This is a genomic window from Armatimonadota bacterium (assembly GCA_031459765.1).
In the GTDB taxonomy this organism is placed as follows: domain Bacteria; phylum Sysuimicrobiota; class Sysuimicrobiia; order Sysuimicrobiales; family Kaftiobacteriaceae; genus Kaftiobacterium; species Kaftiobacterium secundum.
The window spans coordinates 343,477-436,049 of sequence record JAVKHY010000001.1 but is presented as its reverse complement, the minus strand read 5'-3'; the positions used below and the strand labels follow the sequence as shown (position 1 = coordinate 436,049).

Genomic DNA, 92,573 nt, shown 5'->3' with positions numbered 1-92,573 from the left:
CAGCGGCGTACTCACCGGCGGCTTCTCCATGTGCACGGGGCCGACGACCTTGAAGTCGAGGCCGCGCGCCGCGGCGTTGAACAGGGCGGCGCCCAGCCCTCCGACGACAACTTCCGCCCGGCCGCTGGCCAGCACCACGAAAGAGGAGACGCCGCCGGGGGTGCTCACCAGTTCGACCTCCAGCCCCTGCTGCGCGAAGTAGCCGCGTTCGATGGCCACGTACAGCGGGGCGAAGATGAGCACCGGCACGTGGACGACTCTGAGTTTTGTCGGCGGCGGGTTCTGGCCCAGCGCCGCTCCCGGCGTGGCCAGGGCCGCGACGAGGATCCCCGCCGCCGCCATCAGGATGATGCGCGGTCTTTGACTTCCGGAAGCTCCGTTCATGCGAACCTCCATCCCCCCGGCCCCAGAATCAGATGCTGCCGCGGGACGATCCCCGCGGCCCGATCGATGAATGTGAACTCGCCGACGAGCACCGCCAGCACCGGGTAGTCGGGGTTGGAGAAGTGTGCCGTGAACTCGGGGGCGGCGCGCCGCAGCGCCTCCCGGGCCCAGGCCTCTTCCTCCGTCGTCGCCGGGCGGGCCGTGCCCAGGGCCTGCAGCCAGGCCCCCGTCGTGCGATCGTCCACGGCGAAGCCGACCCGCGGATTGGCCAGCATCTGGGCCAGGGTGCGGGCGTCCTTCCGCTGGCAGGTGAAGATGTCCAGCTCCCGCGCCACGTAGAATCCCGAGGCCGCCCAGGGCACGTCGTCCTGGCTGGTGGCAAAGGTGCAGACGTGTCGCCGCGCGAGGTATCCCCGCGCCGCAGCCAGGATCGTCTGCACGTCGAGCCGCGCCTCGGCCATGACCCTAGGGTCCTCCGCCTGTCCTGGCCCCGATGCTCCTCAACAGAAGAGCGCGCAGCTCGGGCAACCGGACAGGGAGCTGCTGACGCCCAGAAACAAGCCACTGGGAGATCAGCTCGTTCAGCGCGCCGATCCAGGCCTGGGAGACAAGGGCGGTGTCCTGGGCCGGAATGGAGCCTTCCTGGACCGCGCGGTCGAGGTGCCGCTGGATGAGGCGGGCGAACCGGCGGTGGATCTCCAGGCGTTTTTCTTCGAGCTCCGGCCCCAACCCCACGGCCTCGACCAGCAGGATCCTGGCCAGGTCGCGCTGCCGTGCGGCGGTCTCCACGACCACGCGCAGGGCCGCCTCCACCTTCGCCATCGCTCCGCGTTCGGAGGAAATCGCCGCCTCCACGCTCTGCTCCACCAGGGCGGCCAGGTCGTCCATGAGGGTGAGGAAGATTGCCTGCTTGCTGGGGAAGTAGTGGTAAAAGGCCCCCTTGGAGGTCCTGGAAGCCTGGACGATGTCCTCGACACCGGCTCCGTGGTAGCCCTTGCGGGCGAAGACCTCCACGGCGGCCGTCAGGATGCGGTCCCTGGTCGCGGCTTCCGCTGTGGATCGGGCCATGGCGGGGTTAGACCGACGCGTCGGTCTATACCTGCCATCCTACGGACAGGCCGGCGGACTGTCAACCGTGACCACCCATCAACCGATGAAGCCTCCGCCACTGACCCGTACAGGGCAGAGCCTCAAACCCCGGCGAGTGATATCATCAACGGAGATGGCGGCAGAACACATCGAGGTCCGCATGGCCCGGCTGGAGGGCGCCTACGAGGAGATCAGCCGCCGTCTCGGGTCAATCGATCAGCACTTTGGGTCGATCGACCAGCGGTTTGGCTCCCTCGAGCAGCGCCTCGCCTCCCTCGAGCAGCGCCTCAGCGCCGAGATTGCCGGCCTCCGGTCGGAGCTCCTGGACCACCGCCGCCAGACCAGCGCGCAGTTCCACTGGTTGCTCACCTTCATCCTGGGCTCCATCCTCATCCCGGTGCTCAGGGATGTCATCCGCTAGCGACAAGACCGTTCCAGCCTGATCGCCGCGGCCAGCCCCAGCAGGCGGGCCGCCGCGGAAACGTCCATTTGCCCTGACCGAAAGGACCAGGCGGTCGGCACCTCGCGGGAGACTGGCCGGCTAGTCCTTGCTCGACCGGCCACCCAGCAACTTCACCATCTCGTCGTGCACGGAGCCGTTTGAGGCGAGCACGTCGCGACAATCCACGTCGAAGGGCGTACCGCTCATGTGCGTGACGCGTCCGCCGGCTTCTTCGACCAGCAGCGCTCCGGCGGCGATATCCCAGGGATTGAGGGCGGGTTCCCAGAAGGCGTCGAGCCGGCCGGCGGCGACGTAGGCCAGGTGCAGCGCCGCGGCGCCCAGGATGCGCACCTCGATCGCCGTCCGGCACAACCTCCCGATGTGGTCGATGTTGTTGCCGGTGTCCCGGATATCGTAGGGCAACCCGGTGGCCACGACGGCCTGGGCGACCCGGTCGATCCGTGAGACGCGGAGCCGCTGCGCCGTGCCGGCGCGGCGGAGGAAGGCGCCTTTTCCGCGGTCGGCATAGAACAGCTCGCCCGACGGCGGGTGGAAGACAACGCCGGCGATCACGCGGCCCCGGTGTTCCAGCCCGATGGACACGCAGAACAGCGGCAGGCCGTGGGCGAAGTTCGTCGTGCCGTCCAGAGGGTCGATGATCCAGCGGTACTCCGCGCCAGGGTGGAAGGACCCCTCCTCGGCGAGGATGCCGTGATCGGGGAAGCGCGCGCGCAGGACCCCCACGATGAGGTCTTCCGACATCCGGTCGGCCCGCGTGACCAGGTCGGCGGGAGTGCGTTTGGTGCGGATCTCCTTGCTGGCGCGGGCCTCGGGGAGCATCGTCAGAAGCAGCTCCCCCGCCTGCTGTGCGGCCCCGACCGCCGTCTCCACAAACTTCGATGCCATCGTCTGCCTCGCTGTTCCCCCTAGGCTCTTCTGCCCGCCAATTTACACGGCCTGCCCCCCAGGGCACCGGTCGGATTGAAGGATCGGCGCGGTCCACAGCATAGTGTACAGACGACCCAGGGCTCGGTTGCGGAGGAGTCTGCCTATGCCGTCGTCAACCTATCCGCCGATCTTCGACGGGCACAACGACACCGTCTTGAGCCTGGCGCAGACCGGGCGGTCGTTCTTCGAGCGAAGCGCCGTCGGACACATCGATCTGCCGCGGGCTCGGGAGGGAGGCCTGGGGGGCGGCTTCTTTGCCGTCTACATCCGCGATCCCGGCCTCCCGGAGACCGCCGTGACCGATCCCGCCCAGGCCGAGGTGGTCCTCCGCACCTATGGCGACGAGAAGAGCTGGCCCGAACCCATGGCGCTAGAATACGCGCAGTCGGCCGCCCTGGGCTACCTGGGACGCCTGCTGGCGCTGGAACAGGCGTCGGAGGGCCAGGTCCGCATCGTCCGGACTGCGGCGGAACTGCAGCACTGCCTTGAAGCCGGCATCTTCGCCATGGTCCTGCACTTCGAGGGCGCCGAACCTCTGGACGCCGAGGGCCACGCCCTCGAGGTATTCTATGCCGCCGGCCTGCGCTCGGTGGGTCTCACCCACGCCCGCCGCAACCGCTTCGCCCAGGGCGTGCCGTTCAAGTTCCCCCACCCGCCGGATACCGGGCCGGGACTGACCGACCTGGGCAGGCGGCTCATCCGACAGCTCAACCGGCGGCGGGTCATGATCGACCTCTCCCACATCACCGAGCGGGGGTTCTGGGACGTGGCCGCGATCAGCGACGCCCCGCTGGTGGCCACGCACTCCAACGCCTACGCCCTGACCCCGTCGCCGCGGAATCTCACCGACCGGCAGCTGGACGCCATCCGCGACAGCGGCGGGGTGGTCGGCGTGAACTTCCATGTGGGGTTTCTGCGCGCCGACGGCGGACGCGACCGCAACACGCCCATCCTGCGCCTGGTGGAGCACATCGATTACCTGGTGCAGCGCATGGGCATCGACGGCGTGGCCTTCGGGTCGGACTTCGACGGGGCCATCATCCCCGCCGAGATCGGCGATGCGACCGGCCTGCCCCGGCTCATGGGGGCACTCGCCGCCCGCGGGTACACCGGAGAAGACCTGCGCAAACTGGCCCACGCCAACTGGGTCCGGGTGCTCCGCATGACCTGGGGCGCCTGAGCCTAGAGGAACCCGACCCGCTCGAAGTTGTGGCCGAGAATCTTCTGCGGGTCGGCGCCCAGCCAGCGGTCCAGCACGGTGGCGTACACCGAGCGGAAGTCGATGGCGTGCTTGAGATCGCCGTCCGCGAGGTCGGTCAGGCTGGGCTGCCGACCGTAGAGGCCGCCTTTGAGTCCTTTCCCGAAGAGGAACATCGGCGCCGCGGTGCCGTGGTCCGTACCGCGGCTGCCGTTCTCGGCGACGCGCCGACCGAACTCGGAAAAGGCGAGCACCAGCACCCGCTCGGCGTTCCCCTGCGCCTCCAGATCCCGGTAGAACGCGGCCACCCCTCCCGCCAGCTGTTCCAGCAGGTTCTCATGGACCCCGCGTTGGGCGCTGTGGGTGTCGAACCCCGTCAGGTGCGCGTAGTACACCTTGGTGGCGAGGCGGCCCGCGATCATCTGCGCGATGAGGCGGAGGCTGGCCGCAAACGGCGTGTTTGGATACTCAATGCCGCCTTTGTAAGCGCCGACCGCGCCACGGACCTGCTCGCTCGACAGGTAGGCGTTCATCGCCGTGTGGCGCAGAAAGTCGATTGTCCCGGGTTCGTTGGGCGCCGGGGCGTTGAGCAGGCGGAAGAGCTCCAGCTCTTCCTTCGCGCCGATTCCGTCGAAGCCGGCCACCCATTGGAAGGCTTCGGGGTTCTCCAGGCTGACGCCCACACCGCTTTCCGCCTGCAACGCCAGCGGCATGGCCGGACCGATGTTCACCCCGACTGTGGGGCGCTCACACACCGGACAGTTGCTGTCGAAGTACCGGCCGATCCAGCCATAGCGGACGATGCGCCCCTCCGGATCGGCGGTGTGCCAGATCTCCATCGACCTGAAGTGGGAGCGGCTGGGGTTGGGATACCCGACGCCCTGCACGATGGCCATGGCGCCGCGGTCGTAGAGCTCCTTGAGCGGAGCGAGCCCCGGGTGCAGGCCGAGGTCGTCGGTGATCCGCAGCACGTCCTTCTGCGGCACGGCCAGGGTGGGACGGGCGCGGTAGTAGGCGTCGTCGCCAAAAGGCACCACGGTGTTCAGGCCGTCGTTGCCGCCGCCCATCTGCACCACGACGAGGATGCGGTCGTCGGGAACGCCCGGCCGGCTGACGACCTGCGCCAGGTCCCAGGGGTTGTTCACGGCCAGGGCGGTGCGGGTGAGAAAGGAGGGCGCCGTCCAACCCACGGCGACCAGCGTCATCCCCTTCTTGATGAACTCCCGACGGGTCATCCCCCGGATCATCGCCTTCCTCCCGTCAGTGCAGCTGGAACTCGGGCATGCTCATGATCAGGTGCGCGGCGCTGCGCAGTTGCGCCCGGGACGCCACCCCGTCCGGCCGCCACGGGGTGTCCTCGCGGTTTGTCCCGAAGGCGCGCAGCAGTGCCCAGCGCCGTCGGCCGTCCAGCGGACTCTGGAGGAAGCGGGCCACGAGTTGATCGACGACGTCCCCGGCGGTCCTTATCCGGTCGGCGTCGAGGAGATGATCCACCGGCCCCGGGGCCGCGCGCCGGCGGGGCATCCCGGGCATCGTTCCGTACAGCAGCAGCCCGCCGAGATTGTAGCGGACGAGCACCGTGGCCGTATTGATCCACCTTCGCCCCTGCGGCCAGCCTCCGACGTTGGGCGGGTACAGCAGCCGCTGACCCATGAGGTCCATCGCCCGCACCAGCGCCTCGTCGGGGACCGTCGCGCCGGTCAGGCGGACGGCGCCGACGACCAGCTCGGCCGGGCTCTTGATCCGGCTGCGGATGGCCTGCGGCGAGAAGAACGCCTCGGAGAGGAAGATCATCCGCAGCACCGGCTTGATCTCCCAGCGCTGGCGGCGGAACTCCGCCGCCAGCGCCTCCACCACGCTCTCCTCCGGCGAGGGATAGGCAAAGAACGCCCACAGCTTCCGGGGCAGGAAGCGGGCCGTGGCCGGGTGCTCGAAGATGATGTCGATGATGTCGGTCCCGTCCCAATTCCCCGTGCGCCCCAGGAAGGTCTTGACCCCGTCGTCGTGCTGGTCGCGCCGGAAGACGAACTCGTTGCCGACGAAGGTCCATCCCGTGAAGGCGCGGGCCGCTTCCCTCACGTCCTGCTCGGTGTAGTGGCCGACGCCCATGGTGAACAGCTCGAGCAGCTCCCGGGCGTAGTTCTCGTTGGGCTTCCCTTTGCGGTTGGTGTTGTTGTCCAGGTAGCTCAGCATCGCCGGATCGCGGGAAACGGCGAGGATGAGCTCCTTGAAGTTGCCCGCCGCCATGCGGCGGAACAGTTCCAGCTGCATCGCCATGTGCTCGGCGACGCGCGTCTCGGGCAGCCCGGAGACCAGGTGCCCGTGCCAGAAGAGGACGAGCTTCTCCTGCAGCGGCCGGCGGGTCTCGATCATGCGGCGCACCCAGGACCTCCGCAGCTCCTGGAACTTGACGATGTTGGCCCGGTTGATCCGCTGGACCATGGAGCGCAGCGCGGCCTCCGGTGCCCGGTCCCGCCGCAACCGCCGCAGCTCGTCCTCCATCCCATGCAGTTCGGTGAAGTCGGGGGCGGGGAACGATTCCGGCACGCTTTCGAAGTTCAGGAGTTCCTCGACGGCGGCCTCCACCGGCAGGGCCGCCAGACGCGCCACCTCCTCCGGCGTGCCGCCGAAACCGGCGCGGTTCAACAGATGCGCCGCCTTGACCTGATCCCACGGGTCGGAGGCGGTCGGTCGAAATCTGCGCAGTGTGACGCCCATCCCCGGACCTCTGTCCGGCCCGCCCCTCAGGCCGCCGACGTCGGGCGCTTCTGTCCCCTTTGGACGGCGGGGCCGGCGGGGAGGTTTAGCCGGTTACTCCCACCTGAACCGCCAGGCCGCCACGAGGAAGGAGGCCAGGCCCCAGGCGGCGATGTAGAGCAGACCGGGCAGGTAGGCCGCCGCCGGCTCGCCGCGGGCGGCCACGCCGCGCATGGCCTCCACCAGCGGCGTGAGCGGCAGGGCGGAGATGACCGGCTGCAGGAACGCCGGCATGAACTCCCGCGGCCAGAAGGTCCCGGCCAGGAACATCATCGGGAAGCTGAGCACGCTGCCCAGGAGGCTGGCCGACTCCGGCGTCTTCGAGACCGCGGAGATGGCGAAGCCCATGCCGACGAAGGCGAGCGTGCCCAGGACGGCGAGCGCGGCGATCGTCCACAGGCTGCCCACAACGGTCGCATGGAAGGCCAGGATGGCGACGGCCATGATCACCGCGAGCTGGAACAGGTTGGTCACCGCCCAGCGGGCGACGAGCCCGCCAATGAAGGCGAAGGGATGCACCGGGGTGGTGAGGACGCGCTTGAGGATGAGCTCCTTGCGGTACGCCGTCATCACCCAGGTCACGCCGTTGAGACCGGTGTTCATCACGGTCATGGCCAGAATACCGGGGAGCAGGAAGTCGAAGAAGCGCAGCCGCGGCGAGGCGGCCGTCGGGAGGGCCTCGATGCGGACCAGCGGCGGCACGCCGGCGAGCCTCAGGTTTGCCTCGGCCACGAAGCGTTCGAGGATGACCAGGGCGGTCTGAGACTCCTGCACCCGCGCCCGATCGAAGTAGACGCGCAGCGGACCGGGAGAGCCCGGGGGCGGCACGACGACGACCAGCGTGCGCCGGCCCCGGCGCAGCTCCTCCAGCGCGGCGGCCTCGTCCCGCTCGTCGGTGACCCGGAAGACGACCACCCCGCCCAACCCCTGACGGAGCCCTTCGGCCACCGGTCCGCCGGACCCGACGAACCCGACGCGGAACGACAGCTCCCCTCCGCGACCGAAGGCCAGTCCGATCAGACCCATCAACAGCAGCGGGAAGACCATCCCCCAGAAGACGCTGCTGCGGTCGCGGATGTAGTGCTTGAACCCGAAATACACCGTCATCAGGAAGGCGTTCATTCCCGCAGCCTCCGGCCGGTGAGGTGCAGGAAGACATCCTCGAGCGTCGCCTCGTCTATCCGCAGCTGGTGGAAGCGCAGTGTCCCGGTGCGCTCGAGATCCATCAGGGCCTGCACGGTCTTCATCGGATCCGACGAGGCCAGCGCTACTTCCCCGTTCTCCTGCTCCACGTGCCGGACACCGGGCAGCGCCTCAAAATCTGCCCGTCCGTCGATGAGCGTGACGCGGATCGTCGGCGCCGGGGCGTGGGCCCGGATCAGCGCCTGCGGAGTGTCCAGAGCCACGATGCGCCCGTGGTCCATGATCGCCACCCGGTCGCAGAGCCGCTCCGCCTCCTCCATGTAATGGGTGGTGAGGACGACGGTGCGGCCCTCGCGGCGAAATCCGGCGATGACGTCCCAGAGGTTGCGCCGGGCCTGGGGATCCAGCCCCGTGGTCGGCTCGTCCAGGAACAGGAGGCCCGGGTTGTTGACCAGGGCGACGGCGATGGACAGCCTCTGCCGCTGCCCGCCGGAGAGCGTCCCGGCCCAGGCCCTCCGCTTCTCCGTGAGTTGCAGACGGTCGATCAAGGCGTCGATCGAGGTCCGGCGGCGGTGAAAAGCCGCGAACAGGCGCAGCGTCTCCTCCACCGTCAGGCGTTCGAGGAACCCCGCCTCCTGGAGCTGGACGCCGATGCGCTCGCGGACGCCGCGCGGATCGCGCCCCACCTCGACCCCGTCCACCAGGGCCGTGCCGGCGTCGGGGCGCCGCAGCCCTTCGATCATCTCGAGGGTGGTGGTCTTTCCGGCGCCGTTGGGGCCCAGGATGCCGAAGATCTCGCCCCGGAAGACGTCGAAGCTCACGCCGGCCACGGCGGTCAGCGGGCCGTAGCGCTTGGCCAGGCCGCGGACCTGGACGATGGCCTCACCCATGGCGGCCTATTCCGCCGGAGGATTGGCTTCCGCCGGGAAGGAATTCCACCCGATGCCGAACTCCCGTGCGCCGATGACCGTCCAGATCCAGCGGGCGACGGCCCGCGACGTACGAGCAATCCTGCCGGTGTGGGGCGAACTGGCCGGGTTTCACGCCCACCTTGATTCCGCCTTCACCCCCTCGCCGCAGTGGCCTCACGAGTACGGCGCCTACCTGCGCACGCTGATCGGGCGGGACGACGCCCTGGCCGTGATCGCCCGCGACGGCGACCAGATCATCGGCTACGCCATCGGCCGGATCACCATGCTGCCGTCCTTCTTCGCCCACCGCCGGCGGGGGTACATTCACGACGTCTACGTCCGCAGCGCCTACCGCCGCCGGGGTGTAGGCCGGCGCCTGGTGGAGGAGATCCTGACCTGGCTGCGCCACAAGGGCGTGACCCTCGTGGAGCTGACTGTGGCCTCCAACAACGACGCCGTGCGCTTCTGGGAACGCCTGGGCTTCTCCACGTACATGTTCCAGATGAAACGCGAGCTGGGAGAGTAGGAGGAAGAGGCGATGCGCAGCGGGCAGGTCCTGCGGGCGGCGCGGGAGGCCGGGGTCGAGGCGCTGATCGTCCTGACCCCCGCCAACACCTACTACGTGTCGGGATTCCGGGCCATCACCTACTCCCGGCCGGTGCTGGCGGTGGTCTGGGAGCACAGTGTCCTGATCGTCCCCGAACTGGAAGCCTCCCACGCCCGCCAGCGCTCCCGGTTCACCGAGATCCGCACCTACTCCGACACGGCACTGGGCGGCCTCAGCGGCAAGTCCACCTTCCAACTGGCCATCGATCGGACCGTGCAGGCGATGGAGGAGCTGGGCCTGCAGGGCCGCGCCGTCGGCTTCGAGGCCACCGCCTTCACGGTGGACGGTCACGCCTACCTGCGCGAGGCCTGGGCGGGGCCGCTGGTACCGGTCAGGGGGATCGTGGAGAAGCTCCGCCTGGTGAAGGACGAGGACGAACTCCGCCTCATCCGGATCGGCTGCGAGCTGGCCGAGCACGGCATGGGCGTGGAGGTGGAAGCCAGCGTCCCGGGCGCCACCGAGATCGAGATCATGGCCCGCGGCAACGCCGCGATGCTGGAGATGGCCGCCCGGCGCTACCCGGAGCTGCACATCGCTGCCGGCTCGCGGCCGGTCTCCGGCGAGAAGTCGGTGCTCCCCCACTCCATCCCCTCCGGCCGGCGGCTGGCCCCCGGCGATGTGGTCATCCACGGGACGGGCTGCGTGGTCGAAGGATACTCCTCCGAAGATGAACGCACCATCTTCGTCGGGTCGCCCACCAGGGAACAGCGCCGCCTCTTCGAGGTCATGGTGCGCGCCCAGCAGGCCGCCATCGACGCCATCCGTCCCGGCGTCCGGTGCCGGGAGGTGGACCGGGCCGCGCGGCAGGTGATCGAAGAAGCGGGCTACGGGCCGCAGTTCACGCACCGCACGGGCCACGGCATCGGCATCGAGATTCACGAGGCGCCCTACTTCTCCGCCAGCGACGACACGGTCCTGCAGCCCGGGATGGTGATGTCGGTGGAGCCCGGCATCTACGTCGAGGGGGTGGGCGGCTTTCGCCACTCCGACACCGTCGTCGTCACCGCGGAGGGCTGCGAGGTCCTGACGAAGTTCCCCAAGACCCTGACCGACCTGGTGGTCTCATGACGCCGGCCGCCGCCCCCCTCATCGCCACCTTCTCCATCGTCGCCCTCGATCCGGCCACCTGCGAACTGGGCGTGGGCGTGGCCAGCAAGTTCCTGGCCGTGGGTGCCGCGGTCCCCTGGGCCCGGTCCGGCGCCGGGGCCGTTGCCACGCAGGCCTGGGCCAACCTGAGTTACGGCCCGGAGGGCCTGGCGCTGCTGGAGCAGGGCCTCGGCGCCGAAGAGGTGGTGCGCCGTCTCACGGAGGCGGACCAGGACCGCGAACACCGCCAGGTGGGTGTCGTGGACCGCACCGGGGGCGCCGCGGCCTGGACGGGCAGGGAGTGCTTCCGCTGGGCGGGCCACCGCACGGGGCGGGGGTACACCTGCCAGGGGAACATCCTGACGGGGGAAGCGGTGGTGACGGCCATGGCCGCCACCTTCGAGCACTCCTCCGGTCCGCTGCCCGAGCGGCTGGTCACGGCGCTGGAAGCCGGGCAGGCCGAGGGCGGCGACAGCCGCGGCCAGCAGTCCGCCGCGCTCTATGTGGTGAAGGAGAAGGGCGGCTACGGCGGGTGGCTCGACCGCTACATCGACCTGCGCGTGGACGACCACCCGACGCCGATCGCCGAACTGCGGAAGCTTCTCGAGCTGCACCGGCTCTACTTCGGCGCCACCGTACCGCAGAACCTGACGCGGCTGGCGGGCAACGTGGCCGGGGAGGTGCAGGAGATCCTGCGCCGCCTGGGCTTCTACGACGGGGAGATCACCGGCGTCTACGACCTGAGGACGAAGGAGGCGTTCCGCCGCTTCTGCGCCGTGGAGAACTTCGAGGAGCGCTGGCGGGATGACGACTTCGCGGACCGCGAGATCCTGACCTTCATGCGGAAGCGCTACGGCGCCCCCGCCGACGGCCGATGAGCGGACGCGAGCGCGTCCTGGCCGCGATCCGGGGCGACCCCGTCGACCGGGTGCCCATCGCTCTGTGGCGGCACTTCCCCCAGCAGGACCAGAAAGCGGAGACGCTGGCCCGGGCCCACATCGACTTCCAGAAAAAATGGGGCTGGGATTTCCTCAAGGTGACGCCGGCCTCGGGCTACTACGGCGACGACTGGGGGCTGCGCGCCGGCTACCGGCCCAACCCGGAGGGGGTACGGCACATCACCGACCGGCCGATCAAAGGGCCCGCCGACTGGGGACGGTTGAAATTCCTGGATGTCAGCGGAGGCGTCTACGGGCGCGAGCTGCACGCCCTGCGCCTGATTCGCGAGGCGCTGCCTCAGGAGCTGATCCTCTCCACGGTGTTCAGTCCGTTGACCATCGCCCGCGCGCTGGCCGGCGACCAGGCCCTCGTCCGCTACCTGCGGGAGAACGCCGACGACCTGCACCGGGGACTGGAGGTCATCACCGACGTCACGGCGCGCTTCACCGCGGAGACCCTGGCCGCCGGCGCCGACGGTGTCTTCTTCGCCACGCAGTGCGCAACGACACCGTATCTGACCGTTGAGGAGTACGAGGAGTTCGGCCGGCCCTACGACCTGCGCGTACTGGAGGCGGCGGCGGAGGCGGAGGTGCGCGTGCTGCACATCCACGGTACGGACATCATGTTCGACATCCTGACCGATTATCCGGTGGACGTGATCAACTGGCACGACCGCCGGACGCCGCCCTCGCTGGCGGAGGCCCGGGATCGCTTCTCGGGGTGTCTGGCCGGGGGCCTCCACGAGTGGGAAACCCTGCTCAAGGGATCTCCTGACGACATCGTCGCAGAGATCCGGAACGCCGTGGCCCAGACGGGAGGCCGACGCCACATCGTCGCCGCCGGCTGCGTCATCCCCGTGGACACCAGCGAAGACCGCCTGCGCGCCGCGCGCCAGGCCGTGGAACCGGTCCAGGGCGGTCCATTTTCTTGACATTTTTCCCTTTACGTAATACCTTGCGAGTATGAAGAGTAAGATCTCCAGCAAAGGGCAGGTCACCGTTCCAGCGGAGATCCGCAGCAAGCTGGGGTTGCGTCCGGGGACGGTCGTGCAATTCGAGATCCACGGCAGCGCCGCCCTGATGCGGAAAGGAAGTCCCGGCGGACATCCCGTCGACCGTGTGTTCGGCACGCTCCGGTTGGGCAGGCCGACGGACGCTCTTTTGGACGAGATGCGTGGACGACGGCCGCGACGCCCGTGAAGACCGCGCTCGATTCGTCTGTGCTCCTCGACGTCCTGGGAGCCGATCCCCATTTCGGAGAGCGGTCCCGTGAGGCGCTTCGGAGGGCCTACGACTCAGGAGCGCTCGTGGCCTGCGAGGTGGTGTGGGCGGAGGTCCGTGCCCACTACCCTACCGGAGAAGCGTTCGCCGCAGCGCTCGACCTCCTGGGAGTTCAGTTCGACGCGATCTCGAGCCAGGCCGCCGAGCTGGCCGGAAGCCTCTGGCGGCAGAGCCGGCAAGGAGCGCGGGCCGCGCGCGGGCGTGTGATCGCGGACTTCCTGATCGGGGCTCACGCCCTGGTCCAGGCGGATGCACTCTTGAGTCGGGACCGGGGATTCTACAGACGGTATTTCAAGTCGCTGCGGTTGATGGACCCCACGCGGTAACCCCACCTGAACCCCTCGCGGTCCTGTCACCGGTAGCCTGCCCATCCCTCCCGGGTCATAATGGAAGGCAGCGGAGGAGTCGAGATGGACGAGAACCTGACCGGAAAGATCCTTCGGGCCCACCTGGTGGAAGGGCGGATGGTCCCCGGCGAGGAGATCGGCATCCGGATCGACCAGGTCCTGGCCCAGGACCTCACCGCCACCCAGGCCTTCCTGCACTTCGAGGCGATGGGCATCACGCGGGTGCGCTGCCGCCTCGCCGCCTGCTACGCCGACCACAACGTCCTGCACATCAGGCCCGAGAACATGGAAGACCACCTCTATCTGCAGACCGCGGCCCGCAAGTACGGCGTGTGGTTCGCCAAACCGGCCAGCGGCATCGGCCACCAGATTCACCTGGAACACTTCGCCGTGCCCGGCGAGACGGTGCTGGGCGCGGACAGCCACACCCCGCACTGCGGGGGCGTGGGAATGATCGCCATCGGTGCGGGCGGCATGGACGTGGCCATCGCCATGGGCGGCGGCCCCTACCATCTGGACATGCCCCACGTCGTGCGCGTGCACCTGACCGGGCAGCTGCGGCCCTGGTCCACGGCCAAGGATGTCGTCCTGGAGCTGCTGCGCCGGCTCACCGTGCGCGGCGGCAGGGGAAAGATCTTCGAGTTCACGGGGCCCGGGGTTCGAACGTTGAACGCGCAGCAGCGCGTCACGATTACGAACATGAGCTACGAACTCGGCGCCACGACCTCGATCTTCCCCTCGGATGACCTGACCCGCGACTACTTTCGCCGCCTGGGCCGGGAGCGGGACTGGCGGGAGCTGGAACCCGACCCCGACGCCGACTACGACGACGACCTGGAGGTGGACCTCTCGACGATCGAACCCCTGGTGGCCCGACCGAGCCTGCCCGACAACGTGGTCCCTGTGCGGGAGGTCGCCGGGACGAAGGTCCAGCAGGTCATGGTCGGCTCGTGCACCAACGGCTCGTACACCGACCTGCGGGCGGTCGCCCACATCATGAGGGGCCGCCGCGTCCACCCCGAGGTCTACTTCTTCATCCATCCCAGCAGCCGGGCCGACCTGGAGCGCCTCGCCGAGGAGGGCGGGGTGGCGGATCTGCTCGCCGCCGGCGTGAACGTGGCGGAGCCGACCTGCGGGGCGTGCATCGGCTTCGGACACGTCCCCGCGCCCGGCACGAAGAGCCTGCGGGCCATCAACCGCAACTTCAAGGGCCGCAGCGGCCTGCCCGACGACGAGGTGTACCTGGCCAGCTCGGAGACCGCCGCGGCCACGGCGATAATGGGGGCGATTACCGACCCACGGGACCTGGCGCGGGAACTCGGGATCAGTCCTCCGCTGGCCGAGCTGCCTGCGCAGATCAGGCAGGACGACCCAAATCTCATTCCCCCGGCCGACGAGGCCGAGGCGGCCGAGATCGAGATCCATCGGGGGGAGAGCATCCGTCCGGCCCCGGTCAAACCGCTGCTGGAAGCGGCGGTGAGCGGACCGGTGTTGATAAAGGTGGGCGACGACATCAGCACCGACCACATCATGCCGGCCGGCGCGGAGATCGTGGCCCACCGCTCCAACGTGCCGAAGCTGGCGGAATACGTCTTCCACCGGATGGATCCCACCTTTGCCGCCCGGGCCCGGGCCGCCAGCGGCGGATTCATCGTGGGCGGGGAGAACTATGGCCAGGGATCCTCCCGCGAACACGCCGCGCTGGCCCCGATGTTCCTGGGGATCAAAGGCGTCATCGCCAAATCGTTCTCGCGCATCCACCGCGCCAACCTGATCAACTGGGGCCTCCTCCCCATGGCCTTCGCCGACCCGCGAGCGTATGACGACGTCGAACAGGGCGACGAGTTGGAGATCTCGGAGGTCCGCGCCCACCTGGAAGGCGCCGCAACGCGCTTAACCGTGCGCAACACAAGCCGGGGGACGAGCTTCGAGGTCGCCGTGGACCTGAATCCGCGGGAGCGGGCGTACATCCTGGCCGGCGGGAGGCTCGCCTACGTCAAGGCGCACCCGCTGCGCTGAAGGTCTCCCCGGACGTCGTTACAATGTTCGTCTTTGGGCCGCGCCGTGGGGCAGGAACGGCCCGTTGCGGAGCCAATTAAACCCCACTTACTCAGCGATTGCGGCACCGGCCACAGGGTCGGCGCCAAATATCGAAGGTCTCCCCGTGGGAGGGTGATGCCTGATGAAGCGACTGCTCGCCCTCGTCGTGATCGCCGTCCTGGCCTTTACGGCGATCTCCACCGCCGCGCCGCGGCGCGGCGGCACCCTGCGCGTCGGGCTCAACGCCGACCCGCCGAACATGGACCCCCACCAGTCCACCGCCGCGGTAGACCGCCAGGTCTTCCAGAACCTGTACGACAAGCTGGTGGACATCAACGAGAACCTGGAGATCGTCCCGATGCTGGCCACCTCCTGGACGATCACCGAGGGCGGCCGCGTCTACACCTTCAAACTGCGGCCGAACGTGGTCTTCCACGACGGCACGCCCTTCAACGCCGAGGCGGTGAAGGCCAACTTCGACCGCATGCTGGACCGTAGCTTCGGCTCGCCGCGCTTCAGCGAGGTGAACCTGGTGACGAAGGTCGAGGTCGTGGATCCCCTCACGGTGCGGATCACGCTGGAGAAGCCCTACAGCCCGTTCCTGGCCGTGCTCTCCGACCGAGCCGGGATGATGGTCTCCCCGGCCGCGGCGCAGCGCCTGGGCAAGGGATTGGCGCGGGAGCCGGTCGGAACCGGGCCGTATCGGTTCGTGGAGAAGCGGCCGCAGGAGCGTATCGTCCTGGAGCGGTTCGACCGGCACTGGGACCGCGGCGCCGGCAACGTGCAGCAGATCGTCTACCGGCCCTTCACCGATGAGAACGCGCGGCTGGCCAACCTGCGGGCGGGGGAACTGGACATCATCGACCAGGTGGCGCCCGCGGAGATCCCCAAACTGAAGACCGACCCGGTCCTGCGCCTGTTTGCGCGCAGCGGGCTGGGCTGGCAGGGAATGTGGATCCAGGTGCAGTCGGGCATCTTCTCCAACAAAGCCCTGCGCCAGGCCCTCAACGCCGCCATCGACCGCCGCACCCTGGTCCAGGTCGTCTTCGGCGAGACCGCCGATCCGGCGAACGGCCCGTTCCCGCCGGGAATGTTCACCTACAGCATCCCTGCCAATTCGCGCATCCCGGAGCGCAACCTGGACCTGGCCCGCCAGAAGCTGCGCGAGGGCGGCCAGCCCAACGGCTTCGCCTTCACCCTGAAGGTCACGCCGGGCCGGGTCCCGCAGCAGGTGGCGCAGGTCATCCAGTCCATGGCCGGGGAGGTCGGGATCAGGGTTAACATCGAGATCGTGGAGTTCGGGGCGCTGCTGAGCCAGCTGGACGCCCACCGCTTTGAGGCCTCGCTGCTCGGCTGGAGCGGCCGGCCGGATCCGGACGGGAACATCTACGGCTTCTTCGTCACCGGCGGCGGGTTGAACAACAGCGCCTACTCGAACCCGCGGGTGGACGCGCTGCTGGACGCGGCGCGCATCCTGACCACGCCGGACCAGCGGCGCCGGGCCTACACCGAGGTGATGAACGTCCTGAACGACGATCTGCCCTACCTGTTCCTGTGGTGGCCGAAGGAGTACAAGGTGCTCGGCCCCAAGCTGCAGGGCTTCGTGCACATCTCGGACGGGATGATGAGGTTCAGGAATGTGTGGTTGAATCCATGAGGTAACGGCGCCGAGACGGGAGGGGAGCGCCCGCGCCTCCCCTCCCGTGTCCCACCCCTCCGCGACATGACCCGGTACTTCTTCCGCCGGCTGCTCCTGACGATCCCGGTTCTGTTCTTTGTCAGCCTGATCGTCTTCTCGTTGATCGCCCTGATCCCCGGCGATCCGGCGCGGATCATGCTGGGAGAGGAAGCCAGCCCGGAGGCCCTGGCCGTGCTGCGGAAGCAGATGGGGCTGGACCGGCCGCTGATCGTGCGCTACGCGATCTGGATGGGGCATGTGCTGCGGGGCGACCTGGGCCGCTCCGTGCGGGACGGACGTCCGGTGCTGGACACGCTCCTGCTGAAGATCCCGGTGACCGCCGAACTGGCGGTGACCTCCCTGCTGGTGGCCTGGGTGATCGCTATCCCCGCCGGGGTACTCGCGGCCTGGAAGCGGCGGACCGTGATCGACTACGGGGCGACGACGGTGGCGCTGGCCGGCATCTCCATCCCCAACTTCTGGCTGGGGATCATGCTCATCTACCTGCTGGCGGTCAACGCGCGGCTTCTGCCCCCGTCGGGATACGTTGAGCCCTGGGTGGATCTGGGGCGCAACCTGAAGCTCATGGTCATGCCCTCCATCGTGCTGGGCACCGGGCTGGCCGCCCTGGTGATGCGGCTGCTGCGCAGCAGCATGATCGAGGTCCTGAGCAGCGACTACATCCGCACGGCCCGGGCCAAGGGGCTGGCCGATCAGGTCCTCCTGGTGCGCCACGCCATGAAGAACGCCATGATCCCCGTGGCCACGATCATGGGGCTGCAGCTGGGCGGACTGCTCGGCGGCGCGGTCATCACCGAGTCCATCTTCGCCGTCCCGGGGGTGGGCCGGCTGGCGATCGAGTCGATCCTCACGCGCGACTACCCGATGGTGCAGGGCGTGGTGCTGTTCGCCGCGCTGGCCGTGGTCCTGGCAAACCTGCTCGTGGACGTGACCTACGCCTTCCTCGACCCGCGCATCCGCCTGGAGGAACCGACGGGATGATGCGCGCCCCCCGCGCGGCGGAGGCGGTCCTGCCCGCGGAGGCGTTGGCGGCGGCCTGGGCGCCCGCCGCCCGCGGCCTCCGCTATCTGCTCCGGCGGTTCGCGCGCAACCGGATGGCGCTGGCCGGGTCGTGGGTCGTCCTGCTCATCGTCTTCCTGGCGGTCTTTGCCGCCTGGATCGCGCCCTACAACCCGATCCGGCCGGACTTCTTCAACACCCTCAAGCCCCCGAGTCGGCAGCACCTGATGGGCACCGACGACCTCGGCCGCGACGTGCTGAGCCGCGTCATCTTCGGCACGCGCACCTCGCTGCTGGCCGGCGTGATCTCGGTGGGGATCGCCGTCCTGGCCGGCCTGCCCCTGGGGCTGATCTCGGGATACTATCGGGGCCGGCTGGACGACGTGTTGATGCGGATCACCGACGCCATGCTCTCCTTCCCCTTCCTGGTGCTGGCCCTGGCCCTGGCCGCGGTCCTGGGCGCGGGACTGGACAAGGCGATGATCGCCATCGGCATCGTCTTCATGCCGGGCTTCATCCGCCTCTCCCGCGGTCAGGTCCTCAGCGAGCGGGAGCAGAACTACGTGGAGGCGGCGCGGGCCCTGGGGGCGGGGGACGGGCGCATCATCCGCAAGCACCTCCTCCCCAACATCATCTCGCCGGTGCTGGTGCAGGCCTCGCTGTCCACGGCCGCGGCCATCACCGCGGAGGCGGCCCTATCGTTTCTGGGTCTGGGCACGCAGCCCCCCACGCCGTCCTGGGGCTCCATGCTGAACTTCGCCCAGCCCTACCTGGGCACGGCGCCCTGGATGGCCCTGTACCCCGGGCTGGCCATCTTCATCACCGTCCTGGCCCTCAATCTCCTGGGAGACGGCCTGCGCGAGGCCCTGGATCCGCGGGTCCGCTGACCGCAGGGCGGGGAAACGCTCCCGCCGAAAGCATCGGGTGCGAATCCGTCAAAACCGGAGGTCGAGAGTCATGAATCGCGCACGCTGGCAGGGCGTGCTGACCGTAGCCGTCATAGCGGTCGTCACTGTCTCGTTGTGGGTCCCCTCCGCGCTCTCCGCGCCGAGCGTCCGCCTGTCCATCGTCACGGGTGGCACCGGCGGCGTCTACTTCCCCCTGGGCGGCGGACTGGCCCAGTTGATCTCCAGGTACATCCCCAACGTCCAGGCCACCGCCGAAGTGACCTCGGCGTCGGTGGACAACATGCGCCTGATCGGGGCCAAGCGGGCGGACATCGCCTTCACCCTGGCCGACACCGCTTTCGACGCCTACAAGGGCGAGGCCGCGTTCCGCGGGAACCCGATCCCGATCCGGACCCTGACCCCCATCTACAACAACTTCAACCATCTGGTGACCCTCGACGGCACCGGCATCACCACCATCGCCGACGTGCGCGGCAAGCGCGTCTCCGTGGGCTCTCCGGGGTCGGGGACCGAGGTCACCGCCCTGCGGATTCTGGAAGCGGCGGGAATCAACCCCGACCGCGACATCCGCAAGGAGCGGCTGGGCGTGGCCGAATCGGCGGACGCGCTGAAGGACCGCAAGATTGACGCCTTCTTCTGGAGCGGCGGGCTGCCCACGGCCGCCGTGCTGGACCTGGCCACCACGCCGGGCATCCGGATCCGGCTGGTCCCCCTGGACACTACGCTCCCCGAACTCCAGAAGAAGTACGGCAACCTCTACTTCCGCTCGGTCATCCTGAAGGAGATCTACCCCGGCTCCCCGGCCAATGCGCCGACGGTGGGCGTGGCCAACCTCCTGGTCGTGCACCAGGACTTCTCCGCCGACCTCGCCTATCAGATCACCAAGCTGATCTACGAGCGGCGGGCGGAACTGGCCGCGGTGCACAAGGAAGCGGCCAACATCACGATCACCGGCGTGGCGGGACGCTCCCCGGTGCCCTTCCACCCGGGGGCGATCCGCTACTTCCGAGAACGTGGGGTCCAGGGATTCTAGCGTGCGGGTGGCGGCCGTCCTCCTGGTACTCCTCGCCGGGCTCACCGTCCCGGCGGCAGGATCCGGCTGGGTGTTGACGGTCAGGGACGCGGACGGGCGGCGGCTGTGGTCGTTGCCCGTCCGCCTCGGCGACGAGGTCGTCCTGGCCTACACCAACTCCATCTATCTGGCTCCTACGGAAGAACGCCTCGTCGTCACCGCCCGGGGCTTCGCGCTCGTCGCGGTCCGCAGCACCAGCGAGGCCGTGTTGGACTACAACGGGCTGCGGGCTCCCTACGCAAGGGAAGGAGCCTACTACGCGGCGCAAGCTTCCGCCCGGCTGCCCGAACTCATCCTGCGCGTCGGCGCCACCGGCCGGCAGCGTCTCATCGTCCACGGGCGGGCCGTTCCTCTCTTCCAGGCCGGCGCGGGAACGCAGCTCCGGGTCACCGTCGCGCGCCGCTGACCATGGCCGGCCCTGCCGAGGCCCCCCTGCCCGCCTCTCAGACCGAAGTCGAGGAACTCGTCGAGCAGTACGAAGGGAAGACGCGCCATCCGGGCGGGCTGGCCGGCCGCCTGATCACCGCGGCGCTCGTCGTCATGTCGCTCTACCACCTCTGGGCGACGACGGCGAACATCATCACCCAAATCCATCGGACGATCCACCTCCTCTTCGTGCTGACCCTGGCCTTCCTGCTCTATCCGGGGTGGCGCGGCGCCTACCGGCGCATCCAGGTCCTCGACCTCCTCCTGGCGGCGGCCGCCGTCGTCTCGCTGGGCTACGTGTTCGTCGATTTCGACGCCTTCGTCTATCGTTCTGTGGTGCCCAACCGCTGGGACCTGATCTTCGGCGTAACCACGATCCTGCTCATCCTGGAGGCGACGCGCCGCACGGTGGGCAAGGCGTTGCTCGTCGTCGTCGTCGCCTTCCTTGTCTACGCCTTCGCCGGGCCGTTCCTGCCGGCGCCCTGGACGCACCGCGGCTACGACCTCTCCCGCCTGGTCGGGCAGCTGTACATGACCCTGGAGGGGATCTTCGGCATCCCGCTGGCGGTGAGCTCGACCTTCATCATCCTCTTTACCATCTACGGGTCGTTCCTGGACCAGTCGGGAGCCGGCAAGTTCTTCGTCGACCTGGCCTTCGCCCTCACCGGACGGCGCCGCACAGGCGCGGGGCAGGCCGTCACCGTCGCCTCGTTCCTGCTGGGCGGACCGTCGGGCAGCGGGGTGGCCACCACCGTGACTGTGGGGGCCATCGCCTACCCGCTGCTGAAGAAGGCCGGCTACGACCGGGAGTCGGCCGGCGGGCTGCTCTCGGCCGGGGGGATCGGCGCGGTCATCTCGCCCCCCATCCTCGGCGCGGCGGCCTTCATCATCGCCGAAATCCTGAAGATCTCCTACCTGGACGTCCTGATCATGGCCATCATCCCCACCGCGCTGTACTACCTGGCGATCTTCCTGATGATCGAACTGGACGCGCGGCGCTTCGCCCTGCGCCACGTCGAGATCGCCACGGAAAACCCGGTGCGGCTGGCCCTGCGGTACTGGTACCTGCTCAGCTCGCTGGTCGTCATCCCCGCCTTCATGGTCTACGGCTTCACGGCGATCAAGGCCGTCTTCTGGGCGACGATCGTGGCCTGGCTGGCCAGCTACCTGCGGCGCGACACGGCGCTGGGTCCGGGCAAGCTCGTCGCGGCGCTGGCCAACGGCAGCCGGCAGGTGCTGAACATCGGCGTGACCACCGCCGCCGCAGGGATCATCGTGGGCGTGACCAACCTCACGGGGCTGGGGCTCAAGTTGTCGGATATCATCATCAGCCTGGCCGGGGGCAGCCTCATCCTCACCCTGATCTACGCCGCGCTCGCCCTGTGGGTGCTGGGCCTGGCCCTGCCCATCACCGCGACGTACATCATTGCCGCGGTGACCGTGGCGCCCGCCCTGACCAAGCTCGGCGTGCACGAACTGGCGGCGCACATGTTCATCTTCTACTACGCGGTGCTCTCGGAGGTCTCGCCGCCGGTGGGCCTGTCGCCGATGGCCGCCTCCGCGCTCACCGGCGGGAACCCCTTCAAGACCATGCTGCTGGCCTGGAAGTACACCCTGCCCGCCTTCGTCGTGCCCTTCATGTTCACGGTGCACCCCGACGGGATGGGACTGCTGCTCCGGGCCCCCGTCGCCGACGTGATCAAGGTCACCATCACCGCCTCCGCCGGGCTGGGCGCGATGGCCGCCGGCGTCAACGGCTGGCTCCTGCGCCGGGCCACCCTGCTGGAGCGCGCCGTCCTCGTCGCCGCGGGCCTCCTGCTGATCTACCCTGCGGCGACCCTCGACCTGCTGGCTTTGGCGGCGGTGGCCGGGGTGGCCGGCGTGCAGTGGTTCTCCCGGAAGCCGGCCCCCCAGTCGCCCTGAACACGGGCGGGCGATACAATAGGGTCACACGAGGTGTCCCGCGGTGAACGTACAGCTCAAGCGGTGGACGCGAGCGGAGTACGAACGGCTGGGCCGGCACGGCGTGCTGGGGGAGGATGACGGGGTCCAGCTGATCGACGGGGAGATCGTGCAGATGGGACCCCAGGGACCCGCGCATGCCGCGGCCGTGAGCCTGGTCGCCGATGCGTTGAGAGCGGTCTGCGGCTCCGGCTACCACGTGCGCGTCCAGCTGCCTCTGGCCGTTTCCGGCGAATCTGAGCCGGAACCGGACCTGGCCGTAGTCTCGGGGACGCCAAGGGACTATCGCGACGCTCAACCGACCACGGCGGTCCTGGTTGTGGAGGTGGCGGAGACCACGGCCGAGTTCGACCGGGACCGTAAAGGACCACTCTACGCGGGCGCAGGTATCCGTGACTACTGGGTCCTTGATCTGGCTGCCGCCGCGGTCGACGTATACCGCGATCCGGGCCGCGACCGGGACGGACGGCCGGGGTATCGCTCCCACATCCGCCTGGGTGGGAGTGAAGAGATCGCCCCGCTGGCGTTCCCCCAACGTCCCATCCCTGTCCGGGAGCTCCTCCCCTAGGATCGCGGTCGCATTCACTGTACGGTCACCGCTACACTGCTGCCTGGAGGGAGGGCGATGACGGAAACACCGCCCGAGCAGCGCCAGAGAGATATCCCGCGGGAAGAGGCACCCTCTTCCGAGACCGAGCGCGTCCCGCTCCGGCCCCCGGAGCTGGTGCGGTGGTGCGTCTCCCTGCTGGCCAGCAGCGCCTGGCAGGCCCTGGGGCTGGTCCCGGACCCGGCCACGCACAAGGTCGAGCGGAATCTGGAGGACGCGCGCCTGGCTATCGACGCCGCAGCCGCGCTGGTCGAGCACCTCAGGCCGCGCACCGACGACCGGGAGCGGAGGGAACTGGACAACCTCGTGGCCACCCTCCGCCTCAACTTCGTGGAGCAGGCCGCGAAGGGTCAGGGGGGCGGGGCGGGCGCCCCATGAGCCCCAACCGCCTGGCCGATGCGCGCAGCGCCTACCTGCGCGGCGCCGCCCATCAGCCGGTGGCCTGGCTGCCCTGGTCGGAGGAGGCCTTCCGGCGGGCCCGGACGGAGGACAAGCCGATCCTGCTGGACATCGGCGCGGTGTGGTGTCACTGGTGCCACGTCATCGACCAGGAGAGCTACGATGATCCCGACGTCGCCCGGATCATCAACGAGCACTTCGTCCCGATCAAGGTGGACCGCGACGAGCGGCCGGACATCGACGCCCGCTACCAGAACGCGGTGAGCGCGATCACCGGCCAGGGCGGCTGGCCGCTCACCGCCTTCCTCACGCCCGACGGCAAGGTCTTCTTCGGCGGGACCTACTTCCCGAAGGACGACGCCTACGGCCGGCCCGGGTTCAGACGCGTCCTCCTCAGCGTCGCCGCCTACTACCGCGACCGCAGGGACGAGGCGGTGGGGGCCGCGGAGCAGCTGCACCGCCAGCTGGCCGCCGTGCTGGCCGGCCCGCAGGCCGGCGGGCCCCTGGACCCCGGGCACCTGGAGACGGCGCTGGCCTCGATCCGCCGCCTCTACGATCCCGTGGAGGGGGGCTTCGGCGGCGCGCCCAAGTTCCCCCATCCTTCCACGCTGGCCTTCCTGTTGCGCGTCTCTGCCCGCACGGGGCAGAACGATTTCCTCGAGATGGCGGTGCGCACGCTGGAGAAGATGGCCCGCGGCGGTATCCACGACCAGCTCGGGGGCGGGTTCCACCGCTACGCGACCGACGCCCGCTGGATCGTCCCCCACTTCGAGAAGATGCTCCCCGACAACGCCGGACTGCTCGCGAACTACGCCCAGGCTTTCCAGGCCACCGGCCATCCGCTCTTCGCGGCCGTGGCCCGCGACACGGCGACCTTCATGGCCGCCGTGCTGGCCGATCCCCGGCAGGGGGGATTCTTCGGCAGCCAGGATGCCGACGCGGGTCCCGGCGACGACGGCGGCTACTTCACCTGGACGGAGGCGGAGGCGAAGGAGGTCCTCTCGGCGGACGAGTTCACCGTCCTGGCCGAGCACTACCACCTGCGCGGCCGGGGCGAGATGCCCGGCGACGGCCGGCACGTCCTTTTCGTCGACCGCGATACGGACGTCGTCGCCGCCCTGACCGGGCGCCCGGTGGAGGAGGTCCACACCCTCCTCGCCTCGGGCCGCCGCAAACTCGCCGAGGCCCGCAGCCGCCGCCCGGCGCCCTACGTGGACACCGCCTGCTATGCGAACTGGAACGGCCTGGCCATCTCGGCCTTCCTGACGGCCTCCGCCGCGCTGGACGAACCGGCGTACCGCGATCCGGCGCTGCGCTCGCTGGAGCGGTTCATCGCCGAGGGGTATGCGCCGGGGCGCGGGTTCGTCCACGTCCTGGGCGGGGACGGATTGCGTCTGGCCGACGATCAGGTGCAGATGGCGCAGGCCCTCCTCGACGCGTACGAGGTCACCGGCCGGACCCGCTATCTGCGCATTGCACGGGACGTCACGGACGCCGCGCTCCGTGACTTCTGGGAGGATCCGGGATTCCGCGACGCGGGGAAGAGCGACGAGGCCGGGCTGAGTACGCCCTACAGGCCGCTCCAGGATTCGCCCACGCCGTCGCCCAATGGGGTCGGCGCCCTGGTCCTGCTGCGGTTGTCCCGGCTGCTCGGGCTGGACGGCTATCGCTCGCTCGCCGCACGGCTCCTGGCGGCTTTCGTTCCGGGCCTGGCTCCGCACGCCGTGTATGCGTCCACGCTGTTCATCGCCCTCGACCACCTGCTCTACGAACCGGCGCACATCGCCATCGTCGGCGCGCCGGATGATCCGCGCACGCAGGCCCTGCACGGGGCGGCGCTGCGCGCCTGGCGGCCGGGACGCCTGATCAGCCATCATCGCGCCGACGGTGAGGAGGACGTCCCCGTACCGGAAGCCGCGCGGGCGATGCTGGGCCACGCCCGGGTCCCCACCGCCTTCGTCTGCGCCGGCGCCTTCTGTGCCCCGCCGGTCACCACCCCCCAGGCGCTCGTCGAGACGCTGGCCGCATTCCGCGGAAGCTGATGTCCTACGTCGAGCTGAAGCACCTGCTGGCCGATCTGGCGCTGGATGCGATCGGCGATCCCGCCCGGGTCTCCCGGGTGGCCGTCGCCGCCGCCTGTGCCCGGGAGGCTTCCCGTGGGTCGGACGGAAGCGCACCGGCCCTGACGCGGGGGGAGTGCCTGACCCGCGCCGCGGTCCTGGCCGCGCCGCTGGGGAGCCGCCCGGAGCCGCGGGACATCGGACACCTGGAGCGCGCCGGGCTGCTCGAAGGCGACGTCGACGTTGTCCGACTCGCCGCGCGTTTTGCGCCGTACTACGAGTACGCGGAGCGCCAGCTGAGCCGTCTCCTCGACGCCCTGGCGGCCCTGCGGCGGGAAGCCGGAAGCGGCGGCACCGAGCAGGCGGTCCGCGTCGCCGCCATCCTCTTCAATGCCGGCCTCTTCTTCGAGTGCCACGAGTGGACCGAAGCCCTCTGGAAGAAGGAGACGGGCGCTTCCCGAGAGCTCTTCCACGGTCTCGTCCAGGTGGCGGCCGCCTTCTACCACCACGAGAAGGGCAACCACCACGGCCGTCGCGCCCTGCTGGCCAGGGGACGGGGACGGCTGGCTTCTTACCCGGCCACCTACCTGGGGCTCGAGCTGGAGCGGTTCCGCAAGGAGCTGGCCGCCTGGGCGGAGCACTTCGACGGCGGGCCGCGGCCCGCCGCCTTCCCCCGGTTGACCTCCGCGCCAAACACTAAAGGGAGCTCCGCGGGGGTAACGGGTCTGCGTTGGAGGGGGTAGCGGGGGACGGAGCTCCCTTATCTGAGGGATTCCCCAAGAGCCCTGCGGCTAGACCTGGCCGGCCGGACCTGGCGGAGGGGGTGGGATTCGAACCCACGGAGCGGGTTTTGCCCGCTCAACCGCTTAGCAGGCGGCTACCTTCGGCCGACTCGGTCACCCCTCCGGACGCATCTATCCTACCACACCCGCCGTCCGGCCCTACAATCCCTGGGTGATGGCCTTCCACTGGCCGGGGACGAAGACGACGATCTGGACGACGCGGCCGCTCATCGCCCCCCGCTTGCCGATGTCGAAGGCGATCCCCTGGCCGTCGTAGACCAGGGTGGTCGAGCTCTCGTCCTCCTCGGTGGTGAACTCCCGGCCGTAGGCCGCCTCCACCGCCGCCCGCTCGCTGCCGCCGGTGATGTTCCCTTTGTCGGTCCGGTAGAGGTCGCTCAGGACGATCACGCAGAGGACGATGCGCCCCGACTCCTTCTCGGTGATGACGACGAAGGGCCGCAGCGGCCACTCGTACAGCGTGTATTTCCCGGAGCGCGAGTCGGCCTGGTTGTAGAGGCTGCCGAAGGCCGCGATGGCCTCGCTCGCCACCCCCCCGATCCGCACGCCGGCCACGTGCACTCCGGCGGAGATAGTCGTATTGGCCTGGGCGAAAGCCGGTTCCCCCAGCAGGGCCAGGACCACCAGCACGGCCCACGCAACCCCTCTCATAATCGCACCTTCTTGTCGCCTGGGATGAGATGCTACCGGGGAGAGTACCCCGGAAGCGTAACGTCTACTCTACCATATTCGCCCATACCGCGTTTCGCCGGAGCCGTGCGACTGCGGAGGGCGGATCGGACGTGTTATAATCGGCCTGCGGTTGGCTCCTTGCGTGCGCGCCCGTAGCTCAGTGGATAGAGCGTTGGCCTGCGGAGCCAAAGGCCGTGGGTTCAAGTCCCGCCGGGCGCGCCACTACCTTGCGAAGCAGACAAGATACGGCGACATCCCAAAACCAAGTACCTCCGAGCACATTCCATACGTGCCATGCTTTCGTGGCTTCATTCAGGCGGCCGCAGCCGCCAGTGCTTCTTCCAGAATCTGCAGGCCGGTCTCCAGCTCCTCGTCGCTGATGGTCAGCGGGGGCAGCAGGCGGACCACATTGTCGTAGACACCGGCCTTGAGGATGAACAGGCCGCGCTGGTGGCAGCCGCGCAGCACCGCTGTCGTCTCCTCGACCGCGGGCTCCCTGGTGCTCCGGTCCCGCACCAGCTCCAGCGCCGCCATGGCTCCCAGGCCCCGAGCCTCTCCCACCAGCGGGTAACGTTCGGCCATCTGGCGCAGGCGGGCCTGGACGGCGGCACCCACCCGGCCGGCCCGCTCCAGGAATGCGGGATCGGTCACCAGGTCGAGCACGGCCAGCGCCGCCGCACAGCTTACGGGGTTGCCGCCAAACGTCCCTCCCAGGCCTCCCACCACCGGAGCATCCATCACCTCCGCCCGTCCCACCACCGCCGCCAGAGGTAGACCGGCGGCCAGAGATTTGGAGAGGACCAGCAGATCGGGAGCCACGCCGGCGTGCTCTACGGCAAAGAGGCTTCCCGTGCGGCCGAAGCCTGTCTGGATCTCATCCGCGATGAGGAGGATCCCGTGACGGCGGCAGACCTCCGCCACGGTGGGCAGGAATCGCGGGTGCGGCACGACGAAGCCGCCCTCACCGGCCACCGGTTCCACGATGACCGCGGCCACATCCTCCGCGTCGACGTGCGTCTTCAGGAAGGCCTCCAAGGCCTGACCGGTGCAGATGGGGCAGTCACCAGGATCTCCGCCCCGCGGGCAACGGTACGGGTAGGAGTACGGCGCCCGGTAGATCTCGGGAGCGAAGGGGCCGAAGCCGAATTTGTAGGGCTTGATCTTGCTGGTCAGGCTGAGGGCCAGCAGTGTCCGCCCGTGGAAGGCATACTCGAAGCAGACCAGGGCGCGGCGCCCTGTGGCCGCGCGGGCTATCTTTACGGCGTTCTCCACCGCCTCAGCGCCGCTGTTCACCAGGAGGACCTTCTTCGCCCAGCCACCGGGCGTGATCGTGGCCAAGCGTTCTGCTAAGCGCAGATACAGTTCGTACATGGCCACGTGGGCGCAGGTGTGCAGGAAGCGGTCCGTCTGGTCGCGCACAGCCTCCACCACTGGCGCGGGGCGGTGCCCCACGTTGACCACGCTGATGCCGGCAGCGAAGTCGATGAACTCGTTACCATCCACGTCCCGCAGGCGGGCCCCCTCCGCCCAGGCGACGAATGTGGGGACTGTGGTGGCCACCCCGCGGGGGACGTATTGTTCGCGCAGGCGCAAGAGCTCCTGGGCCCGGGGCCCGGGCAGGGCAACTCTGGTGCGAGGCATGCTCTCCTCCCTTCTCCGAGGGACGGCCGCGGAGACGTCAGCGACCCAGGTAGGCGCGTCTGACGTGGGGATGGTCGAATAGCTCCGCCGCTCTTCCCTCCAGGACAACGCGTCCGGTCTCCAGAACATAGGCGCGGTCCGCGACCTCCAATGAGAGGTAGGCATTCTGCTCGACGAGGAGCACGGTGCGCTTCTGCTCGTGGAGCCTGACGATTGCGTCGAAAACCGTGTCCACCACCTTGGGGCCCAGCCCAAGGGACGGCTCGTCTAGCAACAACAGTTTGGGGTTGGCCATCAGCGCCCGACCGACGGCCAGCATCTGCTGCTCCCCGCCGGAGAGCGTCCCGCCCGCCTGGCGGCGACGCTCCGCCAGCACGGGAAAGAGGTCAAATACCTCCTCCAGGCGGGCCTGGATCTGGCTCCGATCTCTGATCTGTAGCCCGCCCATCCATAGGTTCTCCTGCACGCTGAGGTAGGGGAAGATGCGCCGTCCCTCGGGCACGTGCCCGATGCCCAGGCGGGCGATCTGGTGCGGTTCCATGCGGTCGATGCGCTTGGCCTCGAAGTGAATGCTGCCGGCCAGGGGGTGGAGCAGCCCTGAGACGGTGCGCAGCAGCGTGGTCTTCCCCGCGCCGTTGGCGCCGATGATGGAGACAATCTCCCCCGGAGAGACCAGCAACGAGGCCTCACGCAGCGCGGCCACCTGGTCGTAGGCTACGGTTATGCCCTCAACGCGGAGCATGACGCCGCTCCCCGAGGTAGGCGCGGATGACCGCCTCGTCGGTGACGATCCGCTCTGGAATGTCCTCGGCGATCTTTCGTCCCTCATCCAGCACCACGATGCGCTCGCACAGGGACAGGATGGCGTCCATCACGTGCTCCACCACCACAATGGTAATCCCACGGGCGCGAATGGCCCTAATCAGCTCCACCGCCGCCCGCACCTCTGCGGGGTTCAGCCCGGCCATAACCTCATCCAGCAGCAGCAGCTCCGGCCGTGTGGCCAGGGCGCGCGCCAGCTCCAGGCGTTTCCGGTCCTCCAGGGTCACCTGGCTGACTAGCTCCCGGGCCTTCTCCGCCAGCCCGACGAATTCCAGGATCTCCGTGGCGGCGCGCCGGGCTGCGGCCATGGTCCTCGCATGGATCAGGGCGCCCACCGCCACGTTGTCCAGGACGGTCATCTTGACAAACGGGGCGGGAATCTGGAAAGTCCGGCCGATGCCCAGGCGGGCGATGCGGTGCGGGCGGAGGCCGGTGATGACCTGACCCCGGAAGCGCACGAAGCCGCGGTCCGGCGGGTAGATCCCGGTAACCAGGTTAAAAAAGGTGGTCTTGCCGCTGCCGTTGGGGCCGATCAAGCCGATGATGGCCCCCGCGGGGACGGTGAGGGAGAGGCCGTCCAGGGCCAGGAGGCCGCCGAAGCGCTTGGTTAGATCCTCCGTCTCTAGCACCGGCGATCACCACCTCATCCGCTCCCGCCACCAGCGCCAAGCCGCGTGGGGGGCCAGCAGAGGCGTGCGCCGACCCTCCAGCAGGCCGACGATCCCCCCCGGCATGAACAGGACGACGATGCAGATGGCCGCGCCGATGATCACCAGGTAGAGGGTGCTCTCGCCCCAGACGAGCCAGAGGCTACGGCTGACCAGCTGCACCAGGAAGGCGCCCAGCAGCGGCCCCCAGAAGGTGCCCATTCCCCCCAGGAAGACCATGACCACCATCAGGTCAGTAATAATCCCGCCTAGGACGCTGTCCGGGTGGATGTAGGTCAGCCAGTAGGCGTAGATGCCTCCCAGCACCCCGGGGAAGAACGCGCTCAGGGCGAAGGCATTGATCTTCACCGCCACCGTGTTGACCCCTACCATCTCGGCGGCCTCCTCGTGCTCCCGAATGGCCAGCAGTTTGTAGCCGAAGGGCGAGCGCTCTAGAAGCAGGTAGGTGGTCACGTAGACCAGGGCGCTTGTCCCCAGGGTGACGTAGTAGAAGAACGGCAGGTTGAGCAACGCCGGCAGGCGCATGCCAAACGCTCCTCCGGTGATGTCCAGCACCGTGGCCACCTGCCGCAGCATCTCCCCGAAGGCCCAGGTGGCGATGGCGAAGTACGCTCCGCGCAGCCGCAGGGTGGGATAGCCGATGGCCGCAGCCAGGGCGGCAGCCAGCACCCCGGAGACCACCAGACCGGCGGGGAAGGACCATCCCAGGACGGTCATGCCGATCCCGGTGATGTAGGCGCCTAGGCCGAAGAAGGCGCCGTGGCCGAAGCTGAGATAGCCGGTGTAGCCGCCGATGATGTTCCAGCTCTGGGCCAGCCCCGCCCACAGCAGGACCTCGGTGGCGATACGGATCCAGAAAGAAGAGACGGCAAAGGGCAAGAGGAGCAGTGCGGTCCCCAGGAGGATTCCCAGCGTCCAGCGGGGAGCGGCGCTGCGGGCAGGTGACCGGACCTCGATGGCTGGCGTGGTCACATCACAACCCGCGGCGGAGGATGCCCCGCGGCGCAACCAGCAGGCTCAGGTACATGAGGAGGAAGAGGGCAAGGAGGGTGTAGCGGCCGCTGATGTAGACGCCCACGAAGGACTGAATCAGGCCCAGGAGGAGGCCGGCCACGATCACCCCGGGAACGTAGCCCATCCCGGCCAGCACCACCACGAAGAAGGCGAAGATAACGTACTTCGCCCCCATGGCCGCGTGGATGGAAAAAAGCGCGCCGATGAGCACCCCCGTCATCCCGGTCAATCCCGCATAGGTGCCGTAGACCAGGGCGCCGACCCGTCGCACGTCTACACCCAGGAGCGCCGCCGTCTCCCGGTCCTGGGCGGTGGCCCGGATGGAGACGCCCAGACGGGTGCCGTAGAGGAAGACCATAAATAGCACAGTGGCCAGGACGCCGAAGACGAAGCCGGCCAAGCGCAGCGCCGGGAACGTGGTCACCCCCAGGGTGACGCTCTGTCCGGAGAGCCAGGTGCTCACCGAGCGCACATGGTAGCCCCAGGCGGAGAGGGCGCCCCCCTTGATCAGGGTGGAGAGCCCAAAGGTGAAGACTAGGCCCATCAGCGCCGGGTGATGCCGTCGCCCGCTAACCGCCCGGTAGATCAACGGGTAGACCAGCCAGCCAGCGGCAAAGAACAAGGCGAAGATCAGGGGCAGGTAGACCATGGGGTCCTGCCTGAGGTAACGCACCAGCCAGTAGGCCGCATACGCGCCCAGCATGACCCACTCCCCCACGGCGAAGTCCACGATGTGCATGACACCGAAACAGAGGGAGAAGCCCACGCCGACGACGATGATCAGCCCGCCGATGAGGCCGCCGTCAATAAGGGTCTGTAGGAACAGCTCCACGGCTAGCCGGACTGCCTAACTAGGTTGTTGACATAAGACTGCCTCTTGACGCTGGTTCTGGGACGGAATGCACAGGTTCGCCCGGGGAGGCAGTCATGGCTCACCCACACAGCAAGCTCACGCCCTTTGGCCGTCTGCTGCTGGTCCAACGCATACAGCACCTGCCTTGGCCTGCGAGCCAGTCCGCTGCTTCCACCGCCATGGGTCTCGCAGTTGCGCACGCTGGACCGTCCGAAGTCCTGCACCTCGCCGTCGACAGCCAGCGCACCCTGAGAATTCGCGCCCGCGAATTTCTGGGAGCCCCGGTCGGTCTGCGCAGGAATTCCTGGACATGCTGCCGAGCGGCCGGGGACGGGGTCGCCGTCCCCGGCCTCCTGACTTAGCGCTTGTCCCAGCTGGGCGTGGGATATTTGGGGGCCTTCAGGCGCAGCTTGCCCGGGCCGACCTCCACGATCACGCCGCCCTGGTACTGCAGGGCAATGGGCTGCAGCCCCGCGTTGTCATGGTAGTAGTCCCCGGAAGTGGCGAACTTGATCGGCCCGTAGAAGGTCATCAGGTCCAGCCGCTCCAGGGCTCCGATCAGCGCGTCCTTCTGCGCCTGCGTCAGTGGCGGCGCGGCGTTAATGGCCCGCAGCGCCTCCTGGAAGGCGATGCCCGCTGCGGTAGAGGCCGCCTCGGTGTAGTCCGGATCGCTGCCGAAGCGGGCCTTGAACGCAGCGGCGTACTCCTGCGGAGTCTTGAAGAGGATCTTCGCCTGGTAGTTTAGGTTGGGGGTCCATACCGAGGTACCGAAGACGTACTCGGCGTCCTTGCCCAGCCCCTTGCGGAAGTCGGGGGTAGTCATCCCGTAGTGCTGCACGAACGCCTTGGGGTTGAACTTGAGCTCCTTGGCGGCCTTGATCATCTCAATGGCCGCCTTCTCGTGCGATCCCATCGCGAAGATGTCCGGGGTCAGCGCCTTGGCCGCGCTCACCGCCGGCGTGTAGTCGCTGCCCTCCGGCACGATGTCGAAGCGCAGCACCTTGATGCCAAACTTCTGGGCGGCGGTGCGGAACGCCTCGGCGGCGAACTTGGAGAAGGCATCGTCGATCCCCAGAATGGCAATGGTCTGCGGCTTGGGGGACACGTCTTGCGCCAGGGTCTGGATGGACGCCTGGGCGATGATGGTCACCGTGGGGATGGTCCCGAAGGTGTACTTGAACTTCCCCTTCCAGATGAGCGGGGACTCCGCCGATCCGGTGATGTGTGGAACGCGGTACTTCTCGGTGATGGGTGCCAGGGCCAGGGTTGTGCCGCTGGCGTAGGGGCCTAGGATGAAGTCCACCTTCTCCTGGGTGATCAGCCGTTCTCCGGCCACGGCGGCGGTAGCCGGCGTGCTCTGGTCATCGGCGTAGATCAGCCTGACCTTGTAGGGTTTGCCGCCGATCAGGATGCCGCCTGCCTTGTTCAGGGTTTCCGCCCAGAGGTCGTAGCCGCGCTTGGTCACGTTGCCGCCGAAGGCCAGCTCGCCGGACAGCGAGGTGACCACCCCCACCTTGTACTCGGCCGCCTGCTGCGCCGCCACCAGCCCCGCGGCGCCGACTAGATACAGGGCCAGGACGCTAGCAAACCAGCGGATCGCCCACCAGCGCAACGTCTTCATGGCTCCGCCTCCTCACCTCCGCGAGAACTCATTGCCGCCCGCCCGCAGGCGCACTCCCATCTCCCTTCCTTCTCTGTGCTGGCCCAAGGCAAGTATTCTCGACGTCCTCAATTGCTACCCCAAAGAAACCCGCTCCACCGGTGCGGGTGCTGAGCCCTCGGACCGTGCCGCCGAAACCTGCCTCCCGCCCCAACCTGATTCATTAATTTCATTATCTTATCATTTCACCTCACCGGCTCCGGCCGATGCCGCCCATCGGGCGGTGAGGGTATCGTCCCCGGCAAGTGGGCATGAGAGGCTCCGCCTGCGGGCCAGACCCAGTCAGCGGAGGCCACGCCGGCATCCGCTCGGCCTTATGCACCCTCCCCTCGTTGCTCTTCATTCTCCTCCTTCCAAGATCGGCTACAGTTAGGCTACAGCAGCGGGTCCGAGAGGAAGCCCCTGGGTGAGGGGAGCCGCGCGGAAACCCACGTCTGTAGCGTATAATCTGAAGGTGCGGGCCCGTAGCTCAGTGGATAGAGCAGGGGACTCCTAAGCCTCTGGTCGGGGGTTCGATTCCCTCCGGGCCCGCCAGACTCAGGCCTTCCGTGCCCGGCTTCGTGTTCCGTGTTGACTCATCGGGAAACCTGAGTTTCCGGGGCCCGTTGCCTCACGGACCCTCCTGAGTGAAGGCCGTGGCGCCACAGAGTCGCCAGGTGCCGCTCAAGCTCCCGGCGCACCTGGACGGGGTTGAGGGTTTGGTAGAGAGCCCGGAGGGCCTGCGTGGCGGAGGGCGAGACCTCCGGGGCCTCCAGGACGCGCTGGTAAGGGGTCCGGGCCTGATCGTAGCGCCTGATCACCTTGGCCCCCACACGCTCCTTGGCGACAAGGCGCATGGTCGGTTGGAAGAAGTTGATCCAGAGTCGCAGCACATCGTAGACGGCATTGAGCGCGGCAGCAGCCTGCTCCCCCTCGTACCGTTCGTAGCCGATGAGGCGGCGGATCACTGCCCCATTGCGTTCTTCCACGTGGGCCTGGTCGTTCTTGCAATACTCCCGGGAGCGGGTGAACGTGAGGCGCGGGGCGCGACAGTAGGCGAGGAGGTTGGTGTTGATGAAGGCGCTGTCATTGTCGGCATCGATGCCCAGGAGGGGGAAGGGGAGCCGATCGCGGATGATGGTGAGCGCCTCAAAGACCCAACGTTGGCTGCGGTTGACCACTGCGCGGGGCTCGAACCACGCGGTAGCGACGTCCACCAGCGAGAGGCTGTGGAGGTACTCGCCGTGCGTCGCCTCGCCGCAGTGGGCGACCAGGTCCAGTTCGGTGAAGCCGGGGTGGCGCTCGTCCCAGGGGGTGAAGGTGCGTACCGGGACGTGCGGCTTGAGCAGACGTCCCGGGCGGGTGGTCGTGAGGCCTCGGGGTTTGAGCTGCCGTCGATAGGGGGCGAGCTTCCGGTCGATGGTGGCGGCACTCATCCGCAGCAGCGCGGCTTCGACCGCCGGGGGGAGGTAAGTTCGCCGCACCGCCGCAGGGCCTCGAGCCAGGGCGCCAGGAACGGGCGCAAGCGCTTGCTGCACAGATAGCCGGAAGCCTCCCAGAGGCGGTGGAGGGCCTCCACGACGGGACGGTCGTACCGGACCCGTCGCCCTCGGCGTTCGCCCGGGCGGCGGGGTGGCCCGTGGCGGAGGAGGGTGATGGCGTACGTCCGATGGTAGCCGGTGGCCTTGACGAAGGCGGTCAGGATCTGGGTCTTCTCGGCTCGCCGGGCTGTGCGGTAGTGGGGGTGCAGGGCCTGGGCCAGTTGGCGCTTGGCGAGAGGGGTCATGGGGCCGGTCGGACCTCCAAAGGTGGCGAGAAGTTGCCTCAGGTTTTCTATGAGGCAACGGCCCCGGCCTCGCTCGGATTTATTCTGAGGCAATGCGGGCGCTTGACAGACCCGCCGGCGCTTGGGTACAGTGCGTGGAAAACCGGGGCAGCGTTCCGGCCCCCAGGCGGGCCGGCAGGGAAGTGCGCCTAGGGTTCCACAGCTTTCACAAGGGGCTGGTTGGGTCCAAGCGGCGCAGGCGGTCCAGGGCGGCCGCTACACCGTCAGGAGAGAAACCTGAGGGAGAGGTTCCTTGCGGAATCTGTCCCTCAGGTTTTCTTCTGAGCCGGGTGAGGCCGATGAGCAACCGTGTGACCGTCTTTGACACCACGCTCCGCGACGGCACCCAGGGCGCGGGTATCAATTTTTCCACGGACGATAAAGTGAAGATCGCCCTCCGCCTGGACGAGTTGGGTGTCGACTACGTGGAAGGCGGGTGGCCGGGCAGCAATCCCAAGGACCTCGCCTTTTTCACCCGGGCCCGCGAACTGTCGTGGCAACACTGCAAAATTACGGCCTTCGGCAGCACCCGACGCCCCAACACGCGACCCGACGACGATCCGAACCTCCAGATGTTGATCCAGTCGGGCGCGCCGGCCGTGGCCATCTTCGGCAAGAGCTGGGATCATCATGTCACCGTCGCTCTGCGCACCACGCGGGACGAGAATCTGCGCATGATCGCCGACTCGGTCGCCTATCTGAAGCGCCACGGCCGGGAGGTCGTCTACGATGCCGAGCACTTCTTCGACGGTTACCGGCACGACGCCGTCTACGCGCTAGAGACGCTGCGTGCCGCCCGGCAGGCCGGCGCGGACGTCCTGGTGCTCTGCGATACGAACGGAGGGACGTTGCCCGACGAAATTCGGCGCATCATCCGGACCGTCCTGGAGCGGGTCGGCGGGCCGGTGGGCATTCACGCCCACAACGACGGCGCGCTCGCGGTGGCCAACACCCTGACCGCGGTACAGGCCGGCGCCGAGCACGTCCAGGGCACCATTAACGGCTATGGCGAACGGTGCGGCAACGCCGACCTCTGCGCCGTCGTCGCCAACCTGCGCCTCAAACTGGGATACGAGTGTCTGCGGCCGGACGCCCTCTCGCGCCTAGTCGAGGTGTCACGCTTCGTCAGCGAGATGGCCAACCTGGCGCCTGACGACTACCAGCCCTTCGTCGGGCGCAACGCCTTTGCGCATAAGGGGGGCGTCCACGTCAGCGCGGTGATGGCGGATGCGCGGACCTACGAGCACATCGACCCGGCCAGCGTGGGCAACGAGCGTCGGGTCGTCGTCTCGGATCTCTCCGGACAGGCCAACGTGCTCTACAAGGCTGGCGAGATGGGCCTGTCGCTGGACCGCTCGCGGCCGGAAGTGAAGGAGATTCTGGCCCGCGTGAAACGCATGGAACACGAGGGCTACCAGTTCGACGGAGCCGAGGCGAGCTTCGCGCTCATCATGCGGCGGCTGCTGGGCGTGCACCGCCCCCTCTTCGACCTCTGCTGGTTCCACGTCCGCGTGGTTGGCGGCGAGGGCGGCGCGGTGCGCGCCGAGGCCACGGTCAAACTATCGGTCAACGGCGTGGAAGAGCACACCGCGGCCGAGGGCAACGGGCCGGTGCACGCGCTGGACCGCGCCCTGCGCAAGGCGCTGGAAGGGTTCTATCCCGCGCTGCGGACCATCCGGCTCACCGACTACAAGGTCCGCGTGCTCAACGCCGAGGCCGCGACCGCCGCCCGGGTGCGCGTGCTCATCGAGTCGTCCGACGGCCGGCGCAGCTGGGGCACGGTCGGCGTCTCGGAGAACGTCGTGGAAGCCAGCTGGCTGGCGCTCGTGGACAGCTTCGAGTACGGCCTGCTCCACCACGATGACGCCACGACCGCCCGGGCGGGGCCGCCGCCGGCATGATCACGGTCGAGGCAGCACCAGTAAAGTCCCGGTATAGTGGACGCTGAAGGGGTGCAACTGGCAATAGATAACGAAGGCTCCCGGTCGCACGCCCGCAATCCGGATGACCTTAGTCTGCTTGGGTTCCAGCACTTCCCTCACCCCGTAGGCGTCAACGGAGAACCCTTCCGCGATGGGGCTCTCGTTGGTCACGCGGAAGACCACGGTGTCGCCGGCATAGGCGACCGCGTCCGCCGGCAGATTGGTGACGGCCACGGTCGGGACCTCCGCCACCGTCGCCTTCCAGAATTTCATCGTCACCCGGTACTCGCGTGTCCGCGACGCGGCCGCCTGCCCGCGTGCTCCGGTCAGAGCAAAGGCCCCGGCGGCCATCAGTACGACGACCGCCGCCAAAACCACCCTCTTGCGCACAGTCCACCTCCGCGAAGAATTTAATTAGGCGTCCTAATTAAATTAGCGTCGCCGGGCCGGGCTGTCAAGAGCCGCCAGGAGGCGCCGGGGCGCGGCGACGAAAGGAACAGCGATGCGCCGGAGATCATTTGACCTAGTCTCAGGGCCGGTGGAGCGGCGGATCGCCACCGGACTGGCCAAGATCGGCCTCGCCCTGAAGATCCATGCCTGGCGGGAAGCCGGAGCCCGGGCCGTGACCCCCACGCAAGCGCAGATCCTGTCCCTGGTCGGGAATGCTCCGGAGGGGGTGACCGTGGGCGAGGTGGCCTCTCGGCTGGGGGTGACGGCACCGACGGCCAGCGACGCCGTGGAGGCGCTGGTCCGCAAGCAACTCCTCCGTAAGGGCCGGTCCCCGCGAGACGCCCGGGTGCGGTCGATCACCGTCACCCCGCAGGGTCGCCGGGTGGCGCGCCGCATAGGCGACTGGACTGATTTCCTTGTCCCCGCTGTGGAAGCGCTGGACCCTGATGAACAGGCTATCTTCCTGCGCGCCCTGGTGAGTATGATCCGTATTCTGCAGGACCGGGGCGAGATCCCGGTCTCCCGGATCTGCGTGACCTGCCGGTTCTTCCGCCCCTACGTACACAAGAACCCCGCGCGTCCGCACCACTGCGCCTTTGTCGACGCCCCCTTCGGCGACCGGTTGCTGCGGGTGGATTGCAGCGACCACCAACCGGCGGATGCGGGCACCCAGCGCCGGCGGTGGGAGCAGTTCCGGACAGGCCGGGGCGAGGCTCAGTGACATTCCATCGGAAGGAGTCCTCATTACTTTCGACGAACTGCCCGCCGAAACAGGCGGGGATGGGGGGGGGACCGCGATGCGGCGGACGAGGGCAGGGACGGCAGGGCTCGCCATTGTCGCCCTCATACTCCTGGGGGCGTCGACACCCGGTGCCGGGCAGGCGCCACCGCCGGTGAGCAATGCCGTCACGGTCGGGGAGCTGGCCCCATGGTTCACACCCCAGACCCTCCGCATCGAACCCGGGCAGGAAGTGGTGTGGTCCTTCAGCGAGGCGCACACGCTGCACACCATCACTTTTCTCACCGGCTTCGACGAACCTGCCAAGACCGTGGGCTTCGTCGGGCGCAAGGGCACCGTCCGATTCACCTTCACCAAGCCCGGGCTCTACGTCTACGTCTGCGCCATCCACCCTTACATGGACGGCCAGATCGCCGTCGGCACCGACCCCGCCCCGCAGTTCATGAAGCCCTGGCCTCCGGCCTCCCCCGGACCGCTCTCCCCCCCGCGCGTGCGCGGGCGCGGGGAGGTGTGGGTCGATACGCAGTTCCAGACACGCCCCGGCAAGATGACCGCCGGCACGATCACCGTCGTGGACGCAGCGACGATGAAGGTGAAACGGGTCATCGAAGGCGACTTCGATAACCCGCACAACCTGATGGTCTCCTGGGACGAGCGCTACGTGATCCAGACGAACTGGCACGCCAACTACATCACGGTGCTGGACGCCAGGACGGGACGGGTGGTGAAGAACCGGATTCGCGTCGGCGAGTCTCCCGCGCACACGCACACCACGCCCCAGGGCAAAGCCGTGGTGACGATCAACGCCCAGGACCGACTCGCCGTCCTGGATGTGAGCAAACTGGTCGATCCGGCGATCCCGGCGGCCCAGATCCCGATCCGATACATCGAGGTCCCCCTGGGCCCTCACGGCGGCTGGATCTCGCCGGACGGCAAGATCCTCGTCGTGGCCAACGCCCTCTCCGGCAAGATGTCCGTGGTGGACATGAACACCGAGAAGCTGCTCACGACCGTCGACCTCAGCAAGGTCACCGACACCGACGGGAAGCCCTTCGGCGCGAACCTTCCGCTGTATGCCTCCGTTTCGCGCACCGGCCGCCTGGCCGCCACCACCACCGTCCTGCTCACGGCGGACAAACTGCTGCAGGGGCGGGTGGTGTTCCTGGACCTGCGCGCTCCGGCCAGTCCCAAAGTCGTCAAGGTCGTGCGCGTCGGCGCGGTCCCGATCCAGTCACCCTTCAGTCCCGACGGCAAGTGGGTGGTCGTGGCGAACACCGGGTCGGCCACGGCGAGCATCATCGCCGTGGACCAGGCCAATCCGAGCAACATCCGCGTGGTCGCCGAGGCGAAGGCCTACAAAGGGGCCCACGGCGTGGCCTATGGATTCAAGCAGGGGGGCGGGTTCCTGGCCTACGTCACGAACAAGTACGCGCCCGTGTTGACCGTAATCGACCTGTCCCGCCCCACTCCCGGGAAAGCCGGCGACGTCTTCCTCGGTCCCGACGCCTGGGGCGGGAACGGGGTGGTGGTCATCCACCCGCGTCCGGCGCACTGAGAAGGTGCGAGGCCCCCTTGCTGTCCTGTTGAGCGCGCTCCTGCTGGAGTGGGGCGGGGGAGCAGCTCGGGCCGCGCCCCACGGAATGCTCCGCGGCCTCCCCATCCTGCCGCCTGAGCCGGTGATTGACTTCACCCTCGTCGATCAACACGGCCGGCCCTTCCGGCTGCGCGATCAGCGCGGGTCCCTGGTCGTGCTGACCTTCGGCTTCACCTCCTGCCTCGACCTGTGCCCGCTGACGCTGGGCACGCTGAAGCGCGCCTACAATGCTCTGGGCCCGGAACGCCGACGCGTCCGCGTCGCGCTCATCACCGTCGATCCGCGGCGGGACACTCCGACGCGGCTGAAGACGTATCTGGCGTCGTTCCACCCGGACTTCATCGGGCTGACCGGCCCGGAACCGGAACGCCTCCGGGTGTACAAAAGTTTTGGCGTCGTGCCGGAACGGTACATGCTCGACGCCCATCGGCTCGTCGTCAACCATCCCCCGGCCATCTACGTCATCGACCGGACGGGCTATCTGCGGGTGTCCTACAACTGGGGGGGCCCGGCGGAGGATGTCGCCCACGACATCCGGGTGTTACTCCAGGACTGATCCGAGACGAAGATGCCCGCTCACGGCGCTGCGGGCCGGGCGATCGCGTCGCGCAGCGCCACGGTTTCCGCGTCGGGCGGCGCGTCCAGTTCGTCCCGCAGGATCCGGACGCAGCGGTCGTACTGGCGCAGCGCCAGATCGCGGTGGCCCAGGCCGGCGTAGCAGCGCATCGCCCCGCGGTGGGCATCCTCCAGCGTGGCATCGCGGCTCAGCGCACGCTGATACCACTCCAGAGCCCGCTCCACCCGTCCCGCGCGTTTGTGGCTGCTGGCCACGGCCAGGCAGGCCTCGACCCAGCGGGCGCGCACCGCGTCGCGCTCCAGCGCCGCCCACCCGGCGTACGGCGCATCCTCGAGCAGCTCTCCGCTGTATCGAAGAAGGGCGCCTTCATAGCGTGACAGCGCATCCGCCGCCATCATCTCCCTCGGGCCCGGCCGGAGGGCGGCGTTGAAGGCGTCGAAGTCCACGACGGCGCCCGCCGGCAGGTCGATCCGGTAGCCTCCTCGCTCCCGCCGCAACGCGGACGCGCCGAGGCCGGAGGCCTCCAGTCCGTTTCGCAGACGCGTGAGCGTGGCGTAGAGGGTGGTGCGCTCCACCGAGGGCGCCTCGGGCCAGAAGACCTCGGCCAGCTCTTCCGCCGGCACCGGGCGGGGGCGGCGGAGCAGCAGGTACTGGAGGATGGCCAGTGCGCGCGGCCGTCCCCACGTGCCGTCGGAGACATCTTCGCCGCCCACGCGGAACCGGAACGGGCCGAGCAGGTTGATCTCCACCCGCGTATTGGAAGCAGGCGCGCCGGCGTCGGCGGCTCCGGACAGCGTCTTCGCGATGATCTCCTCGGCGGGGGTCGCGTAGCCCCGACTGTACGCGGCGGCGAACTCGGCCCCGGAGCGGATCCGTTGCAGGAGCCGGTCATACTCCTCCCGGGCCACCGGGGGCACCGGGGATTGCGCCGCGTCCCGGAGGGCGGTCGCCGCGCCCAGCAGCCAGGCCGCTCCGGCGAGATGCCCCCGCTCCACGGCGACGGCGGCCAGTCCTTCCAGGCACTCGCTGACGTAGGCGCGCTGCTGCGTCTCCTCGGAAAGGACGAGGCTGCGTCGGTAGCGCTCCTCGGCGGTGTCCAGATCGTCGGCCAGGCGCGAGGCGCGTCCGAGGTTGGCCAGCACGCCGACCACGAACGCACGGGCCCCGGCACTCTCGAAGATCTCCAGGCTCTCGCGCAAGGTCAGCTCGGCGCGTTCGACATTCGCGGCGTCCAGTTCCACCTCGCCGAGGTTGTTCAACGCCAGCGCCACGCGGGAGGGACTTCCTTCTTCCCGCTTGAGCCGCAGGCTCTCCTCGTAGAACCGCCGGGCGCTGTCCAGGTCGCCCTGCAGCCGGGCGATCGCCCCCAGATTGTTCAGCGCCTGGGCCGTCCCCCGCGGGTCCCCCATCTTTTGAAAGAGTGCCAGGCCCTCCTCATGAATCGCCCGGGCCTCATCGTAGCGGGCCTGGCGCAGCCGGGCATTTCCCAGGGCGCTCAGCGCCCGGGTCTGGCCTCGCTCATCGCCCAGGCGCCGGCAGATCTCGAGGCTGCGCACGGCCGCCTCCGCCGCCCGAGCGAATTCCCCCGTTTCCACCATGAGCGTCGCCGCGCCGCCGAGGGCTTTCGCCAGGTCCGCCTCGGAGCGTCCCTCGGATGCGGCGACGGCGGCCTCCAACCACCGGCGACCTTCGGACAGCCGGCCGCGCAGCAGCCAGTATCGGGCCAGAGATCCGGCGAGTCGCAGGAGCCGTGACGGATCCCGCCCGGCGGCCCACCGCATCGCCGCCAGAAGATTGTCCGCATCGGCGTCCAGCCGCGACAGCCACTCCGCCTGACGCGATCCGGTGAGCTCCGGTTCGGCCCGCTCCGCGAGGTCGCAGAAGAACACCGCATGGCGGCGCCGCGCATCCTCCTCCTCGCCGCTTGCCGCCAGGACCTCCGCGGCGAACGCCCGCACCGTCTCCAGGATGCGGAACCGCCCATCGGCACCGGGGTTCTGGTCGCGCGAGAGCAGGTTGTGGTTGGCCAGGGGAACCAGGGCATCGAGCGCGGCGCCGGTGAGGGCCTCGGCCGCCTCAAGCGTGAAGCCGCCGGCAAAGACGGACAGCTGACGGAAATGCCGCTGATCTCCGGGGCTGAGCAGCCGGTAGCTCCACTCCACGGCGGCGCGGAGCGTGCGATGGCGGCCGGGCACGTCCCCCGGCGCCTCGGTCAGGAGGTCGAGCACCCCGCCCAGCCGCTCCAGAATCGCCTGCGGCGAGAGGACGTTCACGCGCGCCGCCGCCAGTTCGATGGCCAGGGGGAGGCCATCGAGCTGGGCGCAGATCGCGGCCACCGCCCTCGCGTTGCGGGCATCGAGCGCAAAAGCGGGGTCCAGCGTCCGTGCCCGCTCCACGAACAGGGCCACGGCCGGATAGCTCGCCAGGTCCTGCGGGTCGTAGACGCGGCGCGGGTCCGGACAGGCGAGCGGCGCCACGGGATAGCGCTGCTCCCAGCGGACATTCAACGGGACGCGGCTGGTGACGAGCACCCTGAGTCCGGGGCAGGCGGCGAGGAGTCCGGCCACTTCCCCACGCGCGGCCAGGACGTGTTCGAAGTTGTCGAGAACCAGCAGCAGCCGCCGCTCGGCGAGATGCTCCCGAAGCGTGTCCAGGGGGGTCGAACCGGCGCCCTCGCGAAGGCGCAGCGTCTGGGCAATGGCGGACAGCACGCCCGCGGCGTCGGCGACGGGAGCAAGATCGACGAAGGCGCGTCCCTCCGCAAAGGTTCCTTCCAGCCCGTCGGATGCGGCCTGCGCCAGCCGGGTCTTCCCGACTCCCGGAGGACCGACCACGGTGACCAGACGGGTGGTGCGGCGGGTCAGCAGGTCCCGAATGCCCGCGGTTTCGGCCTCGCGGCCGATGAGCGGCAGCAGCGGCGAGCTCTCGTCCATCAGGGTCTTTGATCCGACATCATACACCTTTTCCCGCCGCGGCGCGCGGTTGGAGCCTGCCGCCGCCGTGTCGGGCCGGTCGGGAGGCTCGTCTGGTAAAGGTTTTGTGCAGAACGGTCTGGCATCCTGAGGCGGTGAGTCTGGAAGCCGTCGCCGAGGTCCTGGCCCGCGCCGTAGAGGATGCGGAGTTCCGGACCCGTCTGGTGGAGGACCCCGCCGGCGCCGTCGCCGGCTACGCCCTGTCCCCCGCCGAGATCGCCTCGTTCCGGGACGGGGAGTTGCGGCGGCTGGTCATGGAAAGGGCCCCCGGAACGGAAATGGACACGACCTGAGTCGGGAGGGTGATCGCCGTGGGGAAATCCGCCGATCTGGTTGTCCTGGCGCTGATCCTGAGCGCTCTGGCTCCGCCTCTGCCGGCCGCGGCCGGCACCAAGTACAATGCCTGCGCGAAGCTGACGGCCGGGGAAGTGGAGGCAGAAGTCCATGCGAAGGTCGACCGCACGATCGAGCAAGACGTCGTCATCAACAACGGGCCGTATACCGGCGAGACCCAGTCCAGCTGCACCTGGGTCTTTGCCGGGGGAGTGGCCAGCGTTGCCATCATCCGGGCACCCCGGACGCCCCAGGAGCGGGACTACGGTCTGGCTCAGCTGCGCGGAGCGGCCGACAGGCTGAAGCAGCAGGGCTGGACGGTCGAATCCACGCAGACCGGGGGCGCCTCCTGCACGCGCATGGTCCCGCCGGCAAGCGAAACCACCGCGCGCCCGAGCACCGGCTGCTTCATGGAGAGCAAGGGCCTGGCCTTCTCGGTGACGGTGGTGGGGCCGGCCGCTGTGACCGCCCGGCAGGTGGCCGCGCTGGCCGGCAAAGTGGCGGCGAGACTGCCGTGATCCCCTGAAGGATGATCACCCCTGCCATGACGCGAGGCGAGAGCATGAGGAAGGTGGTCCGCGCCACGGGGTTGGTGGGTGTGACCCTGCTGCTCGCTCTGGCCTGGCGGGCCGCAGTCGGAACCGCCCAGCCCGCGCGCCCGGATCCCTGCAGGTTGTTGACCGCGCAGGACGTGACCGGCGCGCTGGGAGCAGGGTACCGGAAGGCCCAGCAAGAGGTCGCCGCGCTCACCACGCAGGCCTGTGCCTACATGAAGGGACCCGAGAACTACGCCGAGGTCCTGGTGTTCGGGCCGGTGGAGGATGGAAACGCCGCCGTGCGGCAGCAGCGGGAGTTCTTCGACAAGAACCGGAAGGTCACGCCCCTGCCGTCCTTGGGCAGCAACGGGTACTACGTGATCGGCCCCGTCGGCATCGGCCCCGGCAAGAAGGAACTGATCACCGTGAAGTTCGGAAAGGGCCGCTGGTGGGTGCACCTCCGCGCCGTGACGGGAGGCAAGTCGAACATTGACGCATCGCTCAAGCTGGCTGCGATCGTCTACGCCAGGCTCCCCAACTAGCACGGCCGGCCAGATCGAGGCTACGGAGAGCGCTGATGTCAGGGGGGAAACGAAGATGCGGATTGCCGTGGCAATGGTGCTGATCGCCGCAGTGGCCCTGGTGGCGCCCGTCCCCAGCACGGCGGCGACAAAATACAAACCCTGCTCGCTGCTGACCTCGGCCGATCTCGAGGCCGCGCTCGGCGCGAAAGTGAGCCGAGGAGCGCAGGAAGGCGAGGACACGGATACTCAGGGCACGCCGCTCCAGGGCGAGGTGTTGGACCACTGCGCCTGGGTCCTGCGCGCGGGTCAGGCTGATGTGGGCGTCGTGCTGTGGGCCACCCGCGCGGCGGCCCCGCTCCCGCAGCTCGCCGCCTTCTGGTATCCGCCGAAGGAAGCGTTGGCCCGACAGGATGGCGCGGCGATCGAAACCGTCAGGCTCCCCGGGGCGGAATGCCGGCTCTTCCGAAACGGGAAGCATCCGCTGCTGGGGACCGTGCAGCAGACCTGGTGCCTCATCATCGGCAGGGGGCTTGCGCTGTCCATGGAGGTCACCATCCAGTCGAACGCGCCGGTGGCTCCTCAGCGTGTGAAGGCTCTGCTCGACCAGGCGGCGCGGCGCGCGCCGTAGACAGAGGCCCGGAGATGGAGGTCACGATCGCGGACCAGGGCATCTTTCTCCTGCCGACCCGCCTCACCCCGGAGCAGGCGCGGGAACGGGTGCTGGAGCAGAAGTTCAACGTCTTCGGCACGCTCTCCAAGTTGCTCATCCGCCCGAAGGGCGAAGAGATCCAGATCGGCCTCTCCGAGTTCCGATACCATCCGTTCTGGCACGCCGTCGGTCACAAGCGGTTTCGATTCGCGCGCCGCGCGCAGTATCGCGTGTCGATCGCCAAAGAGGTGCAGTCCGTCGAGATCGCCGGGCAGGCGTACGCGCCGTCCGGCGGAACGATTGTGCTGCCCGGGCAGGAAGACTGCCTAATCGAGGAGCGGAACGAGCTCTTCCTGGACGGGTTGAGCAGCGACGCAAAGGATCTGAGCGGTTACCTGCAGTTCGATCCGCAGGCGGTGGGAGACGGGATCGGGCACGATGTCGCCCTCGTTCCGCCGGAAGTGCGCGCCGCCGATGTGATCCGCCGCGTCCTGGGCGACGTGCTCCACCCACCGTCCGCGGACAAGGTCCTCGAGGAGACCGTCGCCGTCCCCGCCCTCAATCTCTACTACCGGCCGGTCTACGCCTTCGAGTACAGGTGGGAGAGCAAGGGCAAGCGCGCCGTGGCGGAGGTGGACGCGCTGACGGGCGAGTTCCGCGCCGCGGGCAGCCTCTTCGGCGAGAAGCTGCGGAAGGTGCTCAACCGCGACGTCCTCTTCGACATCGGCGGGGAGACGCTGAACCTGGTCGTCCCCGGGGGCGCGATTGCGCTCAAGCTGACCAAGGCGATCGCGGACCGGCGGAAGGCGGGCCCGCGGTGAGGGCCGGGCCGGTCGCGTCTCTCCTGATCGTCCTCGCGCTCATCGCGCAGGGATGCAGTCCCCAGAGCACCCCACGGCCGGCCGGTCCCGCTGCGCAGACTCCCGCGCCCGCGGGACAACCCCCGGCGCTTCCGGGGGGTCCGGCGAACCCTGTCGGCTCGCCCGGGGTTCCCGCCGCTCCTCCTGCAAACTCGACTCCGGCGGCATCCCCGGACGCGTCGCCTCAAGACCTTGGGAAAGCCAGAAAGGACTACGAGGACACGCGGGCCCGGCTGCGGGATTCGCTGGACTACTCGCGGCTGGATGTCCGCGCTGCTCAGGCGAAGATCGGCACGGACCCGGCGGTGCTGGCCGGCTTCGTGCAGGCGGAGATCCGCTATGAGCCATACGCCGGCGCGGTGCGCGGGCCGCGCGGAACCCTGCTGGCCCGCGCCGGCAACTCCCTCGATCGTGCCCTGCTGCTGGCCGCGATGCTGCGGACGGCCGGGCACAGAGTCCGCTTCGCTCAGGGAGCACTCTCGCCGGCCCAGGCGGAACAGCTCGTACGTGCCGCATTCCCGGCCCGTGAGCCGTCGTTCAAGAGCGGCTCCGGCCTGATGACCATCACGCGGCGCGCCCTGCAGCACTTCCTTCTCCTGGGGAACGCCCTGTCCCAGGCGCGGTTCGGACCACCCGAGGGTGATGCCGGCGCCTGGGCGAGGACGGTAGAGGAGGCCAGGCGGCACGTCTGGGTGCAGGTGGAGCGCGATGGCCGCTGGCTGGACCTCGACACCTCCCCTGGAGTTGCCTACGGCCACAGCCTCGTCCCGGCCGAGTTCGTGAGAGACGAGCTCGACACGGCTGTTTTCCCCGTCGTCGAGATCAGCGTGGAGGTCGAGATGCTCCAGGACGGCAGGCGAGAGGTGAGGACGGTACTTCGACACGCCGTCCGCGCCGCGGACCTGGCCGCAGTGCCCATCGGTATGTTCCACGAGCGCAAGCCCGACGCGTCGATCCCGGTGCTAATGGTTGGCGAGACGCGCCTCACCGGCGAATCTTTCCCGTCGCCCGTGTTCATCGGCGTGGGCCCGGCCCGGGCGCCCGTGCTGAATCCGTTCGGCGGAGGCGGCGATCGGCTCAACGCAGAGTGGCTCAAGTTCCGCATCATCACACCGTCGGGAGAACGGGCAGCGGCCTATACCGTGTTCGACGTCGACGGCCCGGCCGCGCGGCAGTCCGGCAACGCTCCGAAGGACCTCTCCGCCGAGGGCCTCCAAGTGATCCTCGCCTCCCTCGATGCGTTCCTGGGCATCGGCATCGCCACCGGCTCCACGCCGCCGGCTCTGCTCTCGGCGATGGCCGCCGAGGTCGGCGATCCACAGAGCGAAACCGGCGTCGTCCGTCTTCTTGCGCTGATCGCTTCAACCTACCACGCGGTCCGCGGAGCCCTCCCCTCGTCCTTCCTCACCCCGCGGCCGCTATGGTACATCGACTCGCCCTCCATCGTCGTCGCACGCGCGCAACCCCGCGCCTCTCCGGCGGCCGCCTCTCTGTCGATGGACCTGACGCTCAAGAGCTACCGCCTGCTGAGGCCTCCGGACGACTCGTTCACACGACGCGGGCCGTTCTACGACCACCTCGCCAGCGGCGTCCTGGACCACACCGCCGAGCGATGGCTCCTCGGAACGGCACAGGCCTCCGGGAGCGTCGGGGCGCTCTTCGAGACGGCCGCCATGCAGAAGGTGCCCGCGCGGCTGGTCAAGACCGCGGCAGAAATCCCGAGCGGGCTCTTCACGGACGACGGACGGCTCCGCGTGTCCGATGTACTCGGCCGGGGACAGGTGGCCGTCATCCCGGACGGCCGGCCGAAGGACTGGACGTCGTTGCTCGGCTGGTGGAGCGTCGACCAGCGGACGGGGTGGACCGAGGATGCCACCGAAGACGGCGGCCATCAGGCCGCGCCCGAGTACGGCACGTCCACCCGGTCCATCGCGGTCGTCAACGCCGAGCGGGTCAAGGAACTGGGATGTGTGGTCGCCGGCGCGGCAATCCTCGCCGCGGGGCTGTATGTGGCCAAGGTCGGGATCGATCGCGCGTTCTCGGACGGCGGAGGAGGCGGAGATCTCGAGATGGCGATGGGCGGAGCGACGGCGGCCGCGGTCGGACTGGGAATGATGACGATCGCCTGTTGGGGGTCGTCCGCGCAACCCGGAGGCGGCGCGGGCGGAGCAGGCTCTCCGCCAGGGCCCCCGGGCGGAGCACCGGCCCCAGCGCCCCCACGAGGCCCGATCTATGGACCGCCGGCCGGAGGCGGCCCTCCCCGCTTCGATCCCCGCCTCACATGGCGGGAACCGTCGCTCCCTTACGCTCCCACCCATCCTGAGCTGCCGACGCTCCCAGGATTCTCGGATACGATCCCGGAGATGCCGACGCTGCCCTGGGGGCCGTGAAATCCCCAGGAGGTCAGGGCACCGGTCTGGAAGGCTGCCTCCAAGGCTCCCCCGGAGGGGCGCCGGCATCGATCACACAGCGAGGGGGGTTCGTCCATGGAAGAGACCAAAGGCAACGAGAATCGCCTGCTGGCCGCGCTGGGGTATCCGATCTGGATCATCGCTCTCATCATCGTCGTCACCGACATGAAGAAAGATCCCTTCATGCGGCTCCACGGGTGGACCGCGCTGTTCTGGGGGATCGCCTGGTTTATCGTCTGGGTGGCGCTGCAGATCTTCGTGCGCATCCCGTTTCTGGGATGGCTCATCTTCCTGTTCACGGCGCCCATCTTCTGGCTGGCCTGGCTGATCCTGTCGATCTACTATGCGGTCCAGGCGTACAACGGCAGGACGTTCACCATCCCGTTCGTCAGCATGTACGCGAAGCGATACGCGGCGTGATCATCCGCCGCCGGGGCCCGCGGTGACCGGAAGTCAGCGGGGATCCCGCTCTAGCGCGGGCGCGCTGCGGGCCGGGCTGGTCCTGAGCCTGGCGCTGGCCATCGCCGCCGCCGGATGCCAGTCACCTGCCCGGCCTCCCTCCGGCGAGAGTCCAGCTCGCCCCGCCCCGGCCGCCGCTCCGCGGCCTCCGGATGCTCCCGGGGAACCCTCGGCCGTCGCACCCCCTCCAGCCGGTGAGGAGGCGGGAGCGCAAGGGCAGTCGCCCGCTCCGCCTGCGGCCGCCGGCGCGCAGTCATCCGCCACGCGGTCCTTGCCGTCGGCACCTGCAGCGGCTGCGCCCGCCGGCCCGGCTTCCTCCGCCGCATCCCGGGCGTGTCTCACGCCGCCGTCCGGTTCTCCGCTGGCGCAGCCCGCACCGCCCCGGGGGATGCGCATCGCACGGGCCGTCGTCGCGCTCGATGCGGCGGGAGTGCGTCCCGTCTATGCGGTGCCGGCGACGGCGCCCGCCGTCTACGCGGTGTGGAAGGTCGCAGAGGTGAGCGCCCGCAGCGAGGTGCAGGTGAAGTGGATTGCGCTAAAGGTCGAGGGGGTTGCGCCGGGGACGGTGATGTCCACCTCGTCGGCCGCTGTGGACCGGGACACCGAGGGAGCGGCGTCGCTGGTCCGCCCGGCGGGTGGGTGGAAGGCCGGGCGCTACCGTGTCGAGATCACCGCGCGCTCAGGCGCCACGCGGGGCGCCGAGTTTGTCGTCACCGCGATCGGCGCCGTCCACCCCGGCCTGGTGATTCGCCTCTTCGCCGACCACACGTACAACAGCATGAGGAAGACCGGCCTTGCCCAAACGTTCGCGCTCGAGTGGAACACGCCGCCGGTGACGCCCCTCATCGAAAACAAGTTCTGGATAGAGTGGGAGGGATTGCTGACCCCGCCCACGTCCGGCCGCTACGAGTTTCTGTTCCTGGGCGACGGCGTCTCGTTCCTGTACATCGACGGTCGGTTGATTCTGCCGCATCCCATGCAGGCGCCGGCAGACGAGAGAACTCTCACGCTCGATTCCTCCCCGCACACCATACGACTGGGCACCGTGGAGGAGGTCCCGAGGGGCAGACTCTCTCTACTGTGGAAAGGGCCCGGGGATCGTGACCACGTACCGATCGACCCGCGCTACCTCAGCCACGCCGCGGCGCAGCGCCACTGGAGGCGTACGAGCAGGCAGGCGGCGCAGGCCGGCCTGGAATGGCTGCAGTCTCAATCGGTGAGCTGGCAGCGGACGCACAAGTGTTTCGGCTGCCACGTCCAGGGGCAGGTGATCATGGGCCTCGCGGAGGCCCGGGCCAACGACTACATCATCAACGAGGACGCCTACCAGCAGCTGATCCAGCTCACACGCGAGCGCCAGAATCCCGACGGGAGCTACCACAACGACGGCCAGGTGACCGCCACGCAGTTCGCCGCCGTCGGGCTGACCGCCGTCGATCAATTCGCCAGCGTCCGCGAGGACGCCACCTTGCTCAAAGCCCTGCGCTGGCTGCTCCCACGGCAGCAGCCGGCCGGCGAGATCACGATAGACAATGTGCGGCCGCCGATCAACCAGGGGTCGATATTGACCACGGCAAACAGCGCGGCGGCATTCGCCCGCGCGGCCGCGGAGACCGGTGATCCGCAGTTCAGGCGGGCCGCCGACTGCGCGGTGGCGTGGATCGCCGACGCCGCCACCCAGACCACCCAGGACAAAGCATTCAAGATCATGGCGCTGTCCCGCCTGGGCAATCCGGAGCAGCGGCGCGCCGCCGCCGCTCTCGCGCAGGAACTGGTGACCGAGCAGGCTGCGGACGGTGGGTGGAAAGAGGCCGGCACACAGAGTGGCTCAAACGCCTTCGCCACAGGCCAGGCCCTCTGCGCGCTGCGCGATGCCGGGGGAGACATAGGGAGCCCGCCGCTCCAGAAGGCAGTACGCTTCCTGCTCGCCCACCAGAAACCGATCGGCGCCTGGCCGCGCATGAATACCGCCGGCGAATCCGACTTCGCCCACACCATGTGGGCCGCCATCTGTCTCGCCGGGGGGCCGGAGCAGATCACCGCCGCACTGACGGGGCGGATCCAGGTAACCAGTGCGCTCCGCCGCGTCGGACCGGTCCGGCGTAACCTTGAAATCGTCCTGGACGTCTCCGGTTCGATGAACGCGCGGCTGGGAACCAGCACCCGCTGGCAAACCGCGCTCACCGTCCTCAGGAGCGTCGTGGCCAGACTGCCGGACGACTTCAACGTCGGCCTGCGCGTCTACGGACACCGACTGCCCTCCACGTCCCCGCAGACCTGCCGGGACAGCGAACTCATGGTGCCCATCAGCAGGCTGGATCGGACCCGGTTCCTCTCCGCCCTGACCTCCCTCCGCCCGCGAGGAGAAACGCCGCTAGTTTACTCGGCGCTCCAGGCGGCGGCCGACCTCAGGCCGCTCGGCGGCGGATTCATTGTCCTGATCACCGACGGAGAGGAGTCCTGCCGGGGCGACCCGGCAAAGGCGGCGGCCCAGATGAAAGCCGCCGGCCTCGACGTCACCTTGAACATTGTGGGCTTCACGTTGAAAGGGCAGCAGGCCGAGCGTCAGCTCGCGACGTTCGCCGGGGCCACCGGAGGGCGCTACTACAGCGCGCCGAGCGGCGCCGCGCTGGCCCGGGCGCTGCGGCTGGCCACCACCGACCGGTTCCCGTACAAGATCTTCGACACCGCCGGACGTGTCGTGGCCCAAGGCGAGGCCGGAGACCTCGGCGACGAGCTGCCACCCGGACGCTACAAGGTCGTCGTCCAGGCGGCCGACGATACACTGACGGCGAACGTCACGGTCGTCGCCGACCAGACCGCCGTGTTCGCGATCTCCCTCCGGGGCGACCGGTTCGTCCTCATGCCGCGCTAGGTCTCCCGGGGAAGGGAACCCTGACCATTCGGAGGTGACAGGCGCTGCGCAGCCCGCAGCTGACCGACAACCCCCATCACTCCCCGCGGCGCCAGAAGCATGATCCCCACCAGCACCGCGCCCTGGATGAGCAGGCTCACTCCTCCATATCTGGCCAGAAGGAAATTCAAGAACAGGACGATGAGCGTCCCGGCCAGGGGGCCCCCCTCGGTACCCATGCCGCCGATCACGGTGCACAGGATCACGATCATCGTCCACCGCACGCCGAAGGCGCTGGTGGGCTCCACGTACCCCTGGTACACGTAGAAGATGGCGCCGGCCAGCCCGGTGATGAAGGCGGCCACGATGAAAGCGTACAGCTTCAGCTGGAAGACGGGCACCCCGGCGCTGGCCGCCGTCCTCTCGTTGTCGCGAATCGCCCAGAGACCCAATCCGAATCGCGACCTCAGGAGGCGGCGCATCAGGAAAACCGAAGCCACCCCGACGGCGAGGGCGAGCCAGTAGAGTTCCGTCATGGATACCCCGGCGATGCCCTTGATCACGTAGCCCGCGCCCCGCCCCTGGAGCTCCCCCCCCACGGGCTTCCAGAGCAAGAAAACGGTCCGCAGCGCTTCCGGGATGACCAGCGTGCCGATGGCGAAGTACATCCCCCGCAGCCGAAAGACCGGGACGGAGATCACGAGGGCGAAAAGCGCCGCGATTGCGCCCCCGCCGACGATCCCCAGAGAGAACGGCAGATTGACCCAGGTCACCACGGCGAGGGTGTACCCGGCCAGCCCGATGAAGGCCGGCTGGCAGAGTGAGACGAGACCGGAGTAGCCGGCCAGCAGGTTCCACATGTTGGCCATGGCCAGGTAGAGGGAGAAGTACACCAGGTAGAGGAGCCAGCTTCGGGGGACGCCGGCCAGGGGCAGCGCGGCCAGGGCGACCGCCCCTGCCAGGAACGCTGCCGCTTCGACCCCGCGGGGTCGGACACCAGCCTTCATCCTCACCCTAGCGACCAAAGAGTCCCTGCGGCCTCAGGGCCAGCAACACGAGCACCGTGAGGTAGACGGGCAGCATCTGCGCTGCGGCGCCGAAGAAGTGGCCCCCCAGCGACTGGGCCAGCCCCAGGATGATCCCTCCCAGGAACGTGCCTAGCATACTGCCCAGGCCGCCGATGATCACGACCCCAAAGGCGATGATCAGGTAGGCCACGCCCGACGACGGGGTGAAGGGATAGGTCAACCCGAGGAAGACACCGGCGATGGCGGCGGTGGCCGTGGCGATGGCAAAGGCCAGCGCGTGGATGGTGTCGGTGTTGATGCCCACGAGCTGCGCGGCCCTGGCATCCTGCGAGGCGGCGGTGACCGCCCTCCCCAGGTAGGTCCGGCGGAGGAATCCGTCCAGCGCGGCCATGACGATGAGCGCGGCGACGAGATCGAGCAGGTAGACCAGAGGAATGTCGGCAGACCCGAACCTGAGGCTGACCAGGATGTAGGACGTCGTCAGCCCTCTGGACAACGGGGACCAGGCGATCTGGATCGCATTCTGCAGGACGATGGAAAGGCCGAAGGCCACGATCAGCGGGGCCTCCGCCGAGATCCCGGAGGCGCGGTGCATCAGGAACCGGTACAACAAAAAACCCAACACCCCGAAGGCGGGGACGCCCACGAGGAGACTGAGGATGGGATCCAGGCCCAGGGACATCCCGGCATAGGCGGCGTAGCTGCCCAACACCACGAAGTCGCCGTGGGCCACGTTGATGAGCTTCATCACACCGAAGACCAGAGACAGGCCCAGGGCGACCAGGGCGTAGAGTCCGCCCAAAAGAGCGCCCATGATCATGGGCGCGACCAGGTCCCAGGGTACGGCTGCACTCATCGCTCAGTACCCGTTGGGGCGGTCACACACCGAAATAGGCCCGCTTGACCTCTTCCGTTTCTCGGAGGACCGCCGCCTCCCCGCTCAGGACGATGCGTCCCTTCTCCAGAATGTACGCCCGGTCGGCCTGCCCAAGACTCTGCTTCACGTTCTGTTCGACGAAGAGGATGGCCACGCCCGCGGCCCTGATCTGCTGCAGCGTCCGATACAGCTCACCGACGACGACCGGCGCGAGACCCAGGGACATCTCGTCCAGGAGCAGCAACGCCGGAGCGGACATCAAACCGCGCCCCAGCGCCAGCATCTGCTGCTCCCCTCCGCTGAGGGTCTTGGCAACCTGGTGCCTGCGCTGGGCCAGCCTGGGGAAGAGGGTGAAGACGGCGTCCAGATTGGCCGCCCTCCGCGCTCTGGCCCTGGCGCTGTAGGACCCCAGGATGAGATTGTCCAGCACGGTGAGGTCGGGAAACAGGCGCCGTCCCTCCGGGACATGGGCGATACCGAGATCGACCGTGCGCCAGGGGTCGTCCCGGGTGATGTCCCTGCCCTCGAACTCGATGCGGCCCCGGGCCGGGCGCAGAAACCCCGAGATCGCGTTCAGCAGCGTCGATTTGCCCGAGGAGTTGGCACCGACGAGGGCGACCATCTCCCCGGCCCTCACCTCCAGGGATACGCCCCACAACGCCTGGAAGGAGCCGTAGAGGACGTCGATCTCGCTGACTTTGAGCAGTGTGGTTTGAGGTTGTCCCCCGGCCATCGGGCGGCTCCCCGCTACTGTCCCAGGTAGGCTTCCATCACGCTGCGGCTGCGCATGACCTCGGCCGGCGTGCCCTCGGCGATCTTGGCGCCCTGAGCCATCACAATCACCCGGTCCACGGCGTCCGTGATCACCCTCATGACGTGCTCTACCAGCAGGATGGTCACGCCCGCATCACGCACTCGTTTGAGGATGGCCAGGAACTTTGCGATCTCCGGCTCGGTCAGACCGGCCCCCACCTCGTCCAACAGGATCAGGCTGGGCCTGGCGGCAAGACTCCTGGCCAGTTCCAATCGCCTCAACGCATCGCCCAGCAACCCTCCCGCCCGCGCCTCCTGCCAGGCCGCGAGCTCAACGAGATCGAGAACCCGCGCGGTCTCGCGCTCGGCCTCCACCGGAGCCAGACGGGCCCCGAAGGTCGCGGCGACCAAAACGTTCTGCCGAACCGTCAGGCTGGCAAAGGGCTGGGGAATCTGGTAGGTCCTGGCGATCCCCAGACGGCAGATGCGGTGGGGCGGGTACCCGGTCGTCTCCCGCCCTCGAAACCACACCCTTCCGGAGTCACACCGCTGCTCGCCGGAGATGATGTTGAGCACGGTCGTCTTGCCCGCCCCGTTGGGACCGATCAGGCCGACGACTTCGCCGGATTGCACGGTGCAGTCCAGTTCCCGGACGGCCACCAGGCCCCCGAAGCGCTTGGTGACCCGGACCAGCGAGAGCAGGGGGCGATCCACACCCACCACCCGCGACCCGAGCAGACCCCGGGGTGCCTCCGTCCTACCTGGAGGGGATGGGGAAGATTGGGGCGGCGGTGGCCTTTATGAAGTCATGCTTCGAAAAGACCACGGGCAACTCCCACACCCACGGTTTGTCCGTCTTCACCCATTGCCCGAAGACGAGGGGGCCCCGGCTGAACTGATTCTCATCGAACTTGACCCGGTGCCCGATGGTGAGCAGGTCGGTCTTGGCCAGGGCGGCGTTGACCGCCGGCCCATCCAGTACCCCGGCGCGCTCGATGGCATCGATGAGGACCTGGATGATGCGGTACCCGGGGCCGATGTTGCGGTTCAGCTGCCGGCCCGTATCCTTGGCCCACCGCTCGGCCAGGGACTGGGGGGTCGTCCCGCCGATCCCGGGAGAATTCTGGAAGGAGGGATCCCACCAGATCTCCACGCCGATGCCCAAGGGCAGATCCCCGCCCCAGGCCGAGACGTCCTCGTAGAACAGAGGGGCACGGCCGATCGAGACCATCTTCGGCTTGAACCCCAGCGCCGCGGCCTGCCTGAGGAGGGTCCCCACGAAGGGCGCAGGCGCGTTGCCCCAGAGGATCTCCGCCTGCTCATCCTTCCACCTTCGAATGATCGGGCTGAAGTCGGCGGTATCCATCGGGGTCAGGCCGAGCTTCCTCTCCGTGCCGATCACGGTGTATCCCCACTCCTGCAGCGTCTTGGAGAAGAGGGCGAACCAACCGACACCGTCCGGATCGTCGGAGGCGAAAACGGCCACCTTCTTGTTCGTCTGATTGCCGTACAGGTCGAGCATCGCCTTCCAGGTATCGACGATGGTATATCCGGGTCCGGCCCTGAAGTCTCCGGCCGGAGCCGGTGTCACGATCGCGAACAATCCGGTGGCCCAGGTATACTTCCAGCGGCCTTCGACCTCGTTGCGCATGGCCGTGGAGGGCTCGAGCGGCCCCGTGGACATGACGTAGGGGATCTCGTACCGATCGGCCACGGTGGCGACGCCGGGGTGCATCGGCGGCGGCTGGTCGCCTGCCGCCAGGAAGTGTACCTTGCTGCGGGTCACGAGATCTTCGGCCAGGGCACCGGCCTTGGCCGGGTCGCTCTCCGTGTTGACCACGATGAGCCGCATCGGGATCCGCGCCCCATACTGCTGGACCCGTACCCCGCCCTGCCGGTTCACATCGTCCACAGCGGCTCTCATCCCGAACACAAAGCCTTCGCCGAACCCAGCGTAGATACCGGTCAACGGGGCCGGGACGCCGACGAGGATCTCCGCCGGCGCCGTCGGCCGGGTCGGACGGAAGACGAGGATCAGCACGACCGCCACAACCACCACCACTACCGCCGCAATGGCGAGCGCAGGCCTCCTCATGCCTCACCTCCCTTCGAGAATGGTCCCGCCGGGGATGCGCGACCGTCCGGTGAGAAGGGGGTTGCCGTGGGAGAGTCCACGGGCAGGCCTACCAAATGCGTCCGCAGCAGCCGGGAGCCGCGCACCTTGACTCGACGCATGTAAGTGCGCTAGATTATACCATGCAACGATTGTTTCGTCCACAGAGACAGTTCTTTCCTCGACCTTGCTATGCAACTTTCTCATCGCCCGTTGCGACCTCATCCCGATTCCACAACGCTTGATATGCATGCTCTGCATTCTTCCTCCCCGCGGGAAGGCGGTATGCACAGGGAGTGGATGAGGGCAGCGTAGGGCAGGGAGAGGACTCGATTCGGCCGGCGGGCTGATGGTGAGAGATGGTGGAGGCGGCGAAGAAGCCGGAGTATGCCGTGCGCTCGCTGGCCCGTGGCCTGCGCATTCTGAGCTGCTTCACCGTCGAACAGCCTGAGTGGGGCGTCAGCGACCTGAGCAGGCGGGTGAACCTGGACAAGGCCACGGTCTTCCGACTCGTGAAGACCCTGGAGGCGGCGGGGTTCCTGGTGTCGGATCCCGGCAACGGCAGGTACCGCGTGGGTCCGGCCCTCTTGCGGATCGCCTACGTCGGGGTCCTGCAGTCGGAGCTGATGCGGATCGCCCGCCCGTTCCTGGTGCGACTGGCCGAGGAGACCGGGGAGAGCGTCGATCTTGCGGTCTGGACCAACGAAGGCGCCCTGTTTATCGACCAGGTGCGCACGTCGCGCCCCTTCAAACCCGTCTCCCGCGTGGGACGCGTCTTCGCGGACTTGAGCAACGCCCACAGCAAGGTGTTCCTGGCGTTCATGCCGGAGGACGAGCGGGCATCGATTCTGGCCAGACCACTGCTTCCCCTCACGCCGTACAGCATCACCGATGCCGAAAAGCTGGCCGAGACGATCCGTAGGGTCGCCGTTGAAGGGGTCGCCTACGACCTTCAGGAGCACACCGTCGGCGTGTGTGCCGTGGCCGCGCCAATCTGGGGCCCGCCGGGCACGGTCAGGGCGAGCCTGGCCGTGGTCGCGCCGGCGGACCGGTTTGGGCCATCGGAAGCAACAACTTTCGCCCAGGCCGTGAAGCGATGCGCCGAGGCGATCTCGCAGGAGCTGGGCTACCCCGCTACCGGCGCCTCCCCCAGCTGATCGGTCTCGTTGCCTCCGGCCATGTCGGGATACAGGAGGGACGTATGGAGAAGCTTGCACCGGCGTTCGGCGTGAGCCTGGAGGGTCCGTACTTCTCCCCCGGCCGCTGGGCCTCACCGCTCAACTACCTGCCCGATGTCCGCCGGACGATGACCCTCCCCCAACGGCTGACCATCCACGATGTCACCCTCCGCGACGGTGAACAGACCGCGCGCGTCGCCTTCACCGTAGAGGAGAAGATCCATCTGGCCCTGGAGATGGACCGCCTCGGCATCCCGTCCATCGAACCCGGCCTGCCCGCGACGGAGGAAGACCGGGAAGTCATCCGCACGCTTTCCCGGATGAAGCTGCGCACACGTGTGACGCCCCTGGTCCGCGTTCGGGAAGACGATCTGGAAGCGGCGATCGCCGCCGGGGCGCCGGCGATGGTCCTGGAGTTCGGAATCAACCCCTATCTCGTCAAGTACGCTTACAACCTGACCCCGGAGGCGCTCATCGATCGCATCGTCCAGTTCAGTCGCCGGGCAAAGGATGAGGCGGGAATGTACGTCGAGTTCATGGGATGGGACACATTCCGCATCCCGAGCCTCGACTACATCAAACGGTTCTTCGGGGAGATCATCGAGCGGGGCCGCGTCGATCGGATCACGGTCTCGGACACCTTCGGCATGGCCCATCCGCTGGCCATGCAGTTCTTCATCCGGCAGCTTCGCGCCTGGTTCCCCGAGACCCCCCTGGGCCTGCACATCCACAACGACTTCGGTCTGGCCACGGCCAGTGCGCTCACGGCGATCGCGTCCGGTGTGGACGAGGTGCACTGCTCTGTGAACGGCCTGGGCGAGCGGGCGGGCAACGTCGCCACCGAGGAGGTGGCTGTGGCGGCAGAGTACCTGCTGGGTGTCCCCACCGGGATCCGCCTGCAGGGGCTCACCCGCCTGTCGCAGATGGTCGCTGAGGTCTCCAAAGTTCGCCCGGCCACGAACAAGCCAATCGTCGGCAGTCGCCTGTTCGAGGTGGAGTCCGGGATCATCATCCACATCCTCCGGCAGTTTCAAGACACCCCGATCGGTACCCTGGGGATGATGCCGTATCCGCCCACCCTGGTCGGGCAACCCGGAGTGGAGTTTATCGCGGGCCGGGGGAGCGGACATCACTACGTCGAGATGCTGCTGGCGAAGAAGGGGCGGACGGCGACCAAGGAGCAGATCGGCGCCATCGCCGAACGCATCAAGCAGACTGCGCTGGTGTGGAAGAACGGGCTACCCCCCGAGGTTGTGGAGGGGATCGTCGCCGAGATCCTCGACGGCGGGGAATAGCCCCGTCGGGAAAGGAGGAGAGATGGCGTCTTCGACCGATGGGCTCGAGTTCTACGACCTGAGCCATCCGTGGGGGCGCGACGCCCCACTGTGGCCGTACTTCCCCGACATCAAGATCGAACGGTTCCACTACCACGCCAAGTCCGGCGTGCTCTCCCAGCAGATCACCACCTTCATGCACACGACCACCCACACCGACGCTCCCGCCCATGTCCTGGAGGGCATGCCCTTTGTCGATCAGATCCCGCTGGACCGGTTCTTCGGCACGGCCGTCGTGGTTTCAATCCCCAAGGGCCGGTGGGAAAAGATCATGCCCGAGGACCTGGAGCGCGCGCGGCCCCGGATCGAGCGGGGCGATATCGTCATCATCAACAGCGGCTGGCACCGGTACTACGGCGACAGCCGGCAGTATTTCGCCTACTCCCCCGGACTCTATCGCGAGGCGGGAGAGTGGCTGGTGGAACGGGGGGTCAAGGCGGTGGGCGTGGACCAGCAGGCGCTGGACCACCCCCTGGCCACGGCCATCGGCCCCCACGGCCCCGGAGGCCCCCTGCTGCCCGACGTCTGTGAGGAGTTTCGCCGCGAGACGGGGCGGCGCGTCGAAGAGGTTTTCCCCGAGTGGGAGCCGTGCCACCGCCTCCTCCTGAGCAACGGGATCGTGGGCTTCGAGAACGTCGGAGGGGACATCGACAAGGTGACCGGAAAGCGCGTGACGGTGGCGGCCTTCCCCTGGCGCTGGGTGGGGGGCGACGGGTGCATCGTCCGTATGGTCGCCATCCTGGACAAGACGGGCGAGTTCCGGATCGAGAGGGGCTGACGATGAAGGTCACACGACTGGAAGAAGCGGTGAAGTACAGTCCGCCCAAGCACACCGAGACGGTCCACGCCATGCACCTGCAGCACGCGCGTCTGGGCTGCGAAGCCCCCTACTGGGTGGGCCTGTCCTACTACCTCCCGGGGGCCAGGGCGGAATGGGACGCCAGCCCGCTGCACAAGATCTACGTCGCGCTGGAAGGCGAGCTGACGATCGCCTTCGAAGGGACCGAGGTGCGCCTGCGCCCGCTGGATTCCATCTGGATCGGGCCCAACGAGAAGCGCGAGGTGCGCAACGACACCAACCGGGTGGCGTCGATGCTCGTGATCATGCCTTACCCGCCCGGCTGAGAAGAGGTCGGGGCCCATGACGGCGGTTCACACCGCACGGAACCTGTTTGACATCCAGGGAAAGGTGGCGCTGGTGACGGGAGCCACCGGGTCGCTGGGTACGGCCGTGTCCAGGGGGCTGGCCGGGGTGGGGGCCAGGGTGATGCTGACCGGCCGAAACCCGGACACCCTCCGGCCGCTCGCGGAAGAGATTGTCGGGGCCGGCGGGATCGCCGACTTCTGCGCCGGACAGCCCGATCGGGTGGACGATGTGCGGCGCGTCGTGGAAGCCACCTCCGAGCGGCTGGGGGGCATCGACATCCTCGTCACCGCCCAGGGGATGAACCGCCCCAAACCCATCATCGACCAATCCGTGGAAGAGTGGGAAGCGATCGTCGATTCCCACCTGAAAGCGACCTGGCTGTTCTGCCGGGAAGTCGGCCGGGTGATGATCCATCAGGGCCGCGGAGGCGCGGTGATCCTGATCGGTTCGCAGCGCGGCGACCTGGGCATGGCCCAGTACTCCGCCTATTCGCCGGCCAAGGCGGCGGTGCACCTCCTGGCCAAGACGCTGGCCTGGGAGTGGGGGCCCTACGGCATCCGCGTCAACTGCATCGCTCCGGGCCTCTTCCGCTCATCGCTGACGGAGTGGATGTGGGGGAACGAGGAGGTGTACAAACGGCTCCTCGCCCGTATCCCCATCGGTCGGCTCGGCGAACCTACGGACATGGTCGGGGCCGTGATCTTCCTGGCCTCGCCGGCCTCTGACTTCATGACCGGGGCCGTGCTCCACGTCGACGGTGGATACACCGCCGGGTAGGGGCGCCATGGCGGGAGAGCGCGTCACCGTGGTCGGCGCGGGGTTGATGGGCCATGGCATCGCCCAGGTCTTTGCCACGGCCGGCCACGACGTCTGGCTAGTGGAGACCGACCCCGCAGCCCGGGCCTCGGCGCGGGACCGGATCCGGCAGAACCTCTTTCGGATGGCCCGCCACGCGTTGGTGGAGGACCGGCAAATAGAAGCGGTTGTGCAACGCGTCGTTCCGACCTCCGATCTGGCCAGAGCCTGCGCAGGCTGCGACGTGGTGATCGAAGCCGTACCTGAGGACCTCTCCCTCAAGCAACGCCTTTTCTCGGATCTTGGACGGTACGCTCCGCCGCGGGCCGTACTCTGCACCAACACCTCGGCCATCCGCATCGCCGAAATCGCGGCGAGTACGAAGGGTCGGGAGCGGGTCCTGGGCACCCACTTCTGGAACCCGCCCTTCCTGATCCCTCTGGTTGAGGTGGTGCGGACGGAGGAGACGGCCGAGTGGGCCGTGGAGGCCGTCTACAACCTCCTGGCCCGGGCCGGCAAGCATCCCGTGCGGGTGAGACGGGACGTCCCCGGATTTATCGGGAACCGCCTGCAGCACGCCCTCTGGCGCGAGGCCTTCGCCCTGATCGACGCCGGCGTGTGCGACGCGGCCACCGTCGATGAGGTTGTGTGCAACAGCTTCGGCCTGCGGCTTCCCGTCCTCGGACCGGTGGCGAATGCGGACCTGGTCGGCCTTGATCTCACCTTCGCCATCCACGACTATCTGCTCAAGCATCTCAACGCGGACCCCACTCCATCGACCACCCTGCGGACCCTGGTGGGGAAAGGACGTCTCGGGTTCAAGACCGGTCAGGGGTTCCTGGAGTGGTCCGAGGCGGCGATGGGCTCGATCCGGGAGCGGTTGACCGAGCACTTGATGAAAACACTAGCCGAGCGCAAACGCGCCGGTGACCGCCCCGCTTCCAGCTGACGTTCTGCCGCGCATTCGACGCCCCCCGGAGAGGGGTACGTATCCTCCCACCCACACCTTTAGGGTAGGCAAATCCGACGCGCGCCCGATGGGCAACCCCGGTTGGCGGGGATACGGTGGGTCGGGGAATCGCGGTGCCGGCTCAGATCCGGGCGCTGGTCATCGGCTTCATCGGCGGCATCTTCGGCGGGCTGGTCGGATTGGGCGGCGGCGTGGTGATGGTCCCGCTGCTCACGCTGTGGGCCGGCCTGTCGCAGCATGAAGCCCACGGCACCAGCCTGGCCGCGGTAATCGCCACGGGCATCGTCGGCGCGTGGGTGTACGCCGGCCGCGGCGCGGTAAACTGGTCCGCCGCGGCCTGGCTGGCCGCGGCCGCGGTCAGCGCGTCGTACGTCTCGGCGCGCTACGCGTCCCGGGTCCCCGGGATGCGCCTGCGGAAGTACTTCGGCGCCTTCCTGCTCGTCGTCGCCGTGCTGCTCGTCCTGAAGAACCGGCTGTTCTGGAACGGGGGGCTGAGCGGCGCGGCGCTCCCGCTGGTGCTGCTGGCCATCGGCGCCCTGGCCGGGGGCATCGCCGGGCTGCTCGGGGTCGGCGGCGGGGTCCTGATCGTTCCGCTCCTCGTGCTCGGCACCGGTCTCTCCCAGCACACCGCGCAGGGCACGTCGCTGGCCGCCCTCGTTCTGACCGGCGTGACGGGCACCTGGGTCTACGCCAGACACGGGCACCTCCGGAGGCACATCCTGGTCATGCTGCTGCCCGGCGTTATCCTGGGCTGCTGGCTGGGAGGTCACGGCGCGCTCGGCGCGTCGGGGTGGGCGCTGCGGCTGCTCTTCGCCGCCGTCCTGCTCTGGCTGGGCCTGCGCTACCTGGGGCTGGGCGCATGGCTCCGTCTCCGCGTCCGTCGGCCCGCGCTCACCTCGGGGTGATCTTCACTTCTGGCTGATGTAGTGCAGCGCCAGGACATGCCCTTCGTAGGTGATGGACACCAGCATCACGCTCGTATCCACGGTCCGGCCCGACTTCGTCCGCCAGGTCACATCCAGCGTCGTCCCCACGAAGCGCTCGACCGCGTTCCGGTAGGCCGTGACCAGCGGCCGCCGGCTCCGCTCCGCGACGAAGACCATGGGGAAGGGCTCGTCGATCGACGCCCACTCATGCGGCGAGCGGTAGCCGAGCAGGTCGGCAAACCGCTTGTTGCATGTCTTGTGCACGTCGTCGAGATAGAGGTGCATCGCCTGCTCGGAGCGCTCCTGGACGACGTCCGACCTGCGGAGTTGGGCGATAGGGCAGGACCTTCACCGCACGTTTCGAAGCAAGGATATGTCACCGGATCCCCGTCTTCCGCCGCTATCGCATAGAACTCGACTTTTCTCGTCGAGGGGAATATCCGCATGAACACTCGACAGCGCGGCGTTCCCCCGCGAGAGGCCAATCTCCCTCCGCCCGCGAAACACCGCAGCGCGATGACCGAACAGAAGACACCCCGAAACCCGCCCTGGCTGAAGCGCCTGGGCAACCGCATCCGCCGCGTCCGGCGCCTCCGCGGCCTCACGCAGACGGACCTGGCCGAACCCAACCTGACCAAGAGCTTCATCAGCCTGCTGGAATCCGGCCGCACCTATCCTTCGGTGGCCACGCTCATCAACATCGCCAACCGCCTCCAGACCTCCCTTGCGCTGCTGCTCCTGGACACGGCGGAACTGCCGCGGGAGACGACGCTCACCCTGCTCACGCTGGCCCGGACCGTGGCGGAGACCGCACCGGCCGACGCGGAACGTCTGCTCGCCGCCAGCGAGGTGCTTTCGGCCAATGCGGATGACCTGCGCGCCGATCTGATCCTGACGCGCGGCGACATCGCCCTGGCCCAGGGGAAGGCGCGGGACGCGGAGCGGCTCTTCGAGGAGGCGCTGACCTGGGCGCGCCGGCACAAGCTCCCCGCCTACGAGCCGCGGGCCCAGGCCCGCCTGGCTATGCTGGCCCTGAAGCGGGGCGACGAGACGACCGGACGCCAGACGCTGGAAGCGGCCATCGAGGCCTTCCGGACGACCCGCACGCTGCGCTCCGTTGAAGGGTGCGAAGCGATGCTGGCCTACGGGGAGTTGCTCAACTCTTCAGGCCGCACGGCCCGGGCGGTGCGCATCTTCGAGGAGGTGGCGCAGGTCGCGCGCCGTCATGACCTACCGCTCATCCTGGGCAGAGCGCTGGTCGGAGCCGCCGCCGTACGGGTGGCCACCGGGCAGATTGCTGAGGCCCGGGAGGCGCTGCAGGAGGCGCGCACCGCGCTGGAGGCCGGTGCCGAAGGAGCGGAAGGGGCACAGATCCTGCGCACCGCCGGGGTGCTGCTCTTCCGGACCGGGCTGGCCGCCGAAGCCCTCGGCCTCCTGCACCAGGCCCTTCGGCTCCAGGAGGCCTCCGGGGAGACGCGCGGCCGCGCGGCGATCCTCAACGATCTGGCCCGCGTCCTGCTCCATCAGGGAAAGGCCGCCGAGGCGCAGGCGCAGGCCAAAGCGGCGCTGGAACTGGCCGAGAGCCAGCACGACCAGGCGCAGCGGGCGGAGATCCTGGTGACTACCGCGCGCATCGCCCGCCACCAGCGCCGCTTCAAACAGGCCGCGGACCTCTTCAAAGAAGCGCTGGAGATCTTCCGCAAAGCGAAGATGACCGCCGAAGTGGGCGAGACGGCCCGCGAGCTCGGCATGCTGCTCAAAGAACGCGGCGAGCACGCCGAGGCCGCCGATTACCTCGCCATGGCCATCAGTACAGAGCGGCCCGACCGAGCCCCCCGACAGTAGATCCCTCGCCCCCGGGGGAAGATCACCGGGGCCCGGCAGGGGTTTTCGCGCCCGGGGTCCAACACCAGGGATATTCCCCCCGGGCGGGGTTTGTCCCCAGCCAGCCACAGAATCCGGCGAGGAGGCGGCAGTTGACGCTTCTGGGGCGATTCACCGTCACCAGCGCCGCGCTGGCGATCATCCTGGCCGTCGCCCTGGGAATCTTCGTCTCCGGCCAGGTCGGCCAGGCCGCGCTGAGGGAGGCGGCGGCCACGACCGTCCAGGCCGCGGACAGCCTGCTTACCCCCTATCTCGTCAAGGGGGATTTCGTCCACCCCCTGTGGCCGGCGCGCATGAACGACCTGACCGGCCTGCTGCAACCGCACCTCCTCGAGAACGGGATCCGGGAAGTGCGGCTGTGGGGTCGGGACGGCAGGATCGTCTACTCCAACAACCCCGAGCACATCGCGATGGAGACGGCGACGGCACCGCAGGTCTGGGAGGCACTCGCCGGACGACCGATTGCCGTGCTGGGCACCACCCGCCAGTTCCTGCATGTGTTTGCCCCGGTGCGCCTGGTCGGGGAGAGCGTCCCCAACGGAGTGTACGAAGTCACCTTAAGCGCCGCGCCGCTGCTGGCCCACATTCAGCAGGCCCGGGTCCGCGCCTGGGCCTACGTGCTGGGGGGCATCCTGCTCCTCTACGCTGTGCTGGTGGGACTGGTCTACCGGGCCTCCCGCACGCTGGTCGAGCAGCAGGCTTCTCTGCAGGCGGCCTTCGAGGGGACGATCCAGGCCCTGGCCGCCGCGATCGACGCCAAGGACGCGTACACGGGCGGCCACTCCGCGGAGGTGTCGCGGCACGCCGAGGCGACGGCGCGCGCGCTGCGCCTGCCGGCGGGGGACGTCGAGGCCGTGCGCATCGCCGGATACCTGCACGACCTGGGCAAAATCGGGATCCCCGATCAGATCCTGCGCAAGGCCGGACCGCTGGACCCGCTGGAACGGGAGAGAGTGAGCCATCACTCCGTGATCGGCTACCGCATCCTGCGACCGATCCCCGTCGACGATCGGATCAAGCTGGCCGTGCTGCACACCCACGAGCGGTGGGACGGCACCGGATATCCGGACGGATTGACCGGCAACCGGATTCCGATCCATGCCCGGATCCTCATGGTCGCCGACGCTTATGAGGCGATGACCTCTTCGCGGCCGTACCGGCAGGCCATTGCGCCGACGGAGGCCGTGGCCCACCTGCGACGCGAGGCGGGACGGCAGTTCGATCCCGACGTGGTGGAGGCCTTCATCCGCGCCCTGCGGATCGAGGGGCAGGCCCCCATCGTGCCCCGCGCGGCGAGCGGCCGCCTCTTCCGCCATCCCTGGCGCGTGCCGTCGAAACCCTCCTAGGGCTCGCGGTGGAAATCGTTCTGGCTTCCGCCTCGCCCCGGCGCGCTGATCTGCTGCGCCAGCTGGGCCTCCCCTTCACCGTCTTCGCCCCCGGGCAAGGACGGGACGGGGAAGATCTCGCGCCCCCCGGCCCGCAGCCGGGGGAGGATCCTGTGCGCGCGGCGGAAGCCGCGGCACGCCGGCTGGCCGAGACCAAAGCGGAGGCCGCGATGCAGGTCTATCCCGCGGCGTGCGTCATCGGGGCCGACACCATCGTCGTCGCCGAGGGGCGATTTCTGGGCAAGCCCACCGACGCCGCCGAGGCCGCCGCCATGCTCCGGCTGCTCTCCGGGCGCCCGCACCACGTGGTCACCGGGATCGCCCTCCTGCGCAAACAACCGCCGCTGCGGCTGACCGAGAGCTCCGTGACGCGGGTGTGGTTCCGACACCTGACCGACGAGGAGATCGCGCGCTACGTGGCCTCGGGCGAGCCCATGGACAAAGCCGGCGCCTACGGCATCCAGGGTCGCGCGGCCCTGTTCGTGGAGCGCATCGAAGGCGATTACTTCACGGTGGTCGGCCTGCCGCTGGCCGTGCTCGGCCGATTACTCGCCACGGCCGGCATGGTGCTGCCGTGATCGCGCCGCTCGTGGCGATCTGTTGATCGGCCTGATCGCCCAGGCCTCGCTCGCCTCGCCGGCGGCTGGGGCGCAGGAAGTGCGCGTGCCTGTGGCGGGCGCCACGCTGGCCGGGACGCTGATCCTGCCGCGCGGGGACGGCCCCTTCCCCGCGGTGGTCGTGATCTCAGGGTCCGGACCCGCCACCCGCAACGGGGGGCGGCGGTTCCCCATCTACCGGCTCATCGCCGGCCACCTCGCCGCCCGCGGCATCGCCGTCCTGCTCTACGACAAGCGGGGCGTGGGCGGATCGACGGGGACCTGGAAGCGGGAGACCTTCGCGGGGCGGGCCGAGGACGTCGCGGCGCTGATCGGGTGGCTCGGCCGGCGCGGCGAGATCGACCGCCGCCGGATCGGGCTGATCGGTCACAGCCAGGGCGGGTACGTCGTCCCGCTTGTCGCCCAACGCGCCCCGGTGGCGTCCCTCGTCATGCTGGCCGGTCCCGCGGAGTCCGTCCGCGCGCAGGCGCTCACGTACGAGGCGGTGGAGGCCTCCCGCCGCGGGGTAAGCGCGGCGGCGGTGCGCGGGCGCGTCCGCCGCCTGGACCTCATCCTCCGCGCGGCCTCCGCGCTCGGGCCGCTGTGCCGCGCCCTGGGCGCCAGCTACATCTGCTACGTTGTGGACTACGATCCCCGTCCGGCGCTGAGCACGCTGCGCGTCCCGGTGCTCGCCCTCTTCGGCGCCCTCGACACCCAGGTGCCGCCCGACCGCAACGCCGACGCCCTCCGCGCCTGGTTGCGCGATGCGGGCAACGACGACGTGACGATCGTCACCCTGCCGCGCGCCAACCACTGGTTCGCGGAAGCGCGGGAGGGCACGACGCGCGAGTTCCTCGCCGCGGGGTTCGCGCCGCGCTTCGCGCCGGGGTTCCTCGACACGCTCAGCACCTGGATCCTAGCCCGGGCCCGCCCTTAGAGTGCGCCGGCGCGCACCGTCGAGTATAATAGTCGCGGCCTGGAGGGGTGCCCCGAACTGGCCAAGGGACCGGTCTCGAAAACCGGCGGGGCGCAAGCCCCTTGTGGGTTCGAGTCCCACCCCCTCCGCCATCCCTCGCCCTGTCGGACGCAGCGATCTCCGTGAGAATACTCTTTGCGCCCGATTGTGGCACTCGCCGGGACTGCTCTATCCTAAATTCTAAACACAGCATCGTCCCACCGGCCCGCCACACCCGGAGAGACACAGCCTGCTCTGACTCCTCATCGCGATGGATACGCGTTCCGACATCGGGCGGCATACGCGTGCTCATCAGCCTTGAGCGGGAGCCGCCGGGGAGGGAGGTGATGCCGGGAGTTATCCCATCGCAGGTGACGGCCGAGGTAGCGCGATACTGACCGGAGGTGAGCAGCCATGCTGGTCATCGCCTTTGGGAAGGCCAAGGCCGGGACCGTCCAGGAACGCCTCGCCCGGCGCGCGCAGTGGCAGTACCCTCCGGGGTTGCGCGTTGTGGCCGAGTACTGGCCGCAAGGCGGGGACTACAATGTGATCGTCATCGCGGAGGCGGATAGTGCCGTTTCGTTGCTTGCCGCAACCGCGCCGTGGTCTGACCTGTACGACTTTACTATCGCTCCGGTCATCACGGCAGAAGAGGGACTGCGCGTCGCCCCGCAGTTCATGAAAGCCGCGTAGTCCACGTCCCTGAGGGTGGGGCATCGGGTGAAACGAACCCCACCCTCGCGCCCGAGTCAGCGCCGCCAGCCGGCTCGATAACCGAGCGAAGAGCTCGCGCGTTGCTGAAGCCACCAAGTGCAGCGAGCGTAGCCTCTTTCGACCGAGGTTCTGGACGAGGTCCTCGGGACAGGTCACGCCAGCAGGCAGCCGGCCGGCGGTCTCAGCCTGTGGGGGGTGAGGTCTGGACCGCCCGACCGGCTGCCTGTTCTCGCGGACGCTTCAGAGCGGGCTCAGCGCTGTCCGGCGGGAGCGGGCAGGACGTTGATCGCTCCGGTCTGGCCGCGCGCCCCATGGTCGAAGACGCCGCAGACGAAGGGAAACGTCCCGGCCTGGGAGGCGACGAACTCCAGCTCGAACTTCTGCCCCGGCTCCGCGGCGAAGAAGCGTCGCTCGTCGCCCACGCCGGTGCGAAACTGCCCGGTCGCCTTGACCTCGATCTGGGTGAAGAGGCGCGCCGCAATACTGTGATTGCGACGTTCGGGATCGTCGTTGCTCATCTGCAGGATGACGGTATCCCCCCGGTTCACCGTAATGAGGGCGGGGGTGAACTTGTAGGACGTCATGCTGATCTGGAAGACTTTGCGGGCCCCGCTCTGCGCCCGGGCCGGCGCCGTGAGCGCCGGCAGGATCAGGACCGCCGTGAGCACGAGCGGCGTCAGGACAACACGCATTCGCATCGGCACCTACCTCCTCGCCGGAGTTGACCTCTCCCCCAAGGGAATCTTTCTCACCACTAGCCTCCTTTTGTAACGTTCGCTTCACAGGACTGTTCCCACGCCCCGTCTAATCCTGCCGCACATGGACGCTTCCCCTGCCTGCCGGAACTGCGGGGCCTCCAATCCACCGGGGGCCCGCTTCTGCAGCCACTGCGGGAAGCCGCTGGCGACCCGTTGCCCCGAATGCGGCGCATCCGTGACGGAGGAGGCGCGCTTCTGCGGGAACTGCGGGATCCGCCTGCGCCGGGAGCCGCCCCGGCGCGAGGCGCCGGTCCTCACCGCCGAAACCCGCAAGGTGGTCACCGTCCTGTTCGCCGATCTGGTGGGCTCGACCGCCCTGACCGAGCGGCTGGATCCGGAAGAGGCCCGCGAGGTCGTCGGCAAGTTCTACACCGTGGTGCAGGGCGTGGTCGAAGGATGGTACGAAGGCACGGTCGCCAACTACCTGGGCGACGCCGTCCTCGCCGTCTTCGGCCTGCCCGTCGCCCACGAGGACGATCCCGAGCGCGCAGTGCGGGCCGGGCTGGCCATCCAGCAGGCGATGCCCGTGTTGAACACGCACCTCGCCGTCAGCCACGGCGTGCAGCTGGCCACCCGTGTGGGCATCGACACCGGCGAGGTCGTGGCCGAGTCGGGCTCCACCTTCCAGCGCGACTTCCTCGTCTCCGACGCCGTCACCACCGCAGCGCGACTGCAGCAGACCGCCGCCGCCGGCATGGTTATCGTCGGCGAGCACACCTATCGCCTGACGAAGGACAGCATCGAGTACCGCCCTCTCCCGCCGCTGTCCGTCAAGGGGAAAGCGACGCCGCTGGGGATCTGGGCCGCGACGGCGGCGCTGCCCGAGCGTGCGGAGGCCCGGCGGATCACGGCGCCGCTGGTCGGCCGCCACGGCGAACTGGGCATCCTGCGCAGTCTCTACCAGCGCAGCCGCGACGACGCCCGGGCTCAGCTGGTCACCGTCATCGGCGAGCCGGGCGTAGGCAAGAGCCGCCTGCTGCGCGAGTTCCTGGCCGAGGTCCGCGACCGGGAGCCGCGTCCGCTGGTGCTGCGCGGCCGCAGCGTAGCCTTCGGAGGACAGATCGGCTACCACGCACTGCTCGACATCCTGCGCTCTCAGGCGGGGCTGATGGACACCGATGCGCCGGACGTCGTGCGCGCCAAGGTCGCGTCGTGGCTGGCGGAGGTGCTGCCCGGCCGTGCCGACCTGCCGGAGGGACTCCTGCTCACCTTCGGCGGCGAGGCCGGGGGCGATCCCGAACTCGTCCGCCACCGGCTGTTCGAGGCGTGGCGGGGATTGATCACGGCTCTGGCCGCGCACCACCCGGTGATCCTGGCCCTGGAGGACGTCCACTGGGCGGACGACGCGGTCCTCGACCTCACCGCCATGCTGGCGGAGCAGGCGATGGGGATCCCCCTGTTCATCATCTGCCTGGCGCGTCCGGAGTTGCTCGAGCGCCGTCCGACCTGGGGAGGAGGACGGCGCAACGCCACAACCATCGACCTTGCGCCCCTCTCCCTGCAGGAGGCGGAGCAGCTGGTGTCCTCGCTGGCCCGAGCGGGGCTGACCGCGGAGGCGGTCCGGTCGATCGCGCAGCGCGCCGGGGGCAACGCCCTCTTCGTGGAAGAGCTGGTGCGCATGATGATGGAAGGCGGCGCGCCGGGTGCGGTGGTTCCGGAAACGGTGCAGGCGGTGCTGACGGCGCGCATCGACCGGCTGCCGCCGCTCGAGCGGCGGGTGCTCCAGGCCGCCGCGGTGGTTGGCCGCACGTTCTGGCCGTCGGCCGTGAGCGAGATCGCCGGGTTGACCGCGGAGCAGACCGTCGCCGCGATCGACTCGCTCGTGACACGGGAACTCATCGTTGCTCGACCCGTCTCCTCGATCGCCGCGGAACAGGAATACGCCTTCCGCCACATCCTGGCCCGCGACGTGGCCTACAGTCTCCTGCCGCGGGGGCAGCGCCAGCGGGCGCACGCGGCGGCGGCGCGCTGGATGGAACCCCGCCTGGGGGCGCGCCTGGAAGAGGTGGTGGAGATCCTGGCCGAGCACCTGCGCCTGGCCGGGGACGAACGCGCCGCCGACTACCTCCACCGCGCCGGTCTGAAGGCCCGCCGCCACTACGCGAACGCCGACGCGCTGCGTCTCTTCACCCAGGCCCTGGAGGCGGCCGGGCCGGGAGCCCCCGCTCTGCAGGCGGCCGTCTACCGCGATCGGGGCGATGTGTATCAGCTCATCGGCGAGTACGCCCGCGCTTTGGCCGACTTCGAGAGGGGGTTGCAGGCGGCGGGGTCGGTGGGCGATCGAACGCTGGTCGCCGTCCTCCAGAACAAGATCGGGCTGATCCATCACCGCCTGACGGACCTGGACGAGGCGGAGCGGCGGTTCCGCGAAGCCGCGGAGGTGGCCCGCGAGGCCGGGGCGCGGCTGGCCCTGGGGCAGACGCTGATTGACCTGGCCAACGTCGCCTGGGATCGCGGCCGGCTGCCGCCGGACCACCCCTCGCTGACCGAGGGACTGCAGTTGCTGCGCCAATCCGGCGATCCCGCGGCGCTGGCCCGCGGCCTCAACCTGCTGTGCATGGCGCTGGTCGGCGCGGGATTCGGCGATGAGGCCGTCGCGGCGGCCGCCGACGGGTTGTCCTCGGCCCGCGCCGCCGGGGACAAGTCCCGTCAGGCCACCTCGCTCAGTTACCTGTGCGTGATCCACGGCTTCCGGGGACAGTACCGGGCCGCGCTGGCGCACGGCTTTGAGGCTCTGGCTCTGGCGGAGGAGATCGGAGACCGTCGGCGCGCCGCGTACACGCACTTTTTCATCGGTCGCATCCAGACGGCGTTCGGCCAGTGGGTGGAGGCCGTGCGGAACCTGGAGGCAGCCCGCATCGGCATCCACGGGCTGGCCAGGATCCAGTATCCCTGGCTCTACTACTTCAGCGGCCTAGCCTACGACCAGGTCGGGGACCAGGAACAGGCCAGGGCGATGTGGCGCAACGCCGCCACATCCGAGTCGCATTCGCCGGCCTGGCGCCAGATCTCCCTGCTGGCCGCGGTCGAGCTGGCCCTGACGGAAAAGGACCGGGCCGCGCTGGCGCGCGCGCTGGACGAACTGGCCGCCCTGCCCGGCGGGGTGTTCATCCCCTCCGACGTGGAGGCGGTGCTCACCGCTGGCGAGGCCTTCCTCGACGCGGGAAGGCTGGACGACCTCCGGCGGTATGTCGAGCCGCGCCGGCCGGATCTGCTGCGTTTCGCCTCACCGCCGGCGCTGGCCTCGCTGGCCATCCTCGACGCGCGCCTCGCCGCCCGGGAGGGGAGCGCGCAGGTGCCGGCGCTGCTGGATCAGGCGCTGGCCTGGAGCCGGCAGAGCGAGGATGTGGTCCGGGAGTGGCGGGCCCTGGAAGTGCGCCGCGAGCTGCTGGACCGTCCGGAAGACCGCGACGCGCTGCGGAGTTTCATCGAGCGGATGGCGCAGACGCTGCCCGAACAGTGGCGCCCGCGCTTTCTGGCATCGCCGCGGGCGGCCCGGGCCCTGGGGTAACTGGCGGTGAGGGAGGGATTTGAACCCTCGAGAGGCTTGCGCCCCTACGGCATTTCCAGTGCCGCCAGTTCAGCCGGGCTCCTGCACCTCACCGCACGCGTCCTCATGATACCCCAGGTGCTCCCGATCGTAAACTTTCGAAGGAAGCTCCCCGCCTTCTCCCGAAGGGTTGGCCCACGATGGCGGGGGCGGAGTTAGGCGCACTGCTGAAGCGGGTCCCGCTGTTTACCGCGCTGGACGATGCCACGCTGACCGGGCTGGTCCGGCAACTGCGCCGGCGCACCTTCCGGCGGGGCACCGTGATCTTCCACAAGGATCAGGTCTCGAGGACACCACGGTCTACACCTTCAGCCGCCAGGAGTTCCTGCAGTATGCAGGGGCCACACCGCAGTTCGCCATCGCCCTGATCGCGCTGCTCAGCACCCGCCTGCGCCACGTCACCGAGTACGCGGAGAGCCTGGCCTATCTGGACGTCCACGCCCGCCTGGCCCGCATACTTCTGGAGATGGCCGACCGCTACGGGGTCGGGACGGACGGCGGGGTCGAGATCGACTTTGACCTCACCCAGACCGACCTGGCCACCATGGTGGGCGCGACCCGCGAGCGGGTGAACCGCGCGCTGGCCTCCTTCCGCTCCCAGGGGCTGCTGGAACTCCGCGGGCGGAAGATCGCTCTGCTGGACACGCCCCGTCTGCGGCAGCGGATCTCTTAGGGCTCGCGGACAGACCCCGCCATCCGGGCACCTTCACCGGGATGGAGGACCGCTGCGGCAGAGACTGCGCGCAACCACCGCAGCAGACCCGCCCAGCGGCGGGCGCGCCGGGCGGAAGTGGCCCGGCGTCGCAGGGCCTGCACCTCGGCGATCGCCAGCGCCTCCCGGTGGCGTTCCTGGACGAATCGTTCGACCGCGTAGTGGTTCTGCATTGGTCGCCCTCGCCTTGATCTATGAACACAGCCTAACCACTACAGCGGGTCGGGACGATGACCATCGTCACGGGCGGAGTGTGACGCAGATCACAGTCGGGCTGTGGGCGGCCGGCGCCGCAGGGCGGGACGCGCAATTGACGGTCCCGATGGCCGGCCGCTATGATAGGACACGCTCTATGGAAGCACCCTCGACGAGGCCCATCTGGCGCAGGGCGGCGGGCGGGTTGTGGGAGTTCGCCAAGACCCTGATCATCGCCTTCATCCTGGCGCAGCTGATCATGGTCTCCGTGGCGCAGGCCTTCCAGGTGGAGCAGTACTCCATGGAGCCCACGCTGCTCCCCCACGATCGTGTGCTGGTGGACAAATTCCTGCACCGCCTGCGGCAGCCCCGCCGCGGCGACGTGATCGTCCTGCGGTACCCCCTCAACCCCGAGCGCAACTACATCAAACGCATCGTCGCCCTTCCGGGGGATCGGCTGGAACTCAGAGAGGGCAGGCTCTTCATCAACAACATGCCGGTGGCCGAACCGTACGTGAATGGGGTGCCGCAGGGGGACTTCGGTCCCGTCACCGTCCCGGCGGATGCGGTCTTCGTCATGGGCGACAACCGCAACAACAGCGAGGACAGCCGCTCCTTCGGCGCCCTGAAGAAAGACAAGATCGTGGGCCAGGCCATCCTCATCTACTGGCCGCCGCAGCGGATCCGGCTCCTCCTCCCCCGCTAGGCGGCCCCGGCGTCCTCCGCCCGCGGGGGCGTCTGCGGGCGCGCCGGGTGTACAATGGAGACGGCCGTGCTAGGCGGGGAGCTAGCGGTTCCCTGTACCCGCAATCCGCTACAGCGGGGCTGAACTCCCGCCCGAGACGCTGCTCTGCAGGGCCGGGCCGGCGCACGCGGCGACGACGACCGGGTCCCGCGCAACGAGATCTGACCAACCCCGCCAGGTCCGGAAGGAAGCAACGGTACGTCAGGGCTCTCGTGTGCCGCGGGGAGACCTGGTCCGAGCCGGCGGCGCCGAAGCCGCCTGGAGGGCGGTCGACGACGGCGGGTGCACGGCCGAACCCGGCGCCCTCCGGCCCGGGCCGGAGGCCGTCAGCTCTTCCAGCCGGCTCAGAACTTCCAGCCGTAGAGGGTCTGCAGGATGGCCACGGCATTGTTCAGGGCGTGCACCAGCATCGCCGGCAGCAGCGAGCCGGTGCGCTCGTACAGCCAGGCGAGGATGATCCCCAGGAGGAAGACGGGCAGGAAGTGCACCACCTGGTGGTGGACGGCGGCGAAGAAGAAAGCGGAGAGGACGTTGGCCAGCGGGATTCCCCATCGGCGCAGGGCGCCGTAGACGAATCCGCGGAAGAACAGTTCCTCCCCCACCGGCACGAGCGCGCAGAGCAGGAGGAAGATCAACACGATCTGGCCCGCCGTCAGCGGTCCCTGCAGGATGCCGGTCAGCACGTCCCTGAGATGCTCCTCCTCCGCCATCGCCTCCGCCCTGGCCCGTCCGGTGAAGAAGGCGATGATGGTGATGGCCAGGTCTTCGGCGCCGGTGCTCACCGGGACGGACAGGGCGCCGGCGATCAGACCGCCGGCCACCCACAGGGGCCACCGCTGCGCCCTCAGGCCCAGCGTGGCGGCGGGCAGGCGGTAGCGGATGCGCGCCACGTAGAGGGTGAGGCCGATGAACAGGGCGTTCTGGAGGGTGGCGAAGGCCACCAGTTCCGGCAACGAGACCTCCGGCCCCACGCCCAGCGTCTGCGCCACAAGTGCCAGGGTGAGGATGAAGGCGAGACTGATCCCCGCCACCTCGGACAGACCCCACAGGCGCGGGCCGGGTTCGAAGGCGATGGCGTTGCCGCAATGGCGGCACGCGGCGCGGTGGGCCAGGGTCAGTCGCCCGCACGACGGGCAGCGCACCAGGCGGCCGGGCGGCCGGGCCGCCACGAGGTAGATGGGGAGGAAAATGGGCAGGGCCAGGAGCGTGCCCAGCCACCAGGCGATCCGCTCCCACAACGGTCCGTCGGTCCGGGACCGGTAGTCAGTGTGGACCCAGGTGGCGGCCAGGGCGGAGACGATGAGGAAGACGGCCAGCTCGGGCGAAAGGGGCACTCCCCGATGCTTCGCTGCCTCCGAACAGGCCTCCTTGCGCGCACGGCGCGCAGGCAAGGAGAGACTTTCCGCTCCGGCGAAGAGAGCACCACACCTGCGTATCCCCGGAGGCGTGCATGTCCCACCTGTCCTTTTACCGGAAGTGGCGGCCCCAGACCTTTGAGGAGGTGATCGGCCAGGAACGCGTCACGCGGACCCTGCAGAACGCCATCCGCACCGGCCGGGTCGTGCACGCCTACCTGTTCGCGGGCCACCGCGGGACGGGCAAGACCACCACGGCGCGCATCCTGGCCAAGGCGCTGAACTGCCTGCAGGGGCCTACGCCCACCCCCGACAACACCTGCCCCAACTGCCAGGCCATCGCCGGCGGGTACTCTGTGGACGTCATCGAGATCGACGCGGCCAGCAACCGCGGCATCGAGGAGATCCGCGAACTGCGGGACCGGATCCGCCTGGCCCCCACCGAAGGACGCAAGAAAGTCTACATCATCGACGAAGCGCACATGCTGACCCCGGAGGCGGCGAATGCGCTGCTCAAGACCCTGGAAGAACCCCCCGAGCACGCCGTCCTGGTCCTCGTCACCACCGAGCCGCACCGCCTCCCGGCGACCATCCTGTCCCGGTGCCAGCGCTTCGACTTCCGCCGTGTCTCTCAGAAGGAGATCATCGCCCGCCTGCGCCACATCGCCGCCACCGAGGGGTTCGCCATCGACGATCCCGCACTGGCGCTGATCGTCGCCGCGGCCGACGGGTCGGTCCGGGACGCGGAGTCGATCCTCGACCAGCTCGCCGCCTTTGCGCAAGGACCGATCACCGCCGCCGACGTGCAGGCCCTGCTCGGCCTCCTGCCCGAGGATGTCTCGCTGCGCCTGGCCGACGCCATCGTGGCCCACGACGCGCCGGCGGCGCTGGAACTGGTGGGGCAGGTCATCAACGAAGGCAAGGACGTGCGCCAGGTGCTGCGCACGCTGCTCGACCACTTCCGCGACCTGCTGGTGCTCCGGACAGGAGGCCGCGGGGAGGTCCTGGACACGACCGAAGGGCGGCTGCAGGCGCTGCAGGCGCAGGCCGGCAGGATCGACCTTCCGGAGATCCTGCGCGCGCTCAACGTGCTCTCCGCCGCCGATGCGGAAGCCCGCTGGAGCCCGCAGCCCCGGCTGGCCCTGGAGGTCGCGCTGATCCGGCTGTGCCGGCCGGAGATGGATCCGACGCTGGAGGGACTCCGCACGCGCCTCTATGCCCTGGAGGAACGGCTGGGCACGGCCCCCGGGACTCCACCGCCGGCGCGTCAGACGCCGGCTACCCCTCCCCTGCCGCTCCCGGAGCGCGAACCGGCCGCCGAGCAACCCTCCCGCGCCGCGGAGCGTCCTTCGCGCGCACCGCGCAGACCCCCCTCCGAGGGGCCGCAGAACGCCGCGACCGCTCCGCCGCCCGCGGCCGCTCCGGCCTCGGTCGGCGCCGCCGTGGCCTCGCCTCCGGGAGTCGCGCCTGAACCACCCGTTCCCGCCGTGGGGATCGAGGACGTCCGCCGGTCCTGGGCCCGCATCCTGGAGGAAGTCAAGCGCACGAAGATGTTCTGCCACGCGCTGTTGATCGAGGGCGTACCGCTGGCCGTCGAGGACGACCACCTCGTGATCGGCCTCCGCCAGGGATACAATTTCCATCGGGACAACCTGCACCGTCCGGAGAACCGTTCCGTCGTGGAAGGCGCCGTCGAGCGCGTCCTGCGTCACCACCTGCGCCTGCGCTGCACCGTCCTCGACGACGCGGCGCCCCCGGCCCCCACCGGGCCGGCGATCACGGTCCAGAGCGACCCGCTTGTGGCCAGGGCGGTGGAGTTGTTCGGGGGCCACGTCGTGGAGATCAAGGATGCGTGACCTCGGGAAGATGATGAAGCAGGTGCAGAAGCTCCAGGCCGAGATGGCCCGCGTGCAGGAGGAGATGAAAGGGGAACGCGTGGAGGCCACGGCCGGCGGCGGGGTGGTGCGCGCCGTGGCCAATCTGCACGGGGAGATCCAGGAGATCCGGATCGACCCCTCCGTCGTGGATCCTTCGGATGTGACCATGCTCCAGGACCTCATCCTCGCCGCCCTCACCGAAGTGCAGCGGGCGGCGCGCACCAGAGCGGAAGAGAAGATGCGGACCGTCACGGGCGGGCTGCCGCTGCCGCCGGGCCTGATCTAGAGGGCGGACGTCCGGTGTACGCCGAGCCGCTGGCGCGGCTGATCGAAGAGCTCAGCAAGATGCCCACGGTGGGGCCGAAGACGGCGCAACGGCTGGCCTTCTACATCCTCGGCCTGCCGGCGGAAGACGTGGCCCGACTCAGCCAGGCGATCCTCGACGCCAAGGCCCGCATCCGCCACTGCAGCATCTGCTTCCACATCACCGATGTCGATCCGTGCGCCATCTGCACCGCCCCGAACCGCAGCGCCGAGGTGATCTGCGTCGTCGAGGATCCGCGCGATGTGCTGGCCATGGAGCGCACCCGGGAATTCAAGGGACGGTACCACGTGCTGCACGGGGCGATCTCCCCCCTGGACGGCGTCGGGCCCGACGACCTGAAAATCGCCGAGTTGCTCACCCGGGTGAAAGGCGGTGAGGTCAAAGAGGTCATCGTCGCCACCAATCCCCGCGTGGAGGGCGAGGCCACGGCCATCTACCTGGCCAGGATCCTGAAGCCTCTGGGGATCAAGGTCACGCGCCTGGCCCACGGGCTGCCGGTCGGCGGCGATCTGGAGTACGCCGACGAAGTGACCCTGGCCAAGGCGCTGGAGGGCCGGAGGGAGATCTAGCCCGATTGCGGGGAGCTGCGCGCCTACCGTATACTCAATGGACGGAGATCGTCATGGACGCGCAGAGCTCGTCAACACCCGCCCGGCCGCAGCCTACAGGCGCGGCGCCGGCGGGGCGGCCCGCCAAGACGGCGCGGGGCGCCATGGAGTTTGTCAGCCCCACTTTCGGCCGACTCAGCTTCCGCCAGATGTTCGAGCACCTCGTGGGCTACATGAACGAGGAGCCCGACCAGAAATACCACCTGATCATCGGCACGGACTCCCTGCTCAGCGACCAGACCTGCTTCGTCACCGCGGTCATCATCCACCGCCTGGGCCACGGCGGGCGGTACTTCTACCGGAAGATGTACAACCGGAAGATGGACAGCCTGCGCCAGCGCATCTTCTTCGAGACCGCGCTCTCCCTGGAGACGGCCGGGCTAATCAGCGCCGAGCTCTCCCGCAACGGCCACTCCGAACTACCGGTGGAGATCCACCTCGACGTCGGCCCCAACGGCGACACCAAGCGGATCATTCGCGAGGTGGTCGGCATGGTCACCGGCTCAGGGTACCTGGCCGTGACCAAGCCCGACGCCTACGGCGCAACTAAGGTCGCAGACAAGCACTCCAAGTAGACGGCTACCTGCGTTCCGGGTCCCAGCCCCACACCGGGAGGATGTCGCTGAAGGAGCGGTCGTCGGTCAGCACCGGCACCTCGTCCGTCGCCACGGGCCGGGTATAGAAGTCGCCCAGAAAGTCGGTGCGCAGCGCCGGGGGGACTTTTTTCTCCCGGCGCAGCTGGCCCAGGGTCGCCGTCAGGTCACGCCTGCCGAGCCCCGGCCGGGCCCCGGCGAAGAGGATGATGGTGCGCACCCGATCCTCCTCGGGGTAATACTGGACCTGCACGGGAAAGAGGTACAGCCCCGTAAACTCCGCAGCGTAGGTCTTGTAGATCGCTTTGAAGAGCTTGCTGTCCGGGCCGCCCAGGAACCCGACGATGTTGGCGGCCACGATCCCGCCCGGCGTCAGCCTGGCCTTGACCTGACGGAAAAACTCCTGCGTGACGAGATGAAAGGGCACGCCCTCGGCGTGGTAGGCGTCCATGACAATCAGGTCGTACGGGGTATCCGTCCGTCGGATGTACTGGCGGCCGTCCTGAACGAAGATGCGGTGGCGCGGTCCCTCGGTGACGGCGAAGTACCGTTTCGCCACCTCGACGACGACCGGGTCCAGCTCGACGGAGTCCACCTGCACGCCCGGGAAGTCGCTGAGCAGGCGCTTGGGGACGGAGCCGGAACCGAGCCCGACCACCAGCACGCGCCTGATGTTCGGGTTGAACAGCCAGGCTAGCAGGAAGTAGTCGGGATAGACCAGCGGGCTCTCCCGCGGGTCGGTGAGGAACATGCCGCCCTGGCGGGAGCGGTCGAAGTGCAGCCAGCGGTAGCAGTTGTCCTCGGCGACACGGATGCGATGATACACGGTGTCGCGCTCGAACACCACGCGGGGCTCGCCGCACCGCGTCTGCCCGGCGGCGGGGAGGGCGGCGAGGACGAGGGCGAGCACCGTGACGGCGGCCGCGGCGCGGCGGACGCCGCGCGCGGCCAGCATCGCCATCAACGCCGAGAAGACCAGCAGGCTCCCTCCCAGCGTGTAGAGAATCGCCCGTACGCCCATCGCCGGAATGAGCACGAAGGCGGTGAGCAGCGTTCCCACGATGCTCCCGGCGGTGGAGATGGCGTACAGGACGCCGGCGGTGTTGCCCACGGTGGCCAGCGTCGTCGCGGCCAGCTTGATGGCAAAGGGCGAGGTGGCGCCCATCAGGACGCTGGGCAGGGCAAACAGGACGACGGAGGCCAGCAGCGGCGACAGGCGCGGTCCCAGATCCCAGACCGTGAAGGCCTCCAGGATGGGCCGAGCCAGCGGCGGCAACAGGAGGATCAGGACGCCGGCCGTGCCCAGCGTCAGGGCCAGGACACCGGGACGGGGCCAGCGGTCGGCGGCGACGCCGCCCAGGTAGTAGCCGACGCTGAGGGCGGCCAGGAAAATGCTGATCAGGCTGCCCCACACGTAAACCGAACTGCCGAAGTACGGCGCCAGTACGCGGCTGCCCACGATCTCCAGGGCCATCAGCACCGCGCCGGAACCGAACACCACAAAGCGCAGAGTCACGGTCGGATCTCCTCCTGCCCGTTCATGTACGGGACCAGAACCTCGGGGATGCGGACGCTGCCGTCCGGCTGCTGGTAGTTCTCCAGCACGGCGATGAGCGCCCGGCTGGTCGCCACCAGCGTCCCGTTCAGGGTGTGCACATACTCTGTGCCGCGGGCCCGCCGCACGCGGATCCCGAGCCGCCGGGCCTGAAAGTCCGTGCAGTTGCTGCAGGACTGCGTCTCCCCGAACTCGCCGCGGCCCGGCATCCACGTCTCCACGTCGTAGGTCTTCGCCGACGGGATGCTCGTGTCGCCGCCGCAGATCGCCACAACCCGGTGGTGGAGCCCCAGCCGCTGCAGGAAGCGCTCCTCCAGCGAGACGAGGTATTCGTGCTCGTCCCAGGAGCGCTCGGGCACCACGTACGAGAACATCTCCAGCTTGTCGAACTGATGCACCCGGTAGAGGCCGCGCACGTCGCGTCCGTAGCTGCCGGCTTCCCGGCGGAAATTCCAGGAGATCCCGGCGAACCGCCGGGGCAGGGTCTCCTCCTCAAGCGTCTCCCCCTGATACATGCCGGCCAGGCTCTGTTCCGAGGTCCCGATCAGCGCCAGATCCTCGCCCTCGATCCGGTAGACCTGCTGGGTATCCAGTTCCGCGCCCCCCCAGGCGCCGGTGATGATTTCGGGGCGCACCAGGAAAGGGGTGACGACCGGCGTGAACCCCTCCGCGACCAGCAGGTCCAACCCGAAGCGCATCAACGCCTGCTCCAACAGCACCCCCGCACCCTTCAGGTAGTAGAAGCGCGACCCGGCCACCTTGGCGCCGCGCTCCATATCGATGATGCCGAGGCGCGTCCCCAGATCGAGGTGGTCCAGCGGAGGGAAGGTGAACTCCGGCTTCCGTCCCCAGGTGCGCAGCGGCACGTTCTCCGAGGCATCTCTCCCCGGCGGGACGGACGGATGGGGCAGATTGGGGAAGAGCAGCAGCGTCCGGTGCAGCCGCTCTTCCAGGGTCTTCAGCTCGGGTTCCAGCGCCTTCAGACGGTCGGCCACCTCCCGCAGCTCCGCGAGGCGGCGGGCGCGTTCCTCGCCGGTCAGGCGGGGGATGGCCGCGGAGGCCTGGTTTTGCTCGGCGCGCAGCGCTTCCACCTGTCGGATCCACTCCCGCCGCCGGCGGTCGAGCTCCAGGACGCGATCGACGAGGCCCACATCGGCGTGCTTCTTGCGCAGCCCCTCGCGCACCAGTTCCGGATCGTCCCGAATCAGCTTCAGATCGAGCATGGGAGTCTCACTTCTGATTGCGCCCGCTGCCGGCGAATCTCCTTGTTCCTTCGCTCCTTCGTCCCGGCCCCTCTTCACACATCGAAGATGACCCGCGCGTACCATCCGCCGTCCCGGCCGATCTCGAGCTGATGGTAGGTGGCCGCCTTGACATCGAGTCGGAAGCGGTGCCGCCCGGGATCCACCGGCTCGCCCCGGACCTCCGCCTGAAGGCGCGTAGCTTCCAGCTCCTCGATGCGGAATTCCCGGGGGATGAAGCCGTCCCCGTTGAGCAGGATGAGCAGTTCGTTCAGCCACGCCACGAGGAGCCCCTCGCGGTCGTCGGCGGTGACGACGATCCGGCGCGACTCAACGGGGCGGACGGATTCTGGAGAGATGATGAAGGAGAGCATGCCCGCGGCGGCGTTGGCGAACACCTCGGGCAGGGTCCGTCCCCGGGCGATGATCCCCGCTTCCGAGGTGTGCTCGATGACCTCGAAGGGAGCGACGGGTTCGCGGCCGGCCTGACGGACGGCGGCCACGGCCTCGTCGGCCAGGGCCAGAATCCGCGGAGCGTACTCCGCCAGAGCCTGCCCGGCGGGAGTCAGGGCGATCCGCTTCCCCTCCTGCCGGAACAGTTCCACGCCCAGATCCCGCTCCAGGTCGGCGACCTGGATGCTGACCGAGGGCTGGGTGATCCCCAGCTCCTCGGCCGCGCGCGAGAAACTGCCCAGTCGCGCCACAGTGGCGAAGACGCGGAGCTGGTGCAACGTCATGATCGGAGCCTCCCCTGCGCGACTTCGTCGTCGGGTCTCCGCCTCCATGCTACAATCGACGGGTGACGTCGGCTCCGGAAGGGGGTGAGGGCGTGACGGCACGGGAGCGCGTCCGGCTCACCGCGCTGGTGGCCTGCGCGGGGTGAGCATCCAAACTCGGTCCTGAGGACCTGGCGCAGGTCCTGCGCCGGTTGCCGGTTCCCAGCGACCCGAACCTCCTGGTGGGGACGAGCACCGTCGACGACGCGGCAGTCTACCGCCTCGCCGACGACCTCGCCCTCGTCCAGACTGTAGACGTCTTCACGCCCGTCGTAGACGACCCGTACCACTACGGGGCGATCTCCGCGGCGAACGCGCTGTCCGACGTCTATGCCATGGGCGGCCGGCCGATCCTCGCCCTGAACATCGTCGGCTTTCCGCGCGGAAAGCTGCCGCTGGCGGTCCTGGAGGAGATCCTGCAGGGGGGCGCGGACAAGGCCCGGGAGGCGGGGGTCCTCATCGCGGGCGGCCACAGCATCGACGACCCGGAACCGAAGTACGGGCTGGCCGTCACGGGGGTGGTGCGCCCCGACCGGATCGTGCGCAACGTCGGCGCGCAACCGGGCGACCGCCTGGTCCTCACCAAGCCGCTGGGCATCGGCATCATCACCACGGGGATCAAGCAGGAGAAGACGTCACCCCAGGCGATCGACGAGGTCATCCGGGTGATGGAGACGCTCAACCGGGACGCCGCGGAGGCGATGGTCGAGGTGGGGGTGAACGCCGCCACAGACGTCACCGGATTCGGCCTGCTCGGCCACCTGTACGAGATGACGTCCGCCAGCCGCGTGCGTGCCCAACTGTCGTACACCGCCATCCCGGTCCTGGCGGAAGCCCGCACCCTCGTCCGACAGGGCGCCATCGCCGGAGGGACGGCCCGCAACTACGAATATTTGCGATCCCGCGTCGACTTCGCCGGGCTCGACGAGGGCGACCAGTTGATCCTCTGTGACGCGCAGACGTCGGGGGGGTTGCTCATGGCTGTCCCGCCGGCGCGGCTCCAGGCCCTGACCGCGGCCCTGGCCCGCCGGAACGTCCTTGCCGCGCAGATCGGGCATATTACCGGTGAAGGCGACGGCACCATCCAGGTCGCGCCGTAGATGAGACGCGCCGGAATCGTTCTCGGGACGTCGCTGCTCGCGGCCCTCGCCCTTCTGGCCCGGCCGCCACTCCTCCCGCCGGCCACCGGTGCGTCGGTCAGCCGCACCATCGACATCGGGGGGGTGCGCCGCACGTTCCTCCTGTACGTGCCGCCAGCGTTACCGGCGGGCCGCGCCGTTCCGCTGGTGTTCGTGCTGCACGGAGGCGGAGGCACCGGCAGGCGCATGGAGCGCTTCGGATTCAACGTGCTGGCCGATCGCCACGGCTTTCTCGTGGTCTATCCCGACGCCTGGGAGCGCAACTGGAACGACGGCCGGGGCGATCCCCACATCCGGGCCCAGGCCGAGGGGATCGACGACGTGGGATTCATCGCGGCGCTGATCACCCGGCTGTCCACAGAGTATCCCGTCGATCCCCGACGGGTCTTCTCCACCGGCATCTCCAACGGGGGGTTCATGTCGCAGTTGCTGGCGGCGCGCCTGTCCTCGCGCCTCGCGGCCATCGCCCCCGTGGCCGCCGGGATGGCGCCGGCGGTGGCCGCCTCGCTGCATCCGGAGCGGCCGGTCTCCGTCCTCGTCATCAACGGCACGGACGACCCGCTCGTCCCCTACGAGGGCGGCCCGGTGGCGCGCAACCGCGGTGAGACGATCTCCACGGAGGAGATCATCCGGAAGTGGGCGGCCGCAAACCGCTGCCCCGGCCCGCCCGAGGTCTCCGCCCTGCCCGAGACGGCTCCGACCGACGGGACCCGCGTGAAGAGAACGGCCTACACGGCCTGCGCGGAGCAGACCGCGGTCGTCCTGTACACCATCGAAGGCGGCGGCCACACCTGGCCCGGCGGCCCCCAGTATCTCCCTCGAGCGATCGTGGGCCGCGTGAGCAGGGAGATCAACGCCACCGAGGTGATCTGGCAGTTCTTCGCCGCACACCCCCGGCCCTGAGCCGGGCTGGCCTAAGCTGGCCGTCCCCGCCCCAGTGACCGCCGGTAGTAGAAGAGGTGCTGCTGAGCATACCCGGCGAGATCCCCGAAACGGTCCCGGGCGAACTCCCTGATCCACCGCTCACTGCGAGCGCGGCCGCCGAGATACCACTGCTCCACCGCACGTTTCACCCACACGTCCACCGGGAAGGCCTCGCCCTTGCCGTAGGCGAAAAGCAGGACGCAATCCGCCACCTTCTCCCCCACACCCGGCAGCGCCAGGAGCATCCGGCGGGCGTCGTCGTAGGGCGCGCGGCCGGGGGCGCTCAGATCGAACGTCCCCCGTGACACCAGGCGGGCCACCTCTCGGACGTACGGGGCGCGGTAACCCAGGAGGCAGGACCGAAGCTCCCCGGGCCGGGCCTCGGCCAGCGCGTCGGGGGTCGGGAACGTCACCGCCCCCTCCCGTCCCGGCTGCCCGAATCGCTCGGTGAGGCGGCGCAGGGTCAGCTCGATCTTGGGGATGTTGTTGAAGGCGGAAACGATGAAACCCACCAGACACTCCCACGGGTCCTGGCGCAGGAGGGCGATCCCGCTCGTCAGGGGAAGGAGCCGCCGCAGGACGCGATCCCGGCCCAGCCGGCTCTCGATCTCGCGGAGAGGCTGATCGACACCGAGGTAGCGGCGCAGGGCGCGACGCGCCGGGGGATCGTCCAACCCGGCCACGGCGACGGCGGAGTCGCGCTGCTGCAGCCGGATCCGGCGGCCGGCAAAGACACCCGTCGCCAGTGTTCCGTCGATGCGCCACCCGAACGCCTGACCGCAGGACAGGGTGCGGATGAGATGGTACGGCGCCGGCGCGAAGGCGACGGTCGAGCTCGTGCTGGTCAGAGCCTCATGGGATCCACGGCATCGAGGATCAGCTGCGACCATGTCTCCATCCGATCATACAGGTCCCGGAGGCGACCCGGGGCGGTGAGCCAGCCGGCCAGGGTCTCCGGTTCGCGCACCGCGATCGCCGGAGCGGCGGTGTCGACAACGTAGACCAATCCGAAGTGTACCCGCCCCACGTCGTTGGAGTCGTCGTTCAGGACGCCCGCGAACCGCGCGGCCCACGGCCCGTCGACCACCAGCTCCTCGGCCAGTTCGCGGCGCAGCCCCGCCTCCAGGACGTCCCCGGCCCCGGCGACGTCGGATCGGTTGATGTGCCCGCCGATGCCGATGCTGAACTTGCCCCGCAGGCGCGTTTCCGTGATCCTCTGCGTCCGCTGGAAGACGAAAATCTGCCCGCCGTGCCGGACGATCAGGTAGGGAATGATCTGCTTCATCGAAGGATCGTCTTCCACATCGTTCCGCCGCCGGAAGGTGGCTTCCGCACGAATGCGCGCCAGATACTCCGCCGCGTCCTGGGTGATGAACCCGTGCACCGGCTCCGGCAGCAGCACCGCGCGCGGGACGACCAGGATCTCCTCGCCGCCCCTCATCAGTCCGCCTCCTGGTTCAACCGCTCAAAGAGCGTGATCTGCTCCGGCAGGCCGATGATCGTCACCAGGTCGCCGGGACGCAGCACCACATCCGGGCCGGGGTTAATGACTTCGTCCCCGTCCGCGCGGCGGACGGTCAGGACGGTGACGCCCGTCCGCTCGCGGATCCGGGCCTGCCGCAGCGAGCGGTCCGCGCAGAACCCCGGGCCGATCCGCACCGTCGTCGCCTCCAGCAGATGATGCAGCGGCAGCTGGGGAGCGCGCCCCGCCGAGAGTTCGGCGGCGGCCCGCTGCTCGGCCATGTACTCCTTGATCTGCTCGTGGGGGATGCCCAGCTGCTCCAACCCGTGCCGGATCAGCGTCTGCGCCGCTTCGAACTCCGGCTGGATCACCTCGCTCGCGCCCGCCGCGATCAGCGCCGGGCGCTGACCCGGACGGGTGGACCGCGCCAGGATGGGCACCGTGGGGTTAAGCTGGCGCAGCCGCCGCACGGCCAGACGGGTCCGCTCAAAGTCCGGCGTGGCGACGACGGCCAGGACGGCCCGCTCGGCTCCGGCGCTGCGCAGCACCGGCTCCCCGGCCGCGTCCCCGTAGACCACGGGAATGCCACGCTGCCGGAGGGCCTCCACCACCTGGGGATTGAGGTCGATGACGGTAAAAGGAATGCGAAACGCCTCCAGCGCCTCCCCGATCGTCCCGCCGACCCGGCCGAATCCGCACACCAGCACACGTCCCGCCTCGCGCTCCGCCTCGCCAGGCGGCGGGAAGCGCGGGGTGGGCACCTCGATCCACCGATGAGCCAGGTCCGAGATGAACGAGATGACCAGGATGGAGACGAGCGACGCGGCCAGGACCGCCTGGTAGAGCCCCTGACTCAGCAGGCCGGCCGTCAGCGCCACCTGGGCCATGACGAAGGTGAACTCGCCGGTCTGCGCCAGGTGGACGCTGACCAGGGCCCCCATGTTCAGGGGCAGGCGAAACAGCCGCAGGGTGAGGAGCCGCAGGACGAACTTTCCCCCGAGGATGAGCGCCACAACCAGCACCAGAAGCCAGGGAGCGGCCAGGAGATCGCGCGGCCGGATCAGTGTCCCGACGGAGACAAAGAACAGGGCGCTGAACAGGTCACGCAGCGGCAGGACGCGCGTCAGGATCTCGTGGGTGAACTCGTCGGACTCGCTGATCACCAGCCCGGCCAGAAACGCCCCCAGAGCCAGGGAGAGACCGAGGCCGGCGGACAGCGCGGCGGTGCCGACGGCGATCGCCATGGCGACGATGATGAACAGTTCCGTGTTGCGCTGTCTGGCCACCCGCGCCAGCAGACGCGGAATCACCCGGTTGGCCAGGAACAGAAACGGGATGAGGATCGCGGCGGCGCGCGCGACGGCGAGACCCGTGGCGCCCAGGCGGCCGGTCTCGCCGCGGGCCAGGATCGGCAGCACGACGATCAGCACCACGGTGAGCAGGTCTTCCATCAGGGTCGTGCCCAGGACGACGTGGCCGTGCGGAGAGTTGACCGCTCCCCGCTCCAGCAGCAGCTTGGCCGCCACCATGCTGCTGGAGTTGGCGATGACGATCCCGACCGCCGCGGCCTGCGCCAGGGGCCAGTGCAGGGCCGCCCCCGCGGCCACGGCGAGGCCGATGGTCAGCACAGCCATCACGGGGGCGCCGAAGAGCGCCGGAGGACCGGCCCGGGTCAGTTCGCGCAGCGTCATCTCCATCCCGATCGTGAACATCAGGAGGATGACGCCGATCTGCGCGAACAGCTGAAACGTCGCGACATCCTGGACCGCCGGGCCTGGTGTAAAAGGGTTCACCAGCAGCCCGCCGATCACATAGCCTACGAAGAGCGGCTGGCGTAGCCAGGTGGCGACGGCACCGCCCAGCAGCGCGGCGACGACCACCAGGACCACGTCTTTGAAGAATACAGTCTCAATCAAGCGGGTACACGCTCCGCAGGCCAGCTCTCCGTGCCAGTTCGGCCAGCTGGAAGGATCGCCCTGTCAGGGCGGCGGTTGCGGAGCGGTCTCACCCGGGAAGGTGGGGCGATGCGCCCTGCGGCCGGTGTCGAACGATCAGTGCCCGGGAGATCTCGGCCAACGTCCCGGCAATGCCGCCGGACAGAACGAGTTTCATCCCATCTTCCACCGAAAGGTTCGTCGGCACGACCTCCGATTCGGGAACCAGCATCAGGAACCCGGTGGTCGGGTTCGGCGCGCTGATGATGAAGACACTGACCAGGGCGGTCCCATCCTCCGCGCGATCTTCGCCCGTGACGAAACCGACGGTATGCGCTCCGTGCCTCGGCCACTCCACAAGGACCACGCGCCGAAATGTGGAGCGCTGATCGCCGAGTAGGGCGTCCGAGATCTGTTTCGTGGCGCTGTACACGGGCCGGGCCAGGGGGATGCGCAGCATCAGTCGGTCCACAAGGGTTAACAGCCGTCGACCGACGACGTTACTCGCCACCGCCCCGATGAACAGGATGAGGACCAGCCCGACGACGAGCCCGAGCCCCGGGATGGTGGCCCCGATGAAGGCGCGGGCCAGGGGCTGAAGCAGGCCGTCCAGCGTGGCGAAGAGCCAGCGCAACAACAGGTAGGTCACGGCCAGCGGCATCGTCACCAGCAGGCCGGTGATCAGCATCCTGCGCAGCAGCGGCGCGGTGGGCCCCCACCCCGGTCTGACCCGCCGAAACCGGGCCAGGCCGTCGTCAATCGTCCGCATCGGTATCGCTCCTGTTCACCCCGGGACTGCGCAGGGTACCCGTCCGGAGATCGTAGCGTCCCCGCAGCTCATCGACGATCGTCCCTTCCCACTGCCGCACACCGACCAGGTAGGCCGCCCGCGCAATCATGTGAGCGGCCACGGGCGCGGTGAGCAGGACGAACACGATCACCGCCGCGGCCCGGGCCATCACGCCGAGGTCGCCGAAGTGCACGGCGACCGACAGAATGACGCATCCCACCCCCAGGGTTGCCGCCTTGGTGGTGGTCTGCATCCGGGTGAAGAGATCGGGCATGCGGGTGACACCCACCGCGGCCAGAAGAAGAAAGGCCGCCCCGATGAGCATCAACGCGGTGGAGACGATGTTACTCGGCACGGGCCCGCCTCTCCAGATAGCGCGCAAAGGCGACCGTGCCCAGAAACGAGATCAGGGCCAGGACGATCGCCACCTCGATCAGGACACGCTGGTTTGTCTCAATCGAATAGACACCGATGATGCCTACGGCGAGGGCGGAAATCAGATCGAGCGCCACGACCCGATCGGGCAGCGTCGGGCCGCGCGCCAGCCGGGTGAAGGCCAGCACCAGCGCCAGGCTCAGCATGGCGAAGGCGACGAGGGTCATCGCAGGACCTCCAGCACCCGGCGCTCGTAGCCGTGCTTGATCCGCCGGCGCACGCGGTCCACGTCGTCGATGTACATGGCGTGGATGTACAGAACGCGCCGGTCGGATGCGACGTCCAGGCTCAATGTGCCTGGTGTCAGCGTGATCAGATTCGCCAGCATCGCGATCTCCACGTCGGTCCGGGCATCCAGCGGGATGGCGATCGTGCCCGGGCGCATGTGGTGCGTCGGCGTGACAACATCGTAGGCCACGCGCATGTTGGCCAGGATCAGTTCCCACAAGTAGAAACCCGCGAACCCCAGCACCTGGCGGACCTTCCGGAAGTATGAGGAGGTGGGGCCGACGGCCCGCTGCACGACCCAGAGGACCAGGTGCCCGAGGGCGAACCCGACGAGCAGGTTGAGCACCGTGACCTGACCGGTGACCGCCGCCCAGATCGCGGCGAGAAAGATGTTCCAGAGGAGCATCATCGGGGAGGCCCTCCGAGTACCGCCTGGATATACGCGGCGGGATTCAGCAACTGCTCGGCCGCCCGCCTGGCCAGGGCGAAGAACGGCTGTCCGACCAGTCCCAGGACGACCGTGACCAGGGCCAGCGCAGTGATCGGTCCGATGATCCAGGCCCAGCTTCCCGGCGCGGCGCCGGCGCCCGAGGCCTCTCCTGGCTTCCAGAACGCCTCCGCCCAGATCTTTGTCATCGAGAACAGCGTGAGCAGTCCCACGCCGAGGGCCGCGGCCACGATGATGTATTCGCCGCGCTCCATGCCGGCCTTGACCAGGGCCAGTTTGGCGAAGAAGCCGGACAGCGGGGGCATCCCGGCCAGGGAAAGCGCGGGGATCAGGAACAGGATACTGAGCGCCGGCGCTTCGCGGTAGAGTCCCCCCAGCGACTTCAACTCGAAGGTGCCGCGCAGCCGGTAAGCCGCGCCGCTGACCAGAAAGAGGTTGGTCTTCACCATGATGTGGTGAACGATGTAGAAGATCGATCCGGCCAGGGCGGCCGGGGTGAACAGGCCCAGGCCGAGGATCATGTAGCCGATCTGGCTGATGATGTGAAACGAGAGCACGCGCCGGAACTCGTTCTGCGCCACCGCGCCCAAAACGCCCGTGACCATCGTCAGACCGGAGACGACGAGGATGATCTGGTGTGTGTATCCCACGTCCTGGACGAACAGCAGGGTGAAGACGCGGATCATCACGTACACGCCGACCTTGGTCAGCAAGCCGGCGAAGACCGCCGAGACGGCCACCGGGGGCGTGTGGTAGGCGGCGGGCAGCCAGAAGAACAACGGGAAGATCGCGGCCTTCACACCGAAGGCCACGAGGAAGAGGACCGCCAGGGTCGTGACCAGTCCGGGCGCCGCGGACGCCCGAAGTTTGACCGCCAGGTCGGCCATATTCAGCGTTCCGGCCGTGCCGTAGAGGACGCCGACCGCGGCCAGGAACAGCGCGGAGGACATCAGGTTCAGCGTCACGTACTTGATGGCCCCCTCCAGTTGCGGCCGTTCGCCGCCGAGCGCCAGCAGCACGAACGAGGCGATCAGCATGACCTCGAACCAGACGTAGAGGTTGAAGAGGTCTCCGGTCAGGAAGGCGCCACACACCCCCAGTAGCAGCAGATGGAGCAGCGGGTAGTAGCCGAAGACCTCGCGCCGCGCATCCATGGCGGCGAGCGAGTACACGGCCACGACCAGGGCGATCACCCCCGTGACCGTGACCATGATCGCGCTGAACAGATCCGCCACCAGTGTGATGCCAAACGGCGCCGGCCAGTTCCCTATCTGGACGGCGACAATCCCGGTGCGGGAGACCGTGCGGAGCAGAGCCATCGCCGCGCCGAGCAGCGCGGCCGCACCGGCCACGCCCAGGCTGCGCTGCGCAGACCGCCGTCCCCAGGCCAGCAGGCAAGCCAGCGCGGTCACCAGAGGGATCAACAGGGGCAGCACCGGAAGCAGATTCATGTGTCGGTCGTCTTCATCGCGTCGAGGTCGTCGCTGCCCACTACCTGCACCACCCGGTGGACAAGGGCCACGGCGAAGGCCAGCACGCCGAAACCGATGACAATCGCGGTGAGGATCATCGCCTGAGGGAGCGGGTCGGCATAGGGCGGGGACAGCTGCGCCTGGCCGGACGGCACAAGGGGCGGCCGGCCGCGGGTCATCCCCGCCGCGGTGAAGATGAGCAGGTTCGCCGCGTTGGTCAGCACAGCGAGTCCGATGAGCAGCTTGACGACACTGCGACGCAGCATCAGGTACAGGCCGACGGCGTACAACCCCCCGATGACGACTGCCAGCGGCGTCTCCACACCTACTCCTCCGCAAGCGATATGATGATGGTCAGCGTCGTTCCCACCACGACCAGGTAAACCCCGACGTCAAAGACCATCGGCGTCCCCACCGTGACGGGCCCGGCGCCGGGCACCGGAAGATCCCACCATCGCGCGGCGAGAAACGGCTGCCTGCGGAAGAGGCCGATCACGCCGCTCGTGACGATCACCAGCAGGCCGATGGCGACTGGAAGACGCGGGTCCACCCGCAGGAGATGGCGTGTCGCCTCAACCCCGTAGGCGATGGCATAGAGGGTGAATGCGCCCGCGGCCACGAGCCCGCCGACGAAACCGCCGCCCGGCTCGTTGTGCCCGGTCACCAAGAGAAAAAGGGA

93 protein-coding genes, 5 tRNA genes and 1 other RNA gene (1 of these 99 running past the window's edge) are annotated in these 92,573 nt (G+C 68.9%); 56 read left to right on the top strand and 43 right to left on the bottom strand.

Translation table 11 applies throughout. The features are described 5' to 3' along the window. The 3 genes from QN141_02115 to QN141_02105 form a co-directional block, all read right to left on the bottom strand. Positions 1-384: ABC transporter substrate-binding protein (locus QN141_02115; protein ID MDR7557264.1), on the bottom strand; the 384-nt coding region annotated here is incomplete at its 3' end. Next, positions 381-845 carry a pyridoxamine 5'-phosphate oxidase family protein gene (locus QN141_02110; protein ID MDR7557263.1) on the bottom strand — a complete coding sequence of 155 codons (465 nt, stop codon included), beginning with the start codon at positions 843-845 and terminating at the stop codon, positions 381-383. The genes QN141_02110 and QN141_02115, both read right to left, overlap by 4 nt. 4 nt (positions 846-849) lie before the next feature. Continuing rightward, on the bottom strand, positions 850-1,452 hold the full coding sequence (locus QN141_02105; protein ID MDR7557262.1) for a TetR/AcrR family transcriptional regulator: 603 nt from the start codon (positions 1,450-1,452) through the stop codon (positions 850-852). A 154-nt stretch (positions 1,453-1,606) separates the two neighbouring features. Here QN141_02105 and QN141_02100 point away from each other — a divergent pair, with 154 nt between their 5' ends. After that, positions 1,607-1,894, top strand: coding sequence for a hypothetical protein (locus QN141_02100; GenBank protein MDR7557261.1), 288 nt, complete (start codon positions 1,607-1,609; stop codon positions 1,892-1,894). Between the two features lie 120 nt (positions 1,895-2,014). Here the strand turns inward: QN141_02100 and QN141_02095 are convergent, their stop codons facing one another. Then, the gene (locus tag QN141_02095; GenBank protein ID MDR7557260.1) at positions 2,015-2,821 is read right to left on the bottom strand and encodes an inositol monophosphatase family protein; all 807 of its coding nucleotides are present in this window, start codon (positions 2,819-2,821) and stop codon (positions 2,015-2,017) included. Between the two features lie 145 nt (positions 2,822-2,966). Here QN141_02095 and QN141_02090 point away from each other — a divergent pair, with 145 nt between their 5' ends. Then, on the top strand, positions 2,967-4,043 hold the full coding sequence (locus QN141_02090) for a dipeptidase (GenBank protein MDR7557259.1): 1,077 nt from the start codon (positions 2,967-2,969) through the stop codon (positions 4,041-4,043). A gap of 2 nt (positions 4,044-4,045) precedes the next feature. On the opposite strand, the gene QN141_02085 is transcribed toward QN141_02090, so the two are convergent. The 4 genes from QN141_02085 to QN141_02070 all read right to left on the bottom strand — a co-directional run bounded on the left by QN141_02085 (position 4,046) and on the right by QN141_02070 (position 8,851). Beyond that, positions 4,046-5,308 carry a DUF1501 domain-containing protein gene (locus QN141_02085; GenBank protein ID MDR7557258.1) on the bottom strand — a complete coding sequence of 421 codons (1,263 nt, stop codon included), beginning with the start codon at positions 5,306-5,308 and terminating at the stop codon, positions 4,046-4,048. Between the two features lie 13 nt (positions 5,309-5,321). Beyond that, entirely contained in the window at positions 5,322-6,779 is a 1,458-nt protein-coding gene (locus QN141_02080) for a DUF1800 domain-containing protein (protein MDR7557257.1), read from the bottom strand. Between the two features lie 93 nt (positions 6,780-6,872). After that, positions 6,873-7,940, bottom strand: coding sequence for an ABC transporter permease (locus QN141_02075; protein MDR7557256.1), 1,068 nt, complete (start codon positions 7,938-7,940; stop codon positions 6,873-6,875). Continuing rightward, positions 7,937-8,851: an ABC transporter ATP-binding protein gene (locus QN141_02070; protein MDR7557255.1), complete on the bottom strand. Its 915-nt coding sequence runs from the start codon at positions 8,849-8,851 to the stop codon at positions 7,937-7,939. Before QN141_02070 ends, QN141_02075 begins: the two co-directional genes overlap by 4 nt. A gap of 52 nt (positions 8,852-8,903) precedes the next feature. Here QN141_02070 and QN141_02065 point away from each other — a divergent pair, with 52 nt between their 5' ends. From QN141_02065 to QN141_01985, 17 genes are all read left to right on the top strand, one after another. Next, the gene (locus tag QN141_02065) at positions 8,904-9,398 is read left to right on the top strand and encodes a GNAT family N-acetyltransferase (protein ID MDR7557254.1); all 495 of its coding nucleotides are present in this window, start codon (positions 8,904-8,906) and stop codon (positions 9,396-9,398) included. A gap of 12 nt (positions 9,399-9,410) precedes the next feature. Continuing rightward, entirely contained in the window at positions 9,411-10,547 is a 1,137-nt protein-coding gene (locus QN141_02060) for a Xaa-Pro peptidase family protein (protein ID MDR7557253.1), read from the top strand. Next, the gene (locus tag QN141_02055) at positions 10,544-11,443 is read left to right on the top strand and encodes a DUF1028 domain-containing protein (GenBank protein ID MDR7557252.1); all 900 of its coding nucleotides are present in this window, start codon (positions 10,544-10,546) and stop codon (positions 11,441-11,443) included. The genes QN141_02060 and QN141_02055 overlap by 4 nt, the downstream gene beginning before the upstream one ends. Next, positions 11,440-12,435: a uroporphyrinogen decarboxylase family protein gene (locus tag QN141_02050; protein ID MDR7557251.1), complete on the top strand. Its 996-nt coding sequence runs from the start codon at positions 11,440-11,442 to the stop codon at positions 12,433-12,435. Before QN141_02055 ends, QN141_02050 begins: the two co-directional genes overlap by 4 nt. A 31-nt stretch (positions 12,436-12,466) precedes the next feature. Continuing rightward, positions 12,467-12,703, top strand: coding sequence for an AbrB/MazE/SpoVT family DNA-binding domain-containing protein (locus tag QN141_02045; GenBank protein ID MDR7557250.1), 237 nt, complete (start codon positions 12,467-12,469; stop codon positions 12,701-12,703). Continuing rightward, a complete protein-coding gene (locus tag QN141_02040; protein ID MDR7557249.1) occupies positions 12,700-13,110 on the top strand; it encodes a type II toxin-antitoxin system VapC family toxin in 411 nt (136 codons plus the stop codon). The genes QN141_02045 and QN141_02040 overlap by 4 nt, the downstream gene beginning before the upstream one ends. Before the next feature lie 84 nt (positions 13,111-13,194). Then, complete coding sequence (locus QN141_02035) at positions 13,195-15,150, top strand: aconitate hydratase (protein ID MDR7557248.1); 1,956 nt, start codon at positions 13,195-13,197, stop codon at positions 15,148-15,150. A gap of 163 nt (positions 15,151-15,313) precedes the next feature. Further along, the gene (locus QN141_02030; GenBank protein ID MDR7557247.1) at positions 15,314-16,828 is read left to right on the top strand and encodes an ABC transporter substrate-binding protein; all 1,515 of its coding nucleotides are present in this window, start codon (positions 15,314-15,316) and stop codon (positions 16,826-16,828) included. Positions 16,829-16,894: 66 nt separating this feature from the next. Further along, positions 16,895-17,851 carry an ABC transporter permease gene (locus tag QN141_02025; GenBank protein ID MDR7557246.1) on the top strand — a complete coding sequence of 319 codons (957 nt, stop codon included), beginning with the start codon at positions 16,895-16,897 and terminating at the stop codon, positions 17,849-17,851. Continuing rightward, positions 17,851-18,756 (top strand): ABC transporter permease, encoded by a 906-nt coding sequence (locus QN141_02020; GenBank protein MDR7557245.1) that lies wholly within the window; start codon positions 17,851-17,853, stop codon positions 18,754-18,756. The genes QN141_02025 and QN141_02020 overlap by 1 nt, the downstream gene beginning before the upstream one ends. Positions 18,757-18,826: 70 nt before the next feature. Next, entirely contained in the window at positions 18,827-19,810 is a 984-nt protein-coding gene (locus QN141_02015; GenBank protein ID MDR7557244.1) for a TAXI family TRAP transporter solute-binding subunit, read from the top strand. Between the two features lies 1 nt (position 19,811). Continuing rightward, positions 19,812-20,255 (top strand): hypothetical protein, encoded by a 444-nt coding sequence (locus tag QN141_02010; protein ID MDR7557243.1) that lies wholly within the window; start codon positions 19,812-19,814, stop codon positions 20,253-20,255. Between the two features lie 2 nt (positions 20,256-20,257). Beyond that, positions 20,258-22,198, top strand: coding sequence for a TRAP transporter fused permease subunit (locus QN141_02005; GenBank protein MDR7557242.1), 1,941 nt, complete (start codon positions 20,258-20,260; stop codon positions 22,196-22,198). Between the two features lie 43 nt (positions 22,199-22,241). Next, positions 22,242-22,805: a Uma2 family endonuclease gene (locus tag QN141_02000; protein MDR7557241.1), complete on the top strand. Its 564-nt coding sequence runs from the start codon at positions 22,242-22,244 to the stop codon at positions 22,803-22,805. Positions 22,806-22,862: 57 nt separating this feature from the next. Beyond that, complete coding sequence (locus QN141_01995; GenBank protein ID MDR7557240.1) at positions 22,863-23,222, top strand: DUF1844 domain-containing protein; 360 nt, start codon at positions 22,863-22,865, stop codon at positions 23,220-23,222. After that, positions 23,219-25,285 (top strand): thioredoxin domain-containing protein, encoded by a 2,067-nt coding sequence (locus tag QN141_01990; protein MDR7557239.1) that lies wholly within the window; start codon positions 23,219-23,221, stop codon positions 25,283-25,285. Before QN141_01995 ends, QN141_01990 begins: the two co-directional genes overlap by 4 nt. After that, a complete protein-coding gene (locus QN141_01985; GenBank protein ID MDR7557238.1) occupies positions 25,285-26,046 on the top strand; it encodes a DUF309 domain-containing protein in 762 nt (253 codons plus the stop codon). The genes QN141_01990 and QN141_01985 overlap by 1 nt, the downstream gene beginning before the upstream one ends. 69 nt (positions 26,047-26,115) lie before the next feature. Here QN141_01985 and QN141_01980 read toward each other — a convergent pair. Together QN141_01980 and QN141_01975 are read right to left on the bottom strand one after the other, a co-directional pair. Next, positions 26,116-26,209, bottom strand: a tRNA-Ser gene (locus QN141_01980). 35 nt (positions 26,210-26,244) lie between these two features. After that, a complete protein-coding gene (locus QN141_01975; protein MDR7557237.1) occupies positions 26,245-26,754 on the bottom strand; it encodes a hypothetical protein in 510 nt (169 codons plus the stop codon). Between the two features lie 167 nt (positions 26,755-26,921). Here QN141_01975 and QN141_01970 point away from each other — a divergent pair. Then, positions 26,922-26,997 (top strand) — tRNA-Arg (locus QN141_01970). Between the two features lie 90 nt (positions 26,998-27,087). Here the strand turns inward: QN141_01970 and gabT are convergent. The 6 genes from gabT to QN141_01940 all read right to left on the bottom strand — a co-directional run bounded on the left by gabT (position 27,088) and on the right by QN141_01940 (position 33,394). Further along, entirely contained in the window at positions 27,088-28,416 is a 1,329-nt protein-coding gene (gabT, locus tag QN141_01965) for a 4-aminobutyrate--2-oxoglutarate transaminase (protein MDR7557236.1), read from the bottom strand. Between the two features lie 37 nt (positions 28,417-28,453). Continuing rightward, complete coding sequence (locus tag QN141_01960) at positions 28,454-29,158, bottom strand: ABC transporter ATP-binding protein (GenBank protein MDR7557235.1); 705 nt, start codon at positions 29,156-29,158, stop codon at positions 28,454-28,456. Continuing rightward, positions 29,145-29,867: an ABC transporter ATP-binding protein gene (locus tag QN141_01955; protein MDR7557234.1), complete on the bottom strand. Its 723-nt coding sequence runs from the start codon at positions 29,865-29,867 to the stop codon at positions 29,145-29,147. Before QN141_01955 ends, QN141_01960 begins: the two co-directional genes overlap by 14 nt. A 6-nt stretch (positions 29,868-29,873) precedes the next feature. Continuing rightward, complete coding sequence (locus QN141_01950) at positions 29,874-30,878, bottom strand: branched-chain amino acid ABC transporter permease (GenBank protein ID MDR7557233.1); 1,005 nt, start codon at positions 30,876-30,878, stop codon at positions 29,874-29,876. Between the two features lies 1 nt (position 30,879). Further along, positions 30,880-31,752: a branched-chain amino acid ABC transporter permease gene (locus tag QN141_01945; protein ID MDR7557232.1), complete on the bottom strand. Its 873-nt coding sequence runs from the start codon at positions 31,750-31,752 to the stop codon at positions 30,880-30,882. Between the two features lie 379 nt (positions 31,753-32,131). After that, positions 32,132-33,394, bottom strand: coding sequence for an amino acid ABC transporter substrate-binding protein (locus QN141_01940; protein ID MDR7557231.1), 1,263 nt, complete (start codon positions 33,392-33,394; stop codon positions 32,132-32,134). Between the two features lie 497 nt (positions 33,395-33,891). On the opposite strand from QN141_01940, the gene QN141_01935 reads away from it, so the two are divergent. Next, positions 33,892-33,967: transfer RNA gene (locus tag QN141_01935), tRNA-Arg, on the top strand. Positions 33,968-34,008: 41 nt separating this feature from the next. Here the strand turns inward: QN141_01935 and QN141_01930 are convergent. Both QN141_01930 and QN141_01925 read right to left on the bottom strand, forming a co-directional pair. Continuing rightward, positions 34,009-34,896: a hypothetical protein gene (locus QN141_01930; protein ID MDR7557230.1), complete on the bottom strand. Its 888-nt coding sequence runs from the start codon at positions 34,894-34,896 to the stop codon at positions 34,009-34,011. Further along, a complete protein-coding gene (locus QN141_01925) occupies positions 34,845-35,198 on the bottom strand; it encodes a hypothetical protein (GenBank protein ID MDR7557229.1) in 354 nt (117 codons plus the stop codon). Before QN141_01925 ends, QN141_01930 begins: the two co-directional genes overlap by 52 nt. A gap of 338 nt (positions 35,199-35,536) precedes the next feature. Here QN141_01925 and cimA point away from each other — a divergent pair, with 338 nt between their 5' ends. Beyond that, positions 35,537-37,138 carry a citramalate synthase gene (cimA, locus tag QN141_01920; GenBank protein ID MDR7557228.1) on the top strand — a complete coding sequence of 534 codons (1,602 nt, stop codon included), beginning with the start codon at positions 35,537-35,539 and terminating at the stop codon, positions 37,136-37,138. Here the strand turns inward: cimA and QN141_01915 are convergent, their stop codons facing one another. After that, positions 37,139-37,549: a cupredoxin domain-containing protein gene (locus QN141_01915; protein ID MDR7557227.1), complete on the bottom strand. Its 411-nt coding sequence runs from the start codon at positions 37,547-37,549 to the stop codon at positions 37,139-37,141. It abuts the gene before it with no gap. Positions 37,550-37,661: 112 nt separating this feature from the next. Here QN141_01915 and QN141_01910 point away from each other — a divergent pair, with 112 nt between their 5' ends. The 3 genes from QN141_01910 to QN141_01900 all read left to right on the top strand — a co-directional run bounded on the left by QN141_01910 (position 37,662) and on the right by QN141_01900 (position 40,498). Then, entirely contained in the window at positions 37,662-38,330 is a 669-nt protein-coding gene (locus QN141_01910; GenBank protein MDR7557226.1) for a MarR family winged helix-turn-helix transcriptional regulator, read from the top strand. Positions 38,331-38,502: 172 nt separating this feature from the next. Beyond that, positions 38,503-39,903 carry a cytochrome D1 domain-containing protein gene (locus tag QN141_01905; GenBank protein ID MDR7557225.1) on the top strand — a complete coding sequence of 467 codons (1,401 nt, stop codon included), beginning with the start codon at positions 38,503-38,505 and terminating at the stop codon, positions 39,901-39,903. 4 nt (positions 39,904-39,907) lie between these two features. Further along, positions 39,908-40,498 carry an SCO family protein gene (locus tag QN141_01900; GenBank protein MDR7557224.1) on the top strand — a complete coding sequence of 197 codons (591 nt, stop codon included), beginning with the start codon at positions 39,908-39,910 and terminating at the stop codon, positions 40,496-40,498. A 20-nt stretch (positions 40,499-40,518) separates the two neighbouring features. Here QN141_01900 and QN141_01895 read toward each other — a convergent pair whose 3' ends face one another. After that, positions 40,519-43,452 (bottom strand): tetratricopeptide repeat protein, encoded by a 2,934-nt coding sequence (locus QN141_01895; GenBank protein ID MDR7557223.1) that lies wholly within the window; start codon positions 43,450-43,452, stop codon positions 40,519-40,521. A gap of 134 nt (positions 43,453-43,586) precedes the next feature. Here QN141_01895 and QN141_01890 point away from each other — a divergent pair, with 134 nt between their 5' ends. The 8 genes from QN141_01890 (at position 43,587) to QN141_01855 (ending at position 52,138) form a co-directional block, all read left to right on the top strand. Continuing rightward, positions 43,587-43,784, top strand: coding sequence for an Os1348 family NHLP clan protein (locus tag QN141_01890; GenBank protein MDR7557222.1), 198 nt, complete (start codon positions 43,587-43,589; stop codon positions 43,782-43,784). Between the two features lie 18 nt (positions 43,785-43,802). Beyond that, the gene (locus QN141_01885) at positions 43,803-44,342 is read left to right on the top strand and encodes a hypothetical protein (protein ID MDR7557221.1); all 540 of its coding nucleotides are present in this window, start codon (positions 43,803-43,805) and stop codon (positions 44,340-44,342) included. A gap of 44 nt (positions 44,343-44,386) precedes the next feature. Continuing rightward, on the top strand, positions 44,387-44,902 hold the full coding sequence (locus QN141_01880; GenBank protein ID MDR7557220.1) for a hypothetical protein: 516 nt from the start codon (positions 44,387-44,389) through the stop codon (positions 44,900-44,902). Positions 44,903-44,957: 55 nt separating this feature from the next. Next, positions 44,958-45,512 (top strand): hypothetical protein, encoded by a 555-nt coding sequence (locus QN141_01875; GenBank protein ID MDR7557219.1) that lies wholly within the window; start codon positions 44,958-44,960, stop codon positions 45,510-45,512. Positions 45,513-45,526: 14 nt separating this feature from the next. Then, positions 45,527-46,354 (top strand): hypothetical protein, encoded by an 828-nt coding sequence (locus tag QN141_01870; GenBank protein ID MDR7557218.1) that lies wholly within the window; start codon positions 45,527-45,529, stop codon positions 46,352-46,354. A 344-nt stretch (positions 46,355-46,698) separates the two neighbouring features. Then, a complete protein-coding gene (locus QN141_01865; protein MDR7557217.1) occupies positions 46,699-48,783 on the top strand; it encodes a transglutaminase domain-containing protein in 2,085 nt (694 codons plus the stop codon). A 96-nt stretch (positions 48,784-48,879) separates the two neighbouring features. Next, entirely contained in the window at positions 48,880-49,224 is a 345-nt protein-coding gene (locus QN141_01860; GenBank protein MDR7557216.1) for a DUF4870 domain-containing protein, read from the top strand. Positions 49,225-49,651: 427 nt separating this feature from the next. Next, a complete protein-coding gene (locus QN141_01855; protein ID MDR7557215.1) occupies positions 49,652-52,138 on the top strand; it encodes a VWA domain-containing protein in 2,487 nt (828 codons plus the stop codon). Here the strand turns inward: QN141_01855 and QN141_01850 are convergent. From QN141_01850 to QN141_01830, 5 genes are read right to left on the bottom strand one after another with little or no spacing between them, the layout of a single operon-like run. Then, positions 52,135-53,124, bottom strand: a complete 990-nt coding sequence (locus QN141_01850) for a branched-chain amino acid ABC transporter permease (protein MDR7557214.1) — start codon at positions 53,122-53,124, stop codon at positions 52,135-52,137. The genes QN141_01855 and QN141_01850 overlap by 4 nt on opposite strands. Positions 53,125-53,131: 7 nt before the next feature. Continuing rightward, the gene (locus QN141_01845) at positions 53,132-54,001 is read right to left on the bottom strand and encodes a branched-chain amino acid ABC transporter permease (protein ID MDR7557213.1); all 870 of its coding nucleotides are present in this window, start codon (positions 53,999-54,001) and stop codon (positions 53,132-53,134) included. Positions 54,002-54,023: 22 nt separating this feature from the next. Continuing rightward, on the bottom strand, positions 54,024-54,728 hold the full coding sequence (locus tag QN141_01840) for an ABC transporter ATP-binding protein (protein ID MDR7557212.1): 705 nt from the start codon (positions 54,726-54,728) through the stop codon (positions 54,024-54,026). A gap of 41 nt (positions 54,729-54,769) precedes the next feature. After that, positions 54,770-55,489 carry an ABC transporter ATP-binding protein gene (locus tag QN141_01835; GenBank protein ID MDR7557211.1) on the bottom strand — a complete coding sequence of 240 codons (720 nt, stop codon included), beginning with the start codon at positions 55,487-55,489 and terminating at the stop codon, positions 54,770-54,772. Positions 55,490-55,532: 43 nt separating this feature from the next. Then, positions 55,533-56,870 (bottom strand): ABC transporter substrate-binding protein, encoded by a 1,338-nt coding sequence (locus QN141_01830; GenBank protein MDR7557210.1) that lies wholly within the window; start codon positions 56,868-56,870, stop codon positions 55,533-55,535. 377 nt (positions 56,871-57,247) lie between these two features. Between QN141_01830 and QN141_01825 the strand changes: the two genes are divergently transcribed. The 7 genes from QN141_01825 to QN141_01795 all read left to right on the top strand — a co-directional run bounded on the left by QN141_01825 (position 57,248) and on the right by QN141_01795 (position 63,217). Then, complete coding sequence (locus QN141_01825) at positions 57,248-58,045, top strand: IclR family transcriptional regulator (protein MDR7557209.1); 798 nt, start codon at positions 57,248-57,250, stop codon at positions 58,043-58,045. A 44-nt stretch (positions 58,046-58,089) separates the two neighbouring features. Beyond that, positions 58,090-59,361 carry a hypothetical protein gene (locus tag QN141_01820; GenBank protein ID MDR7557208.1) on the top strand — a complete coding sequence of 424 codons (1,272 nt, stop codon included), beginning with the start codon at positions 58,090-58,092 and terminating at the stop codon, positions 59,359-59,361. Between the two features lie 22 nt (positions 59,362-59,383). Further along, positions 59,384-60,178, top strand: coding sequence for a cyclase family protein (locus QN141_01815; protein ID MDR7557207.1), 795 nt, complete (start codon positions 59,384-59,386; stop codon positions 60,176-60,178). Positions 60,179-60,180: 2 nt separating this feature from the next. Beyond that, positions 60,181-60,525 carry a cupin domain-containing protein gene (locus tag QN141_01810; GenBank protein MDR7557206.1) on the top strand — a complete coding sequence of 115 codons (345 nt, stop codon included), beginning with the start codon at positions 60,181-60,183 and terminating at the stop codon, positions 60,523-60,525. A 16-nt stretch (positions 60,526-60,541) separates the two neighbouring features. After that, positions 60,542-61,324, top strand: a complete 783-nt coding sequence (locus QN141_01805; protein ID MDR7557205.1) for an SDR family oxidoreductase — start codon at positions 60,542-60,544, stop codon at positions 61,322-61,324. A gap of 7 nt (positions 61,325-61,331) precedes the next feature. Next, on the top strand, positions 61,332-62,291 hold the full coding sequence (locus QN141_01800; protein ID MDR7557204.1) for a 3-hydroxyacyl-CoA dehydrogenase family protein: 960 nt from the start codon (positions 61,332-61,334) through the stop codon (positions 62,289-62,291). Positions 62,292-62,425: 134 nt separating this feature from the next. Further along, on the top strand, positions 62,426-63,217 hold the full coding sequence (locus QN141_01795; protein ID MDR7557203.1) for a sulfite exporter TauE/SafE family protein: 792 nt from the start codon (positions 62,426-62,428) through the stop codon (positions 63,215-63,217). A gap of 3 nt (positions 63,218-63,220) precedes the next feature. Here QN141_01795 and QN141_01790 read toward each other — a convergent pair whose 3' ends face one another. Next, a complete protein-coding gene (locus tag QN141_01790; protein MDR7557202.1) occupies positions 63,221-63,523 on the bottom strand; it encodes a hypothetical protein in 303 nt (100 codons plus the stop codon). Between the two features lie 231 nt (positions 63,524-63,754). Between QN141_01790 and QN141_01785 the strand changes: the two genes are divergently transcribed. From QN141_01785 to QN141_01760, 6 genes are all read left to right on the top strand, one after another. Next, positions 63,755-65,083: a tetratricopeptide repeat protein gene (locus tag QN141_01785; GenBank protein MDR7557201.1), complete on the top strand. Its 1,329-nt coding sequence runs from the start codon at positions 63,755-63,757 to the stop codon at positions 65,081-65,083. Between the two features lie 131 nt (positions 65,084-65,214). Beyond that, positions 65,215-66,468, top strand: coding sequence for an HD-GYP domain-containing protein (locus QN141_01780; GenBank protein ID MDR7557200.1), 1,254 nt, complete (start codon positions 65,215-65,217; stop codon positions 66,466-66,468). Positions 66,469-66,476: 8 nt separating this feature from the next. Further along, complete coding sequence (locus tag QN141_01775; protein MDR7557199.1) at positions 66,477-67,085, top strand: Maf family protein; 609 nt, start codon at positions 66,477-66,479, stop codon at positions 67,083-67,085. Between the two features lie 85 nt (positions 67,086-67,170). Further along, entirely contained in the window at positions 67,171-68,040 is an 870-nt protein-coding gene (locus tag QN141_01770; protein MDR7557198.1) for an alpha/beta fold hydrolase, read from the top strand. Between the two features lie 41 nt (positions 68,041-68,081). After that, positions 68,082-68,171: transfer RNA gene (locus QN141_01765), tRNA-Ser, on the top strand. Between the two features lie 301 nt (positions 68,172-68,472). Continuing rightward, the gene (locus QN141_01760) at positions 68,473-68,751 is read left to right on the top strand and encodes a DUF3303 family protein (GenBank protein ID MDR7557197.1); all 279 of its coding nucleotides are present in this window, start codon (positions 68,473-68,475) and stop codon (positions 68,749-68,751) included. Positions 68,752-69,023: 272 nt separating this feature from the next. On the opposite strand, the gene QN141_01755 is transcribed toward QN141_01760, so the two are convergent. Next, positions 69,024-69,470 carry a cupredoxin domain-containing protein gene (locus tag QN141_01755; protein MDR7557196.1) on the bottom strand — a complete coding sequence of 149 codons (447 nt, stop codon included), beginning with the start codon at positions 69,468-69,470 and terminating at the stop codon, positions 69,024-69,026. 121 nt (positions 69,471-69,591) lie between these two features. Between QN141_01755 and QN141_01750 the strand changes: the two genes are divergently transcribed. Beyond that, the gene (locus QN141_01750) at positions 69,592-73,041 is read left to right on the top strand and encodes an adenylate/guanylate cyclase domain-containing protein (GenBank protein MDR7557195.1); all 3,450 of its coding nucleotides are present in this window, start codon (positions 69,592-69,594) and stop codon (positions 73,039-73,041) included. A gap of 1 nt (position 73,042) precedes the next feature. Here the strand turns inward: QN141_01750 and QN141_01745 are convergent. After that, positions 73,043-73,134 (bottom strand) — tRNA-Ser (locus QN141_01745). Between the two features lie 76 nt (positions 73,135-73,210). Here QN141_01745 and QN141_01740 point away from each other — a divergent pair. Next, complete coding sequence (locus tag QN141_01740; protein ID MDR7557194.1) at positions 73,211-73,753, top strand: Crp/Fnr family transcriptional regulator; 543 nt, start codon at positions 73,211-73,213, stop codon at positions 73,751-73,753. On the opposite strand, the gene QN141_01735 is transcribed toward QN141_01740, so the two are convergent. Further along, entirely contained in the window at positions 73,750-73,965 is a 216-nt protein-coding gene (locus QN141_01735) for a hypothetical protein (GenBank protein MDR7557193.1), read from the bottom strand. The two genes, QN141_01740 and QN141_01735, sit on opposite strands and share 4 nt — an antisense overlap. Positions 73,966-74,144: 179 nt before the next feature. Here QN141_01735 and lepB point away from each other — a divergent pair, with 179 nt between their 5' ends. Both lepB and ffs read left to right on the top strand, forming a co-directional pair. Next, entirely contained in the window at positions 74,145-74,693 is a 549-nt protein-coding gene (gene lepB, locus QN141_01730; GenBank protein ID MDR7557192.1) for a signal peptidase I, read from the top strand. A 64-nt stretch (positions 74,694-74,757) separates the two neighbouring features. Further along, an RNA gene (gene ffs, locus QN141_01725) (signal recognition particle sRNA large type) lies at positions 74,758-75,022 on the top strand. 54 nt (positions 75,023-75,076) lie between these two features. Here ffs and QN141_01720 read toward each other — a convergent pair. Then, entirely contained in the window at positions 75,077-76,066 is a 990-nt protein-coding gene (locus tag QN141_01720; GenBank protein ID MDR7557191.1) for a CPBP family glutamic-type intramembrane protease, read from the bottom strand. A gap of 116 nt (positions 76,067-76,182) precedes the next feature. Between QN141_01720 and dnaX the strand changes: the two genes are divergently transcribed. From dnaX to QN141_01700, 4 genes are read left to right on the top strand one after another with little or no spacing between them, the layout of a single operon-like run. Continuing rightward, positions 76,183-77,943: a DNA polymerase III subunit gamma/tau gene (dnaX, locus tag QN141_01715; GenBank protein MDR7557190.1), complete on the top strand. Its 1,761-nt coding sequence runs from the start codon at positions 76,183-76,185 to the stop codon at positions 77,941-77,943. After that, on the top strand, positions 77,936-78,250 hold the full coding sequence (locus tag QN141_01710; protein MDR7557189.1) for a YbaB/EbfC family nucleoid-associated protein: 315 nt from the start codon (positions 77,936-77,938) through the stop codon (positions 78,248-78,250). Before dnaX ends, QN141_01710 begins: the two co-directional genes overlap by 8 nt. A 14-nt stretch (positions 78,251-78,264) precedes the next feature. Further along, a complete protein-coding gene (gene recR, locus QN141_01705) occupies positions 78,265-78,858 on the top strand; it encodes a recombination mediator RecR (GenBank protein ID MDR7557188.1) in 594 nt (197 codons plus the stop codon). Between the two features lie 53 nt (positions 78,859-78,911). Then, positions 78,912-79,472 (top strand): ribonuclease H-like YkuK family protein, encoded by a 561-nt coding sequence (locus tag QN141_01700; protein MDR7557187.1) that lies wholly within the window; start codon positions 78,912-78,914, stop codon positions 79,470-79,472. A gap of 4 nt (positions 79,473-79,476) precedes the next feature. On the opposite strand, the gene QN141_01695 is transcribed toward QN141_01700, so the two are convergent. From QN141_01695 to QN141_01685, 3 genes are all read right to left on the bottom strand, one after another. After that, a complete protein-coding gene (locus QN141_01695; GenBank protein MDR7557186.1) occupies positions 79,477-81,006 on the bottom strand; it encodes a fused MFS/spermidine synthase in 1,530 nt (509 codons plus the stop codon). Then, positions 81,003-82,268, bottom strand: coding sequence for a serine--tRNA ligase (gene serS / locus QN141_01690; protein ID MDR7557185.1), 1,266 nt, complete (start codon positions 82,266-82,268; stop codon positions 81,003-81,005). Before serS ends, QN141_01695 begins: the two co-directional genes overlap by 4 nt. A 74-nt stretch (positions 82,269-82,342) precedes the next feature. Beyond that, positions 82,343-83,023 carry an archease gene (locus QN141_01685; protein MDR7557184.1) on the bottom strand — a complete coding sequence of 227 codons (681 nt, stop codon included), beginning with the start codon at positions 83,021-83,023 and terminating at the stop codon, positions 82,343-82,345. A gap of 92 nt (positions 83,024-83,115) precedes the next feature. Between QN141_01685 and selD the strand changes: the two genes are divergently transcribed. Continuing rightward, complete coding sequence (selD, locus tag QN141_01680; GenBank protein ID MDR7557183.1) at positions 83,116-84,162, top strand: selenide, water dikinase SelD; 1,047 nt, start codon at positions 83,116-83,118, stop codon at positions 84,160-84,162. Beyond that, entirely contained in the window at positions 84,163-85,104 is a 942-nt protein-coding gene (locus tag QN141_01675) for a PHB depolymerase family esterase (GenBank protein ID MDR7557182.1), read from the top strand. Between the two features lie 11 nt (positions 85,105-85,115). Here QN141_01675 and QN141_01670 read toward each other — a convergent pair whose 3' ends face one another. From QN141_01670 to QN141_01625, 10 genes are all read right to left on the bottom strand, one after another. Continuing rightward, on the bottom strand, positions 85,116-86,015 hold the full coding sequence (locus QN141_01670; GenBank protein ID MDR7557181.1) for a DNA glycosylase: 900 nt from the start codon (positions 86,013-86,015) through the stop codon (positions 85,116-85,118). Then, on the bottom strand, positions 85,970-86,566 hold the full coding sequence (locus QN141_01665) for a hypothetical protein (protein ID MDR7557180.1): 597 nt from the start codon (positions 86,564-86,566) through the stop codon (positions 85,970-85,972). The genes QN141_01670 and QN141_01665 overlap by 46 nt, the downstream gene beginning before the upstream one ends. Further along, complete coding sequence (locus tag QN141_01660; GenBank protein ID MDR7557179.1) at positions 86,566-88,503, bottom strand: cation:proton antiporter; 1,938 nt, start codon at positions 88,501-88,503, stop codon at positions 86,566-86,568. The genes QN141_01665 and QN141_01660 overlap by 1 nt, the downstream gene beginning before the upstream one ends. Positions 88,504-88,591: 88 nt before the next feature. Next, positions 88,592-89,290: a DUF502 domain-containing protein gene (locus QN141_01655; GenBank protein MDR7557178.1), complete on the bottom strand. Its 699-nt coding sequence runs from the start codon at positions 89,288-89,290 to the stop codon at positions 88,592-88,594. Then, positions 89,277-89,666, bottom strand: a complete 390-nt coding sequence (gene mnhG, locus QN141_01650) for a monovalent cation/H(+) antiporter subunit G (protein MDR7557177.1) — start codon at positions 89,664-89,666, stop codon at positions 89,277-89,279. Before mnhG ends, QN141_01655 begins: the two co-directional genes overlap by 14 nt. Then, a complete protein-coding gene (locus tag QN141_01645) occupies positions 89,656-89,913 on the bottom strand; it encodes a cation:proton antiporter (protein MDR7557176.1) in 258 nt (85 codons plus the stop codon). The genes mnhG and QN141_01645 overlap by 11 nt, the downstream gene beginning before the upstream one ends. Then, positions 89,910-90,383: a Na+/H+ antiporter subunit E gene (locus QN141_01640; GenBank protein ID MDR7557175.1), complete on the bottom strand. Its 474-nt coding sequence runs from the start codon at positions 90,381-90,383 to the stop codon at positions 89,910-89,912. The genes QN141_01645 and QN141_01640 overlap by 4 nt, the downstream gene beginning before the upstream one ends. After that, positions 90,380-91,873 carry a Na+/H+ antiporter subunit D gene (locus QN141_01635; GenBank protein MDR7557174.1) on the bottom strand — a complete coding sequence of 498 codons (1,494 nt, stop codon included), beginning with the start codon at positions 91,871-91,873 and terminating at the stop codon, positions 90,380-90,382. The genes QN141_01640 and QN141_01635 overlap by 4 nt, the downstream gene beginning before the upstream one ends. After that, positions 91,870-92,217 carry a Na+/H+ antiporter subunit C gene (locus QN141_01630; protein MDR7557173.1) on the bottom strand — a complete coding sequence of 116 codons (348 nt, stop codon included), beginning with the start codon at positions 92,215-92,217 and terminating at the stop codon, positions 91,870-91,872. The genes QN141_01635 and QN141_01630 overlap by 4 nt, the downstream gene beginning before the upstream one ends. Before the next feature lie 2 nt (positions 92,218-92,219). Then, positions 92,220-92,573: the 3' portion of a Na+/H+ antiporter subunit B gene (locus tag QN141_01625; GenBank protein ID MDR7557172.1), read on the bottom strand. Its footprint extends 60 nt past the window's final position; only the last 354 of its 414 coding nucleotides appear in the window; its start codon lies off the right edge, out of view; the stop codon is at positions 92,220-92,222.

Bases quoted from the DNA above. Each gene is read 5' to 3' on its own strand.
- QN141_02015 (MDR7557244.1), top strand. From the start codon at position 18,827: ATGAATCGCGCACGCTGGCAGGGCGTGCTGACCGTAGCCGTCATAGCG.
- QN141_01685 (MDR7557184.1), bottom strand. From the start codon at position 83,023: ATGACGTTGCACCAGCTCCGCGTCTTCGCCACTGTGGCGCGACTGGGC.
- QN141_01830 (MDR7557210.1), bottom strand. From the start codon at position 56,870: ATGAGGAGGCCTGCGCTCGCCATTGCGGCGGTAGTGGTGGTGGTTGTG.
- cimA (MDR7557228.1), top strand. From the start codon at position 35,537: ATGAGCAACCGTGTGACCGTCTTTGACACCACGCTCCGCGACGGCACC.
- QN141_01875 (MDR7557219.1), top strand. From the start codon at position 44,958: ATGCGGATTGCCGTGGCAATGGTGCTGATCGCCGCAGTGGCCCTGGTG.
- QN141_01820 (MDR7557208.1), top strand. From the start codon at position 58,090: ATGGAGAAGCTTGCACCGGCGTTCGGCGTGAGCCTGGAGGGTCCGTAC.
- QN141_01655 (MDR7557178.1), bottom strand. From the start codon at position 89,290: ATGCGGACGATTGACGACGGCCTGGCCCGGTTTCGGCGGGTCAGACCG.
- QN141_01675 (MDR7557182.1), top strand. From the start codon at position 84,163: ATGAGACGCGCCGGAATCGTTCTCGGGACGTCGCTGCTCGCGGCCCTC.
- QN141_01785 (MDR7557201.1), top strand. From the start codon at position 63,755: ATGACCGAACAGAAGACACCCCGAAACCCGCCCTGGCTGAAGCGCCTG.
- QN141_02025 (MDR7557246.1), top strand. From the start codon at position 16,895: ATGACCCGGTACTTCTTCCGCCGGCTGCTCCTGACGATCCCGGTTCTG.
- QN141_01975 (MDR7557237.1), bottom strand. From the start codon at position 26,754: ATGAGAGGGGTTGCGTGGGCCGTGCTGGTGGTCCTGGCCCTGCTGGGG.
- QN141_01960 (MDR7557235.1), bottom strand. From the start codon at position 29,158: ATGCTCCGCGTTGAGGGCATAACCGTAGCCTACGACCAGGTGGCCGCG.
- QN141_01645 (MDR7557176.1), bottom strand. From the start codon at position 89,913: ATGACCCTCGTCGCCTTCGCCATGCTGAGCCTGGCGCTGGTGCTGGCC.
- QN141_01995 (MDR7557240.1), top strand. From the start codon at position 22,863: ATGACGGAAACACCGCCCGAGCAGCGCCAGAGAGATATCCCGCGGGAA.
- gabT (MDR7557236.1), bottom strand. From the start codon at position 28,416: ATGCCTCGCACCAGAGTTGCCCTGCCCGGGCCCCGGGCCCAGGAGCTC.
- QN141_02070 (MDR7557255.1), bottom strand. From the start codon at position 8,851: ATGGGTGAGGCCATCGTCCAGGTCCGCGGCCTGGCCAAGCGCTACGGC.
- QN141_01880 (MDR7557220.1), top strand. From the start codon at position 44,387: ATGAGGAAGGTGGTCCGCGCCACGGGGTTGGTGGGTGTGACCCTGCTG.
- QN141_01985 (MDR7557238.1), top strand. From the start codon at position 25,285: ATGTCCTACGTCGAGCTGAAGCACCTGCTGGCCGATCTGGCGCTGGAT.
- QN141_02095 (MDR7557260.1), bottom strand. From the start codon at position 2,821: ATGGCATCGAAGTTTGTGGAGACGGCGGTCGGGGCCGCACAGCAGGCG.
- QN141_02080 (MDR7557257.1), bottom strand. From the start codon at position 6,779: ATGGGCGTCACACTGCGCAGATTTCGACCGACCGCCTCCGACCCGTGG.
- QN141_02030 (MDR7557247.1), top strand. From the start codon at position 15,314: ATGAAGCGACTGCTCGCCCTCGTCGTGATCGCCGTCCTGGCCTTTACG.
- QN141_01850 (MDR7557214.1), bottom strand. From the start codon at position 53,124: ATGAAGGCTGGTGTCCGACCCCGCGGGGTCGAAGCGGCAGCGTTCCTG.
- QN141_01750 (MDR7557195.1), top strand. From the start codon at position 69,592: ATGGACGCTTCCCCTGCCTGCCGGAACTGCGGGGCCTCCAATCCACCG.
- QN141_02060 (MDR7557253.1), top strand. From the start codon at position 9,411: ATGCGCAGCGGGCAGGTCCTGCGGGCGGCGCGGGAGGCCGGGGTCGAG.
- QN141_02020 (MDR7557245.1), top strand. From the start codon at position 17,851: ATGCGCGCCCCCCGCGCGGCGGAGGCGGTCCTGCCCGCGGAGGCGTTG.
- QN141_02110 (MDR7557263.1), bottom strand. From the start codon at position 845: ATGGCCGAGGCGCGGCTCGACGTGCAGACGATCCTGGCTGCGGCGCGG.
- QN141_02100 (MDR7557261.1), top strand. From the start codon at position 1,607: ATGGCGGCAGAACACATCGAGGTCCGCATGGCCCGGCTGGAGGGCGCC.
- QN141_02050 (MDR7557251.1), top strand. From the start codon at position 11,440: ATGAGCGGACGCGAGCGCGTCCTGGCCGCGATCCGGGGCGACCCCGTC.
- QN141_01825 (MDR7557209.1), top strand. From the start codon at position 57,248: ATGGTGGAGGCGGCGAAGAAGCCGGAGTATGCCGTGCGCTCGCTGGCC.
- dnaX (MDR7557190.1), top strand. From the start codon at position 76,183: ATGTCCCACCTGTCCTTTTACCGGAAGTGGCGGCCCCAGACCTTTGAG.
- QN141_01755 (MDR7557196.1), bottom strand. From the start codon at position 69,470: ATGCGAATGCGTGTTGTCCTGACGCCGCTCGTGCTCACGGCGGTCCTG.
- QN141_01940 (MDR7557231.1), bottom strand. From the start codon at position 33,394: ATGAAGACGTTGCGCTGGTGGGCGATCCGCTGGTTTGCTAGCGTCCTG.
- QN141_01990 (MDR7557239.1), top strand. From the start codon at position 23,219: ATGAGCCCCAACCGCCTGGCCGATGCGCGCAGCGCCTACCTGCGCGGC.
- QN141_01670 (MDR7557181.1), bottom strand. From the start codon at position 86,015: ATGGTCGCAGCTGATCCTCGATGCCGTGGATCCCATGAGGCTCTGACC.
- QN141_01845 (MDR7557213.1), bottom strand. From the start codon at position 54,001: ATGAGTGCAGCCGTACCCTGGGACCTGGTCGCGCCCATGATCATGGGC.
- QN141_01895 (MDR7557223.1), bottom strand. From the start codon at position 43,452: ATGGACGAGAGCTCGCCGCTGCTGCCGCTCATCGGCCGCGAGGCCGAA.
- QN141_01800 (MDR7557204.1), top strand. From the start codon at position 61,332: ATGGCGGGAGAGCGCGTCACCGTGGTCGGCGCGGGGTTGATGGGCCAT.
- QN141_01700 (MDR7557187.1), top strand. From the start codon at position 78,912: ATGGACGCGCAGAGCTCGTCAACACCCGCCCGGCCGCAGCCTACAGGC.
- QN141_02035 (MDR7557248.1), top strand. From the start codon at position 13,195: ATGGACGAGAACCTGACCGGAAAGATCCTTCGGGCCCACCTGGTGGAA.
- QN141_02065 (MDR7557254.1), top strand. From the start codon at position 8,904: ATGCCGAACTCCCGTGCGCCGATGACCGTCCAGATCCAGCGGGCGACG.
- QN141_02005 (MDR7557242.1), top strand. From the start codon at position 20,258: ATGGCCGGCCCTGCCGAGGCCCCCCTGCCCGCCTCTCAGACCGAAGTC.
- QN141_01790 (MDR7557202.1), bottom strand. From the start codon at position 63,523: ATGCACCTCTATCTCGACGACGTGCACAAGACATGCAACAAGCGGTTT.
- QN141_01735 (MDR7557193.1), bottom strand. From the start codon at position 73,965: ATGCAGAACCACTACGCGGTCGAACGATTCGTCCAGGAACGCCACCGG.
- QN141_02055 (MDR7557252.1), top strand. From the start codon at position 10,544: ATGACGCCGGCCGCCGCCCCCCTCATCGCCACCTTCTCCATCGTCGCC.
- QN141_02090 (MDR7557259.1), top strand. From the start codon at position 2,967: ATGCCGTCGTCAACCTATCCGCCGATCTTCGACGGGCACAACGACACC.
- QN141_01710 (MDR7557189.1), top strand. From the start codon at position 77,936: ATGCGTGACCTCGGGAAGATGATGAAGCAGGTGCAGAAGCTCCAGGCC.
- QN141_01860 (MDR7557216.1), top strand. From the start codon at position 48,880: ATGGAAGAGACCAAAGGCAACGAGAATCGCCTGCTGGCCGCGCTGGGG.
- QN141_01665 (MDR7557180.1), bottom strand. From the start codon at position 86,566: ATGAGGGGCGGCGAGGAGATCCTGGTCGTCCCGCGCGCGGTGCTGCTG.
- QN141_01810 (MDR7557206.1), top strand. From the start codon at position 60,181: ATGAAGGTCACACGACTGGAAGAAGCGGTGAAGTACAGTCCGCCCAAG.
- QN141_01815 (MDR7557207.1), top strand. From the start codon at position 59,384: ATGGCGTCTTCGACCGATGGGCTCGAGTTCTACGACCTGAGCCATCCG.
- QN141_01640 (MDR7557175.1), bottom strand. From the start codon at position 90,383: ATGATGCTCCTCTGGAACATCTTTCTCGCCGCGATCTGGGCGGCGGTC.
- QN141_02075 (MDR7557256.1), bottom strand. From the start codon at position 7,940: ATGAACGCCTTCCTGATGACGGTGTATTTCGGGTTCAAGCACTACATC.
- QN141_01635 (MDR7557174.1), bottom strand. From the start codon at position 91,873: ATGAATCTGCTTCCGGTGCTGCCCCTGTTGATCCCTCTGGTGACCGCG.
- serS (MDR7557185.1), bottom strand. From the start codon at position 82,268: ATGCTCGATCTGAAGCTGATTCGGGACGATCCGGAACTGGTGCGCGAG.
- QN141_01855 (MDR7557215.1), top strand. From the start codon at position 49,652: ATGCGCATCGCACGGGCCGTCGTCGCGCTCGATGCGGCGGGAGTGCGT.
- QN141_01805 (MDR7557205.1), top strand. From the start codon at position 60,542: ATGACGGCGGTTCACACCGCACGGAACCTGTTTGACATCCAGGGAAAG.
- QN141_01870 (MDR7557218.1), top strand. From the start codon at position 45,527: ATGGAGGTCACGATCGCGGACCAGGGCATCTTTCTCCTGCCGACCCGC.
- QN141_01910 (MDR7557226.1), top strand. From the start codon at position 37,662: ATGCGCCGGAGATCATTTGACCTAGTCTCAGGGCCGGTGGAGCGGCGG.
- QN141_01925 (MDR7557229.1), bottom strand. From the start codon at position 35,198: ATGACCCCTCTCGCCAAGCGCCAACTGGCCCAGGCCCTGCACCCCCAC.
- QN141_02105 (MDR7557262.1), bottom strand. From the start codon at position 1,452: ATGGCCCGATCCACAGCGGAAGCCGCGACCAGGGACCGCATCCTGACG.
- lepB (MDR7557192.1), top strand. From the start codon at position 74,145: ATGGAAGCACCCTCGACGAGGCCCATCTGGCGCAGGGCGGCGGGCGGG.
- QN141_02085 (MDR7557258.1), bottom strand. From the start codon at position 5,308: ATGATCCGGGGGATGACCCGTCGGGAGTTCATCAAGAAGGGGATGACG.
- QN141_01760 (MDR7557197.1), top strand. From the start codon at position 68,473: ATGCTGGTCATCGCCTTTGGGAAGGCCAAGGCCGGGACCGTCCAGGAA.
- QN141_02045 (MDR7557250.1), top strand. From the start codon at position 12,467: ATGAAGAGTAAGATCTCCAGCAAAGGGCAGGTCACCGTTCCAGCGGAG.